Below are 112,177 nucleotides of genomic sequence, written 5' to 3'. Positions count from 1 at the left end.
ATCTTCCCCCGCCTCGGCGAAACCGGCACCACAGCCGAGATCATCGCGCTGCTCGGCTGACTCCTCGTCACCCTGATCGGCGCGCGCCCGCCAGGGCAGGTCCTGGCAGGCGCGCGCCGGCTACCTCAGTCCCAGCTCAGGCCGCTTGATGACTGGTACTCGATGACGCGGGTCTCGAAGAAGTTCTTCTCCTTCTTCAGGTCCATCACCTCCGACATCCACCCGAACGGGTTGCGGGTCTCGCCGAAGATCGGGGCAAGGCCGATCTGCTCGGCGCGGCGGTCGGTGATGAAGTGCATGTACTGCTCGCACAGCTCCGCGGTCAGGCCGAGCATGCCATTCGGCATCGTGGCCCGCCCATAGGCGACCTCCAGTTCGCACGCCTCGGTCAGCATCTGCCGGACCTCGGCCTGGAACGCCTCGGTCCACAGGTGCGGGTTCTCCTGCTTGATCTGGTTGATGCAGTCGATGCCGAAGTTCAGGTGGATCGACTCGTCCCGCAGGATGTACTGGTACTGCTCGGCGATGCCGACCATCTTGTTCCGCCGGCCCAGCGAGAGGATCTGCGCGAACCCCGTGTAGAACCACATCCCCTCGAACACCACGTAGAACGCGATCAGATCGCGCAGGAACGCGGTGTCGGTGGCCGGCGTCCCGGTGCGGAAGTCCGGGTCCTCCAGGTGCTGCGTGTACTTCAGCGCCCAGGCGTCCTTGTCCGAGATCGATGGCACCTCGCGGTACATGTTGAACAACTCGCCCTCGTCCAGGCCGAGCGACGTACAGATGTACTGGAAGGTGTGCGTGTGCACGGCCTCCTCGAACGCCTGGCGGAGCAGGTACTGCCGGCATTCGGGGTTGGTCAGCTGCCGGTAGACGGCCAGGACGATGTTGTTCGCGACCAGGGACTCCGCAGTGGCGAAGAACCCGAGGTTGCGCTTGAGCATCAGCCGCTCGTCGTCGGTCAGCCCGTCGCGTGCCCCTGGTTGACGCCGCCACAGCGAGATGTCGGCCTGCATGGCCACCTCGGTCGGCATCCAGTGGTTGTTGCATGCGGCAAGGTATTTGTCCCAGGCCCACCGGTACTTCAACGGCAGCAACTGGTTGACGTCGGCCCGCGCGTTGATCATCGCCTTGTCGGCGACCTCGACACGCGACGCCCCGACGGCGATCTCACTCAATCCGGTCGTCACTGGCAGGCCTCGCAGTCGGGGTCGTCGATGGAGCACACGGCTCCAGTGGGTTCAGGAAGTGCGACAGGTACCGCGTTCAGTCGTCCATCCGTGCCCGTCAGCGTGGACTTCTCGACGTGGGTTGCTGACTGGGAACGCAGGTAATAAGTCGTCTTGAGGCCATATCGCCACGCCGATCGGTACAGCTCGTCCAGCGCCCGGCCGGACGGCGCGGCCATGTAAAGGTTCAGCGACTGCGCCTGGTCGATCCACTTCTGCCGCCGCGACGCCGCCTTCACGAGCCACATCGGGTCGATCTCGAAGGCGGTCGCGTACAGATCGCGCAGGTCGGCCGGCACCCGCTCGATCCCGGCCAGGACGCCGTCGTGGTACTTCAGGTCGGACACCATCACCTGGTCCCACAGCCCGCGCGCCTTCAGGTCGGCGACGAGGTACGGGTTCGCGACGGTGAACTCACCGGACATGTTCGACTTCACGAACAGGTTGCTGTACGCCGGCTCGATCGACTGGCTCACGCCGCAGATGTTGGAGATCGTCGCGGTCGGCGCGATCGCCATCACGTTCGAGTTCCGCATGCCGTCGTGCAGCACCTTCTGCCGGAGCACATCCCAGTCGAGCTGCGTGCTGTCGTCGACGATCACGTCGCCGTCCCGAGCGGCCCGGAGCAGCTCGAGCGAGTCGATCGGCAGGATCCCCTTGCTCCACAGCGAACCGTCGTACGTCGAGTAGCGGCCACGCTCGGCGGCGAGGTCGCTGGACGCCTCGATCGCGTGGTAGCTGATCTGCTCCATCGCGCTGTCCGCGAACTCGACCGCGGCGTCGGAGGAGTACGGGATCCGCAGCGAGAACAGCGCGTCGGCGAAGCCCATCAGGCCGAGGCCGACCGGGCGGTGGCGCTGGTTCGCGCGCTCGGACTCGGGCGTGGTGTAGAAGTTCACGTCGATGACGTTGTCGAGCATCCGGACCGCCGTCTTCACGGTGTCGCGGAGCAGATCGGCGTCGAGACCCCCCTCGGTCAGGTGCGCGACCAGGTTGACCGAGCCGAGGTTGCAGACCGCGGTCTCCTCGACCGTCGTGTTGAGAGTGATCTCGGTGCACAGGTTCGACGAGTGGACCACGCCGTCATGCTGCTGCGGCGAGCGCAGGTTGCAGGCGTCCTTGAAGGTGATCCATGGGTGCCCGGTCTCGAACAGCACGGTCAGCATCCGGCGCCACAGGTCGACGGCCTTGACCCGCTTGAACACGCGGATCTCACCACGGTCCGCCGCCGCCTCGTAGCCGGTGTACGCCTCGGCGAACGCTGCGCCGTACAAGTCGTGCAGGTCCGGGACCTCGTTCGGCGAGAACAGGGTCCAGTCGCCGCCCGCCTCGACGCGCTGGAGGAACAGGTCCGGCACCCAGTTGGCCGTGTTCATGTCATGAGTACGACGCCGCTCGTCGCCGGTGTTCTTGCGCAGGTCGAGGAACTCCTCGACGTCGATGTGCCAGGTCTCCAGGTACGCGCAGACCGCGCCCTTGCGCTTGCCGCCCTGGTTGACCGCCACGGCGGTGTCGTTGGCGATCTTCAGGAACGGTACGACGCCCTGCGACTCACCGTTGGTGCCGCGGATCTTGGCGCCGATGCCGCGGACCGGGGTCCAGTCGTTGCCGAGGCCGCCGGAGTACTTGGCGAGCAGGGCGTTGTTGCGGATGCCGTGGAAGATGCCGGCCAGGTCGTCGTCGACCGTGGTCAGGAAGCACGACGACAGCTGCGGCCGAGTGGTGCCGGAGTTGAACAGCGTCGGCGTCGACGACATGAACCGGAACGAGCTGAGCAGTTCGTAGAACTGGATCGCGCGCGCCTCCCGGTCGTCCTCGCGCAGCGCCATCCCCATCGCGACCCGGAGGAAGAACGCCTGCGGCAGCTCGAACCGGACCTTGTCGATGTGCAGCAGGTACCGGTCGTACAGGGTCTGGAGAGCGAGGAAGGTGAAGTCGAGATCGCGCTCGGGACGGATCGCAGCGGCGAGCCGGTCGAGGTCGAAGGTGGCCAGCTCGGCATCGAGGTGACCGGCGTCGATACCGACCTGGATGTAGCGCGGGAAGTAGTCCGCGTAGGCCTCGGTCATGTCGGCCTGGCTGGCCTGCCGGGGCTCGCCGTGCACGCGGCCGAGGGCCTCGCGGCGGATCTGGTCCAGCAGCAGGCGGGACGCGGCGAAGCTGTACTGCGGCTCGGTCTCGACGTAGGACCGGGCGGCCATCACCAGCGCGAGCTCGACCTCGTGCTGCGCGATGCCGTCGTAGCAGGAGCCGAGGGTCTCGTCGAGGATCAGCTCGGGGTCGACCGAGTCGAGCCCATCGGCCGCTTCCGCGACGATCACCCGCAGCCGGTCGACATCCAATGGCGCGGTGCTGCCGTCCGCGGCGCGCACCGAGACCGCGGGCCGCTCGGCGATCCCGGCCGGGTCAGATGGTGTCCTGGCCTTGGTCCGCTCCTCGCGGTACAACACATAGGCCCGAGCGACCTGGTGCTCACCGGCGCGCATCAGCGCCAGCTCGACCTGGTCCTGGATGTCTTCGACCTGGACGCTGCGGCGGGTGTCGCGGCGGCTGGTCAAGGCGCCCACGACCCGGCCGGTCAGCTCGGCCACCAGGTCGCGGACCCGGTGGGTGGCGCCGGCGTCGGCGCCCTCGACCGCGAGGAACGCCTTGCTCATGGCAACAGAGATCTTGGTCGGATCGAACGCGGTGCTGCTGCCGTCACGGCGGACGACGGTCAGCTGGATCGGCTGGTCGGTCGTCACCGCGGAGGATGAGGAAGCAATAGTCACAGGTGTGCTCTCCACAAGAGTTCGGAGGACCGTTGCCGCACGGATGGGCGCATGACGAGGCAGGCAGCTCCGGCCGGGAACGCTGCCGCCACGCCCTGCGACCCACCCGCGAGGTCTCGGACCGCGCGCACCGGCGGTGCACGCGCCGGTGGCAGGTATCCGGACTCGCGGACAGTGTCCGCTCACCGTTGCGGGGCAGTTCCGGATTCGCACCGGATTCCCCTGTTGCCTCGGAGTGGCCCACATCTTGTGGTGCCGGACGCGATGAGCTGTCCAAAGATGTGGAGCCGCTCCGAACCACCAGCAGTAGTGATGCTAGGTGGATCGCACTAGATCTTGTGGTAGCGCCACGCCGCGTGTCGCACATGTTGTGGTCCTCACGCTGCGACGGCATAGAGATCCTGCAAAGTCATGATCTCCGAGCCGTGGTGGATCAGCTCGCGGTTGAGCCGGAGCACGACGTGACCGAACGGCTCGCCGGCGTCCAGCTCGGTCGCCTGGCTCAGGCCGACCGCCATCACCTGCTCCTCGTCCAGCGCGGCGATCGACTCCTGCCAGGCGTCCACCCAGTGCGTCAGCCAGGCGACCGCATCGCGGGCGTTGCCGTGCAGTGTGATGTCGGCGCGCCCCTGCCGGCTCTCCCCGAACGTCCACTCCCAGCGCTCGAAGAACATCTCGGTCAGGTGGGCGATCAGCCAGGCGATCGTGCGTGGGCCGCGATGGTCCGGCTCGTCCGGCCACTGCGCCACCCACTCCCCGGAGCCGAGTGATCGGTAGTGCGAGGCGTGGTGACGTCGTACCACGGTCAGGGCCTCGCTGCTCGGACGCCAGAAGTACTGCTCGTCGGTCAGTTGGGCGAGCCGTCCGGACAGCACCATCCAGCTGAAGCCGAGCTGGCCTCGCACCATCGCCATCGCCGATGGTCGGTGCAGGATCTCCCAGTCGAACGGCTCCGGCATCACGATTCCTCACGCTCCCCGTCGGGCACCTCGATTTGAGGTGCGATCGAACATGTGTTCGAATTGTGTCTCGACGGGGAGGAGAAAGTCAATGCTGACGGTGTGTTGGTTCTGGCCTCGACGGCACGGGTCTGCTAGGCGGTTCGATCCTGGTATCGGCCGCCGGGCTGGCGAAGCGCCGTTCGAGCAACGTGAACGCGTCGATCAGTTCGGGCGCCTCGTAGACGCGGTTCCGGCGGCCGTCGGTGACCTCGCGCAGGACACGTGTCTCGACCAGGCGCGCGAGTCCTTGGTTGGCGGCCTGCTGAGACCGGTCGATGAGCCGCGCGGCCGCGGCGAGCGTGAGGACCGGAGCCGCGGGCAAGGCGTCGATCAACAGATCGGTGGCGGAGCCCGCGCGGACCGGCGCGGCCCGTTCGCGCCAGGCGGTCTTCAGGTCGGTCGCCGTCTGTTCGAAGCGGGCTGCCTCCGCGGTCGCATGGCTGCATGCCATCGCGAACATCCGCAGCCAGGGGTTCGCCGCCGACCGAGCCTTGATCGTGGTCGCCCGTCCGACATACCGGAAGGCTGTCAGCGCATCGATGTACTGCGTCGCATGCGTGGCGAGCGACAGCGACACCGGCGGCACGGTCCGGGTGATGAGGCCGTCGGCCCGCAGGATCAGGTGGATCAGCGCACGCCCGGTCCGTCCGTTGCCGTCGGCAAAGGGATGGATCGTCTCGAACTGTGCGTGCGCGATCGCGGTCTTGGCGAGCACCGGCAGCCGGGACTCCCGGACGAAGGCCATCAGATCCGCGAGCAGGTCGGGGAGCAGCTGCGCCGGCGGCGGGACGTAGTACGCCTCGGCGGGGGAGCGGCCGCCGATCCAGTTCTGCAGATAGCGGACCTCCCCGCCGAACTCCGGCGTCGGAGACTGGGCCATCAGTCGACGGTGCGCCTCGAGCAGGTGGTCGACCTCGAGCTTGTCGCCGGCCTGGACGGACTCGGTCACCCAGGTCATCGCGTCGACAGCGCCCAGCACTTCCTCGGCGGTGACGTCGCCGGGTCCGCTGGTGGGCCGATCACGGAGGACGTCGGCCTTGAGCAGGCGGCGCGCGCCGACAACGAGCCCCTCGATCTGCGACGACCCGACGGCCTCGGCCCGCAACAGGAGCCGTGCCAGCGCCTCGCTGTTCGTCAGGACGGCAGCGGTCGCGTCCAGCCGGGCGAGATCGCCGGCCGCATCCTCCAGTGCGGCGAGCACGTCGTCGCTCAGGTCGAACTCACGCCCGGCCAGCGGATCGGGGAAGTACAACTCGTACGACCCACCCAACCGCTCCGCCCGGGTGAACCCGTCCGGGTGCCCAGGCCACCGATGCAACTCGACCCGTGCCATACCTCTTATTCAACCTTATCCACAAACCTTGAACAAGAGTCCACAGCCTGTGGATGGTGAACAGGTGAGCATGAGCGCCGAGGTGTGGACCCGTCTGTGGGCAGACTGGTCCGTGGCCGAACGGAGACGGACGGGGGCGCCGGTGACATTGGACGCGCAGACTCGGCAGATGGTGGCCGCCAATGAGGCCGACTGGGACGCGCGGGCGCCGCTGCACGCGGCGAGCCGGTTCTACAGTCAACCCGCGGAGTACTGGTTCGCCGACTACGAGTGGGCAGATCTGGGCCCACTGGACGGACTCGACGTCCTCCATCTGCAATGTCACCTCGGCACCGAGACGATCGCGTTCGCGCGGCGCGGCGCGCGGGTCACCGGGCTGGATCTCTCCAGGAAGTCCCTCGAGGAAGCGCGCCAGATCGCGGCCGACGCTGAGCAGGACGTCGACTACGTGCACGCCAACGTGTACGACGCGGTCGACGCGCTGCGGGGTCGTCAGTTCGATGTCGTCTACACCGGCAAGGGCGCGCTCTGCTATCTCCCGGACCTGCAGCAGTGGGCCGAGGTCGTTCGCGACCTGCTGAAACCTGGCGGCACGCTGTACATCGTCGAGTTCCACCCGCTGCTCAACGCACTCCGCGAGGTCTCCCTGCCCGGCGAGTCCGACGACCTCAGTCTCCGCGCCGACTACCTCGAAGGCCGCGGGCCGATCGCCCACGACTCCACCGTCACCTACACCGGCGACGAGGTCCCCGGGCGGCACCGCAGCTACGAATGGCGCCACGGCCTCGGCGAAATCGTCACCACCCTCGCCAGCACGGGCTTCCACCTGACCACCTTGCGCGAGTCCGAAGTCCTTCCCTGGCCGCGCTGGCCGAGCATGCAGCAGACGCCCGAAGGCTGGTGGCGTCTGCCGGACGAGGCGCCCCGGATTCCCTCGCTCTTCGCCCTCAGGGCAACCCGATGACCGCCGAGGGTCAGCGTTTCTGTGGGCCCCGGAAGGCGACGTAGATGAGGGAGGCGCCGGCGGCGGCGACGAGGGGGCCGACGATGGCCCAGAAGGAGCTGCCGGTCATCGAGCTGCCTTTGAGGTAGCCGAGGCCTTGGAGCGTCCAGACGGCGCCGATGGCGAGCAGCAATGCGCCGAGTGCGATGGCGACGATCTTTCCCATGGGACCGAGGTTAGTCGAGGAGGTTGTCGCACAGGGCAACGAGTTGCTCGCGCAGCGGGCGGGCTCGGTGCGCGAAGGTGCGTTGGGCGGCCGCGTACTCCGCCTTGCCTGCGGGAGTTTCGATCGCAACAGCCGGATAGCCGAGGCCCGAGAGGTCGTACGGCGAGGCGCGCATGTCGAGGGTGCGGATGTCGCGGGCCAACTCGAAGCAGTCCAGGACCAGCGCACTGGGGGTAAAGGGCATGAGTTTCGAGGCCCACTTGTAGAGGTCCATGTTGGCGTGCAGGCACCCGCCTTGTTCCAGCGTGGGCTGGGATTCGCGGGTCGGTTGCAGGACGTTCAGCGGACGGGCGGGCGACGTGAAGAAACGGAACGCGTCGAAGTGCGAGCAGGCGATCTTGTGAGACTCGACGACCTGGTCGGTGCCGGCGGTGCCCAGTCGCAGCGGCCACTTCTCATGGCGTACGGCGGAAGTCCGATAGACCATCGCCCATTCGTGCAGCCCGAAGCACCCGAACTGTGGCTGGCGATCAAGCGTCGCGGCGAGCAAGCGGCGGATCCACCGGATGCTGTCGGCGCGACGCGAGACCTCCGCCGGATCCAGGGTCGCGGCACCGTCGACGTACGTGTAGCCGCGGCGTCCGTCGTACTCAGAAGCCTCGAGCAGACGGATGCCTGGCCCGGGGTGCCAGATGCGGAGCTGGTTCGGGCGGGTGGGGTAGTAGGTGAAGAGGAAGTCCTCGACCGGGTGTGGTTCGCGGCGACGCCGGCGCTCGAGGTGATCGGTCAGCAACGCGTCGACGCGTTGCTGGTGGCCCGTCGCGTACGACGTCCACTCGCCCGGAGTCAGCGTGGCAGTCACAGGTCCAGGGCGAACGCGTACAGGTCGACACCCGCGATCGGGGACCAGTCGCGCGACGGGAGCCGAACGAAGCCGAGACGTTCGTAGATGCGGTGAGCGGTGGTCATGTAGTCCGCACTGCTCATAACCAGGCGGGCCAGGCCCAGCTCCCGGGTGCGCTCGATGCACCGCTCGGTCAGAGCGGTCCCGATGCCGAGCCCGCGGGCCCGGCCGGCGACGCCGAGCATCCGGAACTCGCCCTCGTCGTCCAGCCCGATCTCCCGGTAGACAGAGCCACGCGGACAGTAGGTCACAGTGCCGAGCAGACCGGTGGCGTCCGCCGCGACCCACAGCTCGGCCTTGGCGGCCCGGTCAGCCGCCGCACGCAGCGTCCTCGCGTAGTCGCCCCGGACGAAACCGTCGTGCGTGTACGCCTCCACGGTCAGTTCTCCGGCCGCGTCGTACTCGGCCGGAACGGCCGGGCGGATATCAACAGTCACCGCATAACTGTCTCATTCCACTGCGACGGTAGGCTCGGGCCGTGCGTATCGCCAGATTCTCCGTCGACGACGAACCGAAGTACGGCGTCGTCGAGACCGACGACCCTGAAGGCCTCGTCGGCACCGTCGCCGTACTCGACTCGGACCCGCTCTACCGGCCGGTCCAGTTCACCGGGGAGAAGCTGCAACTGGCCGATGTCCGGCTGCTCGCTCCGGTGATCCCGCGCAGCAAGGTGGTCTGCGTCGGCCGCAACTACGCCGCGCACGCCGAGGAGCTCGGCAACGAGGTGCCCAAGGAGCCGATGATCTTCCTGAAGCCCAACACCTCGGTGATCGGCCCGCGGGACGGCATCGTCTATCCGGAGCAGACCAACAACCTGCACTTCGAGGGCGAGCTGGCGATCGTGATCGGCCGGATCTGCCGCGACCTGCCCAAGGAGCGGGTCAACGAGGTGATCTTCGGCTACACGGTGGCCAACGACGTCACCGCGCGGGATCTGCAGAAGACCGACGGGCAGTGGGCCCGAGCCAAGGGGTTCGACACGTTCTGCCCGCTCGGCCCGTGGATCACCACCGAGCTCGACGTGTCCGACGTACGCGTCACGACAGAGCTGAACGGCGAGCCGAAGCAGGACGGGCGGACCTCGCAGTTCATCTTCGACATCCCGGAGGTGCTGGCCTACATCACCTCCTTCACCACGCTGCTGCCCGGCGACGTGGTCCTCACCGGCACCCCGGCGGGGGTCGGCCCGATGCTGCCCGGCGACGAGGTCGCGGTCAGCATCGAAGGAATCGGAACTCTGACGAACAAGGTGATCGTGCGTGACTGAGCGGCCAGACGACGACGTCCTCGGCGGCCTCGAACCGAACCAGGTCCGGGTACGGTTCCCACCGTCCCCGACCGGCCTGCTGACGGTCGGCAACATCCGTAGCGCGCTGTTCAACTGGGCCTTCGCCCGGCACTACGGCGGCAAGCTGGTGCTCCGGATCGAGGACACCGACACCGCGCGCAACACCGAAGAGGGCTACCAGTACACCTACGACTCGCTGCGGTGGCTCGGCCTGACCTGGGACGAAGGCCCCGAGGTCGGCGGTGACTTCGGCCCGTACCTGCAGTCCGAGCGGATGGACGTGTACGCCGACGTCGTCGCGAAACTCCTCGCGGCCGACAAGGCGTACCACTGCTACTGCTCGCAGGAGGAGCTCGACCAGCGTCGCGAGGCCGCCCGCACCGCCGGCGAGCACAGCGGGTACGACGGCCACTGCCGCACGCTGACCGAAGAGCAGGTCAAGGCGTACGTCGACGAGGGCCGCCGGCCCGTGGTCCGGCTGCGGATGCCCGACCGGCCGATCGTGTTCGACGACCTGGTCCGCGGCGAGATCACCTTCCTGCCGGAGAACCTGGGCGACTACGTCCTGGTCCGGGCGAACGGTTACCCGCTCTATCCGCTGGTGAACCCGGTCGACGACGCGCTGATGGGGATCACCCACGTGCTCCGCGGCGAGGACCTGCTGCCGTCGACGCCCCGGCAGATCGCGCTGTACGAGGCGCTCGCCGACGTCGGCATCGGCAGCGGCCGGACCCCCCGGTTCGGGCACCTGCCGTTCGTGATGGGCGAAGGCAACAAGCGGCTGTCGAAGCGCGACAAGGGCTCCGGCCTCGGCGAGTACATGGAGCGTGGCTTCCTGCCCGAGGGCCTGCTCAACTACCTGGCCCTGCTGGGCTGGTCGATCGCCGACGACCGTGACGTCTTCACCATGGACGAGATGATCAAGGCGTTCGACATCCGCAAGGTGAACTCGAACGCGGCCCGGTTCGATCCGAAGAAGTGCGAGGCGATCAACGCCGCCCACATGCGGATGCTGCCGGCGGACGAGTTCGGGTCCCGGATGATCCCGTTCCTGGCCGCGGCCGGCCTGCTCCCGGCCGAGCCGTCGGACGAGCAGCTCGCCGTCCTGCGGGCCGCCGTACCGCTGGTGCAGGAGCGGATGAACACGCTGTCCGAGTCGGTCGACATGCTCGGGTTCCTGTTCGTCGACGAAGACGCGTTCACGGTCGACCCCGACGCCGCGGCCAAGGTGCTGACCGGCGACGCGGGCGCCGTACTGGAGGCGTCGGCGAAGGCGCTGGCCGATGTCGAGTGGACGACCGAGGCGATCGAGGCGGCCCTGCGGGCATCGCTCATCGACGGGCTCGGGCTGAAGCCGAAGAACGCGTTCGGGCCGGTCCGGGTGGCGATCTCCGGGCGCCGGATCTCGCCGCCATTGTTCGAGTCGCTGGAACTGCTGGGCCGGGAGAAGTCGCTGCACCGGCTCGAGCGGGCCCGCCGTACGGCGTGATGGCGGCCATGGAGCGGGCCGACGCAGGGCCGCCGTACCAACGGCTGCTGCGGAACCCGGACGCCCCGCGCGGATTCGTGGTGATCGGGGCCTTCACGATCCTGGTCGCCTGGATGATCGCCAGCCTGATCATCCTGGGCTTCCAGCAGAGCATCCGGAAGGATCCCGACGGCACGGTCTCGTGGTTCGGGCTGCTGGCGACGAACCTGTCGCTGATCGTCCTGATCCCGCTGAGCATGCTGGTCGCGCGGAAGCTGAACCGGCAGACCCCGGGGCTGTTGTCCTCGGTGGTCGGGCGGCTGCGCTGGCGGGCGCTGGCGTGGTTCGCGGCGGTCGCCGTGGCGCTCGAGCTGGTGATGCTCGCGGTCATCCAGTTCGGTGGCATCGAGCTCGCCGGCGGTGAACGGCATGGCGGTGGCGCGGCGCCGGATGCGGTCGCGGTGATCGCGGTCACACTGCTGACCTCGACGTTCCAGGCGGCGGGGGAGGAGTACTTCTTCCGCGGTTACCTGCTGCAGGCGGTCGGGGCGCTGGTGCGGAGTTCGATGGTGGCGATCCTCGTCACGACCCTGGTGTTCACGATAGCGCACGGGGTCTGGCCGTGGCAGAGTCCGGCGCTGTTCCTGGACCGGTTCGCATTCGGACTGGTCGCGGCGCTGCTCGTCGTACGCACGGGTGGGCTCGAGGCGTCGATCGCGGCCCACGCGGCGAACAACGTAGTGACGTTCGTGTTCGCGGCTCTGACGAACAGCGTGGGTGCGAGCCTGGGCGTGCAGGACGCGCCATGGGCGCTGGTGATGCTTGATGTGGCGAAGTTCGTGGCGTTCGGCGCGGTCGCGTTGTGGGTGGCCCGGCGGATGAAGCTGGCGACCGTGTGCGAGCTGCCGCTGACCGTGGCGCCGACCGACCGCAAGAGGCTGGTGTGACGGGAGTGACAACCCGCCGGAGGGGGGCTCGTTTTGGTGTCCGGGCTCTTGCTCGGGTACTCTCTTCGAGCCAGGTTGTGAGGGCGGAGACGGTCTCACAACGGCAGTGAAATGCCTTTGGGGTATGGGGTAATTGGCAGCCCGTCTGATTCTGGTTCAGTTAGTCTAGGTTCGAGTCCTAGTACCCCAGCGGATTGGACCGCACCGATGGAAATCGGTAGAGTTCAACCTCGTTGCCCGGCCCGGAAGGGCCGGACGACAACCCTCTGGCCCCGTTGTGTAGCGGCCTAGCACGCCGCCCTCTCAAGGCGGTAGCGCGGGTTCGAATCCCGTCGGGGCTACCAGAGAAACGAAGGCCCCGGACCTCATGGTCCGGGGCCTTCGTCTGTGTGCGCTCAGTCCGCCACCACCGCCTTCAGGACATCGACCTTGGCGGCCGACCTGGCCGGTCCGAGGGCCGCCAGGACCCCTGCCACCGCGGCCAGCACGACATAGAGCGCCACCTGCAGACCGGGGATCGAGATCGCCTTGATGCCCTCGTCGGCGAGTGCCTGCGACAGTGCGAGCCCCAAGCCGATGCCGAGGGCGGCCCCAGCCAGCGCACCGATCAGGGAGATCACCACGGACTCCCAGCGCACCATCGCCCGGACCTGGGCACGCGTCATGCCGACCGCCCGGAGCAGGCCCAGCTCACGGGTCCGCTCGAAGACCGACAACACCAGGGTGTTGACGATGCCCAGCAGGGCGATCAGGACCGCCAGCATCAACATCACGGTGACGAACGAGAGCAGCGAGTCGATGAAACCGCTGGCCTCCTTCTCGAATCCCTTGCGATCGAGGACCTTCGCGTCGGGGTGGGCGGCCAGCGCCGCGGTGATGGCCTGCTGGACCGTCGACCGGTCGGCGCCGGGTGCGAGCGTGACCAGTCCGGACGTGATCAGCTGCGGACCGGCAGCGGCGGTCTGAGCGGCGATGCTGATGACGAAGTCGTCGCTGATCCAGCCCTTGCTGTCGTAGATACCGACGACCTTCATGGTGTGCTTGCCGGTCGCGGCGAACTCGGTCCCGATGGTGTCGCCGACCTTCCACCCGTGCGTGGTCGCGGCGGACTGCGCCACGATGATCCCGCTGGTGCCGAGGTTCGACACCGAGCCGGCCGACAACCGCAGGTTCAGCCCGGCGGTCGCGGTCGCGGGATCGACCGAGGAGTAGCTCGAATCCGCGCCGTCGAACCGGGCCTGCCCCCAGCCGCTGGCGGAGACCTTGTCGACCCCGGCCACGCCCTGGACCACCTTGATCGCCTCGGGGCTGTAGCCCGGGCCCTGCTTGCTCGACGGAGTGATGAACAGGGCGGCGTTGGTCGAGTCTCCGATGATGTCGGTGAACGATGCCTTCAGCGACGAGGCGAACACGCCCATGCTGACGACCAGGGTCAGGCCGACCATCAGGGCGGCGGCCGTGGACGACGTACGGCGTGGGTTGCGCATCGCGTTCTGCCGGGCCAGCTCGCCGGGCAGGCCACGCAGCCGCAGCGGGACGCCGATCAGCGCCGCGAGCGGACGGGCGGCAGCCGGCAGCAGCATGAGGACACCGACGATGATCGCCAGCAGACTGGGGCCGAACAGCTTCATGCTCAGATCGCTGTACAAGGTCAGGAACAGTCCGGTCAGGCCGACCACAGTCACGACGGCGCCGCTGATGATGCGCTGCTTCGTCGGGTTGCCGGAGCCTGGCACCGCTTCACGCAGCGCCTCGACCGGCAGCACCTTCGTCGCCCGGTAGGCCGGGACGAGGGCCGCCACGACTGTGACCACGGTGCCGACCAGCAGGGACACCACGATGGTGCGCGGTTCCACCTGCATCGACGTACTGGGCAGGGTGAAGCCGACCAGGTCCATCAGCAGGTTGAGGCCCTTGGCGACAAGCAGGCCGAGACCGATACCGACGGCCGACGCGAGGATGCCGAGCAGCAGCGCCTCGAGCACCAGGCTCCGGTTCACCTGGCGCCGGGTGGCGCCGATGGCCCGCAGCAGGGCGATCTCGCGGGACCGCTGGGTGATCGTCATGGTGAACGTGTTCCAGATGATGAACGAGCCCACGAACAGGGCGATGCCGGCGAAGATCATGAACAGCACGGTGACGACCTTCAGGTCCTTGTTCACCGCGTCCGTGGACTCCTTCACCACGGTCGCACCGGTCACTGCCTCGGCGCCGTCGGGCAGCACCTTGGTGATCCGTTGCACCAGGTCGGCGGGTGCCACGCCGGGTTCGGCGCTGACGTTGATCGAGTCGAAGAGGCCGGGCGCTCCCAGCACCCGCTGCGCGGTTGCGGAGTCGAAGTAGGCCCCCGTCGTACCGCCGAGGTTCTTCTCGCCGCCGAATCCGACGGTGCCGACGACGGTGAAGTTCTCGGCCGGACCGTTGAACAGCACCTTGATCGTGGAGCCGAGCGCGATGTGGTGCTCTTCGGCGCTGGTGGCGTCGATCGCGACCTGATGCGCACCCGAAGGTGCTGCGCCGGTCAGGATCTTGACGTCACCGCGCAGGGCGGGATCGGCCGGCATGCTGTAGCCCATGGTGGGAGCTCCACCGCTGGTCAGCACGGCCCGGCCCCCGTTGTCGGTCAGCAGCGCGTAGCCGCTGACCGAGCCCTCGGCGGTGCGAACCCCGTCGGCCTTGCTGACCTGGGTGAGGACAGCGGCGGGGATGGGACCGCGGCTGGTGCCGATGCCTTCGGACTGGCTGTAGGCGGCCTCGGCGCGAACGACCGCGTCGGTGCCGCCGGAGACCTTGCCGAACAGCTGGTTGAACGCCAGGTGCATGGTGTCGGTCAGGACGAGGGTGCCGGCCAGGAAGGCGACCCCGAGCGCGATCGAGGCCACGGTCAGGACGAGGCGCACCTTGTGCGCGAGCATGCCGCGCAGCGTTGCGGTGAACATGGTTCAGGCTCCTAGATGCTTCATGAAGTCGAGTACGGCGTCGGCCGTCGGCTCGAACATCTCGTCGACGACGTGACCGTCGGCCAGGAACAGGACCCGGTCGGCATAGCTGGCGGCGGTCGGATCGTGGGTGACCATGACGACGGTCTGGCCGAGTTCCTTGACTGCCTTGCGCAGGAAGCCGAGCAACTCGGTTCCGGCCGCGGAGTCGAGTGCACCGGTGGGCTCGTCCGCGAAGACGATCTGCGGACGCGAGGCGAGCGCGCGGGCCGCTGCCACCCGTTGCTGCTGCCCACCGGACAGCTCGGTCGGGCGATGGGTCAACCGGTTCTCGAGGCCCAGCTTGTCGACGATCGACGCGACCCAGATCTCGTCCGGTTTGCGGCCGGCGATGCGGATCGGAAGAACGATGTTCTCCGCCGCGGTCATCGTCGGCAGCAGGTTGAACGACTGGAAGATGAAGCCGATCTGGTCCCGGCGCAGTAGCGTGAGCGCCTTGTCGTTGAGCGAGGTGATCCGGGTGTCCCCGAGGAACACCTCGCCCGACGAGGGCCGGTCGAGGCCGGCGAGCATGTGCAGCAAGGTCGACTTGCCAGAGCCCGACGGTCCCATGATCGCGGTGAAATGGCCGGCCTCGAGGCTGACGTTGACGTCTTTCAGCGCGGCGATGGTCGCGTCGCCGGTGCCGTAGAACTTGCTGACGCCCTCGGCCCGGGCTGCGGCCGTCGCGACAGTGGTGGTGCCGGTGGTACGGATGGTGGCAGACATGTGTGTGTTTCTCCCCTGTGCCTGGATTCGTGGTGCCTGGTTCGACCCCCCGGTCGAGCGGCGTGCTTCCAGCAAAGGCGTTCCGGCCTGCCGATCCCATCGGGCTGGGCGCACGGCACCCGGGCGCTGCCCGCGGGCAATCGGCGGACGATCGTGCGGCTGACCCCACCCCGGGGGTTCGGGCACTCCCATCCCGGCGACGGTGGGCGCAGACTGCAGAGGTGAAGTTGTGGGGGCGACGGCGTACTGGCCGTGAACAACTCGCTGGTCTGCTGGTATTGGGTGGGCTCGTGGTGTTCGTGGTGCTGGTGTACGTCCTCATCGTTCTGGGCGGCGGAGCGCTCATCGGCCACACCTCGTCGCCGCACGGAGGACTGTCGGTGTTGGCGACCGCGGTGGTGGCACTGTCCTTCGGCTGGGTGCAGTCACGGCTCGAGGTCGTCATGTCGCGGTTGGTGCACGGTGGGTCGCAGTCGCCGTACGAGGTGTTGAGCAAGTTCTCGCCGGCAGTGATCGGCGGCCCGGCCGAGGAAGACCTGCCGGCCAGGATGGCCGAAGTGCTGGCCGCCGGCACGGGGGCGAAGGCAACGCAGGTCTGGCTGATGGTGGACGGCCGGTTGCGGCTCGCCGCAACCTGGCCACCCGCAGACGGATCGCCGGCGGTCGAAGCGGCGGCAGGCGACCTGCCCGGCCGACGGGAGTTGCCGGTGCGCCAGGCGGGCGAACTGCTGGGCGTTCTGGTGGTGCAAGAACACGAGAACGTACCGCTCACTCCGGTCGAGGAGCGGCTCTTCGCCGGGCTTGCCGACCAGGCCGGGCTGGTACTGCGCGGCGCTCGATTGCGGGCCGAGCTCATGCATCGGCTCGCGGAGTTGTCCAGGCTCGCGGAGGAACTGCGAAGGTCGAGGCAACGTCTCGTCGACGCTCAGGACGCCGAGCGGAAGCGGCTCGAGCGCGATATCCACGACGGTGCTCAACAGCATCTGGTCGCGCTCGCGGTGAACCTGAGGCTTGCCCACACCTTGGCCGGACGGTCGCCGCAGCGGGCTGATCGACTGCTCGCGGAGCAGTGCAAGGCGGCCACCGTGACGATCGAGACGATCACCAGCCTCTCGCGCGGCATCTACCCGAGCCTGCTTGTCGACGAAGGTCTTGCGGCCGCGCTCCGGACGGCGATCTCCCGTAGCCCACTGCCGGCCGAACTGGTTGCCGGTGACCTCGGCCGGTACCCGGCCGGCGTCGAGGCCGCGGCGTACTTCTGCGCGCTGGAGGCGCTGCAGAACTCGGCCAAACACTCGTCGGCCAAGGCGATCCGCGTGGATCTGCGCGGCGGTCCCGCGGTCCTGGAGGTGACGGTCCACGACGATGGCGCCGGGTTCGATCTCGCGGCGGCGCGGGCCGGTGCGGGGCTGGCCAACATGCGTGACCGGGTCGAGTCGGCCGGTGGAACGCTGACCATCGAGACCACACCCTCGCGCGGCACGCTGGTCGCTGCCAGGCTGCCGGGCGCGCGCCGGCCGGGGGACTGAGATGCACGCGCGGGTGGCCTGGGTCCTGACGGCGTTGACCGTACTCATCGCCGGCGCGGACGTCTGGGTCACTTCGGCGTACCGGCCGCTGCTGTCCGAGGAAGCCGTCGCCGTGCACGGGTTCCCGTTCGTCACCGGCGCGGTCATCGGATGCGCCGCGATGGGCGCGCTGATCGTGGCCCGGTGGGCGCGACACCCCATCGGCTGGCTGCTCTGCCTGATCGGCTTCTTGTCGTCGATCTCGTTGCTGACTGAGGCTTACAGCGTGTGGGTCATCAAGGCTGGCGGGCCGGGGCCGCGGAGTCTCGGTGGAATCTCAGGCTGGATCTCCGCCCTGTTGGGTGGACAGCTTTCACTGGCCGCGCTGTCCATCCTCTTCCTGGTCGCGCCGGACGGCCGGCTCCTGTCCCGCCGCTGGCGCGCGGCGGTCGTCGTGGCGTTGGCCGGGTACGCCGGTTACGTCGGAAGCCTGCTCACCCTGTCGCCGGCCGCGTTCGACATCGACCACCAGGACGTGGTCGGGCCGCTGGCCAGCCTGTTGTCCCTGGTCGGACTTCCCTTCATCGCCATCGGCCTGGTCGCCGCGATGGTGTCCATGGTCCTCCGGATGCATCGCAGCCAGGGAGTGCAGCGGCAACAGGTGCGGTTGATGGCGCTGTCGGTGGCGTTCGTTGCCCTGAGCTTCGTCTTCCTGATCGTCGTCCAGATCTTCAACGGCGGTCAGCAGACCTGGATCTCCAGCCTCCCACTGTTCTTCTCGTATTTCTGCCTCCCGCTGCTGTTCGCCGTCGCGGTCCTGCGCTACCGGCTGTTCGACCTGGACCTGATCATCAACCGGGCCGTCGTCCTCGCCCTGGGCACCATCTTCGCCGGGATCGGATACACGGGCCTGGTCCTTGCGGTGGCGGCCGTGCTCCATACCCGGACCAGTGGATTCTGGCTGTCGCTGCTCGCCACCGCACTGGTCGCGCTCGCCTTCCAGCCACTCCGCCAACGGACCGTCCGGCTCGCGAACCGGCTCGCTTACGGAGCCAGGGCGCAGCCTTATGAGGCGCTCTCCGAGTTCAGCCGCCGGCTCGCCGAGCCACCATCACCAAGCGCGCTGCTGCCCGCTGTCGCGGAAGCGGCCGGGCGCGCGGTCTCCGCGCAGTCCTCCACCGCAGACCTCAGAGTTCCCGGCCTGGTGGGGCTTTCCGTCGCCTGGCCCGGCCCGTCCGACGGATCGCCGGAGTACCAGGTGCCCGTCCGGCAGGGTGGCGACACCCTCGGCAGCATCGGCGTCACGATGCCGAAGGGGCACGGGCTCCGGGCTGCGGACGAGCAACTCCTGCAGGATCTGGCCGACCAGACCGCGCTCGCCTTCCGCAACGCCGCGATGGAGTCCGAGCTGGCGGGGCACGTGGCTGCCCTCGATCGCACCACCGCTGCGCTGGCTGAGTCCCGACGACGGATCATCGCGGCCGACGACGCCGCTCGCTGCCGGCTGGAGTCAGCGATCTCCCGGGACGTGCTGTCCCATCTCCAGCCGATGCCCGGGCGGTTGAGCGGCCTCAGCGTCGCCAAGTCGGGGAGCGCGGCGACCGACGAGCTCGAGCACCTTGTGGACGAGACGAACGCGGCACTCGACTCGTTGCGGGCATTGACCCGAGGGTTGTTCCCCACCCAGTTGGCCCGCGCAGGCCTGGCCCGCGCCCTCAGCTCACACCTGGCGCGGAGCGGCTCGACGGTCACTCTGCACGTCGAACCGGCGGCTGACCGGCGGTTCGCGGCCAGGGTTGAGGCGGCGGTCTACTTCTGCTGTGTCGAGGCCGTGCGCGCCGGGTCCGGCGCAACCCGCATCGACCTCCGGATCGTGGAGTCGGAGCTGGTCGTGCAGATCGATGGCCTCGCCCGTGGCCAGATCGACGTACAGGCGATCGTCGACCGGGTCGAGGCAGCGGGCGGACGGCTGTCGCTCGATCGGGAGGATCAGCTGTCCGTCAGCATTCCGGTCGATCCCGACGAGCCCACGCGGCCGTGAGCAGGTCCGGACCGAACGCGGCCTTGGCCAGGTACGACGTGGCCCCACAGCCGGAGATGTCGAACTCCTCCCGGTCATAGGTCGAGAGCAGTACGACGACCGGCGCGTCGGCGTCCTTGGTGATCTGCCGGGTGGCCTCGATCCCGTCGATGCCGGGCAGGTTGACGTCCATCAGGACGAGGCTCGGGCGCAGCCTCGTGACGGCGAGCAGCGCCTCCTCGCCGGACGACGTGGACGCGACGACGACGAAACCGTCGGTCTCCGACACGACGGCAGCGATCGCCCGGCGAAACGGCTCCTGGTCGTCCACGATCAGGACGCGTACGTCGGCCACTGGCTCACCTCCTGTCCGCCATCGTGGGGGACAAGGCCGTGGCTGCAACATGGTGCTGTCCGCCCGGACTGGTGCGGCTGACCCCCGCAGACGTCAGCGGCCGGACTGTCCACCGGTCGCCTCGAGGTAGGCCAGGACGGCCATCACGCGCCGATTGACGTCGGACTCGTCGGCCAGGCCGAGCTTCTGGAACAGCGAGCTGATGTGTTTCTCGACGGCCCGGGTGCTCATGAAGAGGGCCTTGGCCGTCGCCTCGTTGCTGCGGCCGGCGGCGAGTTCCTGGAGCACCTCGCGCTCCCGATCGGTCAGTCCGGGCAAGGGCGACCGCGCATCTCGCGCCTTACGCGCCAGCAGACCCTCGACCACCCGGGCATCGAGGACGGAGCCGCCGCGCGCAACGTCGTACAGGGCTCGCAGCAGCTCGTCGCGCTGCGACACCCGTTCCTTCAGCAGGTACCCGAGGCCCGCGACGCCGTCGGACAGCAGGTCGAACGCGTAGTCCTCCTCGACGTACTGCGACAGCACGACGACCCCGATCGACGGGTGGTCTGCGCGGATCCGCTTGGCCGCGTCGATGCCCTCGGTCGTGAAGGTCGGAGGCATCCGGATGTCGGTCAGGACGGCGTCCGGCCGGTGCCGGGCTACAGACTCCAGCAGCGCGGCCGGATCGGTGACCACGTCGACGAGCTCGACGTCCTCGGTCTCGGCGAGCAGCGCGGAGATGCCTTCGCGCACGAGGAAGTTGTCATCCGCAAAGACAACTCGCAACGCCACAGCACTCACTGTAGGCCCGCGATCCGGGCATGACCGCGGTTCTGGTTCTGAGGCCGGCGACGGACTCGGAGGGGCCGGGTCTGACCACGGCCTACTGTGGGTCATGTGGCACTTGCCGTGTGTCTGTTGTTCAACCGTCGCACAGACCGGATCCTCCGGGCGTTGTGGGATCGGCTGGAGGATCTCGGCGTACCGACGCTGAAGTCGCACACGCACGGCCGGCACGTGCCGCATCTGTCGCTGGCGGTGCTGCGGGAGTGGGATGGCGACAAGGTGCGCAAGGCGGTCGAAGCTCTGCCCCGCGGCGGCCCGATCAGCCTGTACTTCGACGCCCTCGGTACGTTCCGGCGTGGTCGAGCCTGGCTTGTCCCGGCTGTCGGCGCCGATGTGTTGGGGTGGCAGGAGCGGATGGTCTCAGCGCTCACGGCAACCGGCGCGGACCTCCACCGGCATTACGAACCAGGGCGCTGGGTCCCACACTGCACTCTTGCACCTCGTGTCCCACTCGCTGCTTTGCCGATCCTCGCGGCGACCGTGTACGACGTACTTCCGCTTGAGGCGATCGCGGACCACGCTGCCCTGATCGACAGCAGCACCGGCCACTTCTGGCCCCTCCCGAACATTCCCTAGCTGGCCGCATATCCACAGATTCACGTGGACGCCGATTTTCGGGGGTGGCGCTCGCTACGGTCTTCTCATGAGCGAAAGCTACTCCTTGGCCGAGGGACCGGCCGAACTCGGAGCTCTGGTGGCGCGGGCCGCTGGGGCGCACGAACGGGTGGACCTCACCGATGACGACACCACGGTCGCGGTGATCATCTCATTGGCCGACTACCAGGAGATGCAAGCCGCGGTGGACCAGGCCGACATTGCCGAAGCCGAGGCGATCAAGGCGCGAGGCGAGTGGATCTCCCACGAAGAGGCCATCAGGCTCTTGGAGATCGATGAGCCCGGACCTACACCATCGTCTGGAGCGGCGAGGCCATCAGAGCACTCAACCGGCTCCGAGCGGACGATCCGGACACGGCGAAGCTTCTGATCGGCGCGATCCTGGGGCTGGCGGCAGACCCGCGCCCTACCAGCAGCAACGCACTGGGTTGCACCGACCTCAGAAGACTCCGGTTTCGTGATCACCGGATCTTGTATGAGATTTCGGAGGCAGGTGGCTGTCCACGTCGTCTCGGTGGGATCAGTTAAGCGTTGATGAGTCCCGGCAGGGCTCTCTGGTTCGGCCAGGGAGCCCTGCGTCATTGTGTCGAACTATTCGGAAGCGCGGCGGAGGGCTTCCGAAAGACGCTCGGCGGCGGCCATCACGGCGGGAGCGTGCATGCGGCCGGGCTGGCGGGAGAGGCGTTCGATCGGGCCCGACACGGACACCGCGGCGATCACCTTGCCCGAAGGCGAGCGGACCGGGGCCGAGACGGACGCGACGCCCTGCTCCCGTTCGCCGACCGAGTGCGCCCAGCCACGACGCCGTACGCCGGCGAGTGCGGCGGCGTTGAAGGTCGCATTGTGAAGGCCGCGGTGCATCCGCTCCGGGTCCTCCCAGGCGAGCAGTATTTGCGCTGCCGAACCAGCGGCCATGGTCAGCTGGCTGCCGACCGGGACGGTGTCGCGCAGGCCGGACGGACGCTCGGCGGCGGCGACGCACACCCGGTACTCACCCTGGCGGCGGAACAGCTGTGCCGACTCACCGGTGATGTCGCGCAGCCGGGCCAGCACCGGGCCGGCCGTCGCGAGCAGCCGGTCCTCACCGGCGGCCGAGGCCAACTCGCTGAGTCGCGGGCCGAGCACGAACCGCCCCTGCATGTCGCGGCCGACCAGACGGTGGTGCTCCAGTGCCACCGCCAGCCGGTGCGCGGTCGGCCGAGCCAGACCCGTGGCCGCCACCAGACCGGCCAGGGTCGCCGGCCCGGACTCGAGCGCGGACAGAACGAGGGCTGCTTTGTCGAGAACGCCGACTCCGCTAGAGTTGTCCATGGGACGATATTGCCGTCTCGAATCGTGGAACGCAAGTCGCTAATCCGCCCTGGTGCAGAGCACTGTGAGCGATAGCACGCCACCACATAGCTCGACCGGGGCGGTGGGGCGGGAAAAAGTATCCAAGGAGGAGAAGTCTGATGGGTAGGACGTTGTCGGAAAAGGTCTGGGATGCGCACGTCGTGCGCCATGCCGACGGAGAACCCGACCTCCTCTACATCGACCTCCACCTGGTCCACGAGGTGACCAGCCCGCAGGCGTTCGACGGCCTCCGGCTGGCCGGCCGCCCGGTCCGCCGGCCCGACCTGACCATCGCCACCGAGGACCACAACGTCCCGACGTACGACGTGGACAAGCCGATCGCGGACCCGGTCTCGCGCACGCAGGTCGACACCCTGCGGAAGAACGCCGAGGAGTTCGGCATCCGGATCCACACCCTCGGCGACCCGGACCAGGGCGTCGTGCACGTGATCGGCCCGCAGCTCGGCCTGACCCAGCCCGGCATGACCGTGGTCTGCGGCGACAGCCACACCTCCACCCACGGCGCGTTCGGGGCGATTGCCTTCGGCATCGGCACCAGCGAGGTCGAGCACGTGCTGGCCACCCAGACCCTGATGCAGGCCCGGCCGAAGACGATGGCCGTGACCGTCGACGGCGTACTGCCGGACGGCGTCTCCGCGAAGGACCTGGTGCTGGCGCTGATCGCGCAGGTCGGCACCGGCGGCGGCCAGGGCTACATCGTCGAGTACCGCGGCGAGGCGATCCGCGCGTTGAGCATGGAAGCCCGGATGACGATCTGCAACATGTCGATCGAGTGGGGCGCGAAGGCCGGCATGATCGCGCCGGACGAGACCACGTTCGCGTACCTGCAGGACAAGCCGCATGCGCCGCAGGGCGTGGATTGGGAAGCGGCCGTCGAGTACTGGAAGAGCCTGGCCACCGACGCGGACGCGACCTTCGACCGCGAGGTCGTCCTGCGCGCCGAGGACATCGCGCCGTTCGTCACCTGGGGCACCAACCCCGGCCAGGGCATCCCGCTGTCGGAGAGCGTCCCGTCGCCGGACGACTTCGACAACGAGAACGACAAGGTCGCCGCCGAGCGGGCGCTGGAGTACATGGGCCTCACCGCCGGTACGCCGATGCGCGAGATCCACGTGGACACAGTGTTCCTGGGCTCCTGCACCAACGGCCGGATCGAGGACCTGCGCGCCGCCGCGGGCGTGCTGGCCGGCCGGAAGGTTGCCGAGGGCACCCGGATGCTCGTGGTCCCGGGTTCGGGCCGGGTCCGGTTGCAGGCCGAGGCCGAGGGCCTGGACACGATCTTCAAGGACGCCGGCGCCGAATGGCGTGGCGCCGGGTGCTCGATGTGCCTGGGCATGAACCCGGACCAGCTGGCCCCGGGGGAGCGCAGCGCCTCCACCTCGAACCGGAACTTCGAAGGCCGTCAGGGCAAGGGCGGCCGGACCCACCTGGTCTCGCCGCTGGTCGCCGCCGCGACCGCGGTCACCGGGACCCTCGCCGCCCCGGCGGACCTTCCGCCGGTCGACGTCGCCGTACCCGAGAACGTCTGAGGAGCAGCAGAATCATGGAAGCCTTCACCCAGCACATCGGTACGGCGGCCCCGCTGCGCCGGAGCAACGTCGACACCGACCAGATCATCCCGGCCGTGTATCTGAAGCGGGTCACCCGGACCGGTTTCGAGGACGGACTGTTCGCCGCGTGGCGCAACGATCCTTCCTTCGTCCTCAACCAGCCTGAGTACGACGGTGTCTCGGTGCTCGTGGCCGGGCCGGACTTCGGCACCGGATCGTCCCGGGAGCACGCGGTCTGGGCCCTGCTCGACTACGGGTTCCGCGTGGTCGTGTCGTCGCGGTTCGGCGACATTTTCCGCGGTAACTCGGGCAAGGCCGGCCTGCTCGCGGCACTGGTTACCCAGGACGTCGTGGAGCGACTGTGGGCCACCATCGAGGCCGACCCGGGCACCAAGGTGACCGTCGACCTGGAGCACAAGACGATCTCTGCTGGTGACGTCTCGGCGTCGTTCGAGATCGACGACTACACCCGCTACCGGCTGCTGAACGGACTCGACGACGTCGGCATCACCTTGTCGCACGAGGCCGACATCGCCGCCTACGAAGCGACCCGGCCGGCCTTCAAGCCGGCCACTCTTCCCGCGAAGGCTTGACTCGTGAGTTATCGCCGCCGTAACGCGCAGCACCCCGGCGGCGATAACTCTGGTGTTACCCTTGCGTCGTTGACAGAACAAGGCTTGCGAGATCAAGGAGGTGAGGCGCTGGTGACCAGCGATCCCTCCAGACATACCGATCTCGCTCGACCTTGAGAGGCTGAATCCTCTGGTAGTTGCGGCTTGAGTGCCGTGAGGGTCGGGCAGACGCGTCCCATCACTCACTCGCTTCACCGCACCTGGAGGACTTATGTCCGACCTGCGCCTGCGCACACTGCGCGCCTTCGGCCGCGCCCCGTCGCTCCGTACCGCCGCCCGCAAGCACGCCGTTCCCGCTGTCGAGCCGGTCGAGAAGCCACGCGAGGCCGCAAAGCCCAAGGGGCACAGCGTCGTCGACAGTGCGATCTACTGTGGCGGCCGGCGGGTCGCGTCCCCGGGATCGCTGGCCGAGACCTATCGCGTCCTGCACAAGGCCCCGCAGAGCCTGGCCTGGATCGGCCTGTACCGGCCGGACAGCCGTGAGCTCGCGTCGCTGGCGCAGGAGTTCGACCTGCACGAGCTGGCCATCGAGGACGCCATCCAGGCCCACCAGCGGCCGAAGCTGGAGCGGTACGGCGACACGTTGTTCGTCGTCCTGAAGGCCGCTCGCTACCGGGACGCGACCGAGGAGGTCGAGTTCGGCGAGGTCCACGTGTTCGTCGGCCCGGACTTCGTGGTGACGGTCCGGCATGCCGAAGCGCCGAACCTGGCCGCCGTACGGCGCCGGGTCGAACGCGATCCCGAGCTGCTCGGCCGGGGCACCGAGGCCGTGCTCTACGCGATCATGGACAAGGTGGTCGACGGTTACGCACCGGTGGTCGCCGGTCTCGAGAACGACATCGACGAGATCGAGACCGAGGTGTTCCGCGGTGACCCCAAGGTGTCGCGGCGCATCTACGAACTGTCCCGTGAGGTGATCGAGTTCCAGCGCGCGACCCGGCCGCTGGTCGGCATGCTCGAGTCGCTGCGCGGCGGTTTCGAGAAGTACGGCGTCGACGAGGAACTGCAACGTTCACTGCGCGATGTGGCCGACCACGTGACCGAGGTGGTGGAGAAGGTCGGCGGTTTCCGCGAACTGCTCCGCGACATCCTGACCGTGAACTCGACCCTGGTGGCGCAGCAGCAGAACGAGGAGATGAAGAGCCTCGCGATCGCCAGCAGCGCGCAGAACGAAGAGGTCAAGAAGATCTCCGCCTGGGCGGCCATCCTGTTCGCGCCGACCTTGATCGGCACCGTCTACGGGATGAACTTCGACAGCATGCCCGAACTGCACTGGCAGTACGGCTACCCGTTCGCGATCGGCCTGATGGGCATGGTCTGCGGTGGTCTGTACCTCATCTTCAAACGCCTCAGTTGGCTCTAGACAGGGCTCCGGCGCCGGTGAAGGATGGGACCGGATCGTTGCTCTGAAGGGATTCGGGGACTCTGAAGGGCCGGATCGGGCCAAATTGTGGCACGAATCGCCCAAAACAAGGCCGAATTGCCGCGTTGGTGTTTGTGAACGGCGTGTTGAGTCCATAACGTTCACGTGAGATCGAGCGCTGTGCTCGACGCCTACGTTCACGGAGGGAAGCAGTGAACAAGAGCCAGTTGGTCGAAGCGCTCGCAGTGCACTTCGACGGAAACCGCCGCCAAGCCCAGCACGCACTGGAATCGGTGATCGACACCGTAGAGCGCGAGCTGACCAAGAAGGGTGGCAAGGTCGCTATCACCGGGTTCGGTGCCTTCGAGGCCATCGAGCGTGGCGCGCGCATCGTGCGCAACCCGCGGACCGGCGAGACCAAGCGTGCCAAGAAGACCGTGGTTCCGAAGTTCCGCGCGGGTGCGGAGCTGAAGGCCGTTGTCTCCGGCGCGAAGAAGCTGCCGAAGCTGGTCGTGCCGAAGCCGGCCGCGACCGCCACCAAGGCGGCCGCCCCGGCGAAGAAGGCCGCTCCGGCCAAGGCCGCGGCGACCAAGACCGCCGCCGCCAAGAAGGCGACGGCGACCAAGACGGTTGCGAAGAAGGCCCCGGTCAAGGCAGCTGCCAAGAAGGCCCCGGCCAAGACCGTTGCCAAGAAGGCGCCGGTGAAGAAGGCTCCGGCCAAGACCGTTGCCAAGAAGGCGCCGGCCAAGAAGGCCCCCGCCAAGAAGGCTCCGGCGAAGCGCGTAGCTACTCGCTGACCTTCAAGCACTGCAGCACCGCAGTAACCGCACTACAGCGAAGGCCGGTCTCCCCACTCCAGGGGCGACCGGCCTTCGCCGTGTGGGGCAAAGCTCAGGATGCCTGCGGCAACCTTTAGAGCTCGGTGGCGAACTCGACCTTGCTGACGGCCAGACTGGCGCCGGATCCCGTGGTCACCAGCCGGACCCGCTGGCCCACGCGCAGATGCCGGACCGGGGTGTCGGCGACGGCATGCACGGTGAAGGGGAGCTCGATCCCGGTGTCGGTCAGCACGGATCCGGAGAAGGTTTCGCCGTCGTACCGGCTCACGGTCGCTTGCATGTCCCAACCGTACTTCAGCAGGCGATGCCCTCGGTGCCCGTCGCCGCACCCAGCACCAGCGACATCACGTCCGCGGTGGCCGGACCGACACCGAGTTGTACGGCGTGCGCCAGATCGGCCGCCGTGTCGACATCTCGCCGTACCGACTCGATCCCGGCCAGCTCGATGGGGATCGCGCCGGAGGCCTGGTGGGCTAGTGCGGAACCGACACCGAAGCGCGGATCCAGCGCGACCCCGGGAGCTGCGGCGAGCAACGTCGTACCGGTGCCGGGCTGGTCGATCACGAACGACCGCGGCGCCACACAGGCGGCCAGTACGGCGGTCAGCTCGGCGGGCCGCAACGCGGGCAGATCCGCCGAGAGGGCGGCGACTCCGTTGCCCGGGAACTCCGCAGCCGCGACAGTGGCACCATGCAGCAAGGCTTCGTTCAGGCCCGCGGCCGGGAGGTCGGGCACCACCCGCGCACCCACCGCGCTGACGTCCGCGGCCACCACGGGATCGTCGGTGACGACCAGGACCGCGCGCACCAGGGGAGAGGCGAGGGCGGCCGCAGTAGTGTCGACAGCGAAGGCGCGGGCCAGCTCCGGCCGGTGCTGAGGGTAGGCGGACGCGAGCCGGCTCTTCGCGATCGCCGTACGCTTCACCGGGATCGCCAGGATCCAGGGAGCGACCTGTAGGTCTGCCATCAGGCAGGATTCTCCCATGACGGATGGCAGTGACGAGCACCAGGAGGCAACAGTGGACGGCCAAGGCAGCGATCCCCGGCCGCGCCGGGGCTTCTGGTTCGGCCTGGTGGTGGCGATCGTCAAGCCGTTCATGCTGGTGTTCACCAAGCATGAGTTCACCGGCCGGGAGAACATGCCGCGCTCGGGTGGCGTGGTGTTCGTGACCAACCACATCTCGCATTTCGACCCGCTGGTGCTCGGGTTCTTCATCTGGGAGTGCCGCCGGATCCCGCGGCTGCTCGGCAAGGCCTCGGTGTTCAAGCTGCCGATCCTCGGCCGGATCATCACCAGCGCCGGGCAGATCCCGGTGCACCGGGAGTCCGCGCAGGCCGCCGACGCGTTCCGGGACGCCGTGGCCGCGGTCGAGAAGGGCGAATGTGTCGGCGTCTATCCGGAGGGCACGATCACCCGCGATCCGGCGATGTGGCCGATGACGGGCAAGACGGGCGCGGCCCGGATCGCGTTGATGACGGGCTGCCCGGTGATCCCGATCGCGAACTGGGGTGCGCAGGAGATCATCGAGTCGTACACCGGCAAGCTGCGGATCAGGTTGCTGCCGCGCAAGACGATCAGGGCCCGGGCCGGGCAGCCGGTCGATCTGAGCGCGTTCCAGGCCGAGCCGATCACCAACCAGCTGTTGCACGAGGCAACCGACGTGATCATGCGGGCGGTCGCCGAGACGCTCGGCGAACTGCGCGGCGCGACCCCGCCCAAGGAGCTTTACGACCTGCGCAAAACCCGCAAGTCTGACGACGGTAAGGAGACGGCATGACGAAGGTCGCGGTGTTCGGGGCCGGATCCTGGGGTACGGCGTTCGCCGTCGTGCTGGCGAACGCGGGGAACCAGGTGTCCGTCTGGGGCCGGCGTGAGTCGCTCTGCGAGGCGATCAACACCCAGCACGAGAACGCCGACTACCTGCCCGGCCTTCGTCTCCCGGACGCGATCACCGCGACCCACGACCCGGCCGCGGCGGCCGATGGCGCGGAGGCCGTCGTACTCGCGGTCCCGAGCCAGTCGTTGCGGGAGAACCTGACGGACTGGGCCGGCGTCCTGCCGAACGCCGTACCCCTGGTCAGCCTGATGAAGGGCGTCGAGGTCGGTACGACGAAGCGGATGAGCGAGGTGATCGCCGAGCTGACCGGCGCCGGGCCGGAGCGGATCGCGGTGGTGTCGGGTCCCAACCTCGCGCGTGAGATCGCCGAGGGACAGCCGGCCGCGGCGGTGGTCGCGTGTGCCGACGAGGGGACCGCGACCCGGATGCAGAAGCTGTGCCACTCACCGACGTTCCGCCCGTACACGAATGTCGACGTGATCGGCTGCGAGCTCGGCGGCGCGTGCAAGAACGTGATCGCCTTGGCGGTCGGGATGGCGGTCGGGCTCGGGTTCGGCGACAACGCGCGGGCATCGGTGATCACCCGCGGGCTGGCGGAGATCGCTCGCCTCGGTACGGCGCTGGGTGCGGACGAGCACACGTTCTCCGGGCTGGCCGGCTTGGGTGATCTGGTCGCGACGTGTTCGTCGCCGCTGTCGCGGAACCGGACATTCGGCGAGAAGCTCGGGCAGGGCATGACGGTGGCCGAGATCGCCGGTGCGACCCGTCAGGTCGCCGAAGGCGTGAAGTCCTGCGCGTCCATCTCCGAGCTGGCGCATCACCACGACGTCGAGATGCCGATCGCCGAACACGTCACGAAGGTCGTCGCCGGTGAGATGACCCCGAAGGACATGCTGTTCAGCCTGGTGTCCCGCTCCGCCAAGTCGGAGCGCTGGGGATGATCCCGGCCGCCTTCGCACAATCCACGATCGACCGTGAAGGCGAAGCAGGCGCGGCCTGGCTCGCCGAGCTGCCCGGGATCGTGGACGAACTGCTGGAACGCTGGAGCTGTGCGCCGGACGGCGACGTCATGCACGGCGGCGTCGGCGTGATCGTCCCAGTCCGGCGGGCGGCGCAATCCGCCGTACTGAAGGTGTCGTTCCCGCATCCCGGCAACGTCCACGAGCCGGAGGCCTTTGCCGCGTGGGATGGACGCGGCGCGGTCCTGTTGCACGAGCGCGACGACGACCGGTTCGCGATGCTGCTCGAGCGGGCCCGTTCGTCGACACTGGCTGCGGTCGACGACGGAGACGAGATTCCGGCCATCGCCGGGGAGCTGAGCCGCCGGTTGGCGATTCCCGCACCGGCTGGACTGCCGCGTTTGAGCGAGCAGGCCGATCAGTGGGAAGCGGAGCTCGGCAAGGACGCGGAGGAGCTGACGCACGCGCTGTCCGATGCTGTGGTCGATGCCGCGGTGGCGACCGTTCGTGAGTTCGGGCGGGTCCAGCCCGACCTACTCGTCCACGGTGACTTTCATCCACGGAACATTCTGCGCGCCGATCGTGAACCGTGGCTGGCGGTCGATCCCAAGGGGTACGTCGGAGACCCTGCCTACGACAGCGGGACCCTGCTGAAGGTGTGGACGTTCCTACACCTCGGCGTGGCAGATCTGCCCAAGGCCGTCCACCGGGCCTTGGACATCTTCGCGGAGGCCGCCGAACTCGATCGGGAACGCGTCCGGCGGTGGGCCCAGTTGCACGCGGTCCAGGCCGCGTTCTGGGGACGCCGGCACGGCTTCCGCAGAGCTCGCAGCGGGCCAGAACTCGATCTGTTCACTGGTTACGCGGACCGGTTGGCGGCGTTGCTCACCTAGCTGGTACGGCGCCAACCGGCGCTCGCGTCACTTCGAACGGACGGGTGCGACCGGAGGAAGGTCGAAGTCGTCGTTGCGCATCCGGAGCAGGGCGACGCTGGCTCCGGCGAACCCGACGGCGGCGACCAGGAGACCGATGCCGGCGGCAACGTGCCCGGGCATGAACGGATGGGTGAAGCCGCCGACGGCGAGCGCGATCCCCATCCACGCAGGGGCGACGCGGCTGCGCCACAGGGCGATGCCGAGCAGCAACAGGCCGATGGTGATGGCGATGATGAACAGCAGACCACCGAGCAGGATGGTGGGCTGATCCGCTCCCGCGGCGGCGAGCTTCCCCATGGTGGCGCTGTCCAGGCGTTCATGGACTGTCAGGTACTCGACGCTCACCACACCGGGCAGCAGGAAGAACCCGGCACTCAGGCCGATCAGTGCGATCAAACCGCCGGCCGTCGCCAGCCGCGGTGCGGCCCGGTGACTCGCCCAAGCCACGGCAAGCACTGCGGGGATGAGCAGGAAGAACGGAACCTGAATCCACTGCAGCGCTTCGAAGCGGCCGGGGTTCGCGGTCACCGCGGCGAGGTTCGTCTCGAACGACGCGTTGCCGTCGACCGGACTGAGCAGGTAGTACGCGCCCTGCGCCAGCATCGGCACGGGTGCGACGACCGCGAGCAGAATCCGCCAGAAGCGCCGTACGTCGCGGGGCGTTTGAGTAGCTCTCTGGGTGGTCGGGGTGGTTGTCATGGTTGCTCCTTCAGAAGCCGGAATGCCGTCCTGGCCTCAGCGTCCGGTCCGGGTGCCCCCAGCCGGCAGGGCCACTGCGGCCGGGGCGCTCGAGAAATGTTCCTGGTTCGGGTAGGGGCCGGCCCCTACGCGATCGTGGGGTAGCGGCCGGATGATGAGGAGGTGAGCGCCAAGCTTGAGCGGATCGTCGGGAACCGTCGGCTGAAGCGGGCTGCCACCGGGCTGCTGGTGCTGGCGTTCGCCGAGGCGGCCGTGACAGCTGTCGCCGCAGCGGCGTCCGGGCTTACCTGGGAGCGCCTGGTCGATCTGTTCGTGGTGACGAACGCGCTGATCGGGTTGTCACTGGCGCTGGCCGGCTGGCCGATCGCGTACTACCACCCGCGCAATCTCGTCGGCTGGTCACTGCTTGTCGGCGGCTGCTGCTACGCCGCAACCGGAACCGGCCTCAGCGTGCTCGCATGGGCCGGGGAGCCGACCGCCGCGTGGCGCGTTCTTGCCACGCTGACCAACGGCAGCTGGAGCTGGGCGCTGGCACTGTTCATCCCGCTGGCTCTGGTGCTTTTCCCGGACGGCCGGTTGCCTGGTCGCAGTTGGCGCCGGCTGGTCGTCGTACTGGTCGTCACCGCGGTGATCTGGTGTGGCGCCGGTGTGCTGGATCCGTACGGCGGACTGACCGCCGAAGTAGGTATTCCCGGCTACCCGGCCTGGTCCGGGTTCCGGCAGATCGTCTGGTTCCAGGTCGCCGGGCAAATCGGTCTGCTGGCCGGTTTCGCGGGTGCCCTGGCAGCCCTGATCGTGCGGTACCGGCGCGGGCCGGAGCGGATCCGCCGGCAGATCCTGTGGCTGTTGCTGGCGCTGATCGTGATGATCACCTGCTTCGCGATCGACTCCGTCTTCGAGTGGGAGTTCCTGCTGGTCGGCGTCCTGCCGATCTTGCTCCTTCCGTTGTCGATAGCCATCGCGATCCTGCGGCACCAACTGCTGGACATCCGGCTGGTGGTCTCTCGCTCGGTGCTGTACCTGCTGCTGACCGGCGGTGTGGTCGCCGCCTATCTGGCCCTGGTCCTGCTGCTCGACCAGACTGTGCGACGGCAGGTCTCGCTCAACTCGTCGGTGCTCGCCACGCTGGTGATCGCCTTGGCTTTCAACCCGGTCCGGGTCTGGCTGCAGCGCTTGATCCATCGGGCGTTCTACGGCGCGCGGAGGGATCCGGTCACCGCGATCGCCGAGGTCGGCGCGCGGATCGGCGCCGGTGCGGGCTTGACCGGGGTTTTGGAAGCGCTGTGCCGAGTCATGCGCTTCCCCGCCGCTGCCCTCGTCATCGACGGCAGTCGGATCGCTGCGCATGGCGAACTGCCCGCACTCCAGCACGCAGTCGTACTGGTCTCCGGAGACGACAGGCTGGGTGAACTCGTCATTGGCCTGCGCTCCGGGGAGTCCCGGCTGAACCAGGCCGACGAGCAGGTGCTGATACTGCTCGCCGCGCCGTTGGCGGTCGCGGTGCAAGCGAGCCGTCTGGCCGGCGAACTGCGGGTCTCCCGGGAACGGATCGTCAGCAGCCGAGAGGAGGAACGACGGCGCATCCGCCGCGACCTGCACGATGGCCTCGGCCCGGTCCTGACCGGGGTGGTGCTCAGCGCCGATGCTGCCCGCCGCCTGCTCCGCACCGATCCGGATCGCAGCTCTGAGCTGCTGGCCGGTCTGCGTGATCAGACGATTGGTGCGATCGAGGAGATCCGGCGACTGGTGTACGGCCTGCGCCCGCCGGCTCTGGACGGACTGGGGCTGCTGGGCGCGCTGCGCGAGTACGCCCTGATGGTGTCCCGTCGAAGCGACGGCGCGGCGCTGACCGTCACCGTCGAGGCGCCACCCGTGCTGGCCGAGCTCTCCGCCGCCGTGGAAGTGGCGACCTACCGGATCGCCACCGAGGCCATCACCAACGTCGTTCGGCACTCCACTGCCACCGCCGCCGCCGTTTACCTCGCCGTTGACACTGCCGCGTTGCGACTGGAGATCCGCGACAACGGCGTGAACGCTGGTCCCGCGTGGCAATCGGGAGTCGGGCTCACCTCGATCAGCGAGCGGACCGCCGAGCTGGGTGGTCACTGCCAGATCCGGTACGACGCGAACGGCTGCTCGGTCAGCGTCGTCCTTCCCCTGACAGCACCGGCGGTGGTGGTTCCATGACGCTGCGGATCGTGGTTGCGGACGATCACGGCATCGTCCGGGAAGGGCTGGGCGCCCTGCTGTCGGCACACGACGGTTACGAACTCGCGGGCACGGCCGCCACCGGCGCAGAGGCGGTCCGCTCCGCCGTCACCCTGCGACCCGATGTCCTCGTGATGGACATCCAGATGCCCGACCTGACCGGCATCGAGGCGACGCGGCAGATCACGCGGGTCGCGCCGGAGGTCGCCGTCCTGATCCTCACCATGTTCGACGACGACGAGTCCGTGTTCGCCGCGATGCGCGCAGGCGCCCGCGGCTACGTACTCAAGGGGGCCGCGCCGGACAATGTCATCCGCGCCATCGCCGCGGTGGCCGCCGGCGAAGCCATCTTCGGCCCCGGGATCGCCCGCCGGGCCCTGGACTACCTGTCCGGACCGCGCCCGGACCAAGCCGCGTTCCCGGAGTTGACACCCCGGGAGCGAGAGGTTCTCGATCTCATCGCCGCCGGCCTGGGCAACGCCGCGATCGCGGCCCGGTTGGGCCTTGCGCCGCCGACCGTGGGCAACCACATCACCAGCATCTTCGGCAAGCTCCAGGTCGCCAGCCGGGCGGAAGCGATCATCCGGGCCCGCTCCGCCGGCCTCGGCGAGGACCGCTAACCGATGGCGTGCAGGAGAACGAGGGTCGCCGCGCCGCGGAGGGCGGCGTCCTGGCCGGAGCGCGCGGTGACCACGCGCAGGTCGGTCGTGGCCAGCGGCAACGATCTGGCATAGATCGCTTCGCGGATGCCGGCCAGCAGGCTGTCGCCGGCCTGGGAGAGTGAGCCGCCGATCACGATGACGGACGGGTTCAGCAGGCTGACGGCCGCGGCGAGCACGGTGCCGATCTCACGGCCTGCCTGGCGGATCGTACGGGTCGCGATCGTGTTGCCGGCCCGGACCAGGTCGACCACGTCCTGACTCGACGACGGTTCCAGCCCGGCGGCGCGCAGTTGCCCGGCGACGGCCGCGGCCGACGCGACCGCCTCGAGACAGCCCGTGTTCCCGCAGCGGCACACCTCGCGGTGTCCTGGCGCCTGGATGTGCCCGATGTCCCCGGCCGCGCCCTGGGCCCCGCGATGGAGCCGGCCGCCGCTGATGACGCCGGCGCCGATGCCGGTGGCGACCTTCACGAACAGCAGGTGCTCGACCTCGGCGTACTCCGTCGCGTGCTCGCCGAGCGCCATGATGTTCACGTCGTTGTCGACCAGGACTGGTCCGAGGTCTTCACGGCTCAGCCGGCCGACGACGTCGTACGAGTCCCAGCCCGGCATGATCGGCGGATGGTTCGGGCGGCCGGTGCTGTGCTCGACCGGTCCCGGCAGTCCGACGCCAGTACCCGCGAGGTCCGTGACGGATCGCCGTGCTGCCCGCAACAGGACACGTCCCATCCGGGCGACCTCGCTCAGGACCACCTCGGGTCCTTCGGCGATGTTGAGCCGGGTTGTCGACCGGTCCAGGATCTCCCCGGTCAGATCGGTGAGCGCGACCGACACGTGCGTCGCGCCGACGTCCGCGGCCAGGATCAGCCGCGCGGTGGGATTGAACCGGAACCGCGCCGGCGGTCGCCCGCCGGTCGACGCCGCTTCGCCGGACGGTACGACGAGACCCGACGCGAGCAATGCCTCGATCCGGCCGGTCACGGTGGACCGGGCCAGGCCGCTGAGGTCGATGAGTTCGGCGCGGGTCCGCGGTTGCCCGTCCAGGAGCAACCGCAGTACGGCATCGGTCTCCGCCGTACCGAGATCGCTCATGGCCGCACTTCCGTCCCTGGGCCGGTGGACTTTTGCTTGACAGGGTTCAAAAGTGTCACATAGCGTCCTTCGACGTGTCCACCAGTGCGCGCAAGCTCCGGGTCGGGATCGTCGGTGGCGGCTTCATGGGCCACGTTCACGGCAGGTCCGCGTTGGTGTCCGGCGCCTCGGTGGTCGGTGCCGTTGGATCATCACCTTCAAGGGCTGAGGCAGCAGCGGAGGCAACCGGCGCCGAGCGCGGTTTCGCGACCCTCGACGAACTGCTTGCCGCCGACATCGACGTGGTCCACGTCTGTACGCCGAACAACACCCACCTCGAGGTGACGCTGAAGGCGCTCGAGGCCGGCAAGCACGTGATCTGCGAGAAGCCACTGGCGACCTCGGTGCAGGACGCGGCCGGACTGCACGCCGCCGCGTTCGAGGCCGAGCTGGTCGGCACGGTGCCGTTCGTCTACCGCTACCACCCGATGGTCCGCGAGCTGCGCACCCGGATCGCCGCCGGTGACGCTGGTGTGATCACCAGCCTGCACGGGTCGTACCTGCAGGACTGGCTGGCCGGCGCGGACGACCAGAACTGGCGGGTCGACGACTCGACCGGCGGGCCGTCGCGGACGTTCGCGGACATCGGGTCCCATTGGTGCGACCTGACCGAGTTCGTCACCGGCGACAGGATCGCCGCGATCAGCGCGCAACTGCGGACCGTCCGGGGTCAGCGCGGTGGTGTCGAGGTCCGCACCGAGGATCTGGCCACCGCACAGTTCCGCACCGAGGCCGGCGTGGTCGGCACGATCGTGGTCAGCCAGGTCGCGGCCGGCCGGAAGAACCGGCTGTACCTGGAGGTCTCCGGCACCGAGTCGAGCTTCGGCTTCGACCAGGAGGACCCGGATCGCCTGTGGGTCGGCCGTCGTACCGCATCGCAGCTGCTGACGCGCGACCCCGAGACGCTGAGCCCGCCCGCGGCGCGGGTGAACCGGCTGCCGGCCGGGCACGCGCAGGGGTACCAGGACGCGTTCGACTCGTTCGTCGCCGACAGCTATGCCGCCGTCCTGGGCGACCACCCGGACGGCCTGCCCGACTTCGCCGCCGGTGCGCGGTCCGCCCGCGTGGTCGACGCCGTACTGCGCTCGGCCGCGAACGACAGCGCCTGGATCACCGTCGACAACTCTTAGGAGCCAGTGAGATGCCTCGTCCGATCACTCTGTTCACCGGTCAGTGGGCCGACCTGCCGTTCGAGGAGGTCTGCGAGTTCGCCTCCTCGGCCGGGTACGACGGGGTCGAGATCGCCTGCTCGGGTGACCATTTCGACGTCCAGCAGGCGGTCGACGACGACTCGTACGTCCAGGGGCGCAAGGACATCCTGGAGAAGTACAACCTGCAGGTGTTCGCGATCTCCAACCACCTCGTCGGCCAGGCGGTCTGCGACAACCCGATCGACTTCCGGCACCAGGCGATCGTGCCGTCCCGGATCTGGGGCGACGGCGAGGCCGAAGGCGTCCGGCAGCGGGCCGCCGAGGACCTGAAGAACACCGCACGGGCGGCGGCGAAGCTGGGCGTGAACACGGTGATCGGCTTCACCGGCTCGTCGATCTGGCAGTACGTCGCGATGTTCCCGCCGGTGCCGGCGGAGCGGATCGAGGCCGGCTACCAGGACTTCGCCGACCGGTGGAACCCGATCCTCGATGTGTTCGACGCGGAGGGCGTGCGGTTCGCGCACGAGGTGCACCCGTCGGAGATCGCGTACGACTACTGGACCACCACGCTGACGCTGGAGGCGATCGGTCACCGCGAGGCGTTCGGGCTGAACTGGGACCCGAGCCACATGGTCTGGCAGGACATCGACCCGGTCGCGTTCCTGTGGGACTTCAAGGACCGGATCTACCACGTCGACTGCAAGGACACCCGGATGCGGGTCGGCGGCGGCCGCAACGGCCGGCTGGGCTCGCACCTGCCGTGGGGTGACCCGCGGCGCGGCTGGGACTTCTACTCCACCGGCCACGGCGACGTGCAGTGGGAGGACTGCTTCCGCGTGCTGAACTCCATCGGCTACGACGGCCCGATCTCGGTCGAGTGGGAAGACGCCGGCATGGAGCGCAAGGTCGGCGCCGCCGAGGCCGTCAACGTCATCCGGGCCCTCGCCTTCGACAAGCCGGCGGCCGCCTTCGACGCCGCCTTCGCCACCGACAAGTGAGTTCTACGGTCGTGGCACCCGCGCCGCGCGGGTGTCACGACCGGCGGCGACGCCGATGACGAGCTGTACGACGGACAGCCCGGCGAACACGATCAGAGTGGTGTCCCAGCCGCCGGTCTGCTCGGCCAGATAGCCGGCGAGCACCGGCCCGGTGGCGGCAAGCAGATAACCGACGGCCTGCGCCATCCCCGACAACTGCGTGGTCTCGTGATGACTTCGGCCGCGGATGCTGATCAGCGTGAGCGCGGCGACCAGGGCCGCGCCCTGGCCGAGGCCGGCGACGATTGCCCAGACCACAGACAGGCCCGGCGCCAGCAGCAGGCCGAGCAGGGCGATCAGGATGGGAAGGCTGGCGGTGATCGTGCCGGCCCGCTGATTGTCCGGCTGTCTCATCAGCCGGGGTATGGAGAGGCCGCCGATGAGGCCGAAGCCCTGGAAGAGGAACAGGTGCACCCCGGTGGCTCGCTCCGAGACACCGGTCGAGATCTCGATGCTGGGCAGCCAGGTGACGAGCAGATAGAAGCTTGTCGACTGCAGACCCATGAAGCCGGTGACAAGCCAGGCCATCGGCTGCCGCCAGACGCTCACCAGCGGCGCGTCGTCGTCCGCGACCGGCGGCGGGAGCGGCTCCGGTGACAGCGTTCGCGGCAGCCAGGCCAAGGCGCTCAGTACGGCGAGTCCGCCCCAGACCGCGAGAGCGAGCTGCCAGTCGACCGCGTCGGCGATCGGCACCGCGGTGATCGACGCCAGCGCGGCCCCGCCGGTGATGAACGCCGTATAGACCCCCGTAGCACGGGACACATGTCCGGCGTAGTCGCGTTTGAGGACGACCGGGACCAGCACGTTGCCGACCGCGATCGAGGCGCCGATCAGGACTGTGCCGATCCACAGCCCGGCCGGACCCGTGTACGACCGTACGACGCTGCTCACGGCGAGGATCAGGAGCGAGATGAAGATCGCTCGCTCCATGCCATGGCGCCGGGAGACCCGGTGAACGATGGGTGAGGCAGCGGCGAACGCCAGCAGCGGCAGCGTGCCGAGCAGGCCGAGCACTCCTTCGCCGAGTTGCTCGTCGACGCCGATCCGAGGCAGCACCGGACCAACGGCGGTGAGCGCCGGGCGCAGCGACAGAGCGACGAGGAAGACGGTCGCGGTGATGACCGGCGACCGCGCTCGAGCCGCGGCTGATGGTGTCACGCACGCTCCGCGAGAGCGGACAGATCGGGCCAGCCGTACCGGAAGCACGACGGCGTCCCGTTGAGGTTGGCCGGATCGCCTCCCGGCGGCGGCACGTGGCTACGGTCGCCACGGGTCCCACCGCAGGCTTCGTAGAACTGCTGGGCGGACTTGTTCTGCTCCAGGACCCACAAGTAGAGACCTGACGACGGAGCCGCCTGCAGGACGGCCTGCGCGGTCAGGGCGAGCAGACGGCTCCCGATGCCTTGTCGCTTGAGTGGGGACCGCACGTGGAGGTTGTCGACCAGGGCACCCCAGGTCGGGTCCGAGTCGAGGACTGTGTGAGCGAGCCCGACCAGCTCCCCGTCGTACTCCGCGACGATGGTGCGCGCCTGCGGCGACGCTGTCGTCAGTCGCTCGGTCCATCTCCCTGCCAGGAATCCGGCGGGTTCCCGGTCGAGGAAGGCGTCCGCGTAGGCGCCGCGGTAGTGCCGCTGCCAACTGTCGGCATGGAGCCCGGCCACGGCGAGTGCATCCTCCGGCCCGGCCATCCGAAACCGCAGACCTGATTCCGTCCCTGTCGAATTGAGCACCTTGAATTCGTATCACTGGTGAGGCGTCAGTGCCGGGGCTGTCCACTTTCAGTCCAGGCCGGCCACCCCCAGTTCGCCCAGCCGGTGGCGGATCAGGGAGTCCAGTTGCTCCCAGGCCGGCGACGAGGCGTTGACGGTGGTCTGGAGGAGTTGGGGGATGGCCGAGTCGGCGGACACGCCCGGGAGGTCCGTGCCGTAGCGGTCGATGCTCGCGGCAACGATACGGTCGGCCAAGTCGGTCAGGAACGGATCGGCCGGATCCAGATCGTGCGCCCGGTCGTAGGCGAGGTAGAGATCCAGGAGACCGGCGTCGGTGAGGGCCTGTGCCTGGTCGTGGAAGAGGGCGTCGGCGACCTCCGGGTGGGTGGCGTAGACCACGATCCAGAGGTCGCGTTCCATCGCGATCCAGCGGTCGGTGAAGCCCAGGTCGGTCAGCCCGGCGAGGTGGTGATCGATCTCGGCCGGCAGCAGGCGGACCTCGCCGGCGGCGAGCTTGCGGAGCCGGCGCTGGGTGTCGCGGAGCCGCCGGATGCGGTCGGTGAGCTCGGCGTCGATCTGCTGCAGCGCGGCACCGAAGTCGCCAGGCGCCGACCCGAGCTCGCGGATCCGCGCCAGTGGAACGCCCGCCTCGGCCAGCGTCCGGATCCGCACCAGGTCGACCACGGCTTGTGCGGGGTAGCGGCGATACCCGGACGAGTCCCGTTCCGGCTCGGCCAGCAGGCCCTTCGCGTGGTAGACGCGGACGGTCTTCGTCGACACCCCGACGTACCGGGCCAGCTGTCCGATGGTGAGCACGCATCCATTCTTGACCTTGCCCTAAGGGCAATGTCGCATGATCGACTCATGACTGACTGGGACACCCTGCGTGCGCTCGCCGACGAGGGCAACGAGAAGGCGATGGACCGCCTCGCCGACCTGGCCGACGAGCGCGGCGACGTGGACGCTCTGAACGAGCTCCTCGACGAAGGCAACGAGCGCGCCGGCGAACACCTGACCCGCCGCGCGGCCGCCGCCAAGGACCTGCTCGAGCTCCAGCGGATCAGCGACGCCGGTTACGACGAGGCGGGGGAGGTCCTCGACCGGTTGCTCTAGGTGCGCACGCGCGGCTTCGTACGCAGTACTGGGGCGAAGACGGCCAGCGCCGAGGCGAGGGCGGTGACGACCAGAAAGGAGACGGTCAGGTTGCTGGCCTGGGCGATGCCGCCGATGATCGACGGTGCGACCAGCCCGGAGGCGTAGGTGATGGTGGCGACCCCAGCGATCGCCTGGCTGGCGTTCGTGCCGCTCCGGGCGGCGGCCGCGAAGGCGAGCGGTACGACGACCGCGATCCCGATCCCGATCAGCGCGAACCCGGCCATCGCCACGATCGCGCTCGGAGCCAAGACGACCAGTACGCCGCCGGCCGTGGCGATCACGCCACTCCACCGAACCGTCCGTACGGCGCCGAAGCGGTCGACCACCGCGTCACCGCTGAGCCGCGCGATCGTCATCGTCAACGCGAACCCGGTCGTCGCACCGGCCGCGACCGCGGCCGAGCTGTCGAGGATGTCGCGCAGATAGACCGCCGACCAGTCCAGACTCGCCCCCTCGGCGAACACCGCACAGAATCCGACCGCCCCGATCAGCAACGCCGACTTCGGCGGCAACGTGAACCGCGCCGGCGGCTCCTCGTCCTCCTCGGGATGCACGTCCAGCACGAACTGACACACCACGGCCCCGACCACCGTGAGTACGACGGCCATCACCGCGTGATGGACCTGGGCACTCAGCCCGGCATGGGCGGCCACAGTCCCGATCGCGGCACCGAGCAGCGCTCCCGCACTCCACATGCCGTGCAGGCCGGACATGATCGACTTGTTCAGCCGGTGCTCGATCTCGACCCCGAGCGCGTTCATCGCGACATCGGCCATGCCGGAGGTCCCGCCGTACACGAAGAGTGCGGCGCAGAGCGTCGGCAGGTTCGGGGCGAGCGAGGGGAGGAACAGCGCGAGCGTCCACAGGGCGAGCAGGCCGCGGAGGGCGGTCCTGGTGCCGAAGCGGTGGGTCACCCGGGCGGCGAGCGGCATCATCAGCGCCGCGCCGAGAGCCGGGAAGGCGAGCGCCAGCCCGAGCTGGCCCGGGGATGCGCCCACATGCTCCTGGATCCACGGCACCCGGGTCGCGAACGAACCGGTCACCGAGCCGTGCACGCAGAACACCGCCGCCACGGCGTACCGCGACCGCCGGACCAGTCTGGTGTCATCAGTCACAAGCAAACACGCAATCTGTTTGAACGATCAGGCGGATGGTAGGTTTCTGCGCGTGAGAAGCGCGGAACGGCATCAAGTGATCGTAGAACGACTACGGGCTGTTGACCGAGTTTCGGTCCAGGAACTGGTCGAGGCCACCGAGGCGTCGGACATGACGGTCCGCCGCGACCTCGACTTCCTCGCCGTGCAGGGCGTGCTCAAGCGCGTCCACGGGGGAGCCGTGTCAGCGATGCCCTCCGGTGTCGAACCGCCGTACTCGCTCCGGGCTCAGGCGGCCGTCGTGGCGAAACAGGCGATCGCGAAGGCCGCTGTCGCGCACATTCACGACGGCGAGACGATCGTCCTGGACAGCGGTACGACGGCGCTCGAAGTCGCCCGCCTGCTCCACGATCGCGCGCTGACGGTCATGCCGCTCTCGTTGCATGTCGCCCACGAGTTGGCCGACGCGCCGAGGATCCGGTTGCTGATGCCCGGCGGCGAGGCGCGCAAGGGCGAGTTGGCCCTGGTCGGCCCGCTGACCGTCGCGTCCCTGCGGGCGCTGCGCTTCGACCTGGCTGTGCTCAGCCCGTGCGCGTTCAGCCTGGATGCCGGCCTGACCGCGTTCGACCTCGGCGACGCGGAGGTCAAGCAGGAGGCGCTGAAGGTCGCCACTCGCTCGATCGTGCTCGCGGACGCCGCCAAGTGGGATCGCGCCGCCCTCGCCTACGTCTGCCCGGCGGACCGCCCCGACGTGATCATCACCGACCCCGAAGCCCCGGAGGACCAGCGAACCATGCTCGCCCAACGCGGAGTCCTGGTCGAGGTGGCCTCTTGACTGTATTGATGCCACGCCTCCGGCGCGGCGGGTCACGGGGCCTTGACTCCCGGCCTTCCCTCGTCGCTCCAGTCGCTTCGCTCCCTGCGCTCCTCAGTCCAGGCCGGGAGGCCCCGTGACCAGCACTGAGCTGCGTTCGCAGACCGCTCCGCCACGAGCCGCTCGCGTCGCCACCTGGCTGTACTTCGGCCTGAACGGCTTCGCGGTCGGCATGTGGGTCGTCCACATCCCCAGCATCGAGCACGCGACCGGCATCTCGCACAGCACACTCGGACTCCTGCTGCTGGTGCTCGGCGGCGCCGCCTTCACCGGCATGCAGGTCGCCGGTCCGCTGGTCGATCGCCTCGGTCAACGCCGTCTCGTCCCGGCCGCCGGCGTACTGCTCGGCATCGCGCTCGCGGGTCCCGGCCTGGCGCACAACTGGTGGACGCTCGGCCTCGCCCTCATCCTCATCGGCTTCGGCAACGGCTCGATCGATGTCGGCATGAACGCTCAGGCCGTCGTGGTCGAGCGTGGCTACCCGCGCCCGATCATGGCTGCCTTTCACGCGATGTGGTCGATCGGTGGCGCTATCGCCGCACTGATCGGAGCCGCCACGCTGCGGGCCGGCGTACCGACCGAGGTGACACTGGGCCTGTCCGGCGTGGTGTGCATCGTCATCGCCCTGGCTGCCCGGCCCTTCTTGCTCGAGGCAACTATCGGGGAAGAGCACGAGCCAGAGCAGGAGCGTGCCAAGCCACCCGCGAAGCTGGTCTGGGCGCTCGGCGGGCTCGCGTTCGGCCTGATGCTGTCCGAGGGTGTCGCCAACGACTGGGCCGCGCTGCACTTCCGCGACATCCTCGGTACGTCGGTCAGCACGGCCGCCTACGCGTACGGCGCTTTCGCGGTGGCGATGACCGTGGGCCGGTTCCTCACCGACCGGGTCGCCGCGGTCGTCGGACCGGCCGCGATCGTCCGGTGGGGCGCCGCGATGGCCGCAGTCGGCCTCACCATCGTGATCGTGGTCCCGTGGGTCCCCGTCGCGCTGTTCGGTTGGGCGCTCTTCGGTCTCGGCCTGGCCGGCGGCGTACCGCAACTCTTCACCGCCGCCGGCAACCTCGACCCGCGTGCGGCCGGGGCGCTGATGGCGCGCGTCGTCGGACTCGGGTACGTCGGTCTGCTCGCCGGGCCGGCGTTGATCGGCGGACTCGCGCACTGGATGCCGCTGAACATCGCGTTCATCCTGCCGGTCGTGCTGTGTGTCCTGACGTTCCTCGGTGGGCCGGTGCTCAAGTCCCGTTCCTGAGGGCCTGCTCGAGATCGGCCCACAGGTCGGCGGGGTGCTCGATCCCGACGGCCAGACGGATCAGGTCCTCGGGGATCGTCGGGACCTCGATCGGCCAGCGGCGACGGCGTTCCAGCATCGACTCGACGCCGCCGAGGCTGGTCGCGTGCACCCAGAGCCGCGTGCTCTCGCAGACCCGCTGCGCGGCTTCGGCGTCACCACCGAGCTCGATCGACAAGATCGCGCCGAAGCCCGACATCTGCGCCTCGGCACGCCTGCGGCCTGGATCTCCGGGCAGACCCGGGTAGCGCACCCGGCTGACCAGCGGGTGTTCGAGCAAACGCTGGGCCAGGAATGCCGCATTCGACTGTGCCCGCTCCATTCGTAGCGCGAGTGTCCGCAGACCACGCAGGGCGAGCCAGGCTTCCATCGGGCCCGGGATCGCGCCGAGGCTGCGGCGGCGGAGTTCGATCGCGGCCCACAGGTCGTCGTCGGCGGTGATGACGGCGCCGAGGATGACGTCGGAATGACCGGCGATGAACTTGGTGGCCGAGTGCATCACGATGTCCGCACCCAGTTGGAGCGGCTGCTGCAGCAGGGGTGTCGCGAAGGTGTTGTCCACGACAACGATTGCCCCGGCCGCGTGACCGGCGGCGGCGGTCACCGGGATGTCCGCGACTTCCATCGCTGGGTTCGTGGGTGACTCGATCCACAGCATGAACGCGCCGTCGACCGCCTGGACGACCGCCTCTGTGTCCGCGACGTTCACTCGATCCACCTGCAGGCGGCCGGCCTCAGCTTGCTGGTCGAGCAGTGCGAGTACGCCGGAGTACGCGTGCTGCGGCGCGACCACCCGGCCGCCGACCGGCACGAGATCGACGATCGCAGCGACGGCCGCCATGCCGGATGCGAACGTCAGCCCACGGCCGCCTTCGAGCTCCCCGAGCGTCTCCTCCAGCGCGGACCACGAGTCGTTGCCGAACCGCCCGTACCCGCGGTCCCCACCCGCGACGTACGTCGAGCTGAACACGGGCGACTCACCGACCGGCGCGTTCGGCACGCGTTCGGGCCGGCCGGCATGGACGACAACAGTGGACGGGTCGAGATCAGAAGCCATACGAAGGATTCTCCCGGGCCCCGATGACGCGCCGCCGGGAGGGGCCGGACGTCGGGGCTGCCGGGAGCGGGATGCCGCCTCCGCGCAGGAGGGTCATCGCGCTCCGAGCCAGCTCGTTCACCTCGGTGCCGTCGGGGTTTTCGACCCAGGTCCGGACGACTGTCTCGATGATGTTCATCGCGATCCCGGCGGCCAGGGCGGCAGTGAACTCGGCGTCCCGCGGGTCGCTCGCGGGCAGCCGGCGTACCAGCTCATCCGCGAGATCGTTGCGGAAGCGCCAGATCAGCTCGTTCAGATGCGCGCTCACCGAGGCCGTCTGCGCGGCCAGGTCGAACACGGCGCGAACCCGATCCGGGTTCCGCTCGAGCTGCGCCAGCACCCGCTCGATCACCGCCTGCAGGCCGTCCGGCAGATCCAGCCCGGGCTGCTCGCGGAACCACATCACCGCGTCGACCAGGCAGTCCTCGACGAACTCCAGGACGAGGGTTTCCTTGGTCGGGAAGTACCGGTACAGCGTGCTCGGACCGACCTCCGCGGCCGCGGCGATCTGCTCCACCGTGGTCCGGCCGAAGCCGTGGTCGGTGAACAGCTCGAACGCCTTGTCCGCGATCAACCGGCGGGTCCGTTCCCGCTTCACCTCGCGCAGTCCCATCTCCACCTCCGCGGGCAGAGTATCGGTTCACCGACTCCGGTAGATACCGTCATATGGTAGTCACTACTGAATTCGACCGAGGGGCATCGATGACCGAGAACGTCCCCGTCAGCCGCCCGTCCGGATGCCCGTTCGACCCCGCCCACGAGTACGCCGCCTACCGCCGTACCGCGGGCCCGTCGAAGGTCTCCACCCCGGCCGGCGTCCAGGAGGTCTTCGCCCGCCTCTACATCCGCATCCCCACCCTCCGCCTCGCCGTACCCTTCGAGAAGATCCAGTACAAGAACAACACCCTGGTGTACGGCGTCATGTCACTCCCAGTCACCTGGACATGACCGCTACGGACCGCGATCTGAACAGCTCTTAACCGAACCCTGATCGGTTCCTGATCTCCGGGCCGCTACAGTCGAGCCGGTGAGTGAGTACTCGAGGGAAGAACAACGCAAGCCCCGTGTCGCCGTCGTCTTCGGTGGCCGGTCGAGCGAACACGCCATCTCCTGCGTGACCGCGGCCAACGTGCTGCAGGCGATCGACCGGGACAAGTACGACGTGGTCCCGGTCGGCATCAGCACGAGCGGCCACTGGGTCCTGGAAAGCGGCGACCCCGAGCGGCTGTCGATCACCGACGGCAAGCTCCCCGAGGTCGACGTGGCCGCGCTGCCGGTGCTCTTCGGCGCGAACCGCGAGCTCGTGGTGAGCGAAGCCGGCCAGGTCCCGAGCACGCTCGGTGAGGTCGACGTGGTCTTCCCGCTGCTGCACGGCCCCTGGGGCGAGGACGGCACCATCCAGGGCCTGCTCGAGATGTCCGACATCCGGTACGTCGGCTCCGGCGTACTGGCCAGCGCCGTCGGCATGGACAAGCACTACATGAAGGTCGTCTTCCAGGCCGCCGGCCTCGAGGTGACGCCGTACATCGTCATCCGGGACCGCGACTGGACCCAGGACCCGGCCGCGTGCCGGGCGGCTGTCGATGCGCTCGGCTACCCGGTGTTCGTGAAGCCGGCCCGGGGCGGCTCGAGCCTGGGCATCAGCAAGGTGAACAGCCTGGACGAGCTCGACGCCGCGATCGCCGAGGCGCGCTCGCACGACCCGAAGGTGCTCGTCGAGGCGTCCGCCAAGGCCCCGCGCGAGATCGAGGTCGGCGTACTCGGCGGGCTGAACGGCGGCAAGCCGGAGGTCAGCGTCTGCGGCGAGGCCGCGGTCTCGGGCGGCGGGCACGACTTCTACGACTTCGAGACCAAGTACCTCCCCGAGGGCGAGGAGTTCCTCGCGCTCTCGGTCCCGGCCGACCTCCCCGAGGAGATCGCCGCCGACATCCGCGCGAAGGCCCTCACCGCCTTCGACGCCATCGAGGCCGAGGGCCTGGCCCGTGTCGACTTCTTCCTGGACGCCGACGGCCGCGTCATCATCAACGAGATCAACACCATGCCCGGCTTCACGCCCACCAGCATGTTCCCCCGCCTCTGGGCAGCCTCCGGCATCGACTACCCAGCCCTCGTCGAACGCCTCCTGACCCTGGCCACAACCCGCCCGACCGGCCTCCGCTGAATCCGCCGCGGTCATAGCCGGCTCGCTCGGGTGTGGAGGTAGCGCTGCTGGGGGAGGCTGGTCGTCCTGCTGGCGGCTTCCTCGTAGGCCGCCCGGGCACCCGCCGTATCACCGGACATCTCGAGCAGATGGGCCCGGACGGCCGACAATCGGTGATCCTTGGCGATCCGGTCGTCGTCCTCGATCGAGGCGAGGAGCTCGAGCCCTTCGTCCGGCCCACGTGCCATCGCGACCGCCACGACGTGATTGAGCGCGACCATCGGGTTGTCGGTCACCTGGAGCAACACCTCGTACAGCGCGAGGATCTGGGCCCAGTCGGTCTCCTCGGCTGACGGCGACTCGTCGTGCACCGCCGCGATCGCGGCCTGCAACTGATAAGGCCCGACCGGCCCTCGGGGAAGTGCCGCGGTGATCAACTCGACGCCCTCCTCGATGAGCTCCCGGATCCAAAGCGACCGGTCCTGCTCGGCCATCGGGACCAGCTCCCCGAGCGGACCCGACCGCGCCGGCCGACGGGCATCGGTCAGCAACATCAGCGCCAGCAATCCCGTCACCTCGCTGTCGTCGGGCAGCAGCCGGTGCAGCATCCGCGCCAACCGGATGCCCTCGGCCGACAACTCGACCCGTTGCAGGCTCGGCCCCGTCGTGCTCGCATAGCCCTCGTTGAAAATCAGGTAGACGACCTGCAAGACGGCACCGAGCCGCTCCTCCCGGTCAGCCGGCAGCGTGAACCGCGCCCCGCTGTCCTTCACGGTCGCCTTCGCCCGGGTGATCCGCCGCGTCATCGTTGCCTCCGGCACCAGGAAGGCCCGGGCGATCTCCGCGGTGGTCAGACCCCCGACCGCCCGCAACGTCAACGCGATCTGCGACGCGGGCGACAGGGACGGATGGCAGCACATGAACAGCAGCACCAGCGTGTCGTCGGTGTCCGCGACCGGCTCGCCCGGCAGGGTCCACTGAGCCACCCGATCCTCACGCCGCTGACGGGCCTGCTCCCGGCGGAGCAGATCCGTCAGCCGGCGCGAAGCAACCGTGATCAGCCACCCGCGTGGACTGTCCGGCACGCCTTCGTCCGGCCACTGCTGCGCCGCCGCGAGCATCGCCTCCTGCACCGCGTCCTCAGCGATGTCGAAATGCCCGTACCGCCGGACCAGCGCCCCGAGCACCTGCGGCGCCAGCTCCCGCAGCAGATCCTCGAGAGCGCCGGTCATGAGCACCAGCCCCATGACCCGTCGCGCCGGAGACGTGGCATCAACATGGTCATGTCGATCACTCCAACAGGTCGTCCTGGCCGTCGACCAAAGGCCGGATGTCGGCGTAGGCGGTCGCACGGACGAAGTCCGGCGCTGGTGTGTCGCGGAGTCTGGCCGCGATCTCGGTCGCGCGGTCGAACGACTCGCACTCGACGATCCAGTATCCGGCCAGCACCTCTTGGGTCTCGGCGTACGGTCCGTCGGTCACCACCGACACGCCATCCTTCGAGCCCAGCCGTCTGGTCAGCACCGGCGCCGCGAGCGCACGGGTCTCGACCAGTTCACCGGACTCGGCCAGGTCGGCGTTGAACTTCGTCATGAACGCGCCCATCGCCGCGAAGTCCGCACCCGTCCAGGCCGGCGTCCCGGTGTCCTTTCCCGCCATCCCGTCGTAGTCCTGCTGCGACGCGTAGGTCAGGATCATGTACTTCATCGGATTCTCCCGTCGTCCCGGGCGCCCACCGCGGGCGCCTCTCAGCCGAGACGTCGCCCCCGCCGGCCCGAACCGGACATCGCCGCAGAGGAACTTCTCGACAGGGAGTATGCCGTCGTCAGATACAGGGCGTGACGAGTTTGTTGTACCTGTGGACAACGTCCGAGACGTCGGTCAGCGCGTTCGCCTCGGGCTTGTACTTCGACGGGACGGCGACCTCGAGGTAGAGGGCGCGCCCGATCGTGGTGAAGACGAAGCCGTTCGTGACCTCTTTGGCGAACCAGCCGACGCCGTTCACCTCGAAGCACTGCGACTGTGCATCGGCCATCCCGGCCGGCGGACTGACGCCACACGTGACCTCGATCGGCGGATCGCCGTACGCGGTGGTGAGCGGGCTGGCCGGCTCGGTCTTGCGTCGCTTGGCGTCCAGGACCTTCTCGGGTAAGGCCTTCACGAGCTGGGCGCAGGCGGCGGCGACCTCGGGCGCGGGGGACGGGACGGCGACGGGCGTAGGACCAGGGCTGCACCCGGCCAGGACGATCAGGCCGAGTGCGGCGAGGAGGAGTTTGGGCATGCGAAAGACGGGCGGGATCCGTGAGTGAGCTCAGATGTGGACGACGGGGCAGGTCAGGGTCCGGGTGATGCCGGGCACGTTCTGGACCCGGGCAACCACCAGTTTGCCCAGTTCGTCGACGTTGCGGGCTTCCGCGCGGACGATCACGTCGTACGGACCGGTGACGTCCTCGGCCAGGGTGACGCCCTGGACCTCGGCGATCTGTGCAGCGACGTCGGCCGCCTTGCCGACCTCGGTCTGGATCAGGATGTAGGCCTGGACCACCACGTCGTTCTCCACTCAGTCGTCCTCAGCTGGCTCCGGCTGTGCTCATGCGGGGTACTGCGCGACCGCCGGGCGTACTCTTCGTTGCCCGGTCACGGTACCGCCTAGACTCCGGTTGGCGATATGGGAGGTCTGTTGACGTGACAGAGACGTTGGGGAGCACAGGTGAGTTCGGTCTGATCGAGGCCGTCACCAAGGGGCTGTCCACAGGTGAGGACGTCCTGGTCGGACCCGGTGACGACGCTGCCGTGATGGCGGTGCCCGACGGGCGGATGGTGATCACGACCGATCTGCTGGTGGAAGGGCGCCATTTCCGCCAGGACTGGTCTTCGGCGTACGACGTGGGCCGTAAGGCCGCCGCGCAGAATCTGGCCGACATCATGGCGATGGGAGCCAGACCGACCGCACTCGTGGTCGGCTTCGGTGCGCCCGCCGACCTGCCGACGGCCTGGGCGCTGGAGCTCAACCAGGGCTTGGTCGACGAGTGTGAACTGGTCGAGGTGAGCATCATCGGTGGCGACACGGTCCAGTCGGACAAGATCGTCGTTTCGGTGACGGCGTTCGGTTCGCTCGACGGACGGCCCCCGGTGCTGCGTTCCGGTGCGCGGCCGGGCGATGAGGTCGCCTATATCGGCCGGCTGGGCTGGGCCGAGGCGGGCTGGGCGGTGCTGGCGCGTGGGTTCCGCTCGCCGCGGGCTGTGGTCGAGGCGCATCGCCGCCCACAACCGCCGTACGCCGAAGGTCCGCGGGCCGCTCTAGCCGGAGCGTCCTCGCTGTGCGACGTGAGCGACGGACTGCTCGCTGACCTCGGGCACATCGCGGTTGCCAGCGACGTTGTCATCGATGTGCACACGCATGCGCTGACCGTGCCCGAGCCTCTCCAGGCCGTGGCTGCCGCGACCGGTGTGGACGCGCTGAAGTTCGTGCTGACCGGCGGCGAGGACCATGCGCTGGTCGGCACCTTCGAGCCGGCCGACGTACCCGAGGGCTGGACCGTCATCGGCTCGGTTGCTGAAGGCAACGAAGAGCGCCCGGGCGGGAACGTCACGGTGGACGGCGCGCCGTATGCTGCCGAGTCCGGTCACGCCCACTTCAGGAGTTGAGATGCTGCCCAGAGTGCTGACCATCGCCGGCTCGGACTCCGGTGGCGGAGCCGGGATCCAGGCAGACCTCAAGGCGATGCTGGCCAACGGTGTGCACGGCATGAGCGTGCTGACCGCGATCACCGCGCAGAACAGCCTCGGCGTCCAGGGCGCGTGGGAACTGCCGGAGGAACAGGTCCGGGCCCAGTTCCGCAGCGTGGTGGACGACATCGGTGTCGATGCGGTGAAGACCGGCATGCTGGCGTCGGCATCGATGGTCAGCGTGGTCGCGTCGCTGCTGCGGACGCTGCCACCGTCGGTGCTAGTGGTGGTCGACCCGGTGTCGGTATCGAAGCACGGCGACGCATTACTCGCGGCCGACGCGATGGACGCCGTACGCACCGAGATCGTCCCCATGGCCACCGTCCTCACGCCCAACCTCACTGAGCTCGGACCGCTCGCCGGAGTCGACCTGGAGACGGTGGAGGACCGGGAGCGCGCGGCCGAGCTGCTATTGGACGCTGGTGCGTCGTGGGTACTGGTGAAGGGCGGTCATGACGTCGGTACGGCGTCGGTGGACGTGCTGCACGGTCCAGGAGTACGACGGTCTTACAGTGCAGTGCGGCTGGACAACAGACACACACACGGCACCGGATGCACGCTGGCCAGCGCGATCGCGTCGTACCTGGCCCGTGGGTACGACGTACCGAGTGCAGTGGGCGCTGCGAAGGAGTACGTGACTGGGGCGATCGCGGCCGGGTTCGCACTCGGTGGTGGAATCGGTCCGGTCGATCACGCGTGGAGATTTCGAGGGAGTGGCAGTTGACGATCCAGCAGCCCCCGGTTGACGGGTACTGCGAGCAGTGCGGCTTCAACTACGACACGGGTGACCTGCAGGGCACGGTGACGCTGCTCATCCGGCAAGCGGCGGACTGCAGCATGGCGCTCACCAAGGCCGCGGCCGGTCCGGACCCGGACGTCGTACGGCTGCGTCCGGAGCCCGACGTGTGGTCGGCGATCGAGTACGCCTGCCACGTGCGCGACGTACTGGAGATCCAGCGGCAGCGGATCGCGCAGTGCCTGGCGGAGGACCGGCCGGTGTACGCGCCGATGGACCGGACTCGCCGGGTGAAGCAGTTCAAGTACGAGGAGCAGGACCCGATGGAGGTGGCGGCCGCGCTGATGCGGTTCGCTCGGGAGTTCGGGGCCGCCGCGCGGGTGCTCACGCCGCCGCAGCTCGGGAGGTTGGGGCTCTACAACTACCCGGTACGCGCGCCCCGCACGTTGGGCTGGATCATCCGGCACACCGCGCACGAGATCCAGCACCACCGGCTCGACCTCATCACGATCCTGGCGAAGGTCGAACCACCGATCGTCCCCAGGCCCAAGGCAGAGCCCGCGTCGGAGGCCGAGTCGTCGTCGGAAACCGAGCCGTCGTTGGAGGCCGAGTCGGAGTCTGGGGAGAAGGCGGCCGACTAGTGCTGCGCGGCCCAGGCGGCGATGGCGGGCTGGCTGGTGAGGTGATCGAGGGCCAGTGCCGCGGCACCGCGGAGCGGGCCGTCGGGCTGATACGTGGCGGCAAGGATCGGTGGGGGAGAGCCGCGGTGGAAGGTCATGAGTCCGTCTAGGTAGGCCTGCTCGAAGGTGGGCGCCGCAGCGGCCCGGAGTGGGATCGCCAGGCCACCGATCGTGACCACATCAGGGTCGTGGGCGTTCACGAGCCCGGCGATGCCGGTGGCGAGAGCGGCGACGACCTTGGTGACCGCACGAGTCGCAGCACGGTCGGTACGTCGCAGCACGGCCTCGGTGTAGCCGTACGGATCGTCCGGGGTCGGCTCCTTGAGATGCCTGGCCAGCGCGCGACCGTCGATGTCCAGATCCCAGCAGCCACGGGCGCCGCAGGCACACAACCGGCTGCGGTCCCCGAAGGGCATGTGGCCGTACTCGCCGCCGGCTCCGGACGCGCCCTGTACCGCTACGCCGTCGATCAGCAGGGTCCCGCCGAGACCTACCTCGACTATGAGGTGCAGCGCCGTACCGGCCCCGGCAGCAGCGCCAGTGCGGGCCTCGGCCACACCACTGAGGGTTGCGTCATTGCCGGCGAGCAGTGGGAGTCCAGTACCCGCGGTGACGGTCTCCAGGTCCAGCTCGGCCCAGTTCAGCGTCGGCGCCTGCATCAAGTGGTTGTCACGGATAGTGCCCGGTGCAGCCAGGCTCACCAGGCGCAGACGAGCGCCGTACCGCTGCTGTGTCCGCTCCACCTCGCGCCGCAGGTTGCTGAGCACCACCTGCGCCCGCCTGCTGCGATGGCGCTTGTTTTGCTGGTCTAGAAGTGTCCCGTCGAGCGTGACGACCGCACTCCGCCAGCTGCTCTGCCTCAGGTCGAGCGCGAGCACTACCGGCCCTTGCGGATGCGCTCGTAGCAGTGTCGTCGGCCGCCCCCGACCCTGACTGGGTGCAGGGACCTCGGTGAGCAGGTGTACGTCGCGTAGCCGGGCGGTGACCTCGGTCGCCGAGCCGGTGCTCAGCCGCAGCTCTCGCGCCACCGCGGCCCGGGTGATTCCGGGCCGGCGGCTGAGCTGCGCCAGTACGTCCGAAGCCGTCTGCCACTGTCCCCGACGCACTGGAGTCATAGCATCGTTTTACCTTATGCTCGTAGGACGAGTTTAATTGGAGGGGTCATGAACGTCCGGGACATCCGCGCCGTGCTGTTCGACATGGACGGCACACTGGTCGACTCCGACGATGCCGTCGACCGAGCGTGGACACGGTGGGCGGTGGAGTACGGCGTACCCCCTGCCGACGCACTCGCCATCGCCTACGGCAGCCCGTCCGAGACGACGATCGCGCGCCTCCGGCCTGATCTCTCCGCCGAGGAGTGGTCCGCGGCGGCGGCACGCTTGCTGGATCTCGAGTGCGATGACCTGACGGACGTCGTGCCCGCACCCGGTGCGATCGAGCTGATCGGCACACTGGAGCGGCTTGGTCTGCCGTGGGCTGTCTTCACGAGCGCGTCCAACCGGCTGGCGAAGGTCCGCCTGGGCGCCGCCGGCATCTCCCCGTCGATCCTGGTAACCGTCGACGACGTCACCCACGGCAAGCCTGATCCCGAGGGCTACCTGTGCGCCGCCGAGCTCCTCGGCGTACCGCCTCGGCACTGCCTGGTGGTCGAGGACACCGAGGTCGGTCTGTCAGCCGGCCGCGCCGCCGGTGCGGTCACCGCCGGCCTGAAGGGCACCCGCGCCGACATCGAGCTGCCCGACCTGCACCGCCTGGTGACACTGTTCACCGACCTGAGCGCCAGATGAGCCCCAACGCGGAAGGCCGGATGGATTCCGCGGCGCGCGGAGACGAGATCCGGATCGGTCTCGGGCTGTCGTCGATGGGATACGTGCTCGCCGGGCTCGGAGGCTGCGTTGCGATCCTGGCGCGAGATCTGGACGAACCCACAAGTCGGCTGGCCCTGCTGTCATCGGGATTCGCGGCCGGGCTGCTATTCGTCGCGCTGGTCGGCCCACGACTGCTCCGGTCCTGGTCGATGACATCTGTCCTCTCACTCGGCGCGGTCATCTGCGCGATGGGCACGGTGCTGCTCGCGGTCGCTCCGGTGTACGCCGTCGCGATCGCCGGCGGACTGTGCATCGGACTGGGTGGCGCACTGCTGGTCCTCGTCACCCCGCTGATGCTGGACGGCCCCACAGCCGCCGCACGACTCAGCCGGGTCAATGCGGTCGCCAGTGCGACCGGCATCCTCGCACCTCTCGCCATCGGTGCCCTTGACTCGCTCGGCCCCACCGGCCGTCTGGCCATGCTGGCCGCCGCTCCGCCTCTTCTGGTGCTCGCTGTCATGACGCGACGCTCGAAGCCGGTCGCCCCCCGCGCCCCTGTCTTGATCGACTCTGCGCCCGCAGCGGCTGTTGGCAGGTCTCATAGCCGTCCCAGGGTGGGGCGGCAGGTTGCGACGGCGGTCGGCCTCGGGTGGCTGCGCATCGTACTGTCCGTGGCCGTCGAGTTCTGCTTCGTGGTGTGGGCAGTAGCCCGGCTGGTCGCCGCCGGGTTGCCGACGGCAACAGCCGCGTTGCTCGGCAGCGCGTTCCCCATCGGCATGGCGGTCGGCCGGGTGATCGGCCCGATCCACTGGCGCGGCTGGTCGCCCGTCGTACCGTCAGGGGTCTTCGCGGTCGTCGGCACGCTGCTCGTCAGCCTCTTCGACGTGCCTGCTGTCGTAGCGATCGGACTGGTTGTCGCGGGGATCGGCGTCGCTCCGCTCTACCCCGTCACCCTCGCGGCCCTGGTCGCGACCCCCGGCCTCAGCCCTGCCCGGCTGGCAGCGATCGGTGCGATGGCGTCCGGTGTGGCGATCCTGGTCGCGCCGGCGGCTCTCGCTCTGCTCGCTCGAGCCGTCGACCTGCGTACGGCGTATCTGATCACCCTCCCTCTTCTCGCAGCCCTCTTCGCGTTGAGCCGCCGACCGAGAACCTCCCTGGTCGAGAGCCTCGGCCGGGACGACGTCCACGCCCGGCGCGACAGCCCTTGCGCTGTCGACGGACTCGCTCCGCACGTCGATTGACGGCCACGTAGCATCAGTCGGCATGGAGTGCTTTGCCGCCTGGCGTACCCGCCGCTGAAGGTCGACCCGCCGCATCGCGAACTGCGAGCGGGTCCCGTCATGTCCTGACCCCTTCAGTGCGAGAGGCACACTTCATGCTCATTCGTTCGTACGTTCACTCTGACCTGTCCCGGCTCATCGAACTGACCATCGAGACGTTCGGGCCGTTCTACGAGGATTCCTTCCGCCCGCTCGTCGGCGAACTCATCTTCTCCATCCAGCACGGCAATTGGCGCGACGACTACCGCAAGCAGGTCGCCGGACTCCATGACCCCGACTCCTGCAAGTACGTCGCGGTCGCGGAGGAGGACGACGTACTCGCGGGCTACGTCGCATGGACCGTGGACCCGGCGCGCCCGGTCCACGGCACGATCACGATCCTCGCCGTCGCGGCCGAGCACCGCCGAGAGGCCCTCGGCACCGCCCTGTGTGAGCACGCCTTCGATGCGATGCGGGCGCAGGGTGCGGAAATGGTCGAGATCGGCACCGGTGGCGATGACTTCCACGCGCCCGCCCGCGCCTTCTACGAGAGCCTCGGCTGCATCAAGCTCCCCCTCGCGGTCTACTTCCGCACGCTCTGATCCAGCCGGGCGTCAGGCACGGCGCGAGTCCGTCGACAACAGCTCGCACGTTGTGGACGGACTCGCGCCCACGTCGACGAACAACCGGTGCCAGGAGAAGTGATCCCCCGACGCGGGTGTCTGGGCATACCATCGATCGCCTCACTGCGTGATGTGATGTTTCCCCTTGTGGATAAGGGGTTTCGGGGTTTCGTCGATTTGCGGCGGTGTGTCTCTGGCGCGTACTATCGAACACATGTTCGAGGGAGATCTGGCGACGCTGTCGACGGCCGACCTGCTGGAGTCGGCCGTCGAGTGGCGTGCCGTGGGTGTCCGGGCCGATGTCCGGGTCCTGGAGGTCGCCTTGGTCTATGCCGATCGCTTTCACCCTGACGCGGGCCCGGTCCGCCCGGGCCGCCGTGCCTGCGACGGCCGCGAACGCGCGGTGGTTTTGGGTGGTGACGGGTGTCCGGAGGTCTTGGAGTTCGCGGTCGCGGAGTTCGCGGTGGTGCTGGGGATCTCGCCGCGGGTCGCCGCGGACTATCTGGGGCAGGCGTTGGCGTTGCGGCACCGGTTCCCGTTCACCTGGGCGCGGGTCCTGGCCGGTGAGGCCACCGCGTGGAAGGCGTGCCGGATCGTGGCCGACTGCGTGAAGCTGTCCGCGGACGCCGCCGCCTATGTCGACCAGCGGATCGCGCGACTCATCGACTCGATCACCCCGTACCGGTTGAACAAGATCGTCCAGGCCGCGAAGATGCACGCCGATGCCGATTTGGCGCGGGCCGAGGCGGCCGAGAAGACCCGCGAACGCGGCGTGTTCGTCGGCCGCGCGGATGAGCACGGCACCAAGACCATGTACATCAAGGCCGCCGCCGGTGCAGTGATCCGGAACAAGGCGACCCTCGACGCGATCGCCGAGGCGCTGAAGACCTTCGGCGACACCCGCCCGGTCCAGCACCGCCGCGCGGACGCGGTCGGCATCCTCGCCGACCCCCGCTACACCCAAGAACTCCTCACCCAAGCCCGCCACCACCACCTCACCACCCCGGCCCCAGACACCCCGTCCCCGGACACCCCGTCCCCGGACACCCCGTCCCCGGACACCACGGCCCCGGACACCACGGCCCGGGAGACCGCGGCCCGGGAGACCGCGGCCCGGGAGACCACGGCCCGGGACACCGCGGCGCCGGACACTACGGCCCGGGACACCGGGTCCCCGGACACGACGGCCCCGGACACCGCGGCCCCGGACGCCGCGGGGCCGGTGAGCACGAGCCGTCCGGGTGCGAGCCACCGGGCAGCTGGACCGCTCCGTCGAGGCCGGCGGGGCGCCGGGTGCCCCGAGGCCGGTGACGACGATCGTCCTCACGCGACCACCGACGACCTGGCCCGGGCTCGTGCCGGCCACCAGGTCGACTCGGGTCACGGCATCGCTGCCGCGGGGGCGAGCGGGATGCCCGGCGCGGGCTCGGCATCCCGGAGGGGTGATCAGGACCGGACCGGCAACCGGACCGGCATCCACGCCGAGCCCGGCCTGGACGACGAGGCCGACCGCGACGCGCCCCACCCGAGTAGCAGCGACCTGCCCGACCCCCTCGACACCCCCGACACCGTGCCGATCGAACCCTTCGACCCGGCCGACCCCGGCCTACACCTCGACCCCGACGACGGCCGGCCCATGGATGCGGCCGCCCGCCGCGCGGTGCACGCGCGCCTGGCCCGGATCAAACACGACGCCTACACCAACCCCACCAGCCGACGGGTGCGTCCGGGCCAGACCCAGATCTACGTTCACCTCACCGACCACACCCTGGCCACCGGCACCGGCGTCCTCCGCGCCGAAGGCATCGGCCCGCTGCTCGCCGACCAGCTGAGCGAGCTCGTCGGCCACGGCCCGTACACCGTGAAGCCGGTCATCGACCTGAACGACGCAGTCAGCGTGGACGCCTACGAGATCCCCGACCGGATCCGCGAACGCGTCAAACTCACCCACCCGGTCGAGTTGTTCCCGTTCGGCACCCAAGAGACCCACCGCGGCATGGACCTGGACCACCTCCAGCCCTACGACCCCCTCGGCCCACCGGGCCAAACCAGCACCACCAATCTCGCGCCGCTGGGCCGGTACGGCCACCGGGTCAAGACCCACGCCCACGGCTGGACCGTCCGCCGCCTCGACCACAAGACTCTGGAATGGACCACGCCCCACGGCTTCCGATTCCACGTCGACCCCACCGGCACCCACCGAGTCCAGGCGCCGCGTCAGGCGGCTGACCCAGGTTGAACCGAAGGTTCGGGATCGCTAGCGCCTACGGCTTGGCGTACTTGCCGACCATCTTGACCAGAGCGTCCGGCGGGACGACCTTGACGTGCGGCGCGAGTCCGTCGACCACAGCCAGTACGTTGTCGACGGACTTGCTCCAGGCGTGCCACACAACGACTGAGTAGCCGGCGGTGGAGTGCGGGTTGCGAGTGGCGGCGTTGAGTTCGGCGGTAACGGAGGCTTCGTCGGCGCCGTCGAGGCCGTCCCAGAGCATGGTGCGGGCTGAGATGACTGGCTTGCCTTCGGACCAGGTGACCTTGCCTTTGAGGCCGTCGTAGCGGGAGTACTCGAGGTAGATCAGGCCGTCGATCTCCGGGCGCTTGAGGTACGACGACCACAGGGCGGTGTTCTCGAAGGAGTTGAAGTCAATGATCTGGGCGACGGAGAGGTCGGCGCGTCCCATCGATCGGGCAAGGGACGCGGTGTGCTTCTCCAACGCGGCCGCCGGATACCTGCTCGGGTACATGTAGCCGCCGCCGGACGGTCCAACGACCCAGCGGTCCTTGCGGGACTGGTCGTAGTACCACCGCATGACTGAGGGTGCGAGGTCGATGAGTGAGGGGGAGATGCCCCAACCCAGGTCGATCTCTCCGCGGCGGGGGCTTCCGAACCAGCGTTTGTCGGTGGGGAAGTCGCCGAGCATCCACTGGATGTTGTCGCCATCGGTGATCAGGAAGGTGACGTAGTGGGCATTCGGGTCCGGTTCAGGGGCCCTCCCCCCACCCCCTCCGCGCTGGCTCAACCGGTCCTCGCGGATGCCTGACAAGACTGACAGATTGCGGGCGTGGTCGGCCGGCAGGGCCTTGACGCCGGCCGTCGAGTTCACGCCGATGAAGGCGTCCTCGCCGTTCGACGCGTCGCCCCAGCCGATCACCGTGGCGTCGTCGTCGAGGGCGTTGACCACCTCGGCGCGGAAGTCCGAGTTGCCGTCGAAGAAGGCGAGCGTCCCCGCCATCGTCACGTAGTCCCGCAGTCGCTCCGGCCAGTCTGTTCTCTGCTCGACCGCGACGTCGTGCCGCAGCCGTGGCCAGTAGTTGTCCACGACCCAGCGATCGTCCTTGTCCCGCACGTCCAGGATCTTGCGCAATCCGTGCTGGATCGCGAGCGCCTCCAAGCTCTCCTCGATTGCCACGGCACCCGTCAGGCCGGCGAGCGTGGTCGCCACGTTGACCGACGGAGTGCCCGTTCGAAAGAGAAGATATCCGTCGACGCCCGACCGGCTGACGGTTTTCCACAGGTCCCCGGTACGGGTCCGGACGCCGTACCGGGAGACGAGGTCGTCGAGCCAGAACTGGTAGCCCAGCGACGGGATGTTCAGATAGAGCGATTCGCCACCGCGGCGCGCCATCAGACCCTGCAGCGTGGTCGCGAGTGTCCGCTCGGCGGGGCTCAGCGAGTCTTCGGTCAAGATGTTCAACAAGCGCGGGGGCTGCCCCTTCGGGTACTGCGGGCCAGGAGAGGCGGGCGTGCCGAAGGCGAAGGATGGCGCCAGCGAGCCGAGTCCCAACCCAGCAGTCAGGCCGAGCGCGCGGCGGCGGGTCAGGGTGAGACGTCGGCGATCGGACATGTGGTGCCTCCAGGGAGCGGCTGGTGACTGTCCTACGTTGTCATCTGCCCGGCGACGATGCCACAACCACCCTCACGCCACAAGACCTCAGTCCGGAACCGGCAGCCCAAAACGGCGAAGCAGCTCGACCAGCGCCGGCACCCCGGCCGACAGGTCGTACACCTCGGCCCGCAGTCCGACGCCCAAAGCACCCGCCACGTTGGCTTCGTTGTCGTCGATGAAGAGCACCTCCGAGGCGGACACCTGCAGAGCAGCGAGGATCGCCCGGAAGTACGCCGGATCCGGCTTGGCCAGCCCGAGATCACACGAGTAGAAGGTCTGGTCGAACCAGGCGCCGTACCCGCGTTCGTCCTGCATGATCGCCCGCCGGTAGGCCTGCTGGTTGGTCGCGAGATGACACCCGATCCCGGCCGTCCGCAGCGAGCCGATCAGCGAGATGACCGCCGGCTCGGCGGCGAACCAGTGCCACGGCTCCATGGCCTCCTCGACCGAGGCAGGCGAGTTCCAGCGGTGGAGCACCTCGGCCACCGCGTCCCGGAAGTCGCCCTTCCCGACCAAACTCGGCTTCTCGGCGGCCATCAGGTCGGCGACGAAAGCGTCGCTGTCGGAGGGGACGAGCGAGGTCAGGCGGGCCCACCAGTCCTGGCTGGGGCGCTGGACGACGCCATCGGCATCGAAGAGTACGGCGGAGAGCATGCCGCCCATCCTGTCATCCGCGCCAACCTGGACGAGCCCTTGACCGGTTCAGTCGGAATGCGCTTACCTAATGGCAACGTAAACATATGTGGACACCTTCCGGCGAAATCCAACAGAAAGCGCCAGGTGAGGCGTATGACCCTGAGCAGAAGAAAGTTCCTAGCGTTCGGCTCCGCCGCGGCCGCCGCGGGTCTCACCGGGTGCGGCTCGCGAAGTTCACTCGGCGGATCCGACGAGCTCAGCATGTGGACCTGGGTCGGTTCGGTCAACGACGGCCTGATCGGTCAGGCGGAGAAGGCGATCCCGGGGTACGACGGCATGAAGCTGGCGATGACCCGAATCGGGACCAACTACAAGACCAAGGTGCTGACCTCCCTGGCCGGCAAGTCACTCGTGCCCGACATCGTCGCGATCAACGACGACGTGGCGACGTACTTCCCGAACCAGGACCAGTTCGTCGACCTCAAGACGCTCGGCGCCAACGAGCTCGAACAAGACTTCCTGCCCTGGAAGTGGAAGCTCGGGATCACCCCCGAGGGCCGGATGATGGCCTACCCGATGGACACCGGACCGACCGCGCTGTTCTACCGGACGGACATCTTCCAGAAGGCCGGTATCGACACCGACCCCGCCGCGGTCGCCGAGCTGGCGCCGGACTGGGACAGCTACATCGAGCTCGGGAAGAAGCTCAAGGCCGCCGTGCCCGGCTCGGCCATCACGGACAACATCACCGGTGTCTTCAGCTACGCGCTGGCCCAGCAGTCCAAGCGCTACATGAGCGAAGACGGCCAGTACATCGGTGACCAGGACCACATCCGCTCCGCGTTCGATCTCTCGATCCGGGTGGTCAAGGAAGGGCTGTCCGCGAACGCACAGTCCGGTACGACGGACGCGAACGCCGTGGTCACCAACGGCAAGCTGGTCGCGTACAACGCCGCGGTCTGGTGGGCGCAGCTCGGACCGAAGAACGCGGCCCCGAAGACGAAGGGACTCTGGCGGGTGACGGCGGCTCCTGGTGGCGCCGGCAACCGTGGCGGGTCCTTCCTGGCGATCACGAAGTACTGCAAGAACCCGAAGGCGGCCTTCGCGTTCATCAGCTGGCTGGAGTCGGCCAAGAACCAGGCCCAGGCGTTCCTCGACCCGGTGCTGTTCCCGTCCACCCCGGCCAGCTACACCGACCAGACGATGGCCGCACCGGATCCGTTCTTCGGTGGCCAGAAGATCGTCGACGTGTTCGCCGCGTCGGCCAAGAAGTATCCCGGTGCCTACTTCTCGCCGTACGACACCATCATCGATACGCCGCTCGGCGCCGAGCTGGTGAACGTCGAAGTGGCCGGGAAATCGCCGGACCAGGCCTGGGCGGACGCGCAGCGCCAGATCGAACGTGAACTCACCCGAGCGGGGGCGATCTGAGATGGCTGTCACCACGAAGGCATTCCCGGCGACCGTCGGCACGACCAGGGACCCCGGGCCGTCCAAGCGGCCGAACAAGTACCGCCAAGCGCTGCCGCAGTACGCGGCGGTCTCGCCGTTCTTCATCCTGTTCGCGGTGTTCGGCGCGTTCCCGGTGCTGTTCTCGATCTGGATCTCGTTCCATTCCTGGAACGGCATCGGCGCGATGAAATGGGTCGGGCTGCAGCAGTACAGCTACCTGCTCAGCGATCCGAAGTTCTGGCAGTCGATCGGCAACACGCTGATCATCTGGGTGCTGTCGACCGTGCCGATGCTGTTGCTGGCCCTGGTGATCGCCAACGCGCTGCACAACGCGACCCGGTTCCGCAGCTTCTACCGGATCGCCTACTTCATCCCCAACGTCACCTCGGTGGTCGCCGTCACGATGGTCTTCGGCTCGATCTTCAGCAACAACTTCGGCCTGCTGAACGCGTTCCTGCAGTCGATCGGGCTGACCAAGATCGAATGGCTGACCCAGCCGTGGGGGATCAAGGTCGCGATCGCCAGCATCGTCACCTGGCGCTGGGTCGGGTACAACGCGATCATCTTCCTGGCCGGCCTGCAGGCGATCCCCGGCGACGTCTACGAGGCGGCCAAGGTCGACGGCGCGTCGTCGCGGCAGACGTTCTGGCGGGTCACCGTGCCGCTGCTGCGCCCGGTGATCCTGTTCACCGCCGTCACGTCGACCATCGGCGGCCTGCAGATCTTCACCGAGTCCCAGGTGCTGGTCGGCGACACCGGCGGCCCGGGCGGCTCGGGGACGACGATCGTGTCGTACCTGTACCAGAGCGCGTTCCTGAACAACCAGTTCGGGTACGGCGCCGCCATCGGCTGGGCCCTCTTCATCCTGATCGTGTTGTTCAGCATCATCAACTGGCGGCTGATCGGCGGTAGTGACGAGCGGATCGCCCGCCGTGCCGCCCGCCGCACTGGAAGGGAGCAGGCCGATGCGCGCTGACCGGGCCCGGAACATCGTCAGCCACATGGTGCTGATGTTCGGCGTAGTGCTGTCGATCTTCCCCTTCTACTGGATGGTGGTGATGGCCTCCAACACCACCCCGGACATCTTCACCTACCCACCGAAGCTGCTGATCGGATCGCACCTGTTCGAGAACATGGGCAAGGTGCTCGACAACATCGACTTCTTCGGCTCGATGCTGATCACCGTGATCGTCGCGCTCGCGGTGACCGTGCTGGTGCTGTTCTTCGACTCGCTGGCCGCCTTCGCGTTCGCGAAGTACGAGTTCCCCGGCAGCAGATGGCTCTTCGGGCTGCTGCTGGCCACCTTCATGATCCCGGCCCAGCTGTCCCTGGTGCCGCAGTTCGTGACGCTGGCCGAGTTCGGCTGGATCGGATCGCTGAAGGCGCTGATCATCCCGGGCGCGGCGAACGCGTTCGGGATCTTCTGGATGCGCCAGTACGCCCGCGGCGCGATCCCCGACGAGCTCATCTCGGCGGCCAAGGTCGACGGCGCCGGCTTCTTCCGCCAGTACCTGACCGTCGGCATCCCGGTACTGCGGCCCGGCCTGGCGTTCCTGGGTATCTTCTCGTTCATCAACGTCTGGAACGATTACCTGTGGCCGTTGATCGTGATGACCGACCCGAACAAGCTGCCGCTCCAGGTCGCACTGCAGCAGCTGAACGGCATCTACGGCACCGACTACTCGATGGTGATGGCCGGCGCCCTGATGAGTGTCATTCCACTGATCGGCGTCTTCATCATCGGCGCCCGCTCCTTCATCGCCGACATCGCCGCCGGCGCCATGAAGTTCTGACCCCACAATCGAACGGGACTCCTCTTGACTGACACCACACTCCGCTGGGGAATCATCGGCACCGGGAACATCGCGTCCCGGTTCGCAAGCCAGGTGCCGACGTCGGCGGCCAACGCGGTCGTCGCCGTCGGTAGCCGGTCGATCGACTCGGCCAACGCCTTCGCGGACAAGTACGACATCACCAACCGGCACGGTTCGTACGACGATCTGCTCGCCGACCCGGACGTGGACGCGGTGTACGTCGCGACGCCACACCCGATGCACCCCGAGTGGGCGATCAAGGCCGCCGAGGCCGGCAAGCACGTGCTGTGCGAGAAGCCGCTCGCGATCAACAAGGCGTGGGCGGAGGCGATGATCGAGGCCGCCGTACGCAACGACGTCTTCCTGATGGAGGCGTACATGTACCGCTGCCTGCCGCAGACCAAGCTGGTCGCCCAGCTGGTCCGCGACGGCGAGCTCGGCACCGTCCACCAGATCCAGGCCACGTTCGCCTTCGCCGCCGGGTTCCGGCCGGAGAGCCGGATCTTCGCCGACGAGCTGGCCGGCGGCGGGATCCTCGACGTCGGCGGCTACCCGGTCTCGTACGCCCGGTTGATCGCCGGCGCCGCGACCGGGCAGCCGTACGCCGATCCGGCTGCGGTGACCGCGGTCGGTCACGTCGGCGAGACCGGCGCCGACGAATGGTCGGTGGCGACCCTGTTCTTCGACGGCGGGGTCACGGCCCAGGTCAGCACGGGCGTCCGGCTGACGGATCAGAACCAGGTCCGGATCTTCGGCAGCGAGGGCTACCTGGTCATCGAGGACCCGTGGTTCGGCGGCGACGGCAAACCGACCCACGTCACCCTGCACAAGGTGGGGGAGGAGCCGCGGGACATCTCCGCCGACCCCGCGCTCATCTACGCGGCCGAGGCCGAGGCGGTCGCCGCGGCGATCGAGCAGCGGCAGGCACCGGAGATGAGCTGGGCCGACACGCTCGGCAACCTGACCGTCCAGGACGCGTGGCGGGCGGCGATCGGGCAGCAGTACGCGAGCGAGCGGGACGACGCGATCATCCCGACCGCGACCGGACGGCCGCTCAAGCGTCGCGACGACGCACCGATGATCTATGGCAAGGTCGCCGGGCTGGACAAGCAGGTCTCCCGGCTCGTCATGGGCGTCGACAACCAGCAGACCCTCACCCACGCGGCCGCGATGTTCGACGACTTCGTCGAGCGCGGCGGTACGACGTTCGACACCGCGTACATCTACGGCGGTGGCCGCGGCGAGAAGCTGCTCGGCCAGTGGATCACGTCCCGTGGCAACCGCGACGAGATCGTTGTCATCGGCAAGGGTGCGCACACGCCGTACTGCGACCCCGCGTCGATCACCCGGCAGCTGGAGGAGAGCCTCGAGCGGCTGCAGACCGACCACGTCGACCTCTACCTGATGCACCGCGACAACGAAGAGATCCCGGTCGGCGAATTCGTCGACGTCATGGACGAGCACTTCAAGGCCGGCCGGATCAAGGCGTACGGCGGCTCGAACTGGTCCACCGCTCGCTTCGACGAGGCCAACGCGTACGCCGAGGCGAACGGCAAGCAGCCGTTCACCCTGCTGAGCAACCACCTCAGCCTCGCGCGGGCGTACGACGTACCGTGGGCCGGGTGTCGGCACGTGTCGGACGATGAGTCGCAGGCGTGGTTGCGGGAGCGGCAGGTCGCGTTGTTCCCATGGTCGAGCCAGGCGCGCGGGTTCTTCACCGGGCGGGCCAAGCCGGAGGACCGGTCGGACGAGGAGCTGGTGCGCTGCTTCTACTCCGACGAGAACTTCCGCCGGCTCGACCGGGCCCGGGAGCTCGCGGCGGCCAAGGGCGTCGAGCCGACCGCGATCGCGCTAGCCTGGCTGCTGCACCAGCCGTACCCGGTGTTCCCGCTGATCGGGCCGCGGCACATCAGCGAGACCAGGACGTCGCTGCCCGGTCTGTCAGTGACCCTGACGGACGAGGAAGTGGCCTACCTCACTGCGTGATCGAGCGGCTGTTGACCGAATTGGTCGTGCGTCGGCGCCCATGTAACATGGTCTGTCGGTGTCACGACCCTGAACACGGAGAATCATGTCTAAGAAGTGCGATGTTTGCGGCAAGCAGCCGACGTTCGGCAACAGCGTTGCCCGCCTGGGTAAGGGCGCGATGATCCGCCGGGTGAAGGCTCGCACGCCCCGGCGGTTCAACCCCAACATCCAGCCGGTCCGGGCGATCATCAAGGGCACGCCCACCAAGCTGAAGGTGTGCACGTCCTGCATCAAGGCCGGCAAGGTCCAGCGCGTCGTCGGCTGACCCCAGCTTTCACTCCGTTTAGGGCCTTGAAATAGGCGCCCGGGATCACCCGGGCGCCTATTTCGCGTCTTCTCAGTCGTTCGTGTCAGTGCTTTCGCGCCACCACGGTGATCTCGTTCCGGTTGTGATGCAGTTGCCGCGCGTGCAGTACGTCGTACCCCTGCCGCAGCACGTCCAGACCACGCCGGGCGCCGTCGAGCGGGTTCCTCCCGCCACCCTTCAGTGTCACGACCGCCAGGCCGCCGCGGCGCAGGTGGGCGGCCGCGTCGAGCATCATCCGGGCGCTCATCACCTGATCCATCCGCATGTCGTTCACCACGACGTCGAAGCCCACCCGGTTCCGGCGGAAGAACTCACCCGCCGTCGTCTGAACATGGTGGATGCGGCGGTCGGTGAGCAGCCGGGAATCGAGACCGCCGGGATCGACGGACCACACCTCCTGCCCGTGCTGCCGCAGGATCCGCGTCCACCCACCCGGCGAGGCGCCGAGATCCACGGCCTTCCCGCCGGCCGGCAACTCCAGCCCGAAGGTCGCGATCGCCTCCTCCAGCTTGAACTCCGACCGCGAGACCCGCTCGTCGGCCCGAGCCAACCGCATCCGCCCACCCGGCCAGTCCGACAAGCTGTCCGCGAGCCGGTTGAGGCCCAGGACGACAGCTCGGCGCCCGACGAAGCACGAGACGACGTACTCCTGATCGGAGCGGGTCACGGTCACGCCGCGATCGGTGAGCGCCTGCTCGATCCGGTGGTAGTAGGAACCACCAGTGCCCTCGCCGTCGGTCCAGGCCTGGACGGCGAGCGCCTTCGGGTACTCGGGCAACTCGCCCAGCACCAGCTCTGCCAGCTCGTAGTCGGGCGGCAGCTCCTCGAAGCTCCCGATCTCGACCGTCAGGTGCCGGACGAACATGATCCGTCCCACATCACAGGCCTGAGCCAGCTCGTGCACGGTGGGCCCGGTAACCCGGCCGATGTCCCCGCCGATCCGCTCGATCCGCACCTCCCGGCCGAACTCACCCCGGATCTCCCGCACGGCCCAGTCGTAACTGTCGGCCGCGACCGAGAACAAGACGCCGCTCACCCCCAAACCCTAGCCGTCGGCGTACCGAACGACTGGACGTAGTCGGGTACGTATACGCCCGCGCACGCCTGACGATGTGTGCCGGGAGCGGCAACTGAGGGACTACTACCCGTCCTTCGGTACGCATCCTCGCGGGACCGGTTAGCCTTCCGGGCGTGGAGGAACTGACCGTCGAGGTGTTGCGGGCCTGGGCTCGGACCGCGCTGGCCGAGTTGGGCCGGACGCGGACCGAGATCGACGAGCTGAACGTGTACCCGGTGCCCGACGGCGATACCGGGACCAACCTCTACCTGACCTGGGAGGCCGCCTGCGACGCGCTGCCCCGGGGTGAGCTGACCTTCGCCGAGGCGGTCCAGGCGTTCGGCCGCGGCGCCCTGCTCGGCGCCCGCGGCAACTCCGGCGTGATCACCTCCCAGCTCGTCCGGGCCTGCGGCCTCCGGCTCGCCGAGAACCTCCCGCGGGACCAGGGCGAGGGCGTCCTCGCGGATCCGCGCATGAGCGAGCCCGTCGCCTTCGCCGACGCGTTGAAGTACGCCGCCGACGCCGCCTACAGCGCGGTCGCGCAGCCGGTCGAGGGCACCATGCTGACGGTCGCCCGGGCCGCCGCGACCGGTGCGATGACGGCCGCGAACGACGGGAAGACGCTGGCCGACGTCTGCCTGGCCGCCGTGGCCTCGGCCCGGCAGGCGCTCACCAAGACCACCGAGCAGCTCGACGTACTGCGGCGTGCGGGCGTCGTGGACGCCGGGGGAGCGGGCCTGGTCGTGATCCTCGGCGCGATGGAGTCGGTGCTGACCGGACGGCTCGTACGGGTCGACGTACCGGCGCGGGTCCAGCCTCAGGGCGAAAGCGCCGAGAGCCAGGACGGACCGGCGTACGAGGTGATGTACCTGCTGGACGCGACGGACGACAAGATCGGCGACTTCCGGCAGAACCTGGCCGGGCTCGGCGACTCGGTCGTCGTGGTCGGCGGCGACGGGCTGTGGAACGTGCACGTCCACACCGACGACGTCGGCGCCGCGATCGAGCAGGGCATCGACATCGGCCGCCCGCACCGGATCCGGGTCACGCACTTCGCCGACCACGCGCACCACCACGAGCCGATCCCGGGCCGGGCGGTGATCGCGGTCGTCGCCGGCGACGGGCTCGCCGAGCTGTTCGCCGAGGCGGGGGCGCACATCATCAGGGGCGGTCCGGGCCGGCGGTGTTCGACCGGCGAGCTGCTGCAGGCGATCGAGAAGTCGAAGGCGCCGGAGATCGTGATCCTGCCCAACGACAACGACTCGATCGCGGTCGCCGAGGCCGCCGCGACCGCGGCCCGGCAGGACGGGATCCGGGTGGCCGTGATCCCGACCCGGGCCCAGGTGCAGGGCCTGGCGGCGATCGCCGTCCACGACCCGGAGCGCAGCTTCGACGACGCCGTCGTCCAGCTGTCCGCCGCGGCCGGCCAGACCCGGCACGGCGCGGTGACGATCGCGGTGAAGGACGCCTGGACGATGGCCGGCATGTGCCGGGTGGGCGACGCGCTGGGCGTGGTCGATGGCGACTTCGCGCTGATCACCGAGGATCTGGAGGCGGCCGCGTTCGGGGTGGTCGACCGGCTGCTCGGTGGCGGTGGCGAGCTGCTCACGATCGTCACCGGAAGCGGCGTCGCACCCGGTCTGGTCGACGCCGTGGAGCGGCACGTACGGCGGAACCGCAAAGATGTCGATGTCGTGGTGTACGACGGAGGGCAGGACAGGTACCCGTTGCTGATCGGGGTGGAATGAGAACCGACATGGACCGGAAGATCCGCGACTTCCTCGGTGCCAAGACGGCCAAGACCTTCGCGGACGTGCTCGAGATCGAGACCGTCGGCGAACTGCTGCGGCACTACCCGCGGCGCTATCTGAAGAAGGGTGAGCTGACCCCGTTCGACGAACTGGAGGTCGGCGACCAGGCGACCGTGAACGGCCGGGTCAAGAAGGTCACCGTCCGCTCGCTGGACACCAAGGCCGAGATCCCGATCACCGACGTGCAGAAGTGGGCCCGGCGCAAGACGCTGACCAAGGTCGTCGTGACGGATGGCCGGCGCGACCTGGAGCTGGCCTTCTTCAACCAGCCCTGGCTGGCGACCAAGCTGACGCCCGGGACCGCCGCCCTGTTCTGGGGCGAGGTGACGATGTTCCGCGACATCATGCAGCTGAAGAGCCCGGGCACCGAGATCCTCGACACCGACGACCTGTCCGAGGCCGAGATCGAGCGCCGGGCCCGGCCGTTCCGGCCGCTCTACCCGGCGACGGCGAAGTTGCCGACCGCAACGATCGAGCGGTCGGTGAAGATCGTGCTGGACAGTCTGGACGAGCAGCTCGACGACCCGATCCCGGAGCTCATCCAGCGCAAGGAGAAGCTGCTCGGCCTGCGCGAGGCCCTGCAGAAGGTGCACCTGCCGGACACCGAGAAGGACATCCGCGATGCGCAGCAGCGGTTCCGGTTCGAGGAAGCGCTGGTGATGCAGACGATCCTGGCCCAGCGACGGGCGGTCACCGACGCGCTGAACGCCGTACCGCGGCCGCGGACCGAGGGCGGCCTGCTGGACGAGTTCGACCAGCGGCTGCCGTTCAAGCTGACCGAAGGTCAGGCGGAGGTCGGTGAGGAGATCTTCGCCGACCTCGCCCGTGCGCACCCGATGCACCGGCTGCTGCAGGGTGAGGTCGGCTCCGGCAAGACCGTGGTCGCGCTGCGGGCGATGCTGTCGGTGGTCGACAACGGCGGCCAGGCGGTTTTGCTGGCACCGACCGAGGTGCTCGCGACCCAACACCACAAGACGCTGACCAAGATGCTTGGTGACCTGGCCGAGGCGGGGATGCTGGGTGGTGCGGAGCGGGCGACCAGGGTCGGTCTGCTCACTGGTTCGCTGAACGCGGCCGCCCGTCGTACGGCGATGCTGGACGCGGCCAGTGGCGCCGCCGGGATCGTGGTCGGGACGCACGCGTTGCTCGAGGACAAGGTCCAGTTCGCGGATCTCGGGCTCGTGGTGGTCGACGAGCAGCACCGGTTCGGCGTCGAGCAGCGGGCGGCGCTCAGCCAGAAGTCGGGGGAGAACACCCCACACGTGCTGGTGATGACGGCGACGCCGATCCCGCGGACCGTCGCGATGACGGTCTTCGGCGATCTCGCGGTCTCGACGCTGACCGAGTTGCCGGCCGGACGGTCGCCGATCCAGTCGTCGGTCGTCCCGGCTCAGCAGAAGCCGGACTGGCTCCAGCGGGCCTGGACCCGGGTTCGCGAGGAGGTCGGCAAGGGCCATCAGGCGTACGTCGTCTGCCCGCGGATCGGGGACGACGTGAAGAACGCGGGGGACGAGGAAGGCGAGTTCGTCCTGGGCGAGGAGGACAAGCCGCCCGCCGGACCCGGGTCGACGAAGCCGGCCCGCCCGCCGATCTCCGTGATGCAGGTGGCCGAGGCGCTGGGGGAGATCCTGCACGACCTGCGGGTCGAGATCCTGCACGGCCGGTTGCCGGCCGAGGAGAAGGACACCGTGATGTCGCGGTTCGCGGCCGGCGAGGTCGACGTGCTGATCGCGACCACGGTGATCGAGGTCGGGGTCGACGTACCGAACGCCTCGACGATGGTGATCATGGACGCGGACCGGTTCGGCATCTCGCAGCTGCACCAGCTGCGCGGCCGGGTCGGCCGGGGTCGTGTGCCGGGGCTGTGCCTGCTGGTCACCGACCTGTGGCCCAGTTCGAAGTCGTACGGGCGGTTGGATGCCGTGGCCTCGACCACGGACGGGTTCGAGTTGTCGCGGATCGACCTGGAGACACGGCGGGAGGGCGACGTACTCGGTGTGGCTCAGTCGGGCCGGCGGAGCAGTCTGAAGCTGCTCAGCGTGCTGCGGGACGAGGAGATCATCTTCACGGCCCGGCATGTCGCCAACTCGATCGTGTCGGTGGACGCGGAGCTGGCGGAGTACCCGACGCTGCGCGCGTTCGTGCGGAGTGCGCTGGAGTCCGAGACCACCGAGTACTTGGAGAAGACCTGATGCGGATCGTCGGTGGATCCGCGGGCGGGCGGCGGATCGGCGTACCGCCGGGGAGTGGGACACGCCCGACCGCGGATCGGGTCCGGGAGGCGCTGTTCTCGTCGCTGGAGTCGGAGTTCGGCAGCTTCCACGGGTTGGCGGTGCTCGACCTGTACGCCGGATCCGGGGCGATCGGGCTCGAGGCGCTGTCGCGAGGAGCCGCTCGCGTCGTGCTTGTCGAGTCTGACCGGAAGGCGGCAGAGGTGATCTCGGCCAACATCAAGGTCGTGGGGCTGCCGGGAGCGACGGTGCTCACGCGGCCGGTGGAGAAAGTCGCGTCGGGGGACAGCCCGGCGGTCTTCGATCTGGTCTTCGCGGATCCGCCGTACAAGCTGGAGACCTCCGAGCTGCAGGACGTGCTGACCGAGCTGGCCGCGAACGGGTGGCTCGCCGACGACGCGGTGGTTGTGGTCGAGCGTGGGAAGCGGGAGCCGTGGGAGTGGCCGGAGGGGTTCGCCGCGCTGCGGGATCGCAAGTACGGCGAGGCCCGCCTTTGGTACGGTCACCGCCATGGCCAAGGCGAGGGCAACGGGGTCACCGAATGAGTAAGGCTGTTTTCCCAGGGACCTTCGACCCGCCCACCAACGGGCATCTCGACATCATCGCCCGGGCGTCGGCCGCCTTCGGCGAGGTGATCGTCGCGGCCGGGGTGAACCAGTCGAAGTCGCGGCTGTTCGACCCCGACGAGCGGGTCGCGATGCTGACCGAGCTCGCCGAGCCGTTTCCGAACGTCCGGATCGGCACCTTCGACGGCCTGCTGGTCGACTACTGCCGGGCCGAGGGCGCCGGCGTGATCGTCAAGGGCCTGCGGTCGGCCGCGGATTACGACTACGAGCTGCAGATGGCCCAGCTCAACCACGCGATGACCGGGGTGGACACGATGTTCCTGCCGACCCGGTCGGAGAACGCTTTCATCTCGTCCAGCTGGGTGAAGGAGATCGCCCGGCTCGGCGGCGACGTGGCCGCCTTCGTGCCGCCGCGTGTTCACGCGCGGTTACTGGAAAAGCTCTGAAATCACCCCGAATTGGGCGAGCGGCTGCGGAGTTGGTAATGTAGAGCACCGGTCTCGACGAGACCGAGATCTTGCCTGCCCACGCCTGAAAGGGATGTCCTGAGCGTCTTGGACCCGCGGTCCCCCCTCGTGATCGATACGCACGAGCTGACACGCCGCGCCGGGTCCCAGCGCGAAGTCACCTTCACGGCACCGGCGCCGGCGGATCTCGGAATCGACGTGATCGGCGTCCCCGAGGGCGATCCGATCCAGTTCGATCTACGGCTGGAATCGGTTGTCGAAGGGGTTCTCGTCACCGGAACGGCGCGTGGCCGACTGGTCGGGGAGTGCGCGCGGTGCCTGGTCGATATCGAGGACGAGTTCCTCGCTGACGTCCAGGAGCTGTACGTCTACCCGGAAAGCGAAGCCGAACCGGACGAGGCCAGCCGGATGGAGGGCGATCTGATCGACCTCGAGCCGGCGCTGAGGGACCAGGTGGTGCTCGCGCTGCCGTTCCAGCCCTTGTGTACGGACGACTGTCCGGGTCTGTGCCCCGAGTGCGGGGTACGCCTGGCGGACGAGCCCGGCCACAAGCACGAGGACGGCGTCGACCCGCGCTGGGCGGCCCTCGGTAACCTGCTCCAGCAGGACGAACGACCGCAGGACAACTGAAGACCGAATACACGTCAGCTAGCCGGCCGGGTCAACCAGCCCCCGGCCGAACCGAGGAGTCATAACCGTGGCCGTTCCGAAGCGGAAGATGTCGCGCAGCAACACCCGCAGCCGCCGGGCCCAGTGGAAGACCACTGCCCCGTCGCTGGTGACCTGCGTGAACCCCGCCTGCCGCGCGAAGCACCTGCAGCACACCGTTTGCCCCAACTGCGGCCAGTACGGCGCCAAGGGCGAGCGTCGCCAGGTCGTCGAGAGCTAAGCGACACCTCACCCAGTGAATTCGGTCAACGAAACGGGGCTCTACGCCGAGCTGAACCAGCGGCTCGGCGTATCGCTGGCTGACGAACTACTGGAGCACGCCTTCACCCACCGTTCGTTCGCGTACGAGAACGGTGGGTTGCCGACCAACGAGCGGCTGGAGTTCCTCGGGGACTCCGTGCTCGGCGTCATCGTCACGGAGTCGCTGTTCCGCAACCATCCGGACCTGTCCGAGGGCCGGCTGGCCAAGCTGCGCGCCGCCGTGGTCAACATGCGCGCGCTCGCCGGGGTCGCCCGCGACCTCAAGCTCGGCAAGTATCTGCGGCTCGGCCGCGGCGAGGAGGCCACCGGCGGCCGGGACAAGTCGTCGATCCTGGCCGACTGCGTCGAGGCACTGATCGGCGCCGTCTACCTGGATCGTGGCTTCGAGACCGCCGGCCAGGTCGTGCACACGCTGTTCGACGACCTGATGGAGTCCTCGGCCCGGCTCGGTGCCGGCCTGGACTGGAAGACCTCCCTGCAGGAGCTCGTCGCCCAGCTCGGCGTCGGCGTACCCGAGTATGTGATCGCCGAGTCCGGGCCGGACCACGCCAAGACGTTCGAGGCGCGGGTCCGGATCGGCTCCGACACGTACGGTCACGGCATCGGCCGGAGCAAGAAGGAAGCCGAGCAGCAGGCCGCCGAAACCGCCTGGAAGGCGTTGCGCGCCGCGCACCCCGACAGCACCGACCCCTCGCAGTCCTGAGTGCCTGAACTTCCTGAAGTAGAGGTCGTGCGCCGGGGTCTGGCGGAGTTCACCACCGGCCGGACCATCGACGCGGTCGAGGTCCTGCATCCCCGCCCGGTACGGCGTCACGCCGCCGGGCCGGACGATTTCGTGGCGCGGCTCAAGGGCCAGGTGTTCACCGAGCCGGCGCGGCGCGGGAAGTACCTCTGGCTGCCGCTGGAATCCGGCGACGCGGTGCTGACCCACCTCGGTATGAGCGGTCAGTTCCGGGTCCAGCCGGTCGGCGCGCCGGACGAGCCACACCTGCGGGTCCGGTTCCGGTTCGCCGACGACGGCGGAGAGGTCCGGTTTGTGGACCAGCGGATGTTCGGTGGTCTGTCCTACTCCGAAGGCGGCGCGGAACTGCCGACGGAGATCGCCCATATCGCCCGCGATCCGTTCGATCCTCTGTTCGACCCGGAGGCGGTCGGGGCCGCGATCCGGCGCCGCAAGACCGGCCTGAAGCGGGCCTTGCTGGACCAGACGGTGATCAGCGGAGTGGGCAATATCTACGCGGACGAAGCGTTGTGGCGCGCCAGGCTGCACTACGCCCGGGCCACAGAAACGCTGAAACCCTTACAAACAAGGGAGATCGTCCGGCATGCCCACGAGGTGATGGCCGAGGCGCTGGACGTCGGCGGGACCAGCTTCGACGCGCTGTATGTCAACGTGAACGGGGAATCCGGCTACTTCGAGCGCGGCCTGAACGTCTATGGGCAAGAGGGTTCGCCGTGTCCGCGCGACGGGCGGCCGATTCGTCGGGAGCCGTTCATGAACCGTTCGTCGTACCGGTGCCCGAAATGTCAGCCGGTCCCTCGCCATGTTCGCTGGTGAGCGGGGTATCGTTAATAAACGTGGCCCAGGTTGACCGTCGGCCCCGCCGGTGTCACCCTGAAAGACGGCACACATTTTCGGCGCTCCGTTCGTGACCAGGACTCAGGAGCGCACCCGGCCAGAACCTTCCGGAGGACAGCACAATGGCCAAGGCTCTTCTAGGGCACCTTGGAGGCACTGACCCGCGCATGCTCGAGCAGGTTCGTCTGCTCAACCGGCGTGTCGCCGATCTGGAGGCGCACGTGATGCGTCTGCAGGCAGAGAACGACCACCTCGTCGCACAGGTCCATGAGGGCCGGCTGCTCACCGTCGACGAGGCTCTGCGCGCCCCCGCTTCGGTCTGAGGACCCGAGCCGCGACAACAGAGTTCCATCTCTACCGTCCGCACTACCACGGCGGTGGCCCCCGTCCGGGCCCCCGCCGGTTCTATGTCCAGCTTCTGTGCCCTTCGTCGGCCGTTCACGGTCGGCCTCCCTCGATTCGCAGGCAGGTCTTTGTAGACTGCGAAGCGGAACTACTTCCCCGGGTAGCGGCAGCGTCACGAGCAGTACTGGCGTCATGTGCAGTTATGGCGGTTCCTTCGGTATCGTCTGTCCTTTCACGGGTTGGAGAGCTTCGCTTTGTACCTGAAGAGCATGACGCTCCGAGGCTTCAAGTCGTTCGCGTCGGCCACGACGATGAACTTCGAGCCGGGCATCACGTGCATCGTCGGCCCGAACGGCTCCGGTAAGTCCAACGTCGTCGACGCCCTCGCCTGGGTGATGGGCGAGCAGGGCGCCAAGTCGCTGCGCGGCGGCAAGATGGAGGACGTCATCTTCGCCGGCACCTCCGGCCGCGCCCCGCTGGGCCGCGCCGAGGTGGTGCTCACCATCGACAACACCGACGGCGCGCTGCCGATCGAGTACGCCGAGGTGACGATCAGCCGGACGATGTTCCGCAACGGCGGGTCCGACTACCAGATCAACGGCCAGAACTGCCGGCTGCTCGACGTCCAGGAACTGCTCAGCGACTCCGGTATCGGCCGCGAGATGCACGTCATCGTCGGCCAGGGCCAGCTCGACTCGATCCTGCGCGCCACGCCGGAAGGCCGGCGCGGGTTCGTCGAGGAGGCCGCCGGTGTCCTGAAGCACCGCAAGCGCAAGGAAAAGGCGATCCGGAAGCTGGAGGCCACCGAGGGCAACCTGCACCGCCTCGGCGACCTGATCACCGAGATCCGCCGTCAGTTGAAGCCGCTCGGGCGCCAGGCAGAAGTTGCACGGCGCGCGGTGACGATCCAGGCGGAGGTTCGGGACGGCCGGGCCCGGCTGCTCGCCGACGACATCGTCCAGGCCCAGTCCGCCCTCGAGGCGGAGCTTCGCGATGAGGCTGCGCTGACCCAGCGCCGGACCGAGACCGAGGCGAAGCTGCGCGAGGCCCGCGAGCTGGAGGCCGAGCTCGAGGACGCCCTGCGCGAGGACGCTCCGGCACTCCAGGCCGCGCAGGACACTTGGTACCAGCTGTCCGGCTTCAGCGAGCGGATCAAGGGCACGGCGCGGATCGCGGCGGACCGGATCCGGTCGCTGAACGACGAGGCCGAGGAGCCGCGCCCGGGACGCGACCCGGAGGAGCTCGAGCTGGAGGCCGCCCGGGTCCGCGAGACCGAGGCGCAGATCGAGGCCGAGGTCGAGGCCCACTCCGAGCTGCTTGCCGAGGCCGTCGAGCGCCGCCAGCAGCTCGAATCTCAGGAGGCCGAGGAGGAGCGCCGGATCTCCGCGCTGATCCGGGCCGCCGCCGACCGCCGCGAGGGCCTGGCCCGACTGACCGGCCAGGTGAACGCGCTGAAGAGCCGCGCGGCCGCCGCCGAGTCCGAGATCGGCCGTCTCGCCAGCAACATGCGCGAGGCCGAGGCCCGCGCGGGCAAGGCGCAGCATGACTTCACCGCGCTGGAGACCCAGGTCGCTGGGCTGGACGCCGGTGAGAAGGGGCTCGACGACCAGTACGAGGCCGCACAGGCGGTCCTCGACGAGTTGGACGAGCGCCTGGCCAAGGTACGGGCCGAGGAGCGCGACGCCGAGCGCGAGCGCACCGGTCTGTCCGCGCGCAAGGAAGCGCTGGAGCTCGGTCTGAACCGCAAGGACGGCGCCGGCGCCCTGCTGGCCGCCTCCGAGCAGGTGAACGGCCTGATGGGTTCCGTGGCCGCCCTGCTGAGCGTGCGGTCCGGGTACGAGACAGCCATCGCGGCCGCTCTCGGCGAGGCCGCCGACGCGGTGGCAGTGACGCACACCGAGGCCGCGCTGCAGGCTGTCGGGCACCTGAAGCAGCACGATCTCGGCCGAGCCGGGATGCTCCTCGGTGACGCCCCGGCCGACGACTACGCGATGTGGCCGCCGCTGCCGTACGGCGCGTCGTACGCCGTGGATGTCGTGGACTGCCCTGAGACCCTGCGGCCCGCCTTGCGGCGGCTGCTGCGCAAGGTCGCCGTGGTGGACGACGTACCCGCCGCTCGTTCGCTCCTGCGGAACCTTCCCGACATCACCTGCACCACCCGCGGTGGCGACGTACTCGGGGCGCACTTCGCGTACGGCGGTTCGGACGCGGCACCGAGCCTGATCGAGGTGCAGTCCGCGGTCGACGAGGCCGCGGAGAAGCTGACCGAGGCGACCGCGCGGAGCGAGCGGCTTCGGTTCGAGCTGGCGGCGCTGGAGGACGAGCGGGCCCGGCAGAAGGAGTCCGTCGAGATCACGCTGGCCCGGCTGCACGAGTCGGACGCGGCGATGGCGGCGGTGGCCGAGCAGTTGGCGCACTTCGGGTCGCTGGCGAAGGCGTCCCGCGGCGAGGCGCAGCGGATGGCCGAGGCGATCGCGGCGGCCGAGGAGGAGCGCGACCGGAACCTGTCCGGCCTGGCCGAGCTGGAAGAGCGGCTGATCGACGCGGAGGCGTTCGACGACGACGGCGACGAGGCGGACACGTCGGAGCGCGACAGGCTGGCCGAGGCGGCCAAGGCGGGCCGGGCGGCCGAGATGGAGGCGCGGCTCGCGCTGCGGACCACCGAGGAGCGGGCCCGGGCACTGTCCGGCCGGGCCGACTCGCTGGAGCGCGCGGCGCGGCAGGAGCGTGAGGCGCGAGCCCGGGCGATCGCACGGGCGGCACGGCGTGCTCGCCAGGCGGAGGCGGCCCAGGCCGTCCATCTGGCCGCTGGGCACGTGCTGGCCCGGCTGGAGTCCTCGCTGCAGCAGGCTGCGACCGAGCGGTCGGCGATCCAGGCGCAGCGGGCGGACCGCGAGCAGGCCCTGGCGCAGGCCCGGTCCGCGACGCGGAACCTGAGCTCCGACCTGGAGCAGCTGACCAACACCGTGCACCGGGACGCGCTGGCGCGGGCCGAGCAGAAGATGCGGCTCGAGCAGCTGTACGAGAAGGCGCTCGGCGAGATCGGCATCGAGGTCGACGCCCTGGTCGCGGAGTACGGGCCGGATCAGCTGGTGCCGCCGCTGCCGAAGGAGGGCGACGACGACACGCTCGAGCTCGAGGGTGAGCCGTTCAACCGGACCAAGGTCGAGAAGCGGCTCAAGCAGGCCGAGCGCGCGCTCAACCAGCTCGGGCGGATCAACCCGCTCGCGCTGGAGGAGTTCGAGGCGATGGAGGAGCGGCACCGGTTCCTGTCCGAGCAGCTGGAGGACCTGCGCAAGTCCCGGCGTGACCTGATGGACATCGTCAAGGAGGTCGACGAGCGGGTCGAGCAGGTCTTCACCGAGGCCTACCGCGACGTCGAGGTCGCCTTCGAGCACGTCTTCAGCCGGCTGTTCCCGGGTGGTGAGGGCCGGCTCGTGCTGACCGATCCGGACGACATGCTCGGCACCGGCATCGACGTCGAGGCGCGCCCGCCGGGCAAGAAGGTGAAGCGGCTGTCGCTGCTGTCCGGTGGCGAGCGCTCGCTGGTCGCGGTCGCGTTCCTGGTCGCCCTGTTCAAGGCGCGTCCGTCGCCGTTCTACATCCTCGACGAGGTCGAGGCGGCGCTCGACGACACCAACCTCGGCCGCCTGCTGGAGCTCTACGAGGAGCTCCGAGAGAACAGCCAGCTCCTGGTCATCACCCACCAGAAGCGCACCATGGAGGTCGCGGACGCCCTCTACGGCGTCACCATGCGCGGCGACGGCGTCTCGTCCGTCATCTCCCAGCGAATCCGCGAACCCGAACCGGTGTAGTTTCAGCAGGTGTAGCGAGCTGTGTCCCATGGGGCTACGCTGGAGGGTATGAAGATCATCACCCAGCGGGAGTTCCGCAATCACTCCGCCGCAGTGATGGACGCTGTCGAGGCGGGGGAGACGTATCACATCACCCGGAACGGCGCCGAGGTTGCCGAGTTGCGCCCCTTGCACAGGCGGCGGCGGTTGAGTGCCCAGGAGTTGGTCGCTCGGCATCGTCGGCTGCCTCGGGTTGACGCCGCGTTGATGCGCCAGGAGGCGGACGAGTTCTTCGGTACCGAGGACAGGGTGGGCGACGACGACGCTTGGGAGCGCAGCGATGGCTGAGACGTCGGCATCCGGGGTGCTGGACACCTGCGCGTACATCGATCTCGGCCTGATCGCCCCTGACGCACTGCCGGAGTATCCCGAGCTCACCGCGGTGACCCTCGCGGAGTTGCATCAGGGTGTATCGATGGCGAAGGATGCGGCCACGAGGGCCGCGCGGACCGAGGTGCTGGGCGCTGCTGTGTCCGACTTCGAGCCGCTGCCGTTCGACGGCGATGCCGCGGCTCGCTATGGCACGTTGGTGGCACTGGTGATCGCGGCCGGCCGTGATCCGCGGCCGCGGCGAATGGATTTGATGATCGCAGCCATCGCCTCGAGCCAGAACCTGCCGCTGTACACACGCAACGCGGCGGACTTCAAGGGACTCGACAGCGTGCTGACCGTCCAGGCGATTTGATCCTCGGGCTCTTGCGTGATCCAGTACGCCGCCAAGCTCGGGCTGCGCGTGGTCGCGATCGCGCGGGGCGAGGACAAGCGTGAGCTCACGCTTCCGGATGGTCCTGACCACGGGCGCCTGACCACCGTCCCGGTCGGCGCCATGCTTGCCTCGGGCAAGTATCAGGCGGTGATCGTCATCGAGGCGAGCTGGTCGGCCTGGACGTCGAAGGCGAAGTGGGACGGGCCGTTGAAGCCGTCGCCGCCGACCTGGGTGAGGATCGTGAGCGGGTTGCCCGGGGTGGAGACCTCGGTGCCGGTGAAGGTGGCCCGCTTCCCGATCAGCTCGTTCTCGCTCCAGGCGCGGATCCGGTCGTGACCGCGGAACTGGCGGCCCCAGTCGTCGACGTAGCCGTCGGCGGCGAAGGCCGCCACGAACGCGTCGTTGTCCTGCTCGTCGATCGCGGTGAGCGCGCGCCGGACCGCGGCCGGGATCTCTTGGCTCATAGCTCCAGACGATATCCCTCCCGGTTGAACCGATCGCCGGTTCCGCACGTGTGCGGGGTGACGATGAGTCAATCAGGAGGATCTGATGAGGCGACTGGGGAGTGTGATCGGTGTGATGGCGCTCAGCCTGGCCGGGCTGACCGCCTGCGGTGGCAGCAACGACTCGAGCTCGGGCTCCGGTGCGAGTTCGGCGCCGGCTGCCAGCCAGGCCGCGGGCGGGGAGGCGAAGCTGGCGACGGCCGACGTCAGCGGGCTCGGCAAGGTCGTTGTCGACGGCAACGGGCGGACCGTGTACGTCTTCGACAAGGACACCTCCGGCAAGTCGAACTGCGAGGGTGGCTGCCTGGCCATGTGGCGGGCCGTGACAGCCGGTGACGGGACTCCGCAGCTGGACGGCATCAACGCGTCCATGGTCAGCACGATCACCAGGTCCGACGGCAGCAAGCAGTTAGCGATCGGGGGGCTGCCGCTGTATCTGTTCGCGAGTGACGCCAAAGCCGGTGACGCCAAGGGCCAAGCGTTCGGCGGCATCTGGTGGGTGGTGGGCGCGGACGGCAAGAAGGTCACCACCCAGCCGTCCAGCTCCGGCAATGGCAACGGCTACTGAGAGCCTCGGGTGGATCCCCGCCATTGCCAACGGCGGGGAATCCCCTATCGTACGGACGGTGGGTGACTACCCGGGGCCGGACGCTGCCGAGACGCTGATCCGTACCCTGTACGCCGAACACGGGCGCAGCCTGCTGGCGTATGCGACCCGTCTCACCGGTGACAGGGCCGCGGCGGAGGACGTCGTCCAGGAGACTCTGGTCCGGGCGTGGAAGCACGCCGGCGACCTGACCGAGGGCAAGGGATCGGTGCGCGGCTGGTTGCTGACGGTGGCGCGGAACATCGTCACCGACCGGGCCAGGGCCCGAGCGGTGCGGCCGGCCGAGGTGGCGGACGTGGAGGACCGGCCGCCGGTGGAAAGTGATCACTCCGAGTCGGTCGTGAACACCATGGTGGTGCTGGAGGCACTGGACAAGGTGTCACCGGAGCACCGCGAGGTGCTGGTGCAGTTGTACTACCGCGGCCGGTCGGTGGCCGAAGCCGCGAAGGAACTAGGCGTCCCGCCGGGTACCGTGAAATCGAGATCGCATTACGCCCTCCGCGCTCTGCGCGCGGTGATGGCAGGACAGGAAACGGAGGTGGCCCGATGAGTGAGCACGACCGTACGCAACTGGGCGCCTACGCCCTGGGTGCGCTGGAGCCGGCCGAGATCCAGGACGTCGACGAGCACCTGGCAACCTGCGCCGAGTGCCGGGCCGAGCTGGCCGAGCTCGAGGAGATGAAGGACTACCTTGGCGAGGTGCCGCCGGAGGCCTTCCTGGAGGGCCCGCCCGAGGGTGGCGACCTCCTGCTGCAGCGCACGCTGCGGGAAGTGCGGGAGCTGACTCCCGAACCTGTTCAGGCGCCGGCTCCGGTCAAGCGGCGGTCCCGCTGGCTGCTGGTCGCCGCCGCGCTGTTCCTGGTGGCCGGTGCGCTCGGCGGAGGCGTAGCCCTCGGCCGTTCGAGTGTGCCGCAGGCCGATGAGCCCGCGGCGGGCTACAAGGAAGTCACAGCGACCGACACCAACACCGGTACGACGATGGCGACGACTGTGGAGCCACGGGCCGGGTGGAGCTGGATCCGGGTGAACATCAAGGGCCTGAAGGCCGGGGCCGAGTGCCAGATGCTCGTCACCGACGCAACCGGCAAGTCCTGGGTCGCAGGCAGCTGGGTGGTGTCCCCGAAGGCAGCCCGCGACGGCAGCGTCTTCGGCGGCGGAGTCCTGGTGCCACTCGACCAGGTGCGTTCAGTGGAGATCAAGACCATCCAGGGCGAGCACGTGGTCACCGCGACCGTCTGAGTCGTCAAACTCGGTTGCGGGGCGCGGGAGGATGGAGCCGTGGCGACTACTACCTCCGACGATCTCAGGGCCCGGCGTAAGGCGGCGGCCGACAACTGCGAGCGCTGGCTGTCCCTTCGCCGGGTCAGCGTGCCGGACAGGCTGAAGCAGCTCGCAGAGGTCGCCACGGACGACAAGACCGACATCTATGGCAGCGGTGGTGACGTCGCCGCGCTGGAGCAGGAAGTGGCGGAGCTGCTGGGCAAGCCGGCGGCAGTGTTCCTGCCGACCGGCATCATGGCCCAGCAGAGCGTCCTGCGGGTGTACGCCGATCGCGCGGGAACCAGCCGGGTCGCCGTGCACGGACTCTCACACCTGCTGGTGCACGAGCTGAACGCCCTCGAGGAGGTGCACCACCTCCGGATCGAGCGACTCACGTCCCAGCCCCGGCAGCCCCGGCCGGACGAGCTGGCCGCGATTCCCGGCAAGCTGGCCGCGGTGACGCTGGAGCTGCCCCTGCGCGACGCCGGGTTCGTCCTGCCGTCCTGGGACGAGTTGGTGGTGTTCGCCGAGTCCTGTGCGGAGCGCGGCGTACCACTGCATCTGGATGGCGCTCGGCTGTGGGAGAGCACGCCGTACCTCGAGCACAGCCTGGCTGAGATCGCCGCACTCGCGTCGACGGTGTACGTCTCGTTCTACAAGGTGCTGGGTGGCGTCAGCGGCGCCGCGCTGGCCGGCCCCGAGGACGTGATCGCCGAGGTACGCCGGTGGCAGCGGCGACTGGGTGGCAACCTCTTCTCGCTGTTCCCGTACGCCGTGTCCGCGCGGGAGGGACTGCGGACGGTGCTCCCAGTGATGGGCGATCTGCATCAGCGGGCCGTGGAGCTCTCGATGGCCTTGCAGAGCGAGGGATTCCGGGTCTTCCCGGAGCCGCCGCACAGCAACTCGTTCCGGGTCTACGCGCCGCGCGCGGCCGAGGCGATCGAGCTGTCCGCGGTCGAGCGGATGGAGACGACCCGCGAGTCGATCTGCGGTCGCTGGCAGCCGGCCGACGTACCGGGCTGGTCGTGGGTCGAGCTGGTCGTGACGCCGGCCACGCTGGAATGGCAGGTCGACGAGATCGCCAAGGCGTTCGGGGAACTTCTGACGCGCTGAGCACGTCATGTTCAGTGAGTTGGGGCTGGGATTCGGGGAGAGATGTGCTGACATTCGTCGTCACCATGGTGGTTCTGCTGGTTCTGTCGGGGCTCGTGCTGCTGGCCGTCGCCCGGGGTGAGGGGAAACATTTCGGGTAGCCTCGCTGGATGAGGCGGCTGATCTTTCAGGAGTACGTCACGCTCGACGGGTACGCCGCCGGGCCGGACGGTGGGCTGGAGTTCTTCGACAAGATCGCCGGGCGGGCCGATGACGACAATCTGGCGTTGCTCGAGAGTGTCGACACCATGCTGCTCGGCGCCGAGACGTACCGGTTGTTCGTGACGTTCTGGCCGACCGAGGCGTCGGCCGACGAGGTGATCGCGCCGAAGCTGAACGCATTGCACCTGGTGGTCGTGTCGACGACGCTCGAGAGCGCTCCGTGGGGTCCCTATGAGCCGGGGCTGGTGGTCCGCGACATCGACGCGGTGCGCGCCCTGAAGGCCGAGCAGGACGGCAAGGACATCATCTTGTGGGGCAGCATCTCGCTGTTCCACTCCTTGCTGCAGGCCGGACTCGTCGACGAGGTGCAGCTGCGCATCTGCCCGGTGCTGCTCGGCGCGGGCAAGAGCGCGTTCCCGAGCGGCAACTCGCCGGTCGATCTCGAGCTGATCGAAGCCAGGCCGTGGGCCGAGGGCGGCGTCCTCGTCCGCTACCGGCCGGCCGACTGACCGCGTCGACGATTGCCTTCACCCACTGGCGGTCGGCTACCCCACCAAGGTGGGCCACCGAACCAGCAGTGGGGCTGATCCTGGGGCTGACGAGAGACGTCAGCTGACGGCGTTGACGATGGCCCGGACCAGCGGGGCCGCGACAGTGACTGTCGGCAGGATGAGGACAGCGGCCGCCACGGCGTACGTGGCGGCCGCGATCCACGTGTTGCCCAGCTCGGGTTCGGCCAGGCGCTGGACTCGCAGCAATGTCGCCGACTCGGCTGCCGCGAGACCGGCCTGAGGCGCCGGGGCACCGGCCAGTGCGACCAGCGCGTGGGCCAGTGGGCGTGGTCCGTTCCGTCGGCGGGCGTCGTCGTCGGCCAGGAGTTCCACCAGGGTGCGGGCCTGCTTCAGCGCCACCTCGCTGCGGACCCTGCGGGGGAAGGCCTGGTGCAGGGCGGTAAAGGCCTCCAGCACGAGGTCGTGGCGGGCGCGCAGGTGGGCTTGCTCGTGCGCGAGTACTGCCGCGAGCTCGCTGTCGTCGAGTCTGTCGAGCGCGCCGACCGACACGACGACGCGGGCGCCGCGGAACGCGGGCAGGCAGTAGGCGAGCGGGGTCTTCTCGGCCAGGACGCGCAGGCCGGGGATCAGGCCGTCGGGCGTGGCCAGTACGTCGACGAGGTCGCGGTGACGCTTGCGGCGTGCCCTTGTCGCGACCGCCACATGTCCAGCTGCCCAGACGAGCCGCACCAGAACCAGTGCGGTCATGGCGAGAATCAGTGCAGCCACAAGATCCCTCGGCGACGACGGGTCGAAGCGTGGTTCCCCCGGCTCGCCCGCGGCCGAGTAGGACATGGCGATGCCCGCACCCAGTGCGGCCAGCACTGCTGCAAGCGCTAGTGCCTGCCAGAGGATGACGGCGGCGCGCGGGACCTTGTAGGGCCAGTTCGATCGCGCCAGCAGAGCCGGCGCCGGGCCGGTCAGGATCAGCGCGAGGGCGGCGAGCAGGATCGGGGTGATCACCCGGCCTTCTCCTGACTGTCCAACCGGCTCAGTGCCTCCCGCAGCAGCGCGGCCTCTTCGTCGCTGACCTGGCCGACGAAGCGGACCAGAGCCTCGCGCCGGTCGCCGGCGCGGTCGAGGGCGTCGCGCATCAGGTCGGCGGCGAGCTCCTCGCGCGGTGCGGCGGCCCGGTACCGCCAGGCCTTGCCGTCGCGCTCCCGCTCGGTGAGCTTCTTCTTCGCCAGCCGGTCGAGCACCGTCATCACCGTGGTGTACGCGAGCTCCCGGGTGCCCGCCAGTTGTTCGTGCACCTCCCGCACGGTCAGCGCGGCCGGGGCAGCCCAGAGCTGCTCCATCACCAGCCGCTCCAGGTCGCCCAAGGGGCGCGGGGCCTTGTCATCGCTCGCCACGTGACCAGTATAACTACGCAATGTAGTAGATGGGCGCTAGCATCTACTACGTCATGTCGTAGATGGGGAGGCCGTGCCGTGGACACCTTGGATCTGGCCCGCTGGCAGTTCGCGATCACCACCGTGTACCACTTCTTCTTCGTCCCGGTGACGATCTCCCTGGTCGCGATCACGGCCGGGCTGCAGACCGCGTGGTACCGGACCGGCCAGGAGAAGTACCTGCGGCTGACCAAGTTCTACGGGAAGCTGTTCCTGATCAACATCGCGATGGGTGTGGTCACCGGCATCGTGCAGGAGTTCCAGTTCGGGATGAACTGGAGCGACTACTCGCGCTTCGTCGGGGACGTGTTCGGCGCCCCGCTGGCGCTGGAGGGGCTGCTGGCGTTCTTCCTCGAGTCGACGTTCATCGGGTTGTGGATCTTCGGCTGGGAGCGGTTGCCGAAGCTGGTGCATCTGGGGTGCATCTGGATGGTGGTGCTCGGCTCGCAGTTGTCGGCGTACTTCATCCTCGCGGCCAACTCCTGGATGCAGAACCCGGTCGGCTTCCGCTACAACGCCGCCCGTGGCCGCGCGGAACTGACGGACCTGGGCGCGGTGCTGACCAACAAGGTCGTCCTCGTCACCTACCCGCACACGATCTTCGCCGCCTTCATGGTCGGCGGCGCGTTCGTGGCCGGCGTCGCGCTGTGGCACCTGGTACGGCGGCCGAAGGTGGACCGGGACGTGTTCCGTACGGCGCTGAAGATCGGGGCCGTGATCGTGCTCGTCGCCGGCGCCGGGGTGGCGGTGAGCGGAGATCTCCAGGGCAAGGTGATGACCGAGGTGCAGCCGATGAAGATGGCCGCGGCCGAGGCGCTGTACGAGACCGAGAAGCCGGCCTCGTTCTCGATCCTCACCGTCGGCACGCTGGACGGGTCGAAGGAGATCTTCTCGGTCAAGCTGCCGTACCTGCTGTCGTTCCTGGCCACCGGCCACTTCAACGGCCAGGTGAAGGGGATCAACTCGCTGCAGGACGCCTACGAGCACCTGTACGGCCAGGGGTCGTACAAGCCGAACATCCCACTGACCTACTGGACCTTCCGGCTGATGATCGGGGTCGGGATGGCGTCCGCGGTGATCGCGCTGTGGTTGCTCTGGGCAACGCGCCGGGGCCGGGCGCCGGCCCGGTGGCTGGTCTGGCTGGCGATCCCGCTGCCGCTGCTGCCGCTGGCGGCGAACTGCTTCGGCTGGATCTTCACCGAGACCGGGCGGCAACCCTGGCTGGTGTTCGGATTGTTGCCGACGGCATCGGGTGTGTCACCGGGGACGACGAGTGCCGAGGTGATCGCGTCGCTGGTGGGCTTCACCGTCCTGTACGGCGCGCTCGCGGTGGTCGAGGTGAAGCTGATGTTCCGGACCATCCGCGGCGGCCTGGCCGGGACGGACGGAGCCGCGGGACCCGACTCCCCGGACGATTCGACGGACGAGGCCGAGAAGCCCCTGTCCTTCGCCTACTGAGCATCCGGACTGAGGAGCTTTCTGATGGAACTCACGACGGTTTGGTTCATCGCGATCGCGGCGTTGTGGACCGGGTACTTCGTGCTCGAGGGATTCGACTTCGGGGTCGGGATGCTGTTGCGGGTGCTCGGCCGGAACGAGCCCGAGCGGCGGGCGGTGATCACCACGATCGGGCCGGTCTGGGACGGCAACGAAGTGTGGCTGATCGTGGCCGGCGGGGCGACGTTCGCGGCGTTCCCGGAGTGGTACGCGACGTTGTTCAGCGGGTTCTACCTGCCGCTGTTCGCGATCCTGGTGACGCTGATCCTGCGCGGGGTCGCGCTGGAGTACCGCGGTAAGCGCGACGAGTTGTGGTGGCGCGGCCGGATGGACGTGCTGATCACGATCGGGTCGGTGGTCCCGGCGGTGTTGTGGGGAATCACCTTCGCCAACCTGGTCCGCGGCGTACCGCTGGACAACTCCTTCGAGTACGTCGGCAGTTTGGGGGATCTGCTGAGTCCGTTCGCCTTGCTCGGTGGGCTCACCTTCGCCGCGGTCTTCGTCGCACACGGCGCGATCTTCCTGGCTCTTCGCACCACGGACGACCTCCGGCGGCGCGCGAACGCGCTGGCCTCGCGGGCCGGCCTGATCGCGGCGGTGCTGGCGATCGCCTTCCTCTGGTGGGCGCAGGCGCTGCGTGGCGAGACGGCCTCGATCATCGTGGCGATCGTTGCCGTCGTAGCGTTCGCGGCCGGTCTGGTGGCGAACCTGCGGCGGCGCGAGGGCTGGGCCTTCCTGGGTACGGCGGTGGCCATCGGGCTGGCGGTGGTGTCGTTGTTCGCCGCGATGTTCCCGGCCGTGATGCCGTCAACACTTGATCCGCAATCAACATTGACAACAGTCAATGCCGCGTCAACGCCGTACACATTGAAGGTGTTGACGATCATTGCCGGGATCTTCCTGCCGTTGGTGATCCTGTATCAGAGCTGGACCTACTGGGTGTTCCGCAAGCGCATCACTGTCGATCCGGTACCCCTGTCGTCAGAGGCGCCGAGCTTGTGAAGCCCCTCGATCCGCGGTTGCTGCGGAGGGCCCGGGGTGCCCGGGTCTTCCTGGCCGCGTCGGTGCTGATCGGTATCGCGAGTGGGGTGCTGATCGTGGTGCAGGCCGTGTTGCTGGCGCACGGCATCGCCGGAGTGGTGCTACGGGGCAGTGCGGTTACCGGCGTGGCCTGGGGGCTGGCGTGTGTGGTCGTGGGGCGGGCGTTGCTGGTGTGGGCGCAGGAGGTGGTGGCTCAGCGGGCCGCGGCCGCGGTGAAGTCGACGCTGCGGCGGCAGGTCCTCGAGCACTCGTTGAAGCTCGGGCCGGTGTGGCTGAGCGGCGAACGCAGTAGTGCGCTGACAACCTTGCTCACCAAGGGACTCGACGACCTGGACCCGTACTTCGCCCGCTATCTGCCACAGCTCGTACTCGCGGCGACCGTACCGGCCGGCGTGATCGGGTGGATGGCGACCGGTGACCTGATCGCGGCCGGGACCGTACTCGTGACTCTCCCGTTGATCCCGATCTTCATGGCGTTGATCGGCTGGGCGACGCAGTCCCACAGCCGACGCCGCCAGCACGCACTCGCCGTACTGGCGCATCACTTCGCCGACGTGGTCGGTGGACTGCCCACACTGAAGCTGTTCGGTCGCGCCAAGGCGCAGCAGTCTGCCGTACGACGGGTGACCGACAAGCACCGGGTCGCGTCGATGGGGAGTCTGCGGCTGGCGTTCCTGTCGTCGCTGGCGCTGGAGTTGCTGGCCAGCATCTCGGTGGCGTTGGTCGCGGTCGGTGTCGGCCTCAGAGTCATCGACGGCAAGCTCGGGCTGGAGACGGCGCTGATGGTGCTGATCCTTGCGCCGGAGGCGTACCTCCCACTGCGTCAGGTCGGCATGCAGTTCCATGCCAGCGCCGATGGGGTGGCCGCGAGTGAAGAGGTGTTCCGCGTGCTCGAGACTCCGCTTCCCGAGCGCGGAGACCGCACAGACGTACCGGATCTGCGGCTGAGCCCGCTCTCTCTGTACGACGTGACCGTGCGGTACCCGGGTCGCGAGGAGCCGGCATTGGACGGCTTCGACCTGGAGCTCCAGCCGGGCGAGGTCGTAGCGCTCACTGGTCCGAGTGGTGCCGGGAAGTCGACTGTGCTGTCGGTGTTGCTGGGCTTCGTCGAGCCCGAGCGGGGTGTGGTCGTGGTTGGCGGCAGTGCGGCGGACGAGTTCGAGCCGACGGTGTGGAGGCGGCAGTTTGCCTGGGTGCCGCAGCGTCCGGGGTTGCGGTTGGGAACGGTCGCGGACAACGTGCGGCTCGGGTTGCCGGATGCGTCGGACGACCAGGTGCGGTTGGCGCTCATCGCGGCCGGGGCGAGTGAACTGGAGCTGGACAAGGCAGTGGGGGAACAGGGGCGGTTGCTGTCGGGTGGTCAGCAGCGTCGGGTTGCTCTTGCGCGTGCGCTGATCACAGACGCGCCTGTGCTGTTGCTGGACGAGCCGACTGCAGGACTGGACGCGGACGCGGAGGCCGCGGTCATCGCCGGGCTGCGTGCTGGCGGCCGGACAGTGCTGATGGTCGCCCACCGCCCCGCTCTGATCGCCGCCGCCGACCGAACAGTCACCGTCGGAGCCCGAGAGCTGGTGAATGCATGAAGGCAGCGGACACGTCGCACGAGGCACTGGATGTGCAGCGGCAGGCCGGCCCGGTGGGCGGGGCATGGCGGTTGGTACGGCCCGAGGGGCGCATGTGGAGGCGGCTTGGGCTCGCGCTGCTCTTGGGGGTTGCGGCTGCGGGGTCGGCTGTGGCCCTGCTGGCTACCTCGGCTTGGTTGATTACGGCTGCTTCGGCTCAGCCGCCGGTGTTGTTGTTGATGGTGCCGATCGTGGCGGTGCGGGCGTTCGGGGTTGGGCGTGGGGTGTTCCGGTACGCCGAGCGGCTGGTGGGTCACGACGCGGCGTACCGGGTGCTGGGGGAGACCCGAGCGAGGATCACCGGGCGGCTGGAGCGGTTGGCGCCGGGTGGGCTGACGTCGCGGCGTCAGGGTGATCTGCTGGCGCGGCTTGTGCTGGACGTGGATGCAGTGCTCGACCTGTGGTTGCGGGTCGTGCTGCCGGTGGCGGTCGCCGCGTTGACTGCGGCCGCGACCGTGGCCTTGCTTGCCATCCTGCTCCCCGCGGCCGGTGCCGCCGTCGCACTGGCCGTCCTCATCGCCTGCACGTTCGTGCCGTGGCTGACGGCCAAAACCGCAGAGCGCGCCGAGCACAAGATCGCCGGCGCACGAGGCGAGGTCGCCGCCGCGGCCACCGAGACTCTGCTGACCGCAGGTGACGTCGTCGCCTTCAACGCGATCGACAACGTGCTGGACGCCTTCAGTCAGAGCGACGCCAGACTGGCCGCAGCTGAGCGCCGTTCAGCGTGGAGCACGGGCCTGGGCAGCGCTCTACTCGTCCTCTGCGTAGGCGGTGCGAGCGTGGCGGCCCTGGTGCTTGGCAGTACGGCCCACATCACCGGCGCAGTGTTCGCCGTACTGGTGCTGACGCCACTCGCACTCGCCGACGTGCTCGGAGGGATCCCGGCGGCCGCACAGCTCGCCATCCGGGTACGAGCGTCATTGGGCCGAGTGCAGGAGCTCATGGACAGCCCGGAGCCGGTGACCGAACCAACGGCCCCGCAACCGCTCCCAGCCGGACGCGACCTCGAGGTCAGGCTCCTGCGAGTCGGGTACGACGACAACGACGTACTGGACGGGTTGAGCGTCGACATGCCGGCCGGGAGCCGAGTGGTGATCACCGGGCCGAGTGGTTCGGGCAAGAGCACGCTGGCGGCGGTGCTGTTGCGGTTCCTCGAGCCGCGAGGTGGTGAGGTGCTGCTGGACGGCGTGGACCTCGCAAGGCTCGAAGGCGATCAGGTGCGGTCCGTGGTGGGCCTGCTGACGCAGGAAAGCCATGTGTTCGATACGAGCATCCGGGAGAACCTGCTGCTCGCGAAGCCGGGTGCGAGCGACCTGCAGCTCTGGAAGGCGCTGTACCGGGCGCGGCTCGGGATGTTCGTCGAAAAGCTGCCCGACGGGCTCGACACGATGGTCGGCGAGCATGGCGCCAGGCTGTCGGGGGGCGAGCGGCAGCGGCTCGCCTTCGCCCGGCTGCTCCTGGCCGACCGCGACGTACTCGTGCTGGACGAGCCGACCGAACACCTGGACGAGGAGACCGGTCGCGCGCTCCTGGCGGACCTGTTCGCCGCGGCCGATCGCCGTACGGTCGTTCTCCTCACCCACCGGCCCGAGCTGGTGCCGGATCACGTACCGCGACAGCTGGTGTGCCTGACGTAACGAATGCGGGCGGCGGGCCGGGCGTCTGTCAAGATGGGGAACCGTGTTGACCCCACAGCTCGTCACTCTGCTCACCGACCAGGCCCTGATCGCCATCATCGTGGTGATCGCGGTCGTCGTGGTCGCCGGTACCACTGGACTCGTCGTCACCCGGCGGCGGAAGGCCGAGCTGCCGTCCGCCGCCCAGCCGGCGTCGCTCGATACCGCGGAGCCGAAGGTCGGCGAGGACGCCGAGGAACCGCGGGACACGCCGACCCGGACGCTGGAGGACGCCGAGCTGCCCGAGCGCGCGGCCCCCACGATCGAGAAGCCGGAGTCCGCACAGGGCCGCCTGGTCCGGCTGCGCGCCCGGCTGGCGCGGTCGCAGGGCTCGCTCGGCAAGGGCCTGCTCGCGCTGCTGTCGCGGGACAAGCTGGACGAAGAGACGTGGGATGACATCGAGACCACGCTGATCACCGCGGACGTCGGCGTGGCGCCCACGCAGGAGCTGGTCGAGAAGCTGCGGACCCGGATGCGGGTGGAAGGAGTGAGCGGCGACCAGGTCCGCGAGATCCTCCGCGAGGAGTTGATCGACCTGGTCAACCCGGCGCTGGACCGCTCGCTCAAGGTGAGCCGCAAAGACTCGCAGCCGGCCGTCGTCCTGGTGGTGGGCGTGAACGGGACCGGTAAGACGACCACGATCGGCAAGCTGGCGCGCGTACTGGTGGCCGAGGACAAGCACGTCGTACTGGGTGCGGCGGACACGTTCCGGGCCGCGGCCGCGGATCAGCTGCAGACCTGGGGTGAGCGGGTCGGTGTACGGACGGTCCGTGGGCCTGAGGGCGGCGACCCGGCCAGCATCGCGTTCGACTCGGTCAAGCAGGGCATCGAGGAGGAGGCGGACGTCGTACTGGTCGACACCGCCGGCCGCCTGCACACCAAGACCGGACTGATGGACGAGCTCGGCAAGGTGAAGCGGGTGATCGAGAAGTCCGCCGAGGTGGACGAGGTGCTGCTCGTGATCGACGCCACGACCGGCCAGAACGGACTGACCCAGGCGCGCGTGTTCGCCGAGGTCATCGACGTCACCGGCCTCGTTCTGACCAAACTGGACGGTACGGCGAAGGGCGGCATCGTGATCGCGGTGCAGCGCGAGCTCGGCGTACCGGTCAAGCTTGTCGGCCTCGGTGAGGGACCCGACGATCTGGCACCGTTCGACGCTGAGCAGTTCGTCGACGCATTGCTCGACTGAGGCATGTAGAGACGGCTGCGGCGGCTTCGTCCTCCGGGTGAATGGACTTCGAGGAGGAGATGACATGACCAGGTTCCTGTTGTTGATGAACTACGACCCCGGCAACGTCGACACGCCGATGCTCGAGTGGGACGAGGCGGACATCAAGGCGCACATGCAGTTCCTCAGCGACCACCTGGAGCGGTTGCGGCACAGTGGCGAACTGGTGCAGGCCCAGGCGCTGACCTGGCCGCAACACGCCAAGGTCGTCCGCGCGGCCAGCGTCAGCGCGCCAGTGCTGACCGACGGTCCGTACGCCGAATCCAAGGAGGTCCTGGCCGGCTACACGATGGTCGATGTGGAGTCGGAGGAGCGCGCGCTGGAGATCGCGGCCGAGCAGTCGGCCGCGCCCGGTCCGGGCGGGATCCCGATCGAGCAGCCGATCGAGGTCCGCCGGGTGATGGAGACGGATGCCGACGTCTTCGAATGAGCATCGCCTCGAGGACCTGCTGCGTGAACTGACGCCGCAGGTCCTCGGTGCGGTCGTCCGGTGGTCCGGCGACTTCGCCGCGGCCGAGGACGCCGTCCAGGAGGCGCTGCTGGCGGCGGCGCTGACGTGGCCCGAGGAGGGTACGCCGGACAACCCGAAGGCATGGCTGATCCAGACCGCGTCCCGGCGGCTGATCGACGAGGTCCGGCAAGTGCAGGCGCGGCGGCGCCGGGAAGAGCGGGCCGCGCTGCGGGACCTCCCGCCGGAGGGCGTCGAGGAGCGGGACGACACGCTCCAGTTGCTGTTCCTGTGCAGCCATCCGGCTCTGACCCCGGCGTCGGCGATCGCGCTGACGTTGCGCGCCGTCGGCGGGCTCACGACGGCAGAGATCGCCACCGCCTATCTGGTGCCTGAGGCAACGATGGCGCAGCGGATCAGCCGGGCCAAGCAGAAGATCAAGGGGGCGGCCTTCGAGCTCGACGCGAGCGAGGAACGGCTGCGCAACATGCTGCACGTGCTCTATCTGATGTTCAACGAGGGCTACACGACCAGCAGCGGTCCAGAGCTGCAGCGCAGCGACCTTTCCGGCGAGGCGATCCGGCTGACCCGCACAGTGCACGCACTGCTGCCGGACAACGGTCAGGTCACCGGTCTGCTCGCGCTGATGCTCCTGAACGACGCCCGCCGCCCCGCACGCACCGGCAGCGCCGGAGAGCTCATTCCGCTCGCGGAGCAGGACCGCACGCTCTGGAACCAGGACTACATCACAGAAGGCGTGGCACTCGCGGTCGAAGCGTTCAGCACGCCGCCCCTCGGCGAGTACCAGCTCCAGGCCGCGATCGCCGCACTGCACGACGAGGTGGACCGCGCGGAGGACACCGATTGGCCGCAGATCCTCGCGCTGTACGGACTGCTGGAGGACTTGTCCAGCAATCCCGTGGTGAAGCTCAACCGTGCCATCGCGGCGGCCATGGTGGACGGCCCCGACACCGGACTGAAGCTACTCGAACCGCTCGACGAGGAACTGGCCGGCCACTACCGGCTGGACGCCACCCGTGCGCACCTCTACGAGCTGCGCGGCGACCACGCGACCGCCGCGGAGTACTTCCGCGCTGCCGCCCGCGGTACGACGAGCCTGCCGGAGCGCGACTACCTCACGAGGAAGGCAGCCGCGCTCCCGCGGATCAAATAGGCCGCCGATGGCCCGCCGCGGACCGGGTGTCCAGCACGGCGTTGTCGGCCGCGGCGGACAGGTCCGTCCACCACAGGACCTCCTCCTGAGGCGTCGCTTCGTCGGTACTCGCGTCGGCCCGCACCTGCGGCAACTTGCCTAGCCGATCGACCTGCTCCGCCAATGCATCGAGGACGGACCGGAGTTGCACATGGGCCACCCGGGTGAAGGTCTGGACATACTCGAGGTCGGCCACCGGGGCATCACCCGGTGGCATGTGCTTGACCGCCGATTCGACCGACTCCTTGGCTTGGGCCAGCGCGTCCCGCTGCTGGGTGCGAGCAGACTCCACCAGGTCCTTGGCGTACTGCTCGGCCTCGGCCACCAGGTTGTCCGAGATCTGTTGTGCCTGGCTGAGCAGTCCGACCGCGTGCGCGGTGATGTGAGCCCGCTGATCCGCGTCCGGCGTGCTGGCGCGCAGGCGCTCGACTTCGGCACGCAGTTCGGCCCGGTCCGCATCGGCGTACTCTATCTGGTCGGCCAGCTCGCCCAGGTACGCCATTACTTCGCTCTGGTCCAGGCCCTTCCGGCGAGTGCCGAAGGTCTGGTTCCGGATGGCGTACGGCGACTGGGCCGGTCTCCGGGCGAACGGGTCTTGGCGCGTCACTGCTGACTCCCTGCCGAGGTCGTGATCCCCAAAGATTCGGTGTGGATATCGGTCTCCGGCACACCCGCTTCGGTGAGCTCGGCGACGGTGTGCCGGACCATGGCGGGCGAGCCGCACACCAGGGTGGTGCGGTTCGGCCACGGCCCCTGGGCGGCCGCGATCGCGCCGACCTGCCCCCGCTGTCCGGGGTACGACGTGTCGTCGGACACGACGGGGGTGTAGTTGAACCACGGCCGCTGGGTGAGACTGGTCAGCTGCTTGTGCTCGTAGAGGTTCCATGGCATCCGGGCCCCGTGGAACAGATGCACCCGCGGGACCTGGCTCGGTGGCGTACGCCGGTCCAGTTGCTCGAGCATGGCCCGGAACGGAGCCAGTCCGGTGCCGCCGGCGATCATCACGAGGTCCCGGCCGTTGTCCTCCGGCAGCTTCAGCGTGTCGCCGACCGGAGCGCCGATCCGGACCGCGTCACCGCGCCGCAGCGACCGGACCGCCGGGCCGCTGACCTGGCCGCCGGGGACCAGGCCGATGTGCAGTTCGAAGGACCCGTCACTGCGCGGTGCGTTGGCCGGGCTGTAGTAGCGCCAGCGCCGTGGCCGGTAGGGAATCTCCATCGCCACCGACTGACCGGGCCGATAGTCGAGCGGCTGCTCCGGGTGGATCTGCACGATGGTCACGTCCATCGTGCGTCGATCCACCCCGAGGACCTCGCCGGGCCACCAGGCCGGGGAGTTCTCCGCCGAGTCCTCGGCGGCCTGGACCATCACGGTCGCGACCAGGCCGTACGCCTCCGCCCAGTCAGCGGCCAGCTCGGACGTCCAGGCCGCGCCCAGGAAGTGCTGCAGCGTCGCGAGCAGCGACGCGCCGACAGCGGAGTAGTGGTCGGCCACGACGGAGAACCGCCGATGATCGCGGCCGAGTTGTTGCAGGAACGGCACCACCTCGTCGAGTTGGGTTGCGTTGCTGACCACGGCGCCGAGGGCGCCGACCAGCTTGTCGCGCTGGGCGGCCATCGAGACCGGGAACATCTCCCGGACCTCGGGATGGGACAAGAACAGGTGAGAGTAGAAGAACAGCGGCACCTCGTCGCCCGCCTTGGCGACCAATGCCCAGCTGCTCTTCAGAGCGGCCGGGTCCATCCCCGGGTCAGTTCGCGCTGACGATGTCGTCCTGGGTGGCCCCCAGCGCTGTCACCACCCGGCCGGTGATGTCCTCGGGTACGTCGTGCGCCTCCAAGGCCGCCACCAGATGCACGACCACCTTGCCGAAGTCGTCAGTGGTGATGCCGCGGCCCTTGTGCGCGTCGGCCAGCGCCGGGCCGTCGTACGAGACCGGGCCGCCCATCACCTGGGAGACCAGTTGCACCTGGTGCCGCTTCAGCCGGGCCAGATCGCTGTCCGCGAAGTAGCCGGACAACTGCGGATCGGCGAGGACGTTGCGGTAGAAGAGATCTACCACCGAGGCGATCGCCGGACCACCGCCGACCGCCTGGTAATCGCTGTTCCCCGTCGTGCTGGCCTGTGTCTGCTCGACCACGGCGCAACCATCTCCAAACCATTCGATATGGGTCCCCGAGCGTAACGATCCGAGCACCAACTGGCGCCGAGGTCAAGTTGAGGCTACGGAACTGCCACGATCCGTCCGATCTTCGTGACAGCCGGTTTGGCCGCTCCGATCCGGGGTATTCGATACCCGTCAGTCCGCCTCGGAAAGGTTGCCTAAGGCAATGATCAGAGGTGCTGGGCGAAGGCGGCGGTGATCTCGTCCGGGTCCTCATGTATTGCCAGGAGCAGCCGAAGGAGCACGCGCGCCTTGTACGGGTCGAGGAAGCCGGCGTCGATCAGGCCGCGCTGCAACAGGTCGGACTCCGATCCCACGGACCGGTAGGTGTTGCGTAGTACCGAGCCGGCTCCGGTCCGCGAGGTCAGGACGACCGGCATGGCCGCAGCCAGCTCGCCGAGCACTGGCGCGAGCGCGGCCGGCACGTGCCCTACGCCGAAGGCGGCGACGACCAGACCCTGGTGCGTATCGCGCAATCCCTGCAGCAGCAGCCCGTCGTCGTCCATCGTGACGGTGTAGAGCGCCACCCGGGTCGCATCGAGCGTGGCCGGCTCAGCACTGCCGTGTACGCCGTCGAGGCGCAATGGGCGCGTGAGGACGCGGACGCGGTTCTCGACCACGTGACCGATCGGACCGGTGTTGGGGGAGACGAACGTCGCCGTACTCGTGCTGTGTGTCTTGCGCACCCATCGGGCCGCGTGGATCTCGTCCTTGAACACGACCAGTGCGCCGAGGTCGCGGGCCGCGGGAGAGCAGGCGACGCGGAGGGCAGCCAGCAGGTTCGCGGGGCCGTCAGGGCCGGCCAGCGTCGGATTGCGCATCGCACCCGTGAGCACGAACGGCTGCGGGTGCGGCCAGATCTGGTCGACCAGGAATGCGGTCTCTTCCAGAGTGTCTGTGCCCTGAGTGACCACGACACCGGTGGCGCCGGCGGCCACGGCCTTCGATGCCGCGTCGACGACCTCGAGCATCTTCGCAGCGGTCAGGTTGGCACTCGGCACTGCCTCGATGTCCTGGATCTCTACCGGCCGGCCCAGCTCGGAAAGGCCGGGGACGGCGGCGGCCAGAGCCTCGCCGGTCAGCCGGTGGCCGCCGGCCATGGCGATGGTGCCGCCCAAGGTGAACAATGCGATGCTCACTACCAGTTCCTCCTCAGTCACACGGACCCGCCCGCCAGACGGCCGCAGCCTACTGGCTACCGGGTGCGGGCCCGGACGTGCATGCGCTCCCCTTGCGGGCCGTACAGGCACAGCGCCTCGGTCGGCCCCGGACCAGGGTTGCCGAACCAGTGCGGCACGCGTGTGTCGAACTCCGCCACCTCGCCCTCCTTCAGCACGAAGTCCTGGTCGCCGAGCACCAGCCGGAGCTGTCCGGACAGCACATAGATCCAGTCGTACCCCTCGTGCATATTCTGCTGCACGTCGCCGCCGGGGTAGCCCTCCGGCAGGATCTGCTTGAACGCCTGCAGCCCGCCCGGGCGCCTGGTCAGGGGGATGTGCACGGTGCCGTTGTGCCTGATCGGCTTGGCATGGATCCGCGGGTCACCGGTCGGCGGTGCGTCCACCAGTTCGTCCAGCTGCACCTGGTGGGCCCGTGCCAGTGGCAGCAGCAGTTCGAGTGTCGGCCGCCGTTGCCCGGACTCCAGCCGGGACAGCGTGCTCACCGAGATCCCGGTGGACTCGGACAGCTGGGCCAGCGTGGTGCCGCGCTCGACCCGCAGCGCGCGCAACCGCGGCCCGACCGCTTCGAGAACGTCGTCGAGGGTGTCCATGTTGCCATTGTGGCAAACAAAGTTGTCGAAAACGAAAACCATCGCGGATCCTCGGACCATCAGCGAGAGGAGCCGGAGATGAAGAAGTACGACGTGATCGTGATCGGCGGGGGGGCCGCGGGGCTGAGCGGGGCGATGGCGCTGGCACGCTCCCGCCGCTCGGTGCTGGTGATCGACGACGCCACGCCTCGCAATGCGCCGGCCGAGGGCGTGCACAACTACCTGACCCGCGACGGCATCCCGCCGAGCGAGCTGACCGCGATCGGCCGCCAGGAGGTGATCGGGTACGGCGGTGAAGTCGTGAGCGGCACCGTGACCACGGCCGGCCGGGACGGCGACTTCACAGTCGGTCTCGCGGACGGTACGACGTACCAGGGCCGGCGACTGCTGGTGACGACCGGGCTGGCCGACGTGTTGCCCGACGTACCCGGGCTGGCGGAGCGGTGGGGGAAGGACGTGCTGCACTGCCCGTACTGCCACGGCTGGGAGGTGCGCGACCAGGCGATCGGCGTATTGGCGACCAGTGCGATGGCGCTGCACCAGGTGCAGATGTTCCGGCAGCTGAGTGACGACATCACGCTGTTCCTGCACACGGCACCGGAGTTGACCGAAGAGCAGTGGGAGGAGCTCGCTGCGCGCGGAATCGCCGTAGTACAAGGGAAGGTCGAGCAGCTCGAGGTGGAGGACGGCAAGCTGACCGGAGTCCGGCTGGAGGGGGGCAACGTCATCCCGCGGCAGGCTCTTGCGGTCCAGACCACAGTGCGGGCGCGGGCGAACTTCCTGGCCGACCTCGGTCTGGAGCCGACCGTCCGCGAGGCCAACGGCGTCGAGATCGGCACGGCCATCCCGGTCGACGCGAGGGGTGCGACCGAGGTGCCCGGAGTCTTCGCGGCCGGCAACGTGACCGATCCGATGGCCCAGGTGATGTCGTCCGCGGCCGCCGGCCTGATGACCGGCGCCGGTATCAACTTCGACCTGATCACCGAAGAGACACGTCTGGCGGTAGCAGCGCGGAGTAGTTGAGGAGTTGAATAGGGGAGGGAGGGTGGATGCGCGAGACGGTCGACCCGGACTTCGCCTCGTATGTCGATGCGCGGCAGGGCAGATGGCTCCGGACGGCGTACCTGGTGTACGGCGATCTGGAGCGAGCCGAGGAGGCACTTCTACGCGCCTTCACGCGGTTGTCGCTGCGCTGGACCAGGGTGGACGACCCGGACGCGTTCGTCCAGCGGATGCTCTACCAACCGGCGCTGGCGCGCTGGAGCCGGGTGAAGGCGTTCCCGGACGAGGACGACCCGGTCAAGCTCGCACTCGCCGACCTGACGCCGGTGCAACGGACAGTGCTTGTGCTGCTGCACCTCGAGGAGCTCACCGAGTACGAGGTGGCCGACGTACTCGGCATCTCGTACACGGCGGCGCACACGCACGGGCTGACGGCCTTCAGCCGGTTCAACAAGGCGCTCGGGCTGGGGGACTGGCGTGACGCGGACAGGGGCGAGGCGCGGTGAGGCGCGAGGACGTCCAGCCGCTGCTCGCCCGGGCGGTCGGCCGGCTTCCGGAGCCGGACCTGGCCGACGCGGCCTGGGCGGAGGGCGTCGCCATCCGGCAACGCCGGCGCCGCAGTGTCCTCGTCGGACTGGTGGTCGTGGTCCTGATCGCCGTCATCGCCGCGATCGGGTTCGGAGTCAGCTCCGGCAAGGGCGCTGAACTCGTCCCACCGACCACTCCGCCCACGAACCCGCCTGACTACGTCGCACCGGCCGGACAGATCGCCGGGATCGACTACTGGGTGGCCCCGCCGTCCGGGAGCGAGCGCTTCCTCGACCGGCTCGAAACCCCGCTGGGCGACAGTCTGCAGTTGCCCAGCAACGCAAAACCGTTGTCCGAGCACCCGATCGATCGGATTGCCGCCGTCGTGCTGGAGAAGCGTGGCGACACGTACGGGCCGCTGCTGCTGGGCGCCGATGCGTCCTGGTCGCGTGCCGACGTGCAGTTGGTGCCGATCGCCACCGGGTCGCCGTTGAGCCCGGGCGCCGTGTCACCCGACGGCCGGATCGCCGCGTTCCCGCAGCCGGGGGAGCTCGTTACGGTCAACGCCGGGACGGCGGAGGTCAGCCACTACGACGTACCGACCGAAGACCTCCGCAGCGTGTCCTGGCTCGGAGACGCCCAGCGCGTACTCGTCAGCGGACCTGGTGTGGCCTACCGCGTCCTGGTGGGCGAGGGCGGGTTCGGCGAGGGACCACTGGTCAAGGTCAACGGGGCCAAGGACGCTGATGCGGTCACAGCGCCGTTCCGGTTGGACGGCGGGTCAGTGGGCCGGTACACGGTCAGCGGACAGTGGATCGAGGACAGCCCCCTGGCGCTCCCGGTCCGGTTCTGGGTCGGCCAGACCTTCTCGACGAGCAGCATCGCCGCCCGGCTCTTCGTCTCCAACGACCTTCCTCAAGTCCCGACGAAGGTCTCGCAACCCCAGGTCCTGGCGGCGATCTCCACCCTGCGCGCTCAGCCCAGTCGCCTGCTGGTGCTGGGCGAGCCGGTCGCCGGGCCGCCGAGGACGCCCCGGGCCGACCGCGCCTACGTGCGCGAGCCCGGCTGTTGCTCCGTCCTGGGCTGGTACGGCGACGGCACTCCACTGCTGCAGGTCCGAGGCTGGGTCTTGGCCTGGGACCTGTCCTCAGGCAGAGTGCGGCGAGTCACCGAACTCGGCGTGGACGGTCTGGCCGTCGGACCAGGCATCCGACCCTGAACCGTCCTTCAAGATGGCCCGCAAGGTGATATTCACCAGGCGGTCCGCGTCTTCGGGCAGCGGCATCGGCTCCCCGGTCAGCGCGCGGATGATGAATACCCCGGCGAGCCACTGGACCATCAGCACCGGGTCCGCGGTCGCCCGAATCGGCTCGCCCCGGTCCCGGGCCCGGTCCAGGGCGTCCCTGGTTTGCTCGATCCGGCGCCCCAGGAAGTCGCGGTAGATCGCGGCGGACCGGTCGTCCCGGTTCGCCTCCGACACCGCGAGGCGGATCAATGCAAGTCCCCTTTCACTGTTCACGAAGCTCAGTGCATAGCTGTAGACCTGGCGCAGATCGCCGGCGATCGAGCCGGTGTCGGCATCAGGGATCTCCAGGTCGAACAGTTGGGCCATCGCGTCGCTGGCGAGCAGCTCTTTGCTCGCCCAGCGCCGATAGATCGTCGCTTTGCCGACTCCCGCGGCCTCGGCGACGTCGTCCACGGTCATCCCGTCGAATCCCCGCTCGAGGAGCAGTTTCAGCGCGTACTGGCGGATCCTCGGCTCGGCGTCGGGGTCTCGTGGTCGGCCACGGCGCGGCCTCACATCGTGGTTGGTCTCCATTTCTCGTCCCCAGGTCGGACGGGTGCAGTGGCGCGGCTGCTGGCCCGTGTGGTCCAGGCCAGAGTGCCACATGTTCGCCGATGTCACCTCGATGTCACCTGGGAGGGCGCTTTGTCACATGCCTGAAACAAACGGACCGATCGGCTGAAACGGCGCGCCGACACCGTTTGCGGTGTGGCTGAGCGCGGGCTCCCCGGCGTTGTGGAGTCTCCCGACTGAGGACGCCGGCCACCCCCAGAACGATGGAAGGGATGACGTTGATGGAGATCAACGCCGGCGATACCGCCTGGGTCTTGGCAAGCGCCGCCCTGGTGATGCTGATGACACCAGGCCTGGCCTTCTTCTACGGCGGCATGGTGCGCATGAAGAGCGTGCTGAACATGATGATGATGAGTTTCATCACCATCGCCGTCGTCACGATCATGTGGGTGGTGGTCGGCTACTCTTTGACGTTCGCCGGCGACACCGGGCATGTGGTCGGTGACTTCTCCGAAGTCGGCCTGAAGGGCCTGATGTCCCCGGACGCGGTGAGCGGCTCGACGCCGACGCTCGCGTTCGTCGCGTTCCAGTTGATGTTCGCGATCATCACGCCGGCGCTGATCTCGGGTGCGATCGCGGACCGGGCCACCTTCCGTGGCTGGATAGCGTTCGTCGTGGGCTGGACGCTCCTGGTGTACTTCCCGGTCGCGCACTCGGTCTGGTTCCTGCAGGACGGCGAGGGCGGCTGGATCGGCGACAAGCTGAAGGCGGTCGACTTCGCCGGTGGTACGGCGGTGCACGTGAACGCCGGTGCCGCCGCCCTCGCGCTGGCGATCGTGCTCGGCAAGCGGATCGGCTGGAAGAAGGACCCGATGCGGCCGCACAGCCTGCCGCTGGTCATCCTCGGCGGTGGCCTGCTGTGGTTCGGCTGGTTCGGCTTCAACGCGGGCTCCGCGCTGAGCGCCGGCACCACCGCCGCGGTCACCTTCGTGAACACCCAGGCCGCCACCGCCGCCGCCGTGATCGGCTGGCTGATCATCGAGCGGATCCGGCACGGCAAGGCCACCACGCTGGGTATGGCGTCCGGTGCGGTCGCCGGTCTGGTCGCGATCACCCCGTCCTGTGGCGCGGTCACCCCGGTCGGTGCGATCATCCTCGGCCTGCTGGCCGGCGCTGTCTGCTGCTTCGCGGTCTCGCTGAAGTACAAGTTCGGCTTCGACGATTCGCTTGACGTGGTCGGCGTACACCTGGTCGGCGGTCTGTTCGGCTCGCTGATGATCGGCCTCCTCGGTACGGCGGCGGCCCCGTCGGCGGTCAACGGCCTGTTCTACGGCGGCGGCGTCTCGCAGCTGGGCAAGCAGGCGCTGGCCAACCTGGTGGTCGGTGTGTACTCCTTCACGGTGGCGTTCATCCTGGGCAAGGTGATCGACATGACCATCGGCTTCCGGGTCACGGAGGACGACGAGGTCACCGGTGTGGACCAGGTCGAGCACGCGGAGACGGCGTACGACTTCCTGGGCGCGTCGGGTCTGCGTGGGCACACCCCACTGGCCAGGCCGAGCACCGCTGAGACCGAGAATGGCACCACCGAGACGTCCGAGAAGGAAGGTGCGAACGCATGAAGCTGATCACCGCGGTGGTCAAGCCGCACAAGCTGGAGGACGTCCGGGCCGCGCTGGAGACGTTCGGCGTCACCGGCATGACGGTCACCGAGGCGAGCGGCTACGGCCGGCAGAAGGGCCACACCGAGGTCTACCGCGGCGCCGAGTACGAGGTGGACCTGGTCCCGAAGGTCCGGCTCGAGGTCGTCGTCGAGGACGGTGACAGCGGGGACGTGGTGGACGTGATCGTCAAGGCCGCGCAGACCGGCAAGATCGGCGACGGCAAGGTCTGGGTCACCCCGGTCGAGACCATCGTCCGGGTGCGGACCGGAGAACTGGACGGAGACGCCCTCTAGATGGTGAACCGAGCAGAGCAGCGGCGCGCTCGTGCCGAGGAGGCCGACGCGCTGCTGTACCTGCTCCTCTCCAAGGCCTGTGACGCCCTCGGTGTACCTGCCGAGGGCGTCGCGCTGGTCGCGGTCGGCGGCTACGGCCGGGAGGAGCTGTCGCCGTACAGCGATCTCGACGTGATGCTCGTGCACGTCGAGGGGTACCCACGGGTGGACGAGCTGGCCGCACAGATCTGGTATCCGCTGTGGGACTCGCGGACCAAGCTGGACCACAGTGTCCGGACCCTCGCGGAAGCGCGGAAGGCAGCAGCCGATGACGTTCGCGTCGCGCTCGGCCTGCTGGACGCGCGCCACGTCGCGGGGGACTCGCACCTCACGCTGGAGCTGAGGTCGGTGCTGATGGCGGACTGGCGGCGTACCGCTCGCTCCAGGTTGCCTGAGCTGGCCCAGGCCTGCCGTGACCGCGCTTCGACCGTCGGAGAACTCGCGCATCTCGCCGAGCCCGACCTGAAGGAGGCGTACGGCGGTCTGCGAGATGCCGTCGTACTGCGTGCGTTGGTGGCGTCGTGGTTGGTCGACGTACCGCATCCGGTCGTCGAGCGGGCGCGGCTGGACCTGCTGAACATTCGCGACGAGCTGCACACGGTCGCCGGTCGTTCCACCGACAGACTGGTCGCCGACCTCGCCGGTGAGGTCGCAACCGGGCTCGGTCTGTCCGGGCGCGATGAATTGCTGCGCCACGTGTACGCGACCGGCCGCACGCTCGCGCATGTGTGTGACGTGTCCTGGCGGCGGGTCGAGAGCCTGATGACCAAGCCGCCACGGTCCAGACGCCGGCAGCGGACCGGTGGGCCATTGCTGCTGGCACTCGATGAGGGAGTCGGGCAGCACGAGGGTGAAGTCGTGCTGATGCCAGATGCGCGGCCGGAGCGCGACGCAGTGCTCGGGCTGCGGGCTGCCGCGGTCGCCGCCGATCGTGAACTCGTCCTGTCGCCTGCTGTGTGCGCGCGATTGGCGTCGTCCGCCGCTGACCTGGGTGAGCCGTGGCCGGGTGAGGCGCGGCGGCTGCTGTGCGCGCTGCTGGGTGCGGGCAGCGGACTGCTCGAGGTGTGGGAGGCGCTGGACCAGGCCGGCTACATCTCGCGGATCCTGCCCGAGTGGGACACAGTGCGGTTCCGGCCGCCGCAGTCAGCGGTCCACCGGTTCACTGTCGACCGGCATTTGCTGGAGACATGTGTCGAGGCTTCCAAGATGGTGCGCGACGTACGGCGGCCCGACCTGTTGCTGGTCGCCGCACTGCTGCATGACCTCGGGAAGGCGGTCGACGGCGACCACAGTGTCACCGGTGCGGTCATCGCGGGGCGAGTGGCCCGGCGACTCGGCTTCATCGACGCGGATGCGGACACGATCGGGCTTCTGGTCCGGCAGCACCTCATGCTCGCCCAGGTCGCCACCCGCCGGGATCTCGACGACCCGATGACGGTGGACCTGGTGGCCGGGATCGTCCGCACCACCGAGACGCTCGACCTGCTGGAGGCGCTCACGTACGCCGATGCCCGGGCGGCGGGTCCGGCTGCGTCGTCACCGTGGCGGATGCGTCTGGTCGGTGAGCTGTGTCGGCGCGTCCGCGGTGAGCTGTCCGGGGGAGGGGAGGGCATGTGGACCGATGCTCCGCCGATCCCCGTACCGGTTCTGCACCAGGTTGTCGGTGTCGGGCGGCTCGGGCTGACAGTGACCGAGCATCACGGTGACGTGCGCGTCAACGTCGCCGTACCTGACCAAGTGGGGACGCTGTCGACTGTTGCCGCCGTACTGGCTGTGGAGCGGCTCGCTGTGCGATCCGCGGTCATCACCTCCGTTGAAGGCCTGGGCATCTCGCAGTGGACCGTCGCTGGATCGCCGCCCGACCCGGTGCGGTTGCGTGACCGGCTCGCTGTGGCGCTGCGGGACGACACCGATCTCGTACGACGCTTGGCCGCGCGCGACTCGTCGGCTCTGAAGCAGCGGGTGGCCAGCCGGGTCGATCTGTTGCCTGGAGCTTCGGAGACGGCGACTGTGCTACAGGTGCGGGCTCACGACCGTCCCGGCCTGCTGTACGACGTCACGGCGGCCATAGCTTCGACCGGGGCCGACATCCGCTCCGCCCATGTCAGCACGCTGGGTGCTGAATGTGTGGATGTCTTCTACCTCACGGACGATCATGGTTCGCCCCTCGAGGACGAGGACGCGCGGACGACGGCAAAGTCGGTACTGGATCGCCTGACCTTCTAGTCTCGGCTGTGTGCATGTCGTAGAGGCGCTTCAGCGCCAGGCCGTTGCTTGTGAGGACCTCGGATCGCCCATGTACGCCGAACTGTGTCGGCTGATCGTGGACGACTACGAGGTGGGCGGTCCGTCGGTCGAGGTACTGGCCGGCTATGAGGACCGATCGTTCGGTGAGGCGATCGGACTGCGATTGCTGGGCGCAGTCCATGGGCTGGTGCTGGCGGGGGAGGTGCCCGAGCTCGCCGCGTTCTACCCGAGCGTCGGCGGGGTGTGGGATCCGGTGCTGGGGTGGGAGGCGTTCGCTCAGGTCCTGGAGTCACGGTCCGGGGAAGTGCGGTCGTTGCTGACACAGCCGCCGCAGACCAACGAGGTGGGCCGCGCGGCCGCGCTCTATGGCGGTCTGCTGCAGCTGGTCGAGACGGTGCCGCTGCCGGTGCGGCTGTTCGAGATCGGGGCTAGTGCTGGGCTCAATCTGCGGGCGGACCAGTTCCGGTACGTGGCGAATGGGACGTCGTACGGTCCGGCTGACAGTCCCGTGGTGTTCGGGTCGGCGTGGACCGGGCGGACGTTGAAGCCGGCGCCACTGCGGATCGCGGAGCGAGTGGGGTGCGACATCGCGCCGGTGAACCCGCTGACGGAGGAGGGTGCTCGTACGCTCACGTCGTACGTCTGGCCCGACATGGCTGAGCGGCTGGAGCGGTTGCGTGGTGCGCTGGCGATCGCCCGGCAGGTGCCGGCCGACGTACGACGGGAGGGCGCAGTCGCGTTCTTGCGGGGGATGGAGTTGTCTCCGGGGCACGTGACCGTGGTGTGGCACTCGATCATGTGGCAGTACTTGCCCGCGGACGATCGGGCAGCTGTGGATGACCGGTTGGCGGAGCTCGGCTCCGAGGCGTCCGAGTCTGCTCCGTTGGCGCGGCTCCGACTCGAACCGATGCGACGAGGCCAGTCGTACGAGTTCGTGGTCGAGCTGCAGACCTGGCCGGGCGGGGAACGGCGGATCCTCGGGCACGCCGAGCCGCACGGGCAGGGGCTGGTCTGGGTCAGCTGAAGGAGGCCACCAAGGTGTCGGTGAGCTCGGCCGCGTAGCTGCCGTCGGGATCCAGATCGGGGTCGTAGATGCCGATGTCGATCCCGCTGCACTGGGGGGACGCGAGCAACGGTCGGAGCAGGGCCTGGAGTTGGGCGTGATCGATGCCGCCCGGGTCAGGACTGTCCACGGCGGGCATCACCTCGGCGTCGAGGATGTCGACATCCAGGTGCACCCAGAACCCGTCGAGCTCGTCTCGCTCCAAGTGCTCGAGGACCCGAGTCGCTGCCCGAGCGGGATCCGCCGCGATCGTCAGCGCCGCCCACACCGGGATCCCGGCCTTCTCGACGTCCGCGACGTACTCGTCGTCTTCCCGGATCCCGAGGAGCGCCGCGTCGGTGTCGAGGGTGTAGGGGCCGAGTTCCTCGAGGTTGGTGAGATCCGCCTGCCCGCGCCCGGTGACCAGTGCGAGCGCCTCGCCGCCCGCGGCCCCGACGTACGGCGAGTTGTCGACCGTCCGGAAGTCCGAGTGGCCGTCCAGGTACACCACGCCGTACCGCCCACGCCGCTTCATCGCCAACGCCGGCCCCAGCAGGTTGCTGCACTCACCCCCCAGCAACACCACAAACTTCTCGTCGTCGAGCAACTTGCCCACCCGATCCGCCAGCTTCACCGTGTACGACGCCATCTGCGGTGCGTTGAACACTCCGTCCCCCGGCTTCCACCCACCCCGGTCATACCGTGGCGGCGTCACACACCCCGCATCCTCCGCCCCGATCCGCCGCAAGAACCCCTGATCCCTGATCGCCCCCGCCAACTTGTAACACCCCGGCACCGCCCCCACCACCGGCGCCCGCAAACCCAGGTTGGACGGCCCGTCCACCACCACTCGACTCCGGGCCACCACGGTCTCCTAACCAATAGATCATCATTTATCGGTTAGATCCTTTCGGCCGGAGGACCCTGCTGTCAATGACCTCGCTCACGCGATGGGCGTCCGTGCGGGCCTGGTCCGGCAGACGGTCCGGGCCGCCGGGATCCGTCACCTGGCACGGGTCTGCTCCACGTGGCCTGGGACGCCGGTGCGAGCCCGGCAAGAAATCTGAGCTCACTTGGCTCGTCGTGTTGCTGCGAGCGGTGCTGCTCCGGCCGAGCGGTGGTCACGGCGGTTTGCAATGGCGTCGCCGGGAACGGCTGGAACGGTGTCCGCAGGTAGTGCCGCCGGATCTCGTCGATCTTCGCGTTCAGTGCTTGGCGGACTTTCTCCGCGACGTAGTGACCGGTCGTCGTCCGCTCATCCTGCAGGCGTGGCCACAGCTCGTGCGTCATGGTGGGAATCAGGGCCGCTCGGGCGGCTCGCTGGTGATCCTCGCGGTGTGGAACTAGTTCCCACAGGCGGTTCTGGACGACGGCCTTCGCCAGTTGGTCGAAGTGCGCGACCGCCGGGCCCCGGGTCAGGTCGTTGATGATCGACACGCGGTCCCGGCGTACGCCGGAGACCTGGTTCACCAGACTGTCGGTCGCTGTGTAGGCGCCCTCGTACTGCGGTTGCGGCAGGGAGAGACCGAAGTACCCCGCCTGCCGAGTGAAAAGCCGGAAGTCCTCGATGGCCCGGAGCTCGGCGACTCCCTCCATCAGGCCACGGGAATGCTCGGAACGAACCGCGTTGGGTTCAGCCGGGTCATCTGTCGCGATGCTCGCGTGGGTCGTCTCATGGATGACGGTCGCGAGCGCCTGGGACTGCCCGGCCAGTGCTTCCGGCATGGCGGTGCCGGTCAGGTAGGGCAGTACTGCGCTGCCGGACAGCCGCATCGCGCCGGTTCTCGGAATGAAGCCGCCGAAAGAGGTTTCCGAGTCGCTTGCCCACAGGCTGCCGTTCCAGCGATCGACGCTGGTCGGACGAAGGCTTCGCGCCAGCCGGTACAGCCGAGCGAACTCCAGATAGGTGGCGGAGTCGCTGGGGACCAGCCTGTCTCCGCCAGTCATCGATCAGCCGCCGTTGCCGGTCGAGTCCTCGAGCGGCCAGGCTGGGTCGCGCAGATCGTTCTCCAGATGCTCGAGGGTCCGCGTCATCGCGCGGATGTGCGGAGCCTCATCCTTGGAAGCGCGGTCCGCGATCGCCCAGATCTGCCGACGGGCTTCCTCGAGGACTGCGATCTGCTCGGCTGCGGATCCACCGGACCGGTAGGCGTCGGCGCTGATGCGGCCGGCCTCGTAGTACAGAGCACTCCAGTGGAGCGCGGGCTCGGGTGGATCGGCGAGCTCCTCGATCAGAGCCATGGTCCAGGTCCGGTCGTGCTCGGACGTGTCCGCGGGCACGAGCGCGCGGAGGCCGCCCTGCACATCCGCGACAGCTGCCTCTGGGTCGTGCCTGATTTTGTCCTGCGCGCGCAGGTAAGCCAGGTTGAACCGCTCGACATCGAACGGCATGCGCTCCTCCTCGATCTGGTCGTACACCGAGCCCAACGCTAGCGATTCCCGGGGTGGGGGCGTGGGAGTTATCCACAGGTTGGGGGGCCGGTAGACTCGGGGAGTTCATCGCTTCGAGGAAACGGACTGTTTCTCGTGTTCGACACGCTTTCCGATCGGCTCTCCACCGCGTTCAAGACTCTGCGGGGCAAGGGCAAGCTGACTGATGCCGACATCGACGCGACCACCCGGGAGATCCGGATCGCGTTGCTGGAGGCCGATGTCGCGCTGCCGGTGGTGCGGGAGTTCATCGCGGCGGTCCGGGAGCGGGCCAGCGGGGCCGAGGTGCGCGGCGGGCTGAACCCGGCGCAGCAGGTGATCAAGATCGTCAACGAGGAACTCGTCAACATCCTCGGTGGCGAGACCCGTGAGCTGCGGATGGCGAAGCGGCCGCCGACGGTGATCATGCTCGCCGGTCTGCAGGGCGCCGGTAAGACCACGTTGGCCGGGAAGCTGGCCAAGTGGCTGAAGGAGACCCAGCACCAGACGCCGATGCTGGTCGCCGCGGACCTCCAGCGGCCGAACGCAGTCACCCAGCTGCAGGTGGTCGGCGGGCAGGCCGGCGTACCGGTGTTCGCGCCTGAGCCGGGTAATGGCGTCGGCGACCCGGTGGACGTCGCCCGCAGGGCGATGGACGAGGCGCGGACCAAGCAGCACAGCGTGGTGATCGTCGACACGGCCGGCCGGCTCGGTATCGACGAGGACATGATGAAACAGGCCGCGGACATCCGCGACGCGGTGCAGCCGGACGAGGTGCTGTTCGTCGTCGACGCGATGATCGGCCAGGACGCGGTGACGACGGCCCGGGCCTTCGAAGACGGGGTCGGGTTCGACGGTGTTGTGCTGACCAAGCTCGACGGTGACGCCCGCGGTGGTGCCGCGCTGTCGATCGCGCAGGTCACCGGTCGCCAGGTGATGTTCGCCAGCAACGGCGAGAAGCTCGAGGACTTCGACGTCTTCCACCCCGACCGGATGGCGTCCCGCATCCTCGGCATGGGCGACGTGATGAGCCTGATCGAGCAGGCCGAGCGCTCCTTCGACGCCGAGGAGGCCGCCAAGACCGCGGCCAAGCTGCAGAAGCGTGGCGGCAAGGACTTCACGCTGGACGACTTCCTGGCCCAGATGCAGTCGGTCCGCAAGATGGGCCCGCTGACCAAGATCTTCGGCATGCTGCCCGGCGCGAACCAGTTCAAGGACCAGCTGGAGAACTTCGACGAGCGTGAGATCGACCGGATCGAGGCGGTCATCCACTCGATGACCCCGGCCGAGCGGACCGATCCGAACATCATCAACGGCTCCCGCCGGGCCCGGATCGCGAAGGGTTCGGGCACCGAGGTCGCCACCGTCAGCGGTCTGGTCGAGCGGTTCTTCGAGGCGCGGAAGATGATGTCCGCGATGGCCTCCGGCAAGGGGATCCCGGGGATGCCTGGCATGCCGGGGATGCCAGGAGCCGGCGCAGGCGGTGCGCGGAAGGCCAAGCAGCAGGCGAAGAAGGGCAAGAAGCGCGGCTCCGGCAACCCGGCCAAGCGGGCGAACCAGGGCACCTCCCAGCCGGCCGCCCCGCAGCCCGGTCAGCTGCCGGCCGCGTTCGGCGGCGGGCAGGACGGCGACTTCGAGCTGCCGGACGACCTCAAGAAGATGCTCGGGGGCAACTGACTCCTACGTCGCTGATCTCGGATTTGTCATCTGATCAGCTGACGCCGCGGCGCCCGGTCCGGCCTATGGTGGTGGACGGGGAGCGGGAGTGAATTCTGGCCGACGTGGGGATGAACGCGACCGTTCGGCACCCGGTCACTGTATGAAGTGGCGCACCGTTACCGGTTGCCCACGACCCTGTGACGACTAAGATCGTGCCTGCGCCCGAGAGACACACCACTGCGGAATGCGTCGAAGGACGGTTCGGATGAGGCAGCAGTTCAAGAACCTGGACACGTGGCGGGGGAAGCTGACCGCCACCTGGGTCTGCTTGGCTCCGCCCACCGCCATGGTCGCCGTCTTCGTCGTCGGTGGCGTCACCTCGAACACGTTCATCGTCGACGCCCACGCGCTGGCCGCTCCGCGCGAGGACGCAGTCTTCAACGACCTGGCCAACAACGTCCCGAAGCGGCCCGGTGTCGACGGCAGCCTCCCGACCCAGGAGAAGTCGACGGTCCAGGTCCCGATCACGGGTACGACGACTGGCACGGTGCAGCCGATTTCCGGCATCACCGGCGACACCTCGGGCATCCCGGGCACGGTGCTGGCGGCGTACCAGAAGGCTGCCAACGATCTCGCGCTGGCGATGCCCGGCTGCCATCTGACCTGGCCACTGCTGGCCGGCATCGGCAAGGTCGAGTCCGCGCACGCCAGCGGCGGCAAGGTCGAGCCGAACGGGAACACCCGCGGCAGGATCCTGGGACCGGTGCTCAACGGCGGCCCGGGGATGGCCGCGATCGCGGACACCGACCACGGTGTGTACGACGGCGACGCGAGCTGGGACCGTGCGGTCGGGCCGATGCAGTTCATCCCGGGGACGTGGACGACGTTCGGCGCGGACGGCAACGGCGACGGGATCAAGGACCCGCACAACGTGTTCGACGCGGCCCGGGCGGCGGGGGACTACCTGTGCGCCGGCGGTGCGAACCTGGCTGACCCACAGGGCCTCGTGCAGGCAGTGCTGCGGTACAACCACTCGATGGACTACGTGTCGACCGTGCTGCGGTGGATGCAGACGTACAGCACGCAGACGGTGACGATCCCGGACACCCAGGGCGTGATCACCCCGCCGACCGACGACACCGGCAACGTCGACCGGAGCAACGACCCGACCCGGACCGGCACTACGACGACGCCGACTCCGTCCCCGACACCGACGGTTCAGCCGACGACGACGCGACCGACCACGGGCCGGCCGAGCACGCCGGTGCCGACCACGACGTCCAACAGCCCGGCCACCCCGCCGTCCTCGACACCGACGTCGACGAAGCCGCCCTCGACGCCGCCGACCACGACGCCGCCGACCACGACGCCGACGCCGACTCCGACCCCCACGCCGACACCGACACCCACGCCGACCCCCACGCCGACGCCGACACCGACCCCCACGCCGACGCCAACACCGACGTGCACGCCGGCGCCGACGGAGACACCGACCGCGACCCCGACGGCCACTCCGACCCCGGATCCGTGCGTCACCACGACGCCGGCGGGCGACCCGACCTCCGAGTCGACGCCGGCCCAGCCGGCCAACTGAGCCGGCCCGGGTAACGAGGCAGATTACCTGGGAGCCCGTTTTCGCAGGTGTTGGCGGGTCAGGTAACTTTGCGTCGTCTTGATGTAACTTTCTGGCGTATGGATCGTTGAGGGGACTATGCGCCTAACCCGTAGTGGTAACCGTCGGGTCAAAATCATCATCGCGTCACTGTGCACAGCCCCCCTCCTGGTCGGGGCCATCGTGACAGTCGCTTCGGGTGGGGCCGGTGCCTCCGGCTCGCTCGTGGCGGACAG

General features: G+C 68.8%; 114 protein-coding genes, 2 tRNA genes and 1 riboswitch (2 of these 117 running past the window's edge). Of the genes, 74 read left to right on the top strand and 42 right to left on the bottom strand.

Annotation, left to right across the window (positions count from 1 at the left end; translation table 11 throughout):
* Positions 1-60, top strand: partial view of an isochorismatase family protein gene (locus OG555_RS42340; protein WP_329479768.1) — the end only. The gene continues 513 nt to the left of window position 1, outside the view; the window shows 60 of its 573 coding nt (coding positions 514-573); its start codon lies off the left edge, out of view; its stop codon occupies positions 58-60.
* Positions 61-125: 65 nt separating this feature from the next.
* On the opposite strand, the gene OG555_RS42335 is transcribed toward OG555_RS42340, so the two are convergent.
* From OG555_RS42335 to OG555_RS42320, 4 genes are all read right to left on the bottom strand, one after another.
* Positions 126-1,190 carry a ribonucleotide-diphosphate reductase subunit beta gene (locus OG555_RS42335; protein ID WP_329479766.1) on the bottom strand — a complete coding sequence of 355 codons (1,065 nt, stop codon included), beginning with the start codon at positions 1,188-1,190 and terminating at the stop codon, positions 126-128.
* Positions 1,187-4,000 (bottom strand): ribonucleoside-diphosphate reductase subunit alpha, encoded by a 2,814-nt coding sequence (locus OG555_RS42330; protein WP_329479764.1) that lies wholly within the window; start codon positions 3,998-4,000, stop codon positions 1,187-1,189. Before OG555_RS42330 ends, OG555_RS42335 begins: the two co-directional genes overlap by 4 nt.
* Before the next feature lie 133 nt (positions 4,001-4,133).
* Positions 4,134-4,259: riboswitch (cobalamin riboswitch) on the bottom strand.
* Between the two features lie 118 nt (positions 4,260-4,377).
* Positions 4,378-4,959, bottom strand: a complete 582-nt coding sequence (locus tag OG555_RS42325) for a DinB family protein (RefSeq protein WP_329479762.1) — start codon at positions 4,957-4,959, stop codon at positions 4,378-4,380.
* A gap of 88 nt (positions 4,960-5,047) precedes the next feature.
* Positions 5,048-6,334, bottom strand: a complete 1,287-nt coding sequence (locus tag OG555_RS42320; RefSeq protein WP_329479760.1) for a Fic family protein — start codon at positions 6,332-6,334, stop codon at positions 5,048-5,050.
* Positions 6,335-6,503: 169 nt separating this feature from the next.
* Between OG555_RS42320 and OG555_RS42315 the strand changes: the two genes are divergently transcribed.
* Positions 6,504-7,298 carry a class I SAM-dependent methyltransferase gene (locus OG555_RS42315; protein WP_329479758.1) on the top strand — a complete coding sequence of 265 codons (795 nt, stop codon included), beginning with the start codon at positions 6,504-6,506 and terminating at the stop codon, positions 7,296-7,298.
* Positions 7,299-7,308: 10 nt separating this feature from the next.
* Here OG555_RS42315 and OG555_RS42310 read toward each other — a convergent pair whose 3' ends face one another.
* Genes OG555_RS42310 through OG555_RS42300 form a run of 3 tightly spaced genes read right to left on the bottom strand, consistent with a single transcriptional unit; the run spans position 7,309 to position 8,844 of the window.
* Positions 7,309-7,503 (bottom strand): hypothetical protein, encoded by a 195-nt coding sequence (locus OG555_RS42310; RefSeq protein WP_328519347.1) that lies wholly within the window; start codon positions 7,501-7,503, stop codon positions 7,309-7,311.
* Positions 7,504-7,513: 10 nt separating this feature from the next.
* The gene (locus tag OG555_RS42305; RefSeq protein WP_329479756.1) at positions 7,514-8,365 is read right to left on the bottom strand and encodes a 3-methyladenine DNA glycosylase; all 852 of its coding nucleotides are present in this window, start codon (positions 8,363-8,365) and stop codon (positions 7,514-7,516) included.
* On the bottom strand, positions 8,362-8,844 hold the full coding sequence (locus OG555_RS42300; RefSeq protein ID WP_329479754.1) for a GNAT family N-acetyltransferase: 483 nt from the start codon (positions 8,842-8,844) through the stop codon (positions 8,362-8,364). The genes OG555_RS42305 and OG555_RS42300 overlap by 4 nt, the downstream gene beginning before the upstream one ends.
* 41 nt (positions 8,845-8,885) lie before the next feature.
* Between OG555_RS42300 and OG555_RS42295 the strand changes: the two genes are divergently transcribed.
* The 5 genes from OG555_RS42295 (at position 8,886) to OG555_RS42275 (ending at position 12,454) form a co-directional block, all read left to right on the top strand.
* The gene (locus tag OG555_RS42295; protein ID WP_328519350.1) at positions 8,886-9,674 is read left to right on the top strand and encodes a fumarylacetoacetate hydrolase family protein; all 789 of its coding nucleotides are present in this window, start codon (positions 8,886-8,888) and stop codon (positions 9,672-9,674) included.
* Positions 9,667-11,184, top strand: coding sequence for a glutamate--tRNA ligase (gene gltX, locus OG555_RS42290; protein WP_329479752.1), 1,518 nt, complete (start codon positions 9,667-9,669; stop codon positions 11,182-11,184). Before OG555_RS42295 ends, gltX begins: the two co-directional genes overlap by 8 nt.
* Positions 11,185-11,192: 8 nt before the next feature.
* Positions 11,193-12,110, top strand: a complete 918-nt coding sequence (locus OG555_RS42285) for a CPBP family intramembrane glutamic endopeptidase (protein WP_329479749.1) — start codon at positions 11,193-11,195, stop codon at positions 12,108-12,110.
* Between the two features lie 118 nt (positions 12,111-12,228).
* Positions 12,229-12,300: transfer RNA gene (locus OG555_RS42280), tRNA-Gln, on the top strand.
* Positions 12,301-12,378: 78 nt separating this feature from the next.
* Positions 12,379-12,454: transfer RNA gene (locus OG555_RS42275), tRNA-Glu, on the top strand.
* Between the two features lie 51 nt (positions 12,455-12,505).
* Here the strand turns inward: OG555_RS42275 and OG555_RS42270 are convergent.
* Together OG555_RS42270 and OG555_RS42265 are read right to left on the bottom strand one after the other, a co-directional pair.
* The gene (locus tag OG555_RS42270; protein WP_329479748.1) at positions 12,506-15,049 is read right to left on the bottom strand and encodes an ABC transporter permease; all 2,544 of its coding nucleotides are present in this window, start codon (positions 15,047-15,049) and stop codon (positions 12,506-12,508) included.
* Between the two features lie 3 nt (positions 15,050-15,052).
* The gene (locus OG555_RS42265; RefSeq protein ID WP_442914473.1) at positions 15,053-16,009 is read right to left on the bottom strand and encodes an ABC transporter ATP-binding protein; all 957 of its coding nucleotides are present in this window, start codon (positions 16,007-16,009) and stop codon (positions 15,053-15,055) included.
* 29 nt (positions 16,010-16,038) lie between these two features.
* Here OG555_RS42265 and OG555_RS42260 point away from each other — a divergent pair, with 29 nt between their 5' ends.
* Together OG555_RS42260 and OG555_RS42255 are read left to right on the top strand one after the other, a co-directional pair.
* Positions 16,039-17,346 (top strand): GAF domain-containing sensor histidine kinase, encoded by a 1,308-nt coding sequence (locus OG555_RS42260; RefSeq protein ID WP_329479744.1) that lies wholly within the window; start codon positions 16,039-16,041, stop codon positions 17,344-17,346.
* 1 nt (position 17,347) lies between these two features.
* Positions 17,348-19,366 (top strand): hypothetical protein, encoded by a 2,019-nt coding sequence (locus OG555_RS42255; RefSeq protein ID WP_329479742.1) that lies wholly within the window; start codon positions 17,348-17,350, stop codon positions 19,364-19,366.
* On the opposite strand, the gene OG555_RS42250 is transcribed toward OG555_RS42255, so the two are convergent.
* Together OG555_RS42250 and OG555_RS42245 are read right to left on the bottom strand one after the other, a co-directional pair.
* The gene (locus tag OG555_RS42250; protein ID WP_329479740.1) at positions 19,326-19,700 is read right to left on the bottom strand and encodes a response regulator; all 375 of its coding nucleotides are present in this window, start codon (positions 19,698-19,700) and stop codon (positions 19,326-19,328) included. The two genes, OG555_RS42255 and OG555_RS42250, sit on opposite strands and share 41 nt — an antisense overlap.
* 93 nt (positions 19,701-19,793) lie before the next feature.
* Complete coding sequence (locus tag OG555_RS42245; RefSeq protein ID WP_329479738.1) at positions 19,794-20,474, bottom strand: response regulator transcription factor; 681 nt, start codon at positions 20,472-20,474, stop codon at positions 19,794-19,796.
* A 105-nt stretch (positions 20,475-20,579) separates the two neighbouring features.
* Here OG555_RS42245 and OG555_RS42240 point away from each other — a divergent pair, with 105 nt between their 5' ends.
* From OG555_RS42240 to OG555_RS43070, 3 genes are all read left to right on the top strand, one after another.
* Positions 20,580-21,104 (top strand): 2'-5' RNA ligase family protein, encoded by a 525-nt coding sequence (locus tag OG555_RS42240; protein WP_329479736.1) that lies wholly within the window; start codon positions 20,580-20,582, stop codon positions 21,102-21,104.
* A 67-nt stretch (positions 21,105-21,171) separates the two neighbouring features.
* Positions 21,172-21,513 (top strand): hypothetical protein, encoded by a 342-nt coding sequence (locus OG555_RS42235; RefSeq protein WP_329479734.1) that lies wholly within the window; start codon positions 21,172-21,174, stop codon positions 21,511-21,513.
* The gene (locus tag OG555_RS43070) at positions 21,438-21,671 is read left to right on the top strand and encodes a type II toxin-antitoxin system RelE family toxin (RefSeq protein WP_442914550.1); all 234 of its coding nucleotides are present in this window, start codon (positions 21,438-21,440) and stop codon (positions 21,669-21,671) included. The genes OG555_RS42235 and OG555_RS43070 overlap by 76 nt, the downstream gene beginning before the upstream one ends.
* Before the next feature lie 63 nt (positions 21,672-21,734).
* On the opposite strand, the gene OG555_RS42230 is transcribed toward OG555_RS43070, so the two are convergent.
* Positions 21,735-22,454 carry an IclR family transcriptional regulator gene (locus OG555_RS42230; protein WP_012922430.1) on the bottom strand — a complete coding sequence of 240 codons (720 nt, stop codon included), beginning with the start codon at positions 22,452-22,454 and terminating at the stop codon, positions 21,735-21,737.
* 140 nt (positions 22,455-22,594) lie between these two features.
* On the opposite strand from OG555_RS42230, the gene leuC reads away from it, so the two are divergent.
* From leuC to OG555_RS42210, 4 genes are all read left to right on the top strand, one after another.
* Positions 22,595-24,025 carry a 3-isopropylmalate dehydratase large subunit gene (gene leuC / locus OG555_RS42225; protein ID WP_329479732.1) on the top strand — a complete coding sequence of 477 codons (1,431 nt, stop codon included), beginning with the start codon at positions 22,595-22,597 and terminating at the stop codon, positions 24,023-24,025.
* A gap of 14 nt (positions 24,026-24,039) precedes the next feature.
* Positions 24,040-24,639: a 3-isopropylmalate dehydratase small subunit gene (gene leuD / locus OG555_RS42220; RefSeq protein WP_329479730.1), complete on the top strand. Its 600-nt coding sequence runs from the start codon at positions 24,040-24,042 to the stop codon at positions 24,637-24,639.
* 250 nt (positions 24,640-24,889) lie between these two features.
* Complete coding sequence (corA, locus tag OG555_RS42215) at positions 24,890-26,041, top strand: magnesium/cobalt transporter CorA (protein ID WP_329479728.1); 1,152 nt, start codon at positions 24,890-24,892, stop codon at positions 26,039-26,041.
* 212 nt (positions 26,042-26,253) lie between these two features.
* On the top strand, positions 26,254-26,838 hold the full coding sequence (locus OG555_RS42210; RefSeq protein WP_329479725.1) for an HU family DNA-binding protein: 585 nt from the start codon (positions 26,254-26,256) through the stop codon (positions 26,836-26,838).
* 115 nt (positions 26,839-26,953) lie between these two features.
* Here OG555_RS42210 and OG555_RS42205 read toward each other — a convergent pair whose 3' ends face one another.
* Together OG555_RS42205 and cofC are read right to left on the bottom strand one after the other, a co-directional pair.
* Positions 26,954-27,160 carry a hypothetical protein gene (locus OG555_RS42205; protein WP_329479723.1) on the bottom strand — a complete coding sequence of 69 codons (207 nt, stop codon included), beginning with the start codon at positions 27,158-27,160 and terminating at the stop codon, positions 26,954-26,956.
* Positions 27,161-27,174: 14 nt separating this feature from the next.
* Positions 27,175-27,846, bottom strand: a complete 672-nt coding sequence (gene cofC, locus OG555_RS42200; RefSeq protein ID WP_329479722.1) for a 2-phospho-L-lactate guanylyltransferase — start codon at positions 27,844-27,846, stop codon at positions 27,175-27,177.
* A 16-nt stretch (positions 27,847-27,862) separates the two neighbouring features.
* On the opposite strand from cofC, the gene OG555_RS42195 reads away from it, so the two are divergent.
* Genes OG555_RS42195 through OG555_RS42185 form a run of 3 tightly spaced genes read left to right on the top strand, consistent with a single transcriptional unit; the run spans position 27,863 to position 30,569 of the window.
* Positions 27,863-28,657, top strand: a complete 795-nt coding sequence (locus OG555_RS42195; RefSeq protein WP_329479721.1) for a lysophospholipid acyltransferase family protein — start codon at positions 27,863-27,865, stop codon at positions 28,655-28,657.
* Complete coding sequence (locus OG555_RS42190; protein ID WP_329479719.1) at positions 28,654-29,658, top strand: NAD(P)H-dependent glycerol-3-phosphate dehydrogenase; 1,005 nt, start codon at positions 28,654-28,656, stop codon at positions 29,656-29,658. Before OG555_RS42195 ends, OG555_RS42190 begins: the two co-directional genes overlap by 4 nt.
* A complete protein-coding gene (locus OG555_RS42185; RefSeq protein ID WP_329479717.1) occupies positions 29,655-30,569 on the top strand; it encodes an aminoglycoside phosphotransferase family protein in 915 nt (304 codons plus the stop codon). Before OG555_RS42190 ends, OG555_RS42185 begins: the two co-directional genes overlap by 4 nt.
* Before the next feature lie 27 nt (positions 30,570-30,596).
* Here the strand turns inward: OG555_RS42185 and OG555_RS42180 are convergent, their stop codons facing one another.
* Positions 30,597-31,310, bottom strand: coding sequence for a hypothetical protein (locus tag OG555_RS42180; RefSeq protein WP_329479715.1), 714 nt, complete (start codon positions 31,308-31,310; stop codon positions 30,597-30,599).
* A gap of 162 nt (positions 31,311-31,472) precedes the next feature.
* On the opposite strand from OG555_RS42180, the gene OG555_RS42175 reads away from it, so the two are divergent.
* Together OG555_RS42175 and OG555_RS42170 are read left to right on the top strand one after the other, a co-directional pair.
* Positions 31,473-33,497 (top strand): sensor histidine kinase, encoded by a 2,025-nt coding sequence (locus OG555_RS42175; protein WP_329479713.1) that lies wholly within the window; start codon positions 31,473-31,475, stop codon positions 33,495-33,497.
* Entirely contained in the window at positions 33,494-34,138 is a 645-nt protein-coding gene (locus OG555_RS42170; protein ID WP_329479711.1) for a response regulator transcription factor, read from the top strand. Before OG555_RS42175 ends, OG555_RS42170 begins: the two co-directional genes overlap by 4 nt.
* Here the strand turns inward: OG555_RS42170 and OG555_RS42165 are convergent.
* On the bottom strand, positions 34,135-35,271 hold the full coding sequence (locus OG555_RS42165) for an ROK family transcriptional regulator (protein ID WP_329479709.1): 1,137 nt from the start codon (positions 35,269-35,271) through the stop codon (positions 34,135-34,137). The two genes, OG555_RS42170 and OG555_RS42165, sit on opposite strands and share 4 nt — an antisense overlap.
* A 74-nt stretch (positions 35,272-35,345) precedes the next feature.
* On the opposite strand from OG555_RS42165, the gene OG555_RS42160 reads away from it, so the two are divergent.
* The gene (locus OG555_RS42160; protein ID WP_329479707.1) at positions 35,346-36,440 is read left to right on the top strand and encodes a Gfo/Idh/MocA family protein; all 1,095 of its coding nucleotides are present in this window, start codon (positions 35,346-35,348) and stop codon (positions 36,438-36,440) included.
* Positions 36,441-36,451: 11 nt separating this feature from the next.
* Positions 36,452-37,459 carry a sugar phosphate isomerase/epimerase family protein gene (locus OG555_RS42155; protein WP_329479705.1) on the top strand — a complete coding sequence of 336 codons (1,008 nt, stop codon included), beginning with the start codon at positions 36,452-36,454 and terminating at the stop codon, positions 37,457-37,459.
* Between the two features lie 3 nt (positions 37,460-37,462).
* Here OG555_RS42155 and OG555_RS42150 read toward each other — a convergent pair whose 3' ends face one another.
* From OG555_RS42150 to OG555_RS42140, 3 genes are all read right to left on the bottom strand, one after another.
* Positions 37,463-38,656 carry an MFS transporter gene (locus OG555_RS42150; protein ID WP_329479703.1) on the bottom strand — a complete coding sequence of 398 codons (1,194 nt, stop codon included), beginning with the start codon at positions 38,654-38,656 and terminating at the stop codon, positions 37,463-37,465.
* Positions 38,653-39,159 carry a GNAT family N-acetyltransferase gene (locus tag OG555_RS42145; RefSeq protein WP_329479701.1) on the bottom strand — a complete coding sequence of 169 codons (507 nt, stop codon included), beginning with the start codon at positions 39,157-39,159 and terminating at the stop codon, positions 38,653-38,655. Before OG555_RS42145 ends, OG555_RS42150 begins: the two co-directional genes overlap by 4 nt.
* A 117-nt stretch (positions 39,160-39,276) precedes the next feature.
* Positions 39,277-40,023 carry a MerR family transcriptional regulator gene (locus tag OG555_RS42140; protein ID WP_329479700.1) on the bottom strand — a complete coding sequence of 249 codons (747 nt, stop codon included), beginning with the start codon at positions 40,021-40,023 and terminating at the stop codon, positions 39,277-39,279.
* A gap of 48 nt (positions 40,024-40,071) precedes the next feature.
* Here OG555_RS42140 and OG555_RS42135 point away from each other — a divergent pair, with 48 nt between their 5' ends.
* A complete protein-coding gene (locus OG555_RS42135) occupies positions 40,072-40,320 on the top strand; it encodes a hypothetical protein (RefSeq protein WP_329479698.1) in 249 nt (82 codons plus the stop codon).
* Here the strand turns inward: OG555_RS42135 and OG555_RS42130 are convergent.
* Positions 40,317-41,477, bottom strand: a complete 1,161-nt coding sequence (locus tag OG555_RS42130) for an MFS transporter (protein ID WP_329479696.1) — start codon at positions 41,475-41,477, stop codon at positions 40,317-40,319. The two genes, OG555_RS42135 and OG555_RS42130, sit on opposite strands and share 4 nt — an antisense overlap.
* A gap of 52 nt (positions 41,478-41,529) precedes the next feature.
* On the opposite strand from OG555_RS42130, the gene OG555_RS42125 reads away from it, so the two are divergent.
* Positions 41,530-42,291 carry a DeoR/GlpR family DNA-binding transcription regulator gene (locus OG555_RS42125; RefSeq protein WP_329479694.1) on the top strand — a complete coding sequence of 254 codons (762 nt, stop codon included), beginning with the start codon at positions 41,530-41,532 and terminating at the stop codon, positions 42,289-42,291.
* A 115-nt stretch (positions 42,292-42,406) separates the two neighbouring features.
* On the top strand, positions 42,407-43,576 hold the full coding sequence (locus OG555_RS42120; protein WP_329479692.1) for an MFS transporter: 1,170 nt from the start codon (positions 42,407-42,409) through the stop codon (positions 43,574-43,576).
* Here the strand turns inward: OG555_RS42120 and OG555_RS42115 are convergent.
* Together OG555_RS42115 and OG555_RS42110 are read right to left on the bottom strand one after the other, a co-directional pair.
* Positions 43,560-44,672, bottom strand: coding sequence for a trans-sulfuration enzyme family protein (locus OG555_RS42115; RefSeq protein WP_329479690.1), 1,113 nt, complete (start codon positions 44,670-44,672; stop codon positions 43,560-43,562). The genes OG555_RS42120 and OG555_RS42115 overlap by 17 nt on opposite strands.
* On the bottom strand, positions 44,662-45,324 hold the full coding sequence (locus tag OG555_RS42110; RefSeq protein ID WP_329479688.1) for a TetR/AcrR family transcriptional regulator: 663 nt from the start codon (positions 45,322-45,324) through the stop codon (positions 44,662-44,664). Before OG555_RS42110 ends, OG555_RS42115 begins: the two co-directional genes overlap by 11 nt.
* Before the next feature lie 89 nt (positions 45,325-45,413).
* Between OG555_RS42110 and OG555_RS42105 the strand changes: the two genes are divergently transcribed.
* Positions 45,414-45,659 (top strand): hypothetical protein, encoded by a 246-nt coding sequence (locus OG555_RS42105; protein ID WP_329479686.1) that lies wholly within the window; start codon positions 45,414-45,416, stop codon positions 45,657-45,659.
* Between the two features lie 79 nt (positions 45,660-45,738).
* On the top strand, positions 45,739-46,872 hold the full coding sequence (locus OG555_RS42100; RefSeq protein ID WP_329479684.1) for a D-alanine--D-alanine ligase family protein: 1,134 nt from the start codon (positions 45,739-45,741) through the stop codon (positions 46,870-46,872).
* Positions 46,873-46,883: 11 nt separating this feature from the next.
* On the opposite strand, the gene OG555_RS42095 is transcribed toward OG555_RS42100, so the two are convergent.
* The 4 genes from OG555_RS42095 to OG555_RS42080 form a co-directional block, all read right to left on the bottom strand.
* Positions 46,884-48,083, bottom strand: a complete 1,200-nt coding sequence (locus OG555_RS42095; protein ID WP_329479682.1) for an RNA polymerase sigma factor — start codon at positions 48,081-48,083, stop codon at positions 46,884-46,886.
* 58 nt (positions 48,084-48,141) lie between these two features.
* A complete protein-coding gene (locus OG555_RS42090) occupies positions 48,142-48,558 on the bottom strand; it encodes a YciI family protein (RefSeq protein ID WP_329479680.1) in 417 nt (138 codons plus the stop codon).
* A gap of 118 nt (positions 48,559-48,676) precedes the next feature.
* On the bottom strand, positions 48,677-49,132 hold the full coding sequence (locus tag OG555_RS42085) for a DUF3515 domain-containing protein (RefSeq protein ID WP_329479678.1): 456 nt from the start codon (positions 49,130-49,132) through the stop codon (positions 48,677-48,679).
* 30 nt (positions 49,133-49,162) lie between these two features.
* Positions 49,163-49,399: an Lrp/AsnC family transcriptional regulator gene (locus tag OG555_RS42080; protein WP_184806149.1), complete on the bottom strand. Its 237-nt coding sequence runs from the start codon at positions 49,397-49,399 to the stop codon at positions 49,163-49,165.
* 137 nt (positions 49,400-49,536) lie between these two features.
* Between OG555_RS42080 and OG555_RS42075 the strand changes: the two genes are divergently transcribed.
* The 3 genes from OG555_RS42075 to OG555_RS42065 are packed head-to-tail and all read left to right on the top strand — an operon-like array spanning position 49,537 to position 51,957.
* Complete coding sequence (locus OG555_RS42075; protein WP_328519390.1) at positions 49,537-50,499, top strand: thiamine-phosphate kinase; 963 nt, start codon at positions 49,537-49,539, stop codon at positions 50,497-50,499.
* Between the two features lies 1 nt (position 50,500).
* Positions 50,501-51,304 carry a bifunctional hydroxymethylpyrimidine kinase/phosphomethylpyrimidine kinase gene (thiD, locus tag OG555_RS42070; protein ID WP_329479676.1) on the top strand — a complete coding sequence of 268 codons (804 nt, stop codon included), beginning with the start codon at positions 50,501-50,503 and terminating at the stop codon, positions 51,302-51,304.
* Positions 51,301-51,957 carry a DinB family protein gene (locus OG555_RS42065; RefSeq protein ID WP_329479675.1) on the top strand — a complete coding sequence of 219 codons (657 nt, stop codon included), beginning with the start codon at positions 51,301-51,303 and terminating at the stop codon, positions 51,955-51,957. The genes thiD and OG555_RS42065 overlap by 4 nt, the downstream gene beginning before the upstream one ends.
* Here the strand turns inward: OG555_RS42065 and OG555_RS42060 are convergent.
* Entirely contained in the window at positions 51,954-53,111 is a 1,158-nt protein-coding gene (locus tag OG555_RS42060; protein ID WP_329479673.1) for an ROK family transcriptional regulator, read from the bottom strand. The genes OG555_RS42065 and OG555_RS42060 overlap by 4 nt on opposite strands.
* A gap of 48 nt (positions 53,112-53,159) precedes the next feature.
* Between OG555_RS42060 and OG555_RS42055 the strand changes: the two genes are divergently transcribed.
* The 4 genes from OG555_RS42055 to OG555_RS42040 all read left to right on the top strand — a co-directional run bounded on the left by OG555_RS42055 (position 53,160) and on the right by OG555_RS42040 (position 57,928).
* Positions 53,160-53,786: an HAD-IA family hydrolase gene (locus tag OG555_RS42055; RefSeq protein ID WP_329479671.1), complete on the top strand. Its 627-nt coding sequence runs from the start codon at positions 53,160-53,162 to the stop codon at positions 53,784-53,786.
* Complete coding sequence (locus tag OG555_RS42050; protein ID WP_329479669.1) at positions 53,783-55,048, top strand: MFS transporter; 1,266 nt, start codon at positions 53,783-53,785, stop codon at positions 55,046-55,048. Before OG555_RS42055 ends, OG555_RS42050 begins: the two co-directional genes overlap by 4 nt.
* 134 nt (positions 55,049-55,182) lie before the next feature.
* Positions 55,183-55,668, top strand: coding sequence for a GNAT family N-acetyltransferase (locus OG555_RS42045; RefSeq protein WP_329479667.1), 486 nt, complete (start codon positions 55,183-55,185; stop codon positions 55,666-55,668).
* A gap of 235 nt (positions 55,669-55,903) precedes the next feature.
* A complete protein-coding gene (locus OG555_RS42040) occupies positions 55,904-57,928 on the top strand; it encodes a hypothetical protein (RefSeq protein ID WP_329479665.1) in 2,025 nt (674 codons plus the stop codon).
* A 25-nt stretch (positions 57,929-57,953) separates the two neighbouring features.
* On the opposite strand, the gene OG555_RS42035 is transcribed toward OG555_RS42040, so the two are convergent.
* Positions 57,954-59,534: a GxGYxYP domain-containing protein gene (locus tag OG555_RS42035; RefSeq protein WP_329479663.1), complete on the bottom strand. Its 1,581-nt coding sequence runs from the start codon at positions 59,532-59,534 to the stop codon at positions 57,954-57,956.
* Positions 59,535-59,621: 87 nt separating this feature from the next.
* The gene (locus tag OG555_RS42030; RefSeq protein WP_329479661.1) at positions 59,622-60,239 is read right to left on the bottom strand and encodes an HAD family hydrolase; all 618 of its coding nucleotides are present in this window, start codon (positions 60,237-60,239) and stop codon (positions 59,622-59,624) included.
* Positions 60,240-60,365: 126 nt separating this feature from the next.
* Between OG555_RS42030 and OG555_RS42025 the strand changes: the two genes are divergently transcribed.
* From OG555_RS42025 to rpmB, 5 genes are all read left to right on the top strand, one after another.
* Complete coding sequence (locus OG555_RS42025; RefSeq protein WP_329479659.1) at positions 60,366-61,643, top strand: ABC transporter substrate-binding protein; 1,278 nt, start codon at positions 60,366-60,368, stop codon at positions 61,641-61,643.
* Position 61,644: 1 nt separating this feature from the next.
* Positions 61,645-62,640: a carbohydrate ABC transporter permease gene (locus OG555_RS42020; protein ID WP_329479657.1), complete on the top strand. Its 996-nt coding sequence runs from the start codon at positions 61,645-61,647 to the stop codon at positions 62,638-62,640.
* Positions 62,630-63,457, top strand: a complete 828-nt coding sequence (locus OG555_RS42015; RefSeq protein ID WP_329479655.1) for a carbohydrate ABC transporter permease — start codon at positions 62,630-62,632, stop codon at positions 63,455-63,457. Before OG555_RS42020 ends, OG555_RS42015 begins: the two co-directional genes overlap by 11 nt.
* A gap of 24 nt (positions 63,458-63,481) precedes the next feature.
* Positions 63,482-65,464, top strand: a complete 1,983-nt coding sequence (locus tag OG555_RS42010; protein ID WP_329479653.1) for an aldo/keto reductase — start codon at positions 63,482-63,484, stop codon at positions 65,462-65,464.
* Between the two features lie 85 nt (positions 65,465-65,549).
* Entirely contained in the window at positions 65,550-65,771 is a 222-nt protein-coding gene (rpmB, locus tag OG555_RS42005) for a 50S ribosomal protein L28 (RefSeq protein ID WP_134124328.1), read from the top strand.
* A gap of 85 nt (positions 65,772-65,856) precedes the next feature.
* Here the strand turns inward: rpmB and OG555_RS42000 are convergent, their stop codons facing one another.
* Positions 65,857-66,849 (bottom strand): SAM-dependent methyltransferase, encoded by a 993-nt coding sequence (locus OG555_RS42000; protein ID WP_329479651.1) that lies wholly within the window; start codon positions 66,847-66,849, stop codon positions 65,857-65,859.
* Positions 66,850-67,004: 155 nt separating this feature from the next.
* Here OG555_RS42000 and OG555_RS41995 point away from each other — a divergent pair, with 155 nt between their 5' ends.
* The 12 genes from OG555_RS41995 to OG555_RS41940 all read left to right on the top strand — a co-directional run bounded on the left by OG555_RS41995 (position 67,005) and on the right by OG555_RS41940 (position 79,338).
* Positions 67,005-68,618 carry a DAK2 domain-containing protein gene (locus tag OG555_RS41995; RefSeq protein WP_329479649.1) on the top strand — a complete coding sequence of 538 codons (1,614 nt, stop codon included), beginning with the start codon at positions 67,005-67,007 and terminating at the stop codon, positions 68,616-68,618.
* Positions 68,615-70,873, top strand: coding sequence for an ATP-dependent DNA helicase RecG (gene recG, locus OG555_RS41990; RefSeq protein WP_442914472.1), 2,259 nt, complete (start codon positions 68,615-68,617; stop codon positions 70,871-70,873). Before OG555_RS41995 ends, recG begins: the two co-directional genes overlap by 4 nt.
* A complete protein-coding gene (rsmD, locus tag OG555_RS41985) occupies positions 70,873-71,457 on the top strand; it encodes a 16S rRNA (guanine(966)-N(2))-methyltransferase RsmD (protein ID WP_329479645.1) in 585 nt (194 codons plus the stop codon). The genes recG and rsmD overlap by 1 nt, the downstream gene beginning before the upstream one ends.
* On the top strand, positions 71,454-71,924 hold the full coding sequence (gene coaD, locus OG555_RS41980; RefSeq protein ID WP_329479643.1) for a pantetheine-phosphate adenylyltransferase: 471 nt from the start codon (positions 71,454-71,456) through the stop codon (positions 71,922-71,924). Before rsmD ends, coaD begins: the two co-directional genes overlap by 4 nt.
* Positions 71,925-72,053: 129 nt before the next feature.
* Positions 72,054-72,575, top strand: a complete 522-nt coding sequence (locus tag OG555_RS41975; RefSeq protein WP_329479641.1) for a YceD family protein — start codon at positions 72,054-72,056, stop codon at positions 72,573-72,575.
* 67 nt (positions 72,576-72,642) lie between these two features.
* Positions 72,643-72,834, top strand: coding sequence for a 50S ribosomal protein L32 (gene rpmF / locus OG555_RS41970; RefSeq protein WP_130387616.1), 192 nt, complete (start codon positions 72,643-72,645; stop codon positions 72,832-72,834).
* Positions 72,835-72,849: 15 nt separating this feature from the next.
* Positions 72,850-73,578, top strand: coding sequence for a ribonuclease III (rnc, locus tag OG555_RS41965; protein ID WP_329479639.1), 729 nt, complete (start codon positions 72,850-72,852; stop codon positions 73,576-73,578).
* Positions 73,579-74,433, top strand: a complete 855-nt coding sequence (mutM, locus tag OG555_RS41960) for a bifunctional DNA-formamidopyrimidine glycosylase/DNA-(apurinic or apyrimidinic site) lyase (RefSeq protein ID WP_329479637.1) — start codon at positions 73,579-73,581, stop codon at positions 74,431-74,433. It begins immediately after the preceding gene.
* Between the two features lie 188 nt (positions 74,434-74,621).
* Complete coding sequence (locus OG555_RS41955) at positions 74,622-74,777, top strand: hypothetical protein (RefSeq protein ID WP_233712037.1); 156 nt, start codon at positions 74,622-74,624, stop codon at positions 74,775-74,777.
* Positions 74,778-75,053: 276 nt separating this feature from the next.
* Complete coding sequence (smc, locus tag OG555_RS41950) at positions 75,054-78,614, top strand: chromosome segregation protein SMC (RefSeq protein WP_329484941.1); 3,561 nt, start codon at positions 75,054-75,056, stop codon at positions 78,612-78,614.
* Positions 78,615-78,662: 48 nt separating this feature from the next.
* Entirely contained in the window at positions 78,663-78,941 is a 279-nt protein-coding gene (locus tag OG555_RS41945; RefSeq protein ID WP_329479635.1) for a type II toxin-antitoxin system Phd/YefM family antitoxin, read from the top strand.
* The gene (locus OG555_RS41940; RefSeq protein WP_329479633.1) at positions 78,934-79,338 is read left to right on the top strand and encodes a type II toxin-antitoxin system VapC family toxin; all 405 of its coding nucleotides are present in this window, start codon (positions 78,934-78,936) and stop codon (positions 79,336-79,338) included. The genes OG555_RS41945 and OG555_RS41940 overlap by 8 nt, the downstream gene beginning before the upstream one ends.
* 161 nt (positions 79,339-79,499) lie before the next feature.
* Here the strand turns inward: OG555_RS41940 and OG555_RS41935 are convergent, their stop codons facing one another.
* Entirely contained in the window at positions 79,500-79,823 is a 324-nt protein-coding gene (locus OG555_RS41935; RefSeq protein ID WP_329479631.1) for a nuclear transport factor 2 family protein, read from the bottom strand.
* A gap of 85 nt (positions 79,824-79,908) precedes the next feature.
* Here OG555_RS41935 and OG555_RS41930 point away from each other — a divergent pair, with 85 nt between their 5' ends.
* The 5 genes from OG555_RS41930 to OG555_RS41910 all read left to right on the top strand — a co-directional run bounded on the left by OG555_RS41930 (position 79,909) and on the right by OG555_RS41910 (position 83,552).
* Positions 79,909-80,430 carry a COG4315 family predicted lipoprotein gene (locus OG555_RS41930; RefSeq protein WP_329479629.1) on the top strand — a complete coding sequence of 174 codons (522 nt, stop codon included), beginning with the start codon at positions 79,909-79,911 and terminating at the stop codon, positions 80,428-80,430.
* A gap of 58 nt (positions 80,431-80,488) precedes the next feature.
* Positions 80,489-81,019 (top strand): sigma-70 family RNA polymerase sigma factor, encoded by a 531-nt coding sequence (locus tag OG555_RS41925; RefSeq protein WP_442914471.1) that lies wholly within the window; start codon positions 80,489-80,491, stop codon positions 81,017-81,019.
* Positions 81,016-81,708, top strand: coding sequence for an anti-sigma factor family protein (locus OG555_RS41920; protein ID WP_329479627.1), 693 nt, complete (start codon positions 81,016-81,018; stop codon positions 81,706-81,708). Before OG555_RS41925 ends, OG555_RS41920 begins: the two co-directional genes overlap by 4 nt.
* Before the next feature lie 39 nt (positions 81,709-81,747).
* Entirely contained in the window at positions 81,748-82,842 is a 1,095-nt protein-coding gene (locus OG555_RS41915; RefSeq protein WP_329479625.1) for a threonine aldolase family protein, read from the top strand.
* A 149-nt stretch (positions 82,843-82,991) separates the two neighbouring features.
* Complete coding sequence (locus OG555_RS41910; protein WP_329479623.1) at positions 82,992-83,552, top strand: dihydrofolate reductase family protein; 561 nt, start codon at positions 82,992-82,994, stop codon at positions 83,550-83,552.
* A gap of 99 nt (positions 83,553-83,651) precedes the next feature.
* On the opposite strand, the gene OG555_RS41905 is transcribed toward OG555_RS41910, so the two are convergent.
* A complete protein-coding gene (locus tag OG555_RS41905) occupies positions 83,652-84,557 on the bottom strand; it encodes a M56 family metallopeptidase (RefSeq protein WP_329479621.1) in 906 nt (301 codons plus the stop codon).
* Positions 84,554-84,946, bottom strand: coding sequence for a BlaI/MecI/CopY family transcriptional regulator (locus tag OG555_RS41900; RefSeq protein WP_329479619.1), 393 nt, complete (start codon positions 84,944-84,946; stop codon positions 84,554-84,556). The genes OG555_RS41905 and OG555_RS41900 overlap by 4 nt, the downstream gene beginning before the upstream one ends.
* Before the next feature lie 78 nt (positions 84,947-85,024).
* On the opposite strand from OG555_RS41900, the gene OG555_RS41895 reads away from it, so the two are divergent.
* The 7 genes from OG555_RS41895 (at position 85,025) to OG555_RS41865 (ending at position 93,674) form a co-directional block, all read left to right on the top strand.
* Positions 85,025-86,443, top strand: coding sequence for a cytochrome ubiquinol oxidase subunit I (locus tag OG555_RS41895; RefSeq protein WP_329479617.1), 1,419 nt, complete (start codon positions 85,025-85,027; stop codon positions 86,441-86,443).
* A 24-nt stretch (positions 86,444-86,467) separates the two neighbouring features.
* Complete coding sequence (gene cydB / locus OG555_RS41890; protein ID WP_329479615.1) at positions 86,468-87,484, top strand: cytochrome d ubiquinol oxidase subunit II; 1,017 nt, start codon at positions 86,468-86,470, stop codon at positions 87,482-87,484.
* Positions 87,481-89,106, top strand: coding sequence for a thiol reductant ABC exporter subunit CydD (cydD, locus tag OG555_RS41885; protein WP_329479613.1), 1,626 nt, complete (start codon positions 87,481-87,483; stop codon positions 89,104-89,106). The genes cydB and cydD overlap by 4 nt, the downstream gene beginning before the upstream one ends.
* Positions 89,103-90,782, top strand: coding sequence for a thiol reductant ABC exporter subunit CydC (gene cydC / locus OG555_RS41880; RefSeq protein WP_329479611.1), 1,680 nt, complete (start codon positions 89,103-89,105; stop codon positions 90,780-90,782). The genes cydD and cydC overlap by 4 nt, the downstream gene beginning before the upstream one ends.
* Positions 90,783-90,825: 43 nt before the next feature.
* Positions 90,826-92,013 (top strand): signal recognition particle-docking protein FtsY, encoded by a 1,188-nt coding sequence (gene ftsY / locus OG555_RS41875; protein ID WP_329479609.1) that lies wholly within the window; start codon positions 90,826-90,828, stop codon positions 92,011-92,013.
* 64 nt (positions 92,014-92,077) lie between these two features.
* Positions 92,078-92,482, top strand: a complete 405-nt coding sequence (locus tag OG555_RS41870; RefSeq protein ID WP_329479607.1) for a YciI family protein — start codon at positions 92,078-92,080, stop codon at positions 92,480-92,482.
* The gene (locus OG555_RS41865) at positions 92,463-93,674 is read left to right on the top strand and encodes an RNA polymerase sigma factor (RefSeq protein ID WP_329479605.1); all 1,212 of its coding nucleotides are present in this window, start codon (positions 92,463-92,465) and stop codon (positions 93,672-93,674) included. Before OG555_RS41870 ends, OG555_RS41865 begins: the two co-directional genes overlap by 20 nt.
* Here OG555_RS41865 and OG555_RS41860 read toward each other — a convergent pair.
* The 5 genes from OG555_RS41860 to OG555_RS41840 form a co-directional block, all read right to left on the bottom strand.
* Positions 93,667-94,320, bottom strand: a complete 654-nt coding sequence (locus OG555_RS41860; protein WP_328519430.1) for a DivIVA domain-containing protein — start codon at positions 94,318-94,320, stop codon at positions 93,667-93,669. The genes OG555_RS41865 and OG555_RS41860 overlap by 8 nt on opposite strands.
* Positions 94,317-95,456 (bottom strand): globin domain-containing protein, encoded by a 1,140-nt coding sequence (locus tag OG555_RS41855; RefSeq protein WP_329479603.1) that lies wholly within the window; start codon positions 95,454-95,456, stop codon positions 94,317-94,319. Before OG555_RS41855 ends, OG555_RS41860 begins: the two co-directional genes overlap by 4 nt.
* Positions 95,457-95,463: 7 nt before the next feature.
* Positions 95,464-95,853, bottom strand: coding sequence for a group I truncated hemoglobin (locus OG555_RS41850; protein ID WP_329479601.1), 390 nt, complete (start codon positions 95,851-95,853; stop codon positions 95,464-95,466).
* Between the two features lie 194 nt (positions 95,854-96,047).
* Positions 96,048-97,016 carry an asparaginase gene (locus tag OG555_RS41845; RefSeq protein ID WP_329479599.1) on the bottom strand — a complete coding sequence of 323 codons (969 nt, stop codon included), beginning with the start codon at positions 97,014-97,016 and terminating at the stop codon, positions 96,048-96,050.
* A 56-nt stretch (positions 97,017-97,072) separates the two neighbouring features.
* The gene (locus OG555_RS41840; protein ID WP_329479597.1) at positions 97,073-97,648 is read right to left on the bottom strand and encodes a helix-turn-helix domain-containing protein; all 576 of its coding nucleotides are present in this window, start codon (positions 97,646-97,648) and stop codon (positions 97,073-97,075) included.
* A gap of 78 nt (positions 97,649-97,726) precedes the next feature.
* Here OG555_RS41840 and OG555_RS41835 point away from each other — a divergent pair, with 78 nt between their 5' ends.
* The 3 genes from OG555_RS41835 to OG555_RS41825 are packed head-to-tail and all read left to right on the top strand — an operon-like array spanning position 97,727 to position 100,397.
* Positions 97,727-98,671: an NAD(P)/FAD-dependent oxidoreductase gene (locus OG555_RS41835; protein ID WP_329479595.1), complete on the top strand. Its 945-nt coding sequence runs from the start codon at positions 97,727-97,729 to the stop codon at positions 98,669-98,671.
* Between the two features lie 26 nt (positions 98,672-98,697).
* Complete coding sequence (locus tag OG555_RS41830) at positions 98,698-99,156, top strand: sigma factor-like helix-turn-helix DNA-binding protein (RefSeq protein ID WP_329479593.1); 459 nt, start codon at positions 98,698-98,700, stop codon at positions 99,154-99,156.
* A complete protein-coding gene (locus OG555_RS41825; RefSeq protein WP_329479591.1) occupies positions 99,153-100,397 on the top strand; it encodes a hypothetical protein in 1,245 nt (414 codons plus the stop codon). Before OG555_RS41830 ends, OG555_RS41825 begins: the two co-directional genes overlap by 4 nt.
* Here OG555_RS41825 and OG555_RS41820 read toward each other — a convergent pair.
* Positions 100,326-100,997, bottom strand: a complete 672-nt coding sequence (locus OG555_RS41820) for a TetR/AcrR family transcriptional regulator (RefSeq protein ID WP_329479589.1) — start codon at positions 100,995-100,997, stop codon at positions 100,326-100,328. The genes OG555_RS41825 and OG555_RS41820 overlap by 72 nt on opposite strands.
* A gap of 251 nt (positions 100,998-101,248) precedes the next feature.
* On the opposite strand from OG555_RS41820, the gene OG555_RS41815 reads away from it, so the two are divergent.
* From OG555_RS41815 to OG555_RS41800, 4 genes are read left to right on the top strand one after another with little or no spacing between them, the layout of a single operon-like run.
* Positions 101,249-102,598: an ammonium transporter gene (locus OG555_RS41815; RefSeq protein WP_329479586.1), complete on the top strand. Its 1,350-nt coding sequence runs from the start codon at positions 101,249-101,251 to the stop codon at positions 102,596-102,598.
* The gene (locus OG555_RS41810; RefSeq protein WP_329479584.1) at positions 102,595-102,933 is read left to right on the top strand and encodes a P-II family nitrogen regulator; all 339 of its coding nucleotides are present in this window, start codon (positions 102,595-102,597) and stop codon (positions 102,931-102,933) included. Before OG555_RS41815 ends, OG555_RS41810 begins: the two co-directional genes overlap by 4 nt.
* Positions 102,934-105,198, top strand: coding sequence for a [protein-PII] uridylyltransferase (locus OG555_RS41805; protein WP_329479582.1), 2,265 nt, complete (start codon positions 102,934-102,936; stop codon positions 105,196-105,198). It begins immediately after the preceding gene.
* 10 nt (positions 105,199-105,208) lie between these two features.
* Positions 105,209-106,243 carry a DUF2332 domain-containing protein gene (locus OG555_RS41800; protein ID WP_329479580.1) on the top strand — a complete coding sequence of 345 codons (1,035 nt, stop codon included), beginning with the start codon at positions 105,209-105,211 and terminating at the stop codon, positions 106,241-106,243.
* Here the strand turns inward: OG555_RS41800 and OG555_RS41795 are convergent.
* The 3 genes from OG555_RS41795 to OG555_RS41785 all read right to left on the bottom strand — a co-directional run bounded on the left by OG555_RS41795 (position 106,236) and on the right by OG555_RS41785 (position 108,679).
* Positions 106,236-107,126, bottom strand: coding sequence for an arginase family protein (locus OG555_RS41795; RefSeq protein ID WP_329479578.1), 891 nt, complete (start codon positions 107,124-107,126; stop codon positions 106,236-106,238). The two genes, OG555_RS41800 and OG555_RS41795, sit on opposite strands and share 8 nt — an antisense overlap.
* Positions 107,127-107,191: 65 nt before the next feature.
* The gene (locus OG555_RS41790; RefSeq protein WP_329479576.1) at positions 107,192-108,208 is read right to left on the bottom strand and encodes a hypothetical protein; all 1,017 of its coding nucleotides are present in this window, start codon (positions 108,206-108,208) and stop codon (positions 107,192-107,194) included.
* A 3-nt stretch (positions 108,209-108,211) separates the two neighbouring features.
* The gene (locus OG555_RS41785) at positions 108,212-108,679 is read right to left on the bottom strand and encodes a hypothetical protein (protein WP_329479574.1); all 468 of its coding nucleotides are present in this window, start codon (positions 108,677-108,679) and stop codon (positions 108,212-108,214) included.
* Positions 108,680-108,787: 108 nt separating this feature from the next.
* Between OG555_RS41785 and ffh the strand changes: the two genes are divergently transcribed.
* The 3 genes from ffh to OG555_RS41770 form a co-directional block, all read left to right on the top strand.
* Entirely contained in the window at positions 108,788-110,347 is a 1,560-nt protein-coding gene (ffh, locus tag OG555_RS41780; RefSeq protein ID WP_329479572.1) for a signal recognition particle protein, read from the top strand.
* 247 nt (positions 110,348-110,594) lie between these two features.
* Complete coding sequence (locus tag OG555_RS41775) at positions 110,595-111,923, top strand: lytic transglycosylase domain-containing protein (protein ID WP_329479570.1); 1,329 nt, start codon at positions 110,595-110,597, stop codon at positions 111,921-111,923.
* 201 nt (positions 111,924-112,124) lie between these two features.
* Positions 112,125-112,177, top strand: the beginning of a protein-coding gene (locus tag OG555_RS41770) for a lytic transglycosylase domain-containing protein (protein ID WP_329479568.1). Its footprint extends 1,108 nt past the window's final position; 53 of the gene's 1,161 nt are visible here — the first part of the coding sequence; it begins with the start codon at positions 112,125-112,127; the stop codon falls past the right edge of the window.

It is taken from the genome of Kribbella sp. NBC_01484 (genome assembly GCF_036227145.1).
Lineage (GTDB): Bacteria > Actinomycetota > Actinomycetes > Propionibacteriales > Kribbellaceae > Kribbella.
This window is presented reverse-complemented; position numbering and strand designations above follow the sequence as displayed.

Bases quoted from the DNA above. Each gene is read 5' to 3' on its own strand.
- OG555_RS42325 (WP_329479762.1), bottom strand. From the start codon at position 4,959: ATGCCGGAGCCGTTCGACTGGGAGATCCTGCACCGACCATCGGCGATG.
- OG555_RS42320 (WP_329479760.1), bottom strand. From the start codon at position 6,334: ATGGCACGGGTCGAGTTGCATCGGTGGCCTGGGCACCCGGACGGGTTC.
- OG555_RS42315 (WP_329479758.1), top strand. From the start codon at position 6,504: ATGGTGGCCGCCAATGAGGCCGACTGGGACGCGCGGGCGCCGCTGCAC.
- OG555_RS42310 (WP_328519347.1), bottom strand. From the start codon at position 7,503: ATGGGAAAGATCGTCGCCATCGCACTCGGCGCATTGCTGCTCGCCATC.
- OG555_RS42285 (WP_329479749.1), top strand. From the start codon at position 11,193: ATGGAGCGGGCCGACGCAGGGCCGCCGTACCAACGGCTGCTGCGGAAC.
- OG555_RS42270 (WP_329479748.1), bottom strand. From the start codon at position 15,049: ATGTTCACCGCAACGCTGCGCGGCATGCTCGCGCACAAGGTGCGCCTC.
- OG555_RS42265 (WP_442914473.1), bottom strand. From the start codon at position 16,009: ATGGGAGTGCCCGAACCCCCGGGGTGGGGTCAGCCGCACGATCGTCCG.
- OG555_RS42255 (WP_329479742.1), top strand. From the start codon at position 17,348: ATGCACGCGCGGGTGGCCTGGGTCCTGACGGCGTTGACCGTACTCATC.
- OG555_RS42235 (WP_329479734.1), top strand. From the start codon at position 21,172: ATGAGCGAAAGCTACTCCTTGGCCGAGGGACCGGCCGAACTCGGAGCT.
- OG555_RS42230 (WP_012922430.1), bottom strand. From the start codon at position 22,454: ATGGACAACTCTAGCGGAGTCGGCGTTCTCGACAAAGCAGCCCTCGTT.
- leuC (WP_329479732.1), top strand. From the start codon at position 22,595: ATGGGTAGGACGTTGTCGGAAAAGGTCTGGGATGCGCACGTCGTGCGC.
- leuD (WP_329479730.1), top strand. From the start codon at position 24,040: ATGGAAGCCTTCACCCAGCACATCGGTACGGCGGCCCCGCTGCGCCGG.
- corA (WP_329479728.1), top strand. From the start codon at position 24,890: ATGTCCGACCTGCGCCTGCGCACACTGCGCGCCTTCGGCCGCGCCCCG.
- OG555_RS42205 (WP_329479723.1), bottom strand. From the start codon at position 27,160: ATGCAAGCGACCGTGAGCCGGTACGACGGCGAAACCTTCTCCGGATCC.
- cofC (WP_329479722.1), bottom strand. From the start codon at position 27,846: ATGGCAGACCTACAGGTCGCTCCCTGGATCCTGGCGATCCCGGTGAAG.
- OG555_RS42195 (WP_329479721.1), top strand. From the start codon at position 27,863: ATGACGGATGGCAGTGACGAGCACCAGGAGGCAACAGTGGACGGCCAA.
- OG555_RS42190 (WP_329479719.1), top strand. From the start codon at position 28,654: ATGACGAAGGTCGCGGTGTTCGGGGCCGGATCCTGGGGTACGGCGTTC.
- OG555_RS42185 (WP_329479717.1), top strand. From the start codon at position 29,655: ATGATCCCGGCCGCCTTCGCACAATCCACGATCGACCGTGAAGGCGAA.
- OG555_RS42180 (WP_329479715.1), bottom strand. From the start codon at position 31,310: ATGACAACCACCCCGACCACCCAGAGAGCTACTCAAACGCCCCGCGAC.
- OG555_RS42170 (WP_329479711.1), top strand. From the start codon at position 33,494: ATGACGCTGCGGATCGTGGTTGCGGACGATCACGGCATCGTCCGGGAA.
- OG555_RS42165 (WP_329479709.1), bottom strand. From the start codon at position 35,271: ATGAGCGATCTCGGTACGGCGGAGACCGATGCCGTACTGCGGTTGCTC.
- OG555_RS42155 (WP_329479705.1), top strand. From the start codon at position 36,452: ATGCCTCGTCCGATCACTCTGTTCACCGGTCAGTGGGCCGACCTGCCG.
- OG555_RS42135 (WP_329479698.1), top strand. From the start codon at position 40,072: ATGACTGACTGGGACACCCTGCGTGCGCTCGCCGACGAGGGCAACGAG.
- OG555_RS42115 (WP_329479690.1), bottom strand. From the start codon at position 44,672: ATGGCTTCTGATCTCGACCCGTCCACTGTTGTCGTCCATGCCGGCCGG.
- OG555_RS42110 (WP_329479688.1), bottom strand. From the start codon at position 45,324: ATGGGACTGCGCGAGGTGAAGCGGGAACGGACCCGCCGGTTGATCGCG.
- OG555_RS42105 (WP_329479686.1), top strand. From the start codon at position 45,414: ATGACCGAGAACGTCCCCGTCAGCCGCCCGTCCGGATGCCCGTTCGAC.
- OG555_RS42095 (WP_329479682.1), bottom strand. From the start codon at position 48,083: ATGACCGGCGCTCTCGAGGATCTGCTGCGGGAGCTGGCGCCGCAGGTG.
- OG555_RS42090 (WP_329479680.1), bottom strand. From the start codon at position 48,558: ATGAAGTACATGATCCTGACCTACGCGTCGCAGCAGGACTACGACGGG.
- OG555_RS42085 (WP_329479678.1), bottom strand. From the start codon at position 49,132: ATGCCCAAACTCCTCCTCGCCGCACTCGGCCTGATCGTCCTGGCCGGG.
- thiD (WP_329479676.1), top strand. From the start codon at position 50,501: ATGCTGCCCAGAGTGCTGACCATCGCCGGCTCGGACTCCGGTGGCGGA.
- OG555_RS42060 (WP_329479673.1), bottom strand. From the start codon at position 53,111: ATGACTCCAGTGCGTCGGGGACAGTGGCAGACGGCTTCGGACGTACTG.
- OG555_RS42055 (WP_329479671.1), top strand. From the start codon at position 53,160: ATGAACGTCCGGGACATCCGCGCCGTGCTGTTCGACATGGACGGCACA.
- OG555_RS42050 (WP_329479669.1), top strand. From the start codon at position 53,783: ATGAGCCCCAACGCGGAAGGCCGGATGGATTCCGCGGCGCGCGGAGAC.
- OG555_RS42045 (WP_329479667.1), top strand. From the start codon at position 55,183: ATGCTCATTCGTTCGTACGTTCACTCTGACCTGTCCCGGCTCATCGAA.
- OG555_RS42040 (WP_329479665.1), top strand. From the start codon at position 55,904: ATGTTCGAGGGAGATCTGGCGACGCTGTCGACGGCCGACCTGCTGGAG.
- OG555_RS42035 (WP_329479663.1), bottom strand. From the start codon at position 59,534: ATGTCCGATCGCCGACGTCTCACCCTGACCCGCCGCCGCGCGCTCGGC.
- OG555_RS42030 (WP_329479661.1), bottom strand. From the start codon at position 60,239: ATGGGCGGCATGCTCTCCGCCGTACTCTTCGATGCCGATGGCGTCGTC.
- OG555_RS42025 (WP_329479659.1), top strand. From the start codon at position 60,366: ATGACCCTGAGCAGAAGAAAGTTCCTAGCGTTCGGCTCCGCCGCGGCC.
- OG555_RS42020 (WP_329479657.1), top strand. From the start codon at position 61,645: ATGGCTGTCACCACGAAGGCATTCCCGGCGACCGTCGGCACGACCAGG.
- OG555_RS42015 (WP_329479655.1), top strand. From the start codon at position 62,630: ATGCGCGCTGACCGGGCCCGGAACATCGTCAGCCACATGGTGCTGATG.
- rpmB (WP_134124328.1), top strand. From the start codon at position 65,550: ATGTCTAAGAAGTGCGATGTTTGCGGCAAGCAGCCGACGTTCGGCAAC.
- recG (WP_442914472.1), top strand. From the start codon at position 68,615: ATGAGAACCGACATGGACCGGAAGATCCGCGACTTCCTCGGTGCCAAG.
- rsmD (WP_329479645.1), top strand. From the start codon at position 70,873: ATGCGGATCGTCGGTGGATCCGCGGGCGGGCGGCGGATCGGCGTACCG.
- coaD (WP_329479643.1), top strand. From the start codon at position 71,454: ATGAGTAAGGCTGTTTTCCCAGGGACCTTCGACCCGCCCACCAACGGG.
- OG555_RS41955 (WP_233712037.1), top strand. From the start codon at position 74,622: ATGCTCGAGCAGGTTCGTCTGCTCAACCGGCGTGTCGCCGATCTGGAG.
- OG555_RS41945 (WP_329479635.1), top strand. From the start codon at position 78,663: ATGAAGATCATCACCCAGCGGGAGTTCCGCAATCACTCCGCCGCAGTG.
- OG555_RS41940 (WP_329479633.1), top strand. From the start codon at position 78,934: ATGGCTGAGACGTCGGCATCCGGGGTGCTGGACACCTGCGCGTACATC.
- OG555_RS41935 (WP_329479631.1), bottom strand. From the start codon at position 79,823: ATGAGCCAAGAGATCCCGGCCGCGGTCCGGCGCGCGCTCACCGCGATC.
- OG555_RS41930 (WP_329479629.1), top strand. From the start codon at position 79,909: ATGAGGCGACTGGGGAGTGTGATCGGTGTGATGGCGCTCAGCCTGGCC.
- OG555_RS41920 (WP_329479627.1), top strand. From the start codon at position 81,016: ATGAGTGAGCACGACCGTACGCAACTGGGCGCCTACGCCCTGGGTGCG.
- OG555_RS41910 (WP_329479623.1), top strand. From the start codon at position 82,992: ATGAGGCGGCTGATCTTTCAGGAGTACGTCACGCTCGACGGGTACGCC.
- cydB (WP_329479615.1), top strand. From the start codon at position 86,468: ATGGAACTCACGACGGTTTGGTTCATCGCGATCGCGGCGTTGTGGACC.
- cydC (WP_329479611.1), top strand. From the start codon at position 89,103: ATGAAGGCAGCGGACACGTCGCACGAGGCACTGGATGTGCAGCGGCAG.
- OG555_RS41870 (WP_329479607.1), top strand. From the start codon at position 92,078: ATGACCAGGTTCCTGTTGTTGATGAACTACGACCCCGGCAACGTCGAC.
- OG555_RS41865 (WP_329479605.1), top strand. From the start codon at position 92,463: ATGCCGACGTCTTCGAATGAGCATCGCCTCGAGGACCTGCTGCGTGAA.
- OG555_RS41855 (WP_329479603.1), bottom strand. From the start codon at position 95,456: ATGGACCCGGCCGCTCTGAAGAGCAGCTGGGCATTGGTCGCCAAGGCG.
- OG555_RS41840 (WP_329479597.1), bottom strand. From the start codon at position 97,648: ATGGACACCCTCGACGACGTTCTCGAAGCGGTCGGGCCGCGGTTGCGC.
- OG555_RS41835 (WP_329479595.1), top strand. From the start codon at position 97,727: ATGAAGAAGTACGACGTGATCGTGATCGGCGGGGGGGCCGCGGGGCTG.
- OG555_RS41830 (WP_329479593.1), top strand. From the start codon at position 98,698: ATGCGCGAGACGGTCGACCCGGACTTCGCCTCGTATGTCGATGCGCGG.
- OG555_RS41820 (WP_329479589.1), bottom strand. From the start codon at position 100,997: ATGGAGACCAACCACGATGTGAGGCCGCGCCGTGGCCGACCACGAGAC.
- OG555_RS41815 (WP_329479586.1), top strand. From the start codon at position 101,249: ATGACGTTGATGGAGATCAACGCCGGCGATACCGCCTGGGTCTTGGCA.
- OG555_RS41810 (WP_329479584.1), top strand. From the start codon at position 102,595: ATGAAGCTGATCACCGCGGTGGTCAAGCCGCACAAGCTGGAGGACGTC.
- OG555_RS41805 (WP_329479582.1), top strand. From the start codon at position 102,934: ATGGTGAACCGAGCAGAGCAGCGGCGCGCTCGTGCCGAGGAGGCCGAC.
- OG555_RS41790 (WP_329479576.1), bottom strand. From the start codon at position 108,208: ATGACTGGCGGAGACAGGCTGGTCCCCAGCGACTCCGCCACCTATCTG.
- OG555_RS41775 (WP_329479570.1), top strand. From the start codon at position 110,595: ATGAGGCAGCAGTTCAAGAACCTGGACACGTGGCGGGGGAAGCTGACC.